General features: G+C 35.9%; 97 protein-coding genes, 1 tRNA gene, 1 other RNA gene and 3 pseudogenes (2 of these 102 only partly in view). 52 read left to right on the forward strand and 50 right to left on the reverse strand.

The annotated features are described in order from the left end of the window. Both Bho11B_RS01580 and Bho11B_RS01585 read left to right on the forward strand, forming a co-directional pair. Positions 1 to 263 carry the 3' portion of a TIGR02300 family protein gene (locus Bho11B_RS01580; protein WP_035005508.1) on the forward strand. The gene continues 115 nt to the left of window position 1, outside the view, so only the last 263 of its 378 coding nucleotides appear in the window; the start codon falls outside the window, past its left edge; the stop codon is at positions 261 to 263. A gap of 103 nt (positions 264 to 366) precedes the next feature. Then, a tRNA-Ala gene (locus Bho11B_RS01585) sits at positions 367 to 442 on the forward strand. A gap of 584 nt (positions 443 to 1,026) precedes the next feature. Here the strand turns inward: Bho11B_RS01585 and mutS are convergent. Further along, positions 1,027 to 3,762: a DNA mismatch repair protein MutS gene (gene mutS / locus Bho11B_RS01590; RefSeq protein ID WP_078673488.1), complete on the reverse strand. Its 2,736-nt coding sequence runs from the start codon at positions 3,760 to 3,762 to the stop codon at positions 1,027 to 1,029. Between the two features lie 210 nt (positions 3,763 to 3,972). Between mutS and Bho11B_RS01595 the strand changes: the two genes are divergently transcribed. Continuing rightward, positions 3,973 to 6,291 (forward strand): NADP-dependent malic enzyme, encoded by a 2,319-nt coding sequence (locus Bho11B_RS01595; RefSeq protein WP_035005510.1) that lies wholly within the window; start codon positions 3,973 to 3,975, stop codon positions 6,289 to 6,291. Positions 6,292 to 6,356: 65 nt separating this feature from the next. Here Bho11B_RS01595 and secB read toward each other — a convergent pair whose 3' ends face one another. Continuing rightward, positions 6,357 to 6,833, reverse strand: coding sequence for a protein-export chaperone SecB (secB, locus tag Bho11B_RS01600; RefSeq protein WP_035005515.1), 477 nt, complete (start codon positions 6,831 to 6,833; stop codon positions 6,357 to 6,359). A 97-nt stretch (positions 6,834 to 6,930) separates the two neighbouring features. After that, on the reverse strand, positions 6,931 to 7,437 hold the full coding sequence (locus Bho11B_RS01605) for an FxsA family protein (protein WP_035005517.1): 507 nt from the start codon (positions 7,435 to 7,437) through the stop codon (positions 6,931 to 6,933). Between the two features lie 175 nt (positions 7,438 to 7,612). On the opposite strand from Bho11B_RS01605, the gene Bho11B_RS01610 reads away from it, so the two are divergent. Continuing rightward, the gene (locus Bho11B_RS01610) at positions 7,613 to 8,305 is read left to right on the forward strand and encodes a Tim44/TimA family putative adaptor protein (RefSeq protein ID WP_078673489.1); all 693 of its coding nucleotides are present in this window, start codon (positions 7,613 to 7,615) and stop codon (positions 8,303 to 8,305) included. Between the two features lie 67 nt (positions 8,306 to 8,372). Further along, positions 8,373 to 8,866, forward strand: a pseudogene (locus Bho11B_RS01615) (Smr/MutS family protein). Positions 8,867 to 8,872: 6 nt separating this feature from the next. Here Bho11B_RS01615 and Bho11B_RS01620 read toward each other — a convergent pair. The 4 genes from Bho11B_RS01620 to Bho11B_RS01635 form a co-directional block, all read right to left on the reverse strand. Beyond that, positions 8,873 to 9,589 carry a Fic family protein gene (locus tag Bho11B_RS01620; protein ID WP_078673490.1) on the reverse strand — a complete coding sequence of 239 codons (717 nt, stop codon included), beginning with the start codon at positions 9,587 to 9,589 and terminating at the stop codon, positions 8,873 to 8,875. 375 nt (positions 9,590 to 9,964) lie between these two features. Further along, a complete protein-coding gene (locus Bho11B_RS01625; protein WP_035005519.1) occupies positions 9,965 to 10,969 on the reverse strand; it encodes an Hsp33 family molecular chaperone in 1,005 nt (334 codons plus the stop codon). A gap of 23 nt (positions 10,970 to 10,992) precedes the next feature. Then, positions 10,993 to 11,934, reverse strand: coding sequence for an ornithine carbamoyltransferase (argF, locus tag Bho11B_RS01630; protein ID WP_035006632.1), 942 nt, complete (start codon positions 11,932 to 11,934; stop codon positions 10,993 to 10,995). Between the two features lie 4 nt (positions 11,935 to 11,938). Beyond that, positions 11,939 to 13,144, reverse strand: a complete 1,206-nt coding sequence (locus Bho11B_RS01635) for an aspartate aminotransferase family protein (protein ID WP_078673491.1) — start codon at positions 13,142 to 13,144, stop codon at positions 11,939 to 11,941. A 418-nt stretch (positions 13,145 to 13,562) separates the two neighbouring features. Between Bho11B_RS01635 and Bho11B_RS01640 the strand changes: the two genes are divergently transcribed. Continuing rightward, positions 13,563 to 14,096, forward strand: coding sequence for a GcrA family cell cycle regulator (locus Bho11B_RS01640; protein WP_035005522.1), 534 nt, complete (start codon positions 13,563 to 13,565; stop codon positions 14,094 to 14,096). 932 nt (positions 14,097 to 15,028) lie between these two features. Here the strand turns inward: Bho11B_RS01640 and Bho11B_RS01655 are convergent. Genes Bho11B_RS01655 through ccmA form a run of 3 tightly spaced genes read right to left on the reverse strand, consistent with a single transcriptional unit; the run spans position 15,029 to position 17,139 of the window. Continuing rightward, complete coding sequence (locus tag Bho11B_RS01655) at positions 15,029 to 15,805, reverse strand: heme ABC transporter permease (protein WP_078673492.1); 777 nt, start codon at positions 15,803 to 15,805, stop codon at positions 15,029 to 15,031. A gap of 45 nt (positions 15,806 to 15,850) precedes the next feature. Continuing rightward, the gene (gene ccmB / locus Bho11B_RS01660) at positions 15,851 to 16,516 is read right to left on the reverse strand and encodes a heme exporter protein CcmB (protein WP_035005526.1); all 666 of its coding nucleotides are present in this window, start codon (positions 16,514 to 16,516) and stop codon (positions 15,851 to 15,853) included. Further along, the gene (gene ccmA / locus Bho11B_RS01665) at positions 16,513 to 17,139 is read right to left on the reverse strand and encodes a heme ABC exporter ATP-binding protein CcmA (RefSeq protein WP_078673493.1); all 627 of its coding nucleotides are present in this window, start codon (positions 17,137 to 17,139) and stop codon (positions 16,513 to 16,515) included. Before ccmA ends, ccmB begins: the two co-directional genes overlap by 4 nt. Positions 17,140 to 17,425: 286 nt before the next feature. Here ccmA and acnA point away from each other — a divergent pair, with 286 nt between their 5' ends. The 9 genes from acnA (at position 17,426) to cyoD (ending at position 30,229) form a co-directional block, all read left to right on the forward strand. Beyond that, on the forward strand, positions 17,426 to 20,113 hold the full coding sequence (gene acnA, locus Bho11B_RS01670) for an aconitate hydratase AcnA (protein ID WP_078673494.1): 2,688 nt from the start codon (positions 17,426 to 17,428) through the stop codon (positions 20,111 to 20,113). 235 nt (positions 20,114 to 20,348) lie between these two features. Beyond that, a complete protein-coding gene (rpsT, locus tag Bho11B_RS01675; protein ID WP_078673495.1) occupies positions 20,349 to 20,615 on the forward strand; it encodes a 30S ribosomal protein S20 in 267 nt (88 codons plus the stop codon). 713 nt (positions 20,616 to 21,328) lie between these two features. Next, on the forward strand, positions 21,329 to 22,903 hold the full coding sequence (gene dnaA, locus Bho11B_RS01680) for a chromosomal replication initiator protein DnaA (RefSeq protein ID WP_078673496.1): 1,575 nt from the start codon (positions 21,329 to 21,331) through the stop codon (positions 22,901 to 22,903). Positions 22,904 to 23,113: 210 nt separating this feature from the next. Next, positions 23,114 to 24,235, forward strand: coding sequence for a DNA polymerase III subunit beta (dnaN, locus tag Bho11B_RS01685; protein ID WP_078673497.1), 1,122 nt, complete (start codon positions 23,114 to 23,116; stop codon positions 24,233 to 24,235). A gap of 12 nt (positions 24,236 to 24,247) precedes the next feature. Continuing rightward, positions 24,248 to 25,390, forward strand: a complete 1,143-nt coding sequence (recF, locus tag Bho11B_RS01690) for a DNA replication/repair protein RecF (protein ID WP_078673498.1) — start codon at positions 24,248 to 24,250, stop codon at positions 25,388 to 25,390. A gap of 599 nt (positions 25,391 to 25,989) precedes the next feature. Continuing rightward, positions 25,990 to 26,961 (forward strand): ubiquinol oxidase subunit II, encoded by a 972-nt coding sequence (gene cyoA, locus Bho11B_RS01700; RefSeq protein ID WP_035005544.1) that lies wholly within the window; start codon positions 25,990 to 25,992, stop codon positions 26,959 to 26,961. Between the two features lie 78 nt (positions 26,962 to 27,039). Continuing rightward, complete coding sequence (gene cyoB, locus Bho11B_RS01705) at positions 27,040 to 29,058, forward strand: cytochrome o ubiquinol oxidase subunit I (RefSeq protein ID WP_035005547.1); 2,019 nt, start codon at positions 27,040 to 27,042, stop codon at positions 29,056 to 29,058. Beyond that, entirely contained in the window at positions 29,055 to 29,726 is a 672-nt protein-coding gene (locus Bho11B_RS01710) for a cytochrome (ubi)quinol oxidase subunit III (protein WP_078673499.1), read from the forward strand. The genes cyoB and Bho11B_RS01710 overlap by 4 nt, the downstream gene beginning before the upstream one ends. Continuing rightward, positions 29,726 to 30,229: a cytochrome o ubiquinol oxidase subunit IV gene (gene cyoD, locus Bho11B_RS01715; protein WP_035005551.1), complete on the forward strand. Its 504-nt coding sequence runs from the start codon at positions 29,726 to 29,728 to the stop codon at positions 30,227 to 30,229. The genes Bho11B_RS01710 and cyoD overlap by 1 nt, the downstream gene beginning before the upstream one ends. Positions 30,230 to 30,408: 179 nt before the next feature. Here the strand turns inward: cyoD and fabI are convergent, their stop codons facing one another. Genes fabI through fabA form a run of 3 tightly spaced genes read right to left on the reverse strand, consistent with a single transcriptional unit; the run spans position 30,409 to position 33,085 of the window. Beyond that, entirely contained in the window at positions 30,409 to 31,248 is an 840-nt protein-coding gene (gene fabI, locus Bho11B_RS01720; RefSeq protein WP_078673500.1) for an enoyl-ACP reductase FabI, read from the reverse strand. 48 nt (positions 31,249 to 31,296) lie between these two features. Next, positions 31,297 to 32,517 carry a beta-ketoacyl-ACP synthase I gene (gene fabB / locus Bho11B_RS01725; RefSeq protein ID WP_035005554.1) on the reverse strand — a complete coding sequence of 407 codons (1,221 nt, stop codon included), beginning with the start codon at positions 32,515 to 32,517 and terminating at the stop codon, positions 31,297 to 31,299. A 58-nt stretch (positions 32,518 to 32,575) separates the two neighbouring features. Beyond that, a complete protein-coding gene (fabA, locus tag Bho11B_RS01730) occupies positions 32,576 to 33,085 on the reverse strand; it encodes a 3-hydroxyacyl-[acyl-carrier-protein] dehydratase FabA (protein WP_035005555.1) in 510 nt (169 codons plus the stop codon). Between the two features lie 221 nt (positions 33,086 to 33,306). On the opposite strand from fabA, the gene irrA reads away from it, so the two are divergent. Further along, positions 33,307 to 33,813: an iron response transcriptional regulator IrrA gene (irrA, locus tag Bho11B_RS01735; RefSeq protein WP_172802084.1), complete on the forward strand. Its 507-nt coding sequence runs from the start codon at positions 33,307 to 33,309 to the stop codon at positions 33,811 to 33,813. Positions 33,814 to 33,874: 61 nt separating this feature from the next. Here irrA and Bho11B_RS01740 read toward each other — a convergent pair whose 3' ends face one another. Next, positions 33,875 to 34,432, reverse strand: coding sequence for an SH3 domain-containing protein (locus tag Bho11B_RS01740; RefSeq protein ID WP_035005556.1), 558 nt, complete (start codon positions 34,430 to 34,432; stop codon positions 33,875 to 33,877). A 618-nt stretch (positions 34,433 to 35,050) separates the two neighbouring features. Between Bho11B_RS01740 and Bho11B_RS01745 the strand changes: the two genes are divergently transcribed. After that, entirely contained in the window at positions 35,051 to 37,951 is a 2,901-nt protein-coding gene (locus tag Bho11B_RS01745; protein ID WP_078674131.1) for an autotransporter outer membrane beta-barrel domain-containing protein, read from the forward strand. A 473-nt stretch (positions 37,952 to 38,424) separates the two neighbouring features. Here Bho11B_RS01745 and Bho11B_RS01755 read toward each other — a convergent pair whose 3' ends face one another. The 4 genes from Bho11B_RS01755 to Bho11B_RS01770 form a co-directional block, all read right to left on the reverse strand. Then, positions 38,425 to 39,267 (reverse strand): NlpC/P60 family protein, encoded by an 843-nt coding sequence (locus Bho11B_RS01755; RefSeq protein ID WP_078673504.1) that lies wholly within the window; start codon positions 39,265 to 39,267, stop codon positions 38,425 to 38,427. 118 nt (positions 39,268 to 39,385) lie between these two features. Beyond that, on the reverse strand, positions 39,386 to 40,759 hold the full coding sequence (locus Bho11B_RS01760; RefSeq protein WP_035005564.1) for a M17 family metallopeptidase: 1,374 nt from the start codon (positions 40,757 to 40,759) through the stop codon (positions 39,386 to 39,388). 13 nt (positions 40,760 to 40,772) lie between these two features. Then, positions 40,773 to 41,771 carry a type I pantothenate kinase gene (gene coaA, locus Bho11B_RS01765; RefSeq protein ID WP_078673505.1) on the reverse strand — a complete coding sequence of 333 codons (999 nt, stop codon included), beginning with the start codon at positions 41,769 to 41,771 and terminating at the stop codon, positions 40,773 to 40,775. A 110-nt stretch (positions 41,772 to 41,881) separates the two neighbouring features. Beyond that, positions 41,882 to 42,871, reverse strand: a complete 990-nt coding sequence (locus Bho11B_RS01770; protein ID WP_035005572.1) for an asparaginase — start codon at positions 42,869 to 42,871, stop codon at positions 41,882 to 41,884. A 212-nt stretch (positions 42,872 to 43,083) separates the two neighbouring features. Between Bho11B_RS01770 and hslV the strand changes: the two genes are divergently transcribed. Together hslV and hslU are read left to right on the forward strand one after the other, a co-directional pair. Continuing rightward, complete coding sequence (gene hslV, locus Bho11B_RS01775) at positions 43,084 to 43,665, forward strand: ATP-dependent protease subunit HslV (protein WP_035005574.1); 582 nt, start codon at positions 43,084 to 43,086, stop codon at positions 43,663 to 43,665. Next, a complete protein-coding gene (hslU, locus tag Bho11B_RS01780; protein WP_035005576.1) occupies positions 43,666 to 44,973 on the forward strand; it encodes an ATP-dependent protease ATPase subunit HslU in 1,308 nt (435 codons plus the stop codon). Between the two features lie 20 nt (positions 44,974 to 44,993). Here hslU and Bho11B_RS01785 read toward each other — a convergent pair whose 3' ends face one another. The 3 genes from Bho11B_RS01785 to rpsO form a co-directional block, all read right to left on the reverse strand. Beyond that, on the reverse strand, positions 44,994 to 45,992 hold the full coding sequence (locus Bho11B_RS01785; protein WP_035005578.1) for a class I SAM-dependent methyltransferase: 999 nt from the start codon (positions 45,990 to 45,992) through the stop codon (positions 44,994 to 44,996). A gap of 72 nt (positions 45,993 to 46,064) precedes the next feature. Then, on the reverse strand, positions 46,065 to 48,266 hold the full coding sequence (gene pnp / locus Bho11B_RS01790) for a polyribonucleotide nucleotidyltransferase (protein ID WP_078673506.1): 2,202 nt from the start codon (positions 48,264 to 48,266) through the stop codon (positions 46,065 to 46,067). Between the two features lie 227 nt (positions 48,267 to 48,493). Beyond that, complete coding sequence (gene rpsO, locus Bho11B_RS01795) at positions 48,494 to 48,763, reverse strand: 30S ribosomal protein S15 (RefSeq protein WP_035005582.1); 270 nt, start codon at positions 48,761 to 48,763, stop codon at positions 48,494 to 48,496. Between the two features lie 312 nt (positions 48,764 to 49,075). On the opposite strand from rpsO, the gene Bho11B_RS01800 reads away from it, so the two are divergent. Next, positions 49,076 to 50,698 carry an MFS transporter gene (locus tag Bho11B_RS01800; protein WP_078673507.1) on the forward strand — a complete coding sequence of 541 codons (1,623 nt, stop codon included), beginning with the start codon at positions 49,076 to 49,078 and terminating at the stop codon, positions 50,696 to 50,698. A gap of 102 nt (positions 50,699 to 50,800) precedes the next feature. Here Bho11B_RS01800 and truB read toward each other — a convergent pair whose 3' ends face one another. From truB to Bho11B_RS01910, 23 genes and pseudogenes are all read right to left on the reverse strand, one after another. Next, a complete protein-coding gene (gene truB / locus Bho11B_RS01805; protein WP_078673508.1) occupies positions 50,801 to 51,760 on the reverse strand; it encodes a tRNA pseudouridine(55) synthase TruB in 960 nt (319 codons plus the stop codon). Beyond that, complete coding sequence (rbfA, locus tag Bho11B_RS01810) at positions 51,757 to 52,173, reverse strand: 30S ribosome-binding factor RbfA (protein WP_035005589.1); 417 nt, start codon at positions 52,171 to 52,173, stop codon at positions 51,757 to 51,759. Before rbfA ends, truB begins: the two co-directional genes overlap by 4 nt. A gap of 125 nt (positions 52,174 to 52,298) precedes the next feature. Beyond that, positions 52,299 to 54,842, reverse strand: a complete 2,544-nt coding sequence (gene infB / locus Bho11B_RS01815; protein ID WP_078673509.1) for a translation initiation factor IF-2 — start codon at positions 54,840 to 54,842, stop codon at positions 52,299 to 52,301. Beyond that, a complete protein-coding gene (locus Bho11B_RS01820; RefSeq protein WP_035005592.1) occupies positions 54,839 to 55,474 on the reverse strand; it encodes an RNA-binding protein in 636 nt (211 codons plus the stop codon). The genes infB and Bho11B_RS01820 overlap by 4 nt, the downstream gene beginning before the upstream one ends. Beyond that, positions 55,475 to 57,088, reverse strand: a complete 1,614-nt coding sequence (nusA, locus tag Bho11B_RS01825) for a transcription termination factor NusA (RefSeq protein ID WP_035005596.1) — start codon at positions 57,086 to 57,088, stop codon at positions 55,475 to 55,477. A 49-nt stretch (positions 57,089 to 57,137) separates the two neighbouring features. Next, entirely contained in the window at positions 57,138 to 57,764 is a 627-nt protein-coding gene (rimP, locus tag Bho11B_RS01830) for a ribosome maturation factor RimP (protein WP_035006637.1), read from the reverse strand. A 145-nt stretch (positions 57,765 to 57,909) separates the two neighbouring features. Next, positions 57,910 to 58,611, reverse strand: a complete 702-nt coding sequence (locus tag Bho11B_RS01835) for a tRNA (guanine(46)-N(7))-methyltransferase TrmB (RefSeq protein ID WP_078673510.1) — start codon at positions 58,609 to 58,611, stop codon at positions 57,910 to 57,912. Further along, entirely contained in the window at positions 58,608 to 59,876 is a 1,269-nt protein-coding gene (gene metK, locus Bho11B_RS01840) for a methionine adenosyltransferase (RefSeq protein ID WP_035005600.1), read from the reverse strand. The genes Bho11B_RS01835 and metK overlap by 4 nt, the downstream gene beginning before the upstream one ends. Positions 59,877 to 59,991: 115 nt before the next feature. After that, positions 59,992 to 60,405, reverse strand: a complete 414-nt coding sequence (locus tag Bho11B_RS01845; RefSeq protein ID WP_035005602.1) for a helix-turn-helix domain-containing protein — start codon at positions 60,403 to 60,405, stop codon at positions 59,992 to 59,994. 144 nt (positions 60,406 to 60,549) lie between these two features. Next, positions 60,550 to 62,145, reverse strand: a complete 1,596-nt coding sequence (gene lnt, locus Bho11B_RS01850; protein WP_035005603.1) for an apolipoprotein N-acyltransferase — start codon at positions 62,143 to 62,145, stop codon at positions 60,550 to 60,552. Positions 62,146 to 62,148: 3 nt separating this feature from the next. Continuing rightward, the gene (locus Bho11B_RS01855) at positions 62,149 to 63,171 is read right to left on the reverse strand and encodes a hemolysin family protein (protein ID WP_078673511.1); all 1,023 of its coding nucleotides are present in this window, start codon (positions 63,169 to 63,171) and stop codon (positions 62,149 to 62,151) included. A 101-nt stretch (positions 63,172 to 63,272) separates the two neighbouring features. Beyond that, on the reverse strand, positions 63,273 to 63,749 hold the full coding sequence (gene ybeY, locus Bho11B_RS01860; RefSeq protein WP_035005607.1) for an rRNA maturation RNase YbeY: 477 nt from the start codon (positions 63,747 to 63,749) through the stop codon (positions 63,273 to 63,275). 12 nt (positions 63,750 to 63,761) lie between these two features. Further along, a complete protein-coding gene (locus tag Bho11B_RS01865; protein WP_078673512.1) occupies positions 63,762 to 64,868 on the reverse strand; it encodes a PhoH family protein in 1,107 nt (368 codons plus the stop codon). 112 nt (positions 64,869 to 64,980) lie between these two features. Further along, on the reverse strand, positions 64,981 to 66,363 hold the full coding sequence (miaB, locus tag Bho11B_RS01870) for a tRNA (N6-isopentenyl adenosine(37)-C2)-methylthiotransferase MiaB (RefSeq protein ID WP_035005610.1): 1,383 nt from the start codon (positions 66,361 to 66,363) through the stop codon (positions 64,981 to 64,983). 31 nt (positions 66,364 to 66,394) lie between these two features. Next, on the reverse strand, positions 66,395 to 66,886 hold the full coding sequence (gene rimI, locus Bho11B_RS01875) for a ribosomal protein S18-alanine N-acetyltransferase (protein WP_078673513.1): 492 nt from the start codon (positions 66,884 to 66,886) through the stop codon (positions 66,395 to 66,397). Further along, positions 66,886 to 67,568 (reverse strand): annotated as a pseudogene (gene tsaB, locus Bho11B_RS01880) (tRNA (adenosine(37)-N6)-threonylcarbamoyltransferase complex dimerization subunit type 1 TsaB). Before tsaB ends, rimI begins: the two are co-directional and overlap by 1 nt. A 241-nt stretch (positions 67,569 to 67,809) precedes the next feature. Next, complete coding sequence (locus tag Bho11B_RS01885; RefSeq protein ID WP_078673515.1) at positions 67,810 to 68,835, reverse strand: YeiH family protein; 1,026 nt, start codon at positions 68,833 to 68,835, stop codon at positions 67,810 to 67,812. 99 nt (positions 68,836 to 68,934) lie between these two features. Continuing rightward, entirely contained in the window at positions 68,935 to 69,540 is a 606-nt protein-coding gene (gene recR / locus Bho11B_RS06930) for a recombination mediator RecR (protein ID WP_078698229.1), read from the reverse strand. Between the two features lie 36 nt (positions 69,541 to 69,576). Beyond that, positions 69,577 to 69,900, reverse strand: coding sequence for a YbaB/EbfC family nucleoid-associated protein (locus Bho11B_RS06935; RefSeq protein WP_035005618.1), 324 nt, complete (start codon positions 69,898 to 69,900; stop codon positions 69,577 to 69,579). A gap of 14 nt (positions 69,901 to 69,914) precedes the next feature. After that, a pseudogene (locus tag Bho11B_RS01895) lies at positions 69,915 to 71,773 on the reverse strand (DNA polymerase III subunit gamma/tau). Positions 71,774 to 72,099: 326 nt separating this feature from the next. Continuing rightward, an RNA gene (ffs, locus tag Bho11B_RS01900) (signal recognition particle sRNA small type) lies at positions 72,100 to 72,197 on the reverse strand. Between the two features lie 170 nt (positions 72,198 to 72,367). Next, entirely contained in the window at positions 72,368 to 72,772 is a 405-nt protein-coding gene (locus Bho11B_RS01905; protein WP_078673517.1) for a hypothetical protein, read from the reverse strand. 147 nt (positions 72,773 to 72,919) lie between these two features. After that, the gene (locus Bho11B_RS01910) at positions 72,920 to 73,651 is read right to left on the reverse strand and encodes a 3-deoxy-manno-octulosonate cytidylyltransferase (protein ID WP_035005622.1); all 732 of its coding nucleotides are present in this window, start codon (positions 73,649 to 73,651) and stop codon (positions 72,920 to 72,922) included. Between the two features lie 108 nt (positions 73,652 to 73,759). On the opposite strand from Bho11B_RS01910, the gene Bho11B_RS01915 reads away from it, so the two are divergent. The 4 genes from Bho11B_RS01915 (at position 73,760) to Bho11B_RS01930 (ending at position 78,304) form a co-directional block, all read left to right on the forward strand. Continuing rightward, a complete protein-coding gene (locus tag Bho11B_RS01915) occupies positions 73,760 to 74,299 on the forward strand; it encodes a cytochrome c family protein (RefSeq protein ID WP_035005624.1) in 540 nt (179 codons plus the stop codon). Between the two features lie 134 nt (positions 74,300 to 74,433). Further along, positions 74,434 to 75,555: a microcin C ABC transporter permease YejB gene (locus tag Bho11B_RS01920; protein WP_078673518.1), complete on the forward strand. Its 1,122-nt coding sequence runs from the start codon at positions 74,434 to 74,436 to the stop codon at positions 75,553 to 75,555. Beyond that, positions 75,555 to 76,694, forward strand: a complete 1,140-nt coding sequence (locus tag Bho11B_RS01925; protein WP_051668830.1) for an ABC transporter permease — start codon at positions 75,555 to 75,557, stop codon at positions 76,692 to 76,694. The genes Bho11B_RS01920 and Bho11B_RS01925 overlap by 1 nt, the downstream gene beginning before the upstream one ends. Continuing rightward, positions 76,694 to 78,304 carry an ABC transporter ATP-binding protein gene (locus Bho11B_RS01930; RefSeq protein WP_035005627.1) on the forward strand — a complete coding sequence of 537 codons (1,611 nt, stop codon included), beginning with the start codon at positions 76,694 to 76,696 and terminating at the stop codon, positions 78,302 to 78,304. Before Bho11B_RS01925 ends, Bho11B_RS01930 begins: the two co-directional genes overlap by 1 nt. On the opposite strand, the gene Bho11B_RS01935 is transcribed toward Bho11B_RS01930, so the two are convergent. Beyond that, a complete protein-coding gene (locus Bho11B_RS01935; RefSeq protein ID WP_078673519.1) occupies positions 78,250 to 79,038 on the reverse strand; it encodes a molybdopterin-synthase adenylyltransferase MoeB in 789 nt (262 codons plus the stop codon). The genes Bho11B_RS01930 and Bho11B_RS01935 overlap by 55 nt on opposite strands. Before the next feature lie 88 nt (positions 79,039 to 79,126). Between Bho11B_RS01935 and gshB the strand changes: the two genes are divergently transcribed. The 17 genes from gshB to Bho11B_RS02020 all read left to right on the forward strand — a co-directional run bounded on the left by gshB (position 79,127) and on the right by Bho11B_RS02020 (position 99,273). Beyond that, positions 79,127 to 80,065 carry a glutathione synthase gene (gene gshB, locus Bho11B_RS01940; protein ID WP_078673520.1) on the forward strand — a complete coding sequence of 313 codons (939 nt, stop codon included), beginning with the start codon at positions 79,127 to 79,129 and terminating at the stop codon, positions 80,063 to 80,065. Positions 80,066 to 80,166: 101 nt separating this feature from the next. Continuing rightward, positions 80,167 to 81,213 (forward strand): PstS family phosphate ABC transporter substrate-binding protein, encoded by a 1,047-nt coding sequence (locus tag Bho11B_RS01945; protein ID WP_035005633.1) that lies wholly within the window; start codon positions 80,167 to 80,169, stop codon positions 81,211 to 81,213. Between the two features lie 62 nt (positions 81,214 to 81,275). Further along, a complete protein-coding gene (pstC, locus tag Bho11B_RS01950) occupies positions 81,276 to 82,724 on the forward strand; it encodes a phosphate ABC transporter permease subunit PstC (RefSeq protein WP_078673521.1) in 1,449 nt (482 codons plus the stop codon). Next, a complete protein-coding gene (gene pstA, locus Bho11B_RS01955) occupies positions 82,721 to 84,013 on the forward strand; it encodes a phosphate ABC transporter permease PstA (protein ID WP_078673522.1) in 1,293 nt (430 codons plus the stop codon). Before pstC ends, pstA begins: the two co-directional genes overlap by 4 nt. A gap of 42 nt (positions 84,014 to 84,055) precedes the next feature. Next, the gene (gene pstB / locus Bho11B_RS01960) at positions 84,056 to 84,814 is read left to right on the forward strand and encodes a phosphate ABC transporter ATP-binding protein PstB (RefSeq protein WP_035005638.1); all 759 of its coding nucleotides are present in this window, start codon (positions 84,056 to 84,058) and stop codon (positions 84,812 to 84,814) included. A gap of 27 nt (positions 84,815 to 84,841) precedes the next feature. Next, complete coding sequence (phoU, locus tag Bho11B_RS01965; protein ID WP_035005639.1) at positions 84,842 to 85,558, forward strand: phosphate signaling complex protein PhoU; 717 nt, start codon at positions 84,842 to 84,844, stop codon at positions 85,556 to 85,558. Between the two features lie 438 nt (positions 85,559 to 85,996). Then, positions 85,997 to 86,845: a cell wall hydrolase gene (locus Bho11B_RS01970; protein WP_078673524.1), complete on the forward strand. Its 849-nt coding sequence runs from the start codon at positions 85,997 to 85,999 to the stop codon at positions 86,843 to 86,845. A 31-nt stretch (positions 86,846 to 86,876) separates the two neighbouring features. Further along, on the forward strand, positions 86,877 to 88,124 hold the full coding sequence (locus Bho11B_RS01975; RefSeq protein ID WP_078673525.1) for an aminopeptidase: 1,248 nt from the start codon (positions 86,877 to 86,879) through the stop codon (positions 88,122 to 88,124). A 29-nt stretch (positions 88,125 to 88,153) separates the two neighbouring features. Next, the gene (mutM, locus tag Bho11B_RS01980) at positions 88,154 to 89,029 is read left to right on the forward strand and encodes a bifunctional DNA-formamidopyrimidine glycosylase/DNA-(apurinic or apyrimidinic site) lyase (protein WP_078673526.1); all 876 of its coding nucleotides are present in this window, start codon (positions 88,154 to 88,156) and stop codon (positions 89,027 to 89,029) included. A 76-nt stretch (positions 89,030 to 89,105) separates the two neighbouring features. Next, a complete protein-coding gene (locus Bho11B_RS01985; RefSeq protein ID WP_078674133.1) occupies positions 89,106 to 90,521 on the forward strand; it encodes a dipeptidase in 1,416 nt (471 codons plus the stop codon). Then, positions 90,493 to 91,113 carry a ribonuclease D gene (locus Bho11B_RS01990; protein ID WP_035005646.1) on the forward strand — a complete coding sequence of 207 codons (621 nt, stop codon included), beginning with the start codon at positions 90,493 to 90,495 and terminating at the stop codon, positions 91,111 to 91,113. The genes Bho11B_RS01985 and Bho11B_RS01990 overlap by 29 nt, the downstream gene beginning before the upstream one ends. A gap of 641 nt (positions 91,114 to 91,754) precedes the next feature. Then, positions 91,755 to 92,078, forward strand: coding sequence for a hypothetical protein (locus tag Bho11B_RS01995; protein ID WP_035005647.1), 324 nt, complete (start codon positions 91,755 to 91,757; stop codon positions 92,076 to 92,078). Positions 92,079 to 92,452: 374 nt separating this feature from the next. Next, positions 92,453 to 93,346, forward strand: a complete 894-nt coding sequence (locus tag Bho11B_RS02000) for an outer membrane protein (protein ID WP_078673527.1) — start codon at positions 92,453 to 92,455, stop codon at positions 93,344 to 93,346. A gap of 146 nt (positions 93,347 to 93,492) precedes the next feature. Beyond that, positions 93,493 to 94,263, forward strand: a complete 771-nt coding sequence (locus Bho11B_RS02005) for an outer membrane protein (RefSeq protein ID WP_078673528.1) — start codon at positions 93,493 to 93,495, stop codon at positions 94,261 to 94,263. Positions 94,264 to 94,399: 136 nt separating this feature from the next. Then, entirely contained in the window at positions 94,400 to 95,320 is a 921-nt protein-coding gene (locus Bho11B_RS02010) for an outer membrane beta-barrel protein (RefSeq protein ID WP_245289103.1), read from the forward strand. A gap of 245 nt (positions 95,321 to 95,565) precedes the next feature. Beyond that, positions 95,566 to 98,481: an isoleucine--tRNA ligase gene (ileS, locus tag Bho11B_RS02015; protein ID WP_078673529.1), complete on the forward strand. Its 2,916-nt coding sequence runs from the start codon at positions 95,566 to 95,568 to the stop codon at positions 98,479 to 98,481. 225 nt (positions 98,482 to 98,706) lie between these two features. Further along, positions 98,707 to 99,273, forward strand: a complete 567-nt coding sequence (locus tag Bho11B_RS02020) for a hypothetical protein (RefSeq protein WP_078673530.1) — start codon at positions 98,707 to 98,709, stop codon at positions 99,271 to 99,273. Between the two features lie 117 nt (positions 99,274 to 99,390). On the opposite strand, the gene Bho11B_RS02025 is transcribed toward Bho11B_RS02020, so the two are convergent. Beyond that, positions 99,391 to 99,843: a nucleoside deaminase gene (locus Bho11B_RS02025; protein ID WP_035005656.1), complete on the reverse strand. Its 453-nt coding sequence runs from the start codon at positions 99,841 to 99,843 to the stop codon at positions 99,391 to 99,393. Positions 99,844 to 100,116: 273 nt separating this feature from the next. On the opposite strand from Bho11B_RS02025, the gene Bho11B_RS02030 reads away from it, so the two are divergent. The 9 genes from Bho11B_RS02030 to lpxK all read left to right on the forward strand — a co-directional run bounded on the left by Bho11B_RS02030 (position 100,117) and on the right by lpxK (position 108,964). After that, entirely contained in the window at positions 100,117 to 101,496 is a 1,380-nt protein-coding gene (locus tag Bho11B_RS02030; protein WP_078674078.1) for a pseudouridine synthase, read from the forward strand. A gap of 1 nt (position 101,497) precedes the next feature. Then, a complete protein-coding gene (gene rsmD / locus Bho11B_RS02035) occupies positions 101,498 to 102,055 on the forward strand; it encodes a 16S rRNA (guanine(966)-N(2))-methyltransferase RsmD (RefSeq protein ID WP_035005657.1) in 558 nt (185 codons plus the stop codon). A 390-nt stretch (positions 102,056 to 102,445) separates the two neighbouring features. After that, positions 102,446 to 103,288, forward strand: a complete 843-nt coding sequence (locus tag Bho11B_RS02040) for a patatin-like phospholipase family protein (protein WP_035005658.1) — start codon at positions 102,446 to 102,448, stop codon at positions 103,286 to 103,288. 90 nt (positions 103,289 to 103,378) lie between these two features. Next, entirely contained in the window at positions 103,379 to 104,707 is a 1,329-nt protein-coding gene (locus tag Bho11B_RS02045) for a TldD/PmbA family protein (protein WP_078673531.1), read from the forward strand. Beyond that, entirely contained in the window at positions 104,694 to 105,497 is an 804-nt protein-coding gene (locus Bho11B_RS02050) for a 3'(2'),5'-bisphosphate nucleotidase CysQ (RefSeq protein ID WP_078673532.1), read from the forward strand. Before Bho11B_RS02045 ends, Bho11B_RS02050 begins: the two co-directional genes overlap by 14 nt. A 44-nt stretch (positions 105,498 to 105,541) precedes the next feature. Continuing rightward, positions 105,542 to 105,787, forward strand: coding sequence for a DUF4170 domain-containing protein (locus Bho11B_RS02055; protein ID WP_035005662.1), 246 nt, complete (start codon positions 105,542 to 105,544; stop codon positions 105,785 to 105,787). A 75-nt stretch (positions 105,788 to 105,862) separates the two neighbouring features. Beyond that, a complete protein-coding gene (locus tag Bho11B_RS02060; protein ID WP_035005663.1) occupies positions 105,863 to 106,618 on the forward strand; it encodes a lysophospholipid acyltransferase family protein in 756 nt (251 codons plus the stop codon). A gap of 10 nt (positions 106,619 to 106,628) precedes the next feature. Continuing rightward, positions 106,629 to 107,939, forward strand: coding sequence for a lipid IV(A) 3-deoxy-D-manno-octulosonic acid transferase (gene waaA, locus Bho11B_RS02065; protein ID WP_035006648.1), 1,311 nt, complete (start codon positions 106,629 to 106,631; stop codon positions 107,937 to 107,939). A gap of 2 nt (positions 107,940 to 107,941) precedes the next feature. After that, the gene (lpxK, locus tag Bho11B_RS02070) at positions 107,942 to 108,964 is read left to right on the forward strand and encodes a tetraacyldisaccharide 4'-kinase (RefSeq protein WP_078673533.1); all 1,023 of its coding nucleotides are present in this window, start codon (positions 107,942 to 107,944) and stop codon (positions 108,962 to 108,964) included. A 44-nt stretch (positions 108,965 to 109,008) separates the two neighbouring features. Here lpxK and Bho11B_RS02075 read toward each other — a convergent pair whose 3' ends face one another. Continuing rightward, positions 109,009 to 109,242 carry a DUF2093 domain-containing protein gene (locus Bho11B_RS02075; RefSeq protein WP_035005667.1) on the reverse strand — a complete coding sequence of 78 codons (234 nt, stop codon included), beginning with the start codon at positions 109,240 to 109,242 and terminating at the stop codon, positions 109,009 to 109,011. A gap of 119 nt (positions 109,243 to 109,361) precedes the next feature. Continuing rightward, a complete protein-coding gene (mutL, locus tag Bho11B_RS02080) occupies positions 109,362 to 111,200 on the reverse strand; it encodes a DNA mismatch repair endonuclease MutL (RefSeq protein ID WP_078673534.1) in 1,839 nt (612 codons plus the stop codon). Between the two features lie 326 nt (positions 111,201 to 111,526). On the opposite strand from mutL, the gene Bho11B_RS02085 reads away from it, so the two are divergent. After that, positions 111,527 to 112,615, forward strand: coding sequence for a 2'-deoxycytidine 5'-triphosphate deaminase (locus tag Bho11B_RS02085; protein WP_078673535.1), 1,089 nt, complete (start codon positions 111,527 to 111,529; stop codon positions 112,613 to 112,615). 89 nt (positions 112,616 to 112,704) lie between these two features. Beyond that, the gene (gene lldD / locus Bho11B_RS02090; protein WP_078673536.1) at positions 112,705 to 113,856 is read left to right on the forward strand and encodes an FMN-dependent L-lactate dehydrogenase LldD; all 1,152 of its coding nucleotides are present in this window, start codon (positions 112,705 to 112,707) and stop codon (positions 113,854 to 113,856) included. A gap of 602 nt (positions 113,857 to 114,458) precedes the next feature. Here the strand turns inward: lldD and Bho11B_RS02095 are convergent. Further along, positions 114,459 to 115,013, reverse strand: coding sequence for a biotin transporter BioY (locus Bho11B_RS02095; protein ID WP_078673537.1), 555 nt, complete (start codon positions 115,011 to 115,013; stop codon positions 114,459 to 114,461). Between the two features lie 4 nt (positions 115,014 to 115,017). After that, positions 115,018 to 115,343: the 3' portion of an energy-coupling factor transporter transmembrane protein EcfT gene (locus Bho11B_RS02100; protein WP_035005675.1), read on the reverse strand. The gene runs 298 nt beyond the window's last position; the window shows 326 of its 624 coding nt (coding positions 299–624); its start codon lies beyond the right edge, outside the window; its stop codon occupies positions 115,018 to 115,020.

Below are 115,343 nucleotides of genomic sequence, written 5' to 3' on the forward strand. Positions count from 1 at the left end.
CTTATTTTGAGGTTGCAGCGGCTGAAGTAAGTAATGAAGAAGAGGTTGATACTGAAGAACTTGATACGGCACTTGAGAAGTCTGCCTTTATGTTGCTTGAAGAAGATGTCGATGTGTCTAAAGATGATGAGATCCCTGATTTGGATGATGACGATGTAGATCTTGTTGATGATGATACATTTTTGTCTCATGACGAAGGTGATGAAGATGATGATGTAACTGATATCCTTGGCAATGGTGTTTCTAACGATGATGATGTTTAAAAAAGCAAGAAGAGATTATGTTCTATTTATTGGTATAGATTTTTCTTGATCTTCAGTTTGTCTCGTTCTAAGAACTTTGCGGAGAGTGTTTATTGTTTTTTGTGGGGCTATAGCTCAGCTGGGAGAGCGCTTGCATGGCATGCAAGAGGTCAGCGGTTCGATCCCGCTTAGCTCCACCAAAAAGATCAAATATTTTTCTTAGTACATAGATATTCAAAAATAAAGTTTGTCTATTCATCGAAAAATGAGATGTGTAATCGTATTTTCTTTGTTGTCTCTAGTAAAATTCATTTCATTATTGTTTAAACTCAAAAAGCTTTATAAAAATATCATGAAGTTTTTCCGTTATTTATAACGGTGAGATATAGTGATAATAAGCTAAAAGCTCCTTCATAAAGGATATATTTACAATTTTATATTTGAAATTGATAGAGAAAGAGTATTGGCATTTTTCATGAAAATGCTTTGTTTATTGTAAATTATAGTTGTTGAGAGAACTTCATAAAATGGTCGAAAATTTTATGATTTCAATACCTAAAAACTCTGAATATTATTATAAATAAAATAATCAAACAGTATTGTCGCTTGTATTTTTTATAATATGAGTACTTATGCTATGAGCATGGAAAATAATTTTAAGTTATTTTTTGAATTTTTAATACAAATTAAAGATATTGTCATGCAATTTACTTTCTGTATAAAAAACTTTTAGGAATATAGCAGTTTATTATTGTAGAATCTTTTTTAAACTTTTTATTAAAAATCATTGTTTTTCAAGTTGTTTGAGACGGTAGAGTTCTTCTAAAGCAGCTTTAGGGGATAATTCATCGGGATTGATATTTTTTAAAGCATCTTTAATCGCGCAACATTGATCATTTTTTTCATTTGTTAAAGATGTCGCTTTGAGAGAAAATAGCGGTAAGTTATCAATTAATTTATCACCTTTTCCGGACATTTCACCTTGTTCTAATTGATGCAGAACATCTGTTGCACGAGAAATAACTGTTGCAGGTAATCCAGCTAGCTTTGCCACTTGCACACCATAAGAGCGATCAGCAGTGCCTTTAGTGACTTCATGGAGAAAAATAACATCACTATTCCAATTTTTAACTTTCATTGTTACATTATGAAGGCGATTAAGTTTTTTTGTTAACGCCGTCATTTCATGAAAATGTGTAGCGAGAATAGCACGACAACGGTTTATTTCATGGAGATGTTCAACTGTTGCCCAAGCAATTGAAAGACCATCAAAAGTTGACGTTCCTCGTCCAATTTCATCGAGAATGACAAGAGAATGGTTACTGGCATGGTTGAGAATAGTTGCTGTTTCAACCATTTCCATCATAAAGGTTGAGCGTCCTCGAGCAAGATCATCAGAAGCACCAACACGACTAAATAAACGATCAACAATGCCAATATGAGCTGAAGTGGCTGGTACAAACGATCCCATTTGTGCCATGATAGCAATGAGAGCGTTTTGTCGTAAAAAAGTTGATTTTCCTCCCATATTAGGGCCTGTTAACAACCAAATGTCTGCATCTAAGTGTTTGTTTTGTGCCGAAAGATCGCAGTTATTGGCAACGAATGGTTCCGCAGCTTGTTTTCGTAATGCTTGTTCTACAACGGGATGACGTCCAGCGGTAATATGAAAGGTTAATGAATGATCAACTTTGGGACGACAATATCCTTGTTCTTCAGCTAAGTGGGCTAAAGCAACAGATACATCTAAAATAGCTAGAGCTTCAGAAGCTTGACGAATGAAATCAATCTGTTGGGTAATTTCATCAACAAGTTTATCAAAAATTTCCAATTCAAGCGTTAAAACATGATTTGCAGCATGAGCAATACGACTTTCGAGTTCGGCGAGTTCTGTTGTAGTGAAGCGCATGGCATTCGCCATTGTCTGTCGGTGGATAAAACGAGCTTTTGCTTGTGGAGTATTTGTGAGAGCCGATGCTTGTAAGTTCGTTACTTCAATAAAGTAACCTAAAATATTATTATGTTTAATTTTGAGTGTTTTAATATCTGTTTCTTTAGCATACTGCGCCTGGAGTTTAGCAATAACACAACGTGATTCATCTCGCAAATTACGCATTTCATCTAATTCTTGGTGATAATGAGGACGAATAAAGCCACCGTCCCGCTTGAAAAGAGGGAGATCGTCAGCCAGTGCTTGTTCTAGCTGAAAATGCAAAGCGGCAGGTAAGTGCGAGAATACCTCTCGTACATCATTGATTTCTTGAGGAAGTAACTCATTATTAAGAATCTGATTAATTTCATTGATGATTTCAAAACCGCGCTGAATTGTTCCCATATCACGCGGACCTCCTCGACCAAGCGCTAAACGTGATACTGCGCGTGGCATATCTGGTCCTCCTTTTAAAATAAGCTTAATAGCTTCTGCAAGAGAAGGATTGCGTAGAAAAAAATCTATTGAATCAAGGCGTTTATCAATAGCTACTGGAGTTGTTAGGGGAGAAATTAAGCGATCGACAAGAAGGCGTGAACCACCTCCTGTGACGGTGCGATCAATCGCTTTTAGGAGACTCCCATCGCGTTGACCGGATGTAGTCCGAATGAGCTCAAGACTAAATCTTGTTGCTGCATCAATGAAAAGAGTTGTGCTTTCATTTTGACGCTCAGGTCGCATGAGAGGGGGACGATGTGTGATTTGTGTTTTTTCGATATAGCGAATAGCAGCAGCGATGGCTGAAAGTTCTGGGTGAGAATAATCTGCAATGCCTTTAAGGGTTGAGAGTTTGAAGTAAAGACAAATATCTCGTTCAGCAGTGGTGGTCTCAAAAAGATTTTCTGGTTGAGGAGAGATAATATTACCGAGAACATTGAAAAGAGCTTTTTGAGATTTATCATGGAAAAATGAATCAGCGACAATCACCTCTTGTGGGTCTACACGCATAATATCTGTTAAGAGATTTTCATGACGGCTTTCTGTAACTCGAAATATACCAGTAGAAATATCAATCCAGGAAAGAGCATATTCTTCTTTACTACGGGTTGTTGTGCGAGCAAGTGTCATGAGGTAATTTGCCCGTGCTGGATCAAGAAGTTTTTCTTCTGTTATTGTTCCGGGTGTTATAAGACGGACTACATCGCGCTGAACAACTGATTTTGAACCACGCTTTTTTGCTTCTGCAGGATCCTCTATTTGTTCGCACACGGCAACGCGATAACCACAAGCAATAAGTTTTTGTAAATAATCATCTGCAGAGTGAACAGGAACACCACACATTGGAATATCTTGACCTAAATGTTTACCGCGTGTTGTGAGTGTAATCCCTAAGGCTTGAGCAGCTTCAATCGCATCATTAAAAAATAATTCATAAAAATCACCCATACGATAAAAAAGAAGAGAGTCGCTATTAACAGCTTTGATTTCTATATACTGCTCCATCATAGGGGTAAGGCGCTCTTGATGAGTATTGGATGGAATCGTAGGGCGTTGGAGTGAATCATTTTTATGTTCAGTCTCTTTTTCCATTTTAGTACGATTATTCCTTTTAATGTAGGTTTTATTATCCTTTTTTATTTACTTCGAGGTATATCTTTATTACCTCTAAATAAAGCGTATGATAAGATGCTTTCATAAAGTGAGCATAATTATTTTTGGCATATGAATCAAATTTTTAAATTTAATCATTATATTTGTTGTTAATCAGAGTTTATGCTGTTTTTTAAGAAAGTAAGTGAAATGAAAAAAAATGAACAGGATCAAACAACATATAAAAAATTTTATAGTGTAGATGAGCAAGAAGCCCTTGATTTTCATAGGGGCGATCGTCCTGGTAAGCTTGAAATTGTTGCAACAAAACCTATGGCAACACAGCATGATCTAGCACTTGCTTATTCGCCTGGTGTTTCTGTTCCAGTTAAAGCAATTGCTGAAGATCCGTTAATGGCTTATGATTATACGGCAAAAGGGAATCTTGTTGCTGTTATATCAAATGGGACAGCTATTTTGGGTTTAGGTAATTTAGGTGCCTTGGCATCTAAGCCAGTAATGGAAGGAAAAGCAGTTCTTTTTAAACGCTTTTCAGATATAGATTCAATTGATTTAGAAATTGATACGAGTGATCCGGAAAGCTTTATTAATTTAGTACGGTATTTGGAACCATCTTTTGGTGGTATTAATCTTGAAGATATTAAAGCACCTGATTGTTTTATTATTGAGAGCCGTTTACGCGAACTTATGAATATTCCTGTTTTTCATGATGATCAACACGGTACAGCAATTATTGTGGCTGCTGGTGTAATTAATGCTTTGCATTTAACAGGGCGTACTATGCAAAATACACGATTAGTCTGTAATGGCGCAGGTTCTGCAGGAATTGCTTGTATTGAACTCATTAAAGCAATGGGTTTTCGATCTGAAAATATTTTGTTGTGTGATACAAAAGGTGTTGTCTATGAAGGGCGTGAAGAGGGGATGAATCAGTGGAAAGCTGCTCATGCCATTAAAACAGATAAACGCACGCTTTCTGAAGCGATGGAAGGTGCCGATATGTTTTTTGGGGTTTCAGCGAAAGGTGCACTAACTGCTGAGATGGTAAAATCAATGGCGCCACAACCAATTATTTTTGCTATGGCTAATCCTGATCCAGAAATTACACCTGAAGAAGTAGCAGAAGTACGTGATGATGCTATTATAGCAACAGGGCGATCAGATTATCCCAATCAAATTAATAATGTTCTTTGTTTTCCGTATATATTTCGTGGTGCTCTTGATGTTCGTGCAACGGTTATTAATGAAAGCATGAAAATTGCTGCAGCGAAAGCTATTGCAAAATTAGCTCATGAGGAAGTTCCTGATGGTGTTGTAGAAGCTTATCACGGAAACCGTCTGAAATTTGGGTCCAATTATATTATTCCAGTTCCATTTGATCCACGTTTACTGACAGTTGTTTCAATCGCGGTGGCAAAAGCAGCAATGGAAAGCGGTGTTGCTAGAAAGCATATTCATGATTTAAAAGCGTATGAACGTGATTTGAATGCTCGACGTGATCCCATTGCATCCACGATGCGTGGTGTTTATGATTATGTTTGTCAAGCACCAAAGAAAATTGTTTTTGCAGAAGGGGAAGAAGAATCGGTCATGCGAGCGGCCGTATCTTACGTTCACCAAAAATTAGGAAAAGCAATTTTAATTGGTCGTGAAAAACAAATTAAAGATACTGCTGCTGTCGCAGGAATTGATCTTGAGCGTGAAGGAATTTCTATTCTGAATGCAAAGCTATCTTGTCGTACAGATGCTTATGCTCAATATCTGTATAAAAAGATGCAGCGTCAAGGTTGGCTGTTGCGTGATTGTCATCGTTTTATCAATAATGATCGTAATTATTTTTCTGCTTGTATGTTAGCTTTGGGTGATGCTGATGCAATGATTACAGGAGTAACACGCAATTATGAAACGGCCTTGGTAGATATACGACGAGTGATTAATGAAAAACCACAGGAACGATTAATTGGTATTTCAGTAGCTATTTGTCGCGGACGCACTGTGTTTATTGCTGATACAGCTGTTTATGAGCATCCTAATGCTGAGGAACTTGCTGATATTGCTGAACAAACAGCTTTTTTTGTGCGTGAATTTGGATATCAACCACGGGTAGCATTTTTAGCATTTTCTACTTTTGGTCATATAAAGGGTCAAGTTACGCAAGATATTCAGAGAGCTGTTGATATTTTACATGAACGTAAAGTTGACTTTGAATTTGATGGAGAAATGAGTGCTGAGGTAGCTCTTAATTCGAAATTGATGCAACAATATCCTTTTATGGGATTAAAAGAACCGGCTAATATTTTAGTAATGCCTGGATATCATTCATCTTCAATTTCGAGCAAAATGTTACAAGAACTTGGTGAAGCAACCATTATTAGCCCTATCTTAATTGGATTGGAGAAATCTGTACAAATTGTATCGTTTAGTGGACGCGATACAGATATCGTTAATATTGCAACTTTGGCTGCTTATCATGCAGAAAAAATTGCTCAAAAAAATAAAAGCCTTTGATATTTCAAGGGCTTTTATAATGAAAGAAATAAAAATAAATTTTATGTAATGTTACAAGCTAATTTTTAAGAGGGTTGCGTTTGATTATTTTTTTGTTCTTCGGCAACTCGTTTTTGGAACATCGTTGCAAAATCAATCGGATCAATCCACAAGGGAGGAAAACCACCATTTTGTGTAGCATCAGATATAATTTGCCGAGCAAAAGGAAATAAAAGACGTGGACATTCAATAAAAACAAGCGGCATTACATGCTCTTGTGGAATATTTTTAATGTGGAAAATACCGCCATAAATCAGCTCTATGTGAAATAGTATTTCGGTATCATCTTTAGTTTTAACTGAAAGGGATAGTACAACATCATAATTATCATCACCAATTGGATTGGCGTTGACATTAATGTTAACATCAATTTGTGGCGCTTTTTCCCGTGGGCGTAATGAACGAGGTGCGTGCGGATTTTCAAATGAAAAATCTTTTAAATATTGGGTCAAAACAGCAAATACTGGTTCTCCACTATTATTATGTATTTCACCTTCGGCCATACTACAAACCTTTCATTATAATACACATATTGCTATTGTAAATTTAAAAGAAGTTACCATGACTTGCAAAGGGTTGCAAGAAATGCTCTCTTTATCTTTAATTATTTTTTGTATTTTGGTTATTATCGTTATTTTTGTGCCAGGGAGATTTTTCGGTCTTATAGCTCTGATAATCTTCCGGGTTAAGTTCAATTATTTTTTCAGATTTGTTTTGTGCGTTAGAATTTGTTTTATTAATAAGGGATAAAAAAAGATTCCAGATAAAAACACGAATTGGTTTTATAAGGAGTAATATTCCACAAATATCGCTTATAAAACCTGGAAGAGTAAGCAAAACGGCACCAAGAATAATAAGTGCATCATTAGCTATGTAATGTTCTAGTGCCTGTCCTTGAAGGAGTTTACTTTGTATATTTTTTATAAGACCTATACCTTTCATACGCAATAAAATAATTCCACTCATCATTGTTAAAAGAATTAAGCTCAAAGTCGCTAGAATTCCAATTTCATTTCCAACAATAATAAAGCCAGAGATTTCAAAAAAGAGAGCGCTGAGAACTATAATTAAAAAAAATCGAGACTTTATATGATAAAATTTTTTCAAATGAAGATATCCTTCTCAAGTTTTTTGTTAAGAAAATTATATTATTATTTTCTCAATTTAAATTGGGGAGTCATAAACATTATTTAAATAATAGATTTACTTATTTTACATGTTTATTGATCAATGATATTGACTGCAATGATAATCATTTAACGCTGGGAGATTGACAACACTCATGGAATTTGACATCGTACTAATAATAGCTCTTATTATAGTAGTTGTAGTTTTTGTGCAACTACGGAATGTACTAGGAAAACGGATTGGTTTTGAAAAGCCTCCCTTTGATTCTTATTCAGGGTATACTAAAAAGCCAGTTGAAGTAGAAAAGAACGATAAGATTGTTTCTTTACCCGACCAATCTTCTTCACAAAAGAGCGATTTTAGCGAAATTGATGCCATTGCATCAGAAGGAAGCAAATTAAACAGTGGTTTGCGTTCTATTCGTCAGTTTGATCCTTCTTTTTCTCCTCAATTTTTTGTGAATGGTGTTCAAATTGTCTACGAAATAATTATGACAGCCTTTGCGCAAGGTGATCGCAATCAGCTTAAAGAACATCTTTCATCGGATGTTTTTGAAAGTTTTTGTGAGGCTATTGAACTACGCGAAAAAAATAATGAAAGAATTCAATTTACTTTTGTGGGGATTAGTAAGATTGAATTTATTGCAGCAGAAATGCAAAAAGAAGAAGCGTTTTTAACAGTACGTATTGTTAGTGAAATTATTTCTGCAACTTATAATGAACAAGAAGAATGCATAGAAGGGAATCCTGAAGCTATTATAGAAATTAGAGATATCTGGACTTTCGTTCGCAATATTACATCTAAAAATCCAAATTGGAAGCTTTTTGCAACGGAAGATGAAAATTAAAATTATTATTGGTTTATAGAAGATTTTTCATAAAATTACACGCGATTAAAGAGTTTAATGACTAAGGATGAAAGAAAAAAATCCACTGGTTTCTCAAGACTATTTTTATGGGAGCAGGTTTGTCGTACAACAGTCCCACTTTTTCAAGAAAGTCAACAGAAGCAGAAGCCAACGATAGTTAAAGAGCAAAAGAAAAAAATAATTAAAGCAAAGAAAATGCAGTGTTTTGATCATACTGTGCATCGTAAAATTGCAAAAGGTCTCTGTCGTATAGAAGCGCGTATTGACCTTCATGGTTTGATACAAGATGAAGCGTATCGTTGTTTAAAAGAATTCTTACAATCATCTCATCGTTGGGGATTACGTTATGTTCTAGTGATAACAGGAAAGGGTCATTCACACGGAAGCAATGGCGTTTTGTGCCAATTTGTCCCTTATTGGTTATCAACACCTGTTTTTCAATATTATGTCTAGGCTTTTGGACAAGCAGCTCATAAACATGGAGGCAGTGGCACTCTTTATATTCAGTTACGTCGTTTTCTGCAAAGAGAAAAAATGTAAACCTATTTAGCGCATGTATGGATGAGTATTGTATCCTAAGTGTTTTAAGCGTCGTCTATCCGAAGTAATACGTAGTCTGCACTCTAGATAAGTGATTTTTTTGAATATAGAATGCATAGGCTTTAAGTCGTTATCTCGTAGTGCACTAATACAAGCATTTAGCATTTCATCTTCTGTTATCTTTGAAAAATCGAGTGTATAACCTGCATTTTGGGCAAGTCTTTGAAAGAAAAAACGTTGTGTGTATCCATTTCCTTTTTTAAAAGGACATATATAGTTGAGAAAGGAAAACATTTCTGCTGTTTCAATGGCAAATTTTTCGTGTGACAAACCTCGCAAATTGTTTTTTTCAACGAGCATTTTGTCAAATTCTTTAAAACCTGTCTGAATTTCTTCACCAATTGCAAAAAAAGTATTCGAAATTACTTTTTTAACTTTTGGTTGGCAGGCGATTGTTCCATCGAGAAACATAAATGGAACGTCACGAGTATGTCCAGCCCACTCAAACGTTTTTCGATACAAACACATATGAATATGTTTTAAATAAGAGGAATCAAATTGTTTTGGCAGAGGCTCGTAGTATAGATTAACGATTGCTTGTATTACATTATGTATACATATCATCTCAAATGTTTCATAGCGTTTTACCCTATATTTATTCTTTAGCGTGAAACTATTTTGATAATTATAGTTATGGAACGATACTGAAATGTCTTCTTTCATTTGTTGCAATTGCTTTCAAATTACTAGCACTAAATTACCTTTAAGAAGATTAAACTTCTCTCATTAATAACCTTCTCCTTAAATTTTTAACAGGTAACTACATTTACATTTTAAAATTTTTATCATTTCATTTTACAGTATAATATTCATGAAAAATTCCACAAAAAAGTTTTTAAATTTTGTAATAAATAAAAAATAAATTTAGAATCTTAAATCTCCGCATCAATAAAATATTCCAAATTTCAAAAAGACAATATGAAAAATATATCAATTAATAATTATGCGCAATAAAATTTATAATAAGTTTGTGGTTTTTAGCATAAGATTTTTAAATAGAAAAAAATTTGTCTGTTACAGAAATAATTATTTTATGCTTTATATTTGAAAAAGTTCTTCTGGTTTGAAATAGTAAACCGTTGAACAAAATTCACAGGTAACAGAAGTTTGTTGATTTTCTATTGTTTGAGCACGTTCTTCAACAGAAAAGCTTTCTAATATTTCTTTAATTTTTTTTCGTGAGCAAGAACACCGATTTGTTATAGGAAAGGTTTGAAAAACTTTTACACTTCGTTCGTGAAAAAGGCGGAAAAGTAATCGTTTAATACCAACTTGGGGATCTGTAAGTTCTTCACTGTCAATGGTTGCAGTGAGCGCTTTTACTTCCTGCCATTGGTTTTCGAGTTGGATACAGTTTTTTGTTTCGTCTAATTTTGTATTTGTTTGGCATGGTGTATGATAAGGAGAAGCTTTGGGCAAGAGTTGAGTTAAAAGCCCTGCTGCTCTCCAGCTTTTTTGTATTTTGTCCTGTTTATTATGGTTAATTAAGGTAGAAACTGCTAAACGGAGATCAGTAGGTATTTGTTCTGATTGGTTAAAATAAGTACGAGCAGCTTCTTGAAAATTTGAACCATCTAAGGCGACGATTCCTTGATAGCGTTGTGTATAGGAGCTTTGGTCAATAGTGAAAGCCAAAGTCCCTTTTCCAAGAAGCATTTCTGAAGATGTTTTACCATTCGCTATAGCCTGGTTTAATTTTTCTTTATCAAAACGAGCGTAACCACGTAAATTTGAGGGAGGAACAAAATCACATACTAACATATTGACTGGTCCTTCAGAATGAGTTTGTAAAATAAATTTTCCTTCAAATTTCAATGATGTTCCAAGTAAAACAGTTGTAACTAAAGCTTCTGCTAGAAGATAAGAAACAGGATCAGGATATTGATGTTTGGTGAGAATGGAATTTAAGCTTTCTCCAAGTTGTACACCGCGTCCACGAATATCTAGTTCTTCGACTTGAAAGGGAATAACGGTATCATCTTCATTCTGATAAAAATTATTTAAATAGATTTGATCTTTAGATTTTTTGTCTTCGTTGTTCATATTTTTGCTTTTTAAAGTTTATTTCATAAATTATTGGGTTGAAAAAACGCATCTTGTAAACACCAGGAAAGGATTGCTTTTTGAGCATGCAGGCGATTTTCAGCTTCATCAAAAACAACAGAATGTGGTCCGTCGATTACAGCGTCTACAACTTCTTCACCACGATGAGCAGGGAGGCAGTGCATGAAAAGAGCATCAGGTTTGGCACATGCCATTAAAGCTTCATTGACTTGATAAGGTTGAAAAATGGAATAATTTTGGGCACGAAACTCTTGTCCCATAGAAACCCATGTGTCGGTAATAATACAATCAACGTTCTCAGCAGCTTTTTGAGGATTATGAGTGAGCATAATATGTGCTCCTCGTTCGCGTGCCCAGTTTATATATTTTTCTTGGGGTTCACTTCCTTGCGGTGTAGCGATATGCAGATGAAAATTGAAAAGAGCTGTTGCTTCGATTAAAGAATGAAGAACATTGTTGCCGTCTCCCATCCAAGCAAATGTTTTGCCAGCAATAGTGCCACGGTGTTCTTCATAGGTAAGGATATCTGCTAAAATTTGGCAAGGATGTGTGTCATCTGTAAGAGCGTTAATGACAGGAATTTGCGCATATTGCGCTAATTCAAGCATCCGATGATGTGCTGTGGTTCGTATTATTATGGCTTCTACAAAGCGTGATAGTACACGTGCTGTATCGGCAATTGTTTCACTATGACCAAGCTGCATTTCAGATCCCGTTAACATGATTGTTTCTCCACCAAGCTGACGCATGCCAAGATCAAAAGAAACTCGGGTTCGTGTAGAAGGCTTTTCAAAAATCATTGCTAGTGTTTTACCAGAAAAAGGTTTTAAATTTTCTCCTGATTTAAAGGCAGCTTTGAGGATTTTTGCATAATCGATAAGAGCACGTGCTCTTTGTGGAGTTAAAATAGATATATCGGTAAAGTGGTGAAGGGTATGTGTCATAATATTATATTTGTCTTTTTTTATTTGTTTGCGAAAGATAAGCAATAGCTTTTTCAATCCGATGCAAACCTTCATATATTTCTTCTTCATTGATTATGAGAGGAGGCAAAAAGCGAACAATATTATGACCAGCTCCAACACTGAGAATATGTTCATTATCGAGTGCAGTGATAACTTCATTTTGAGGAATGATACATTGCATACCCATCATAAGGCCTGTACCTTGAATTGTACAGATAATATCAGGATAAGTGTTTAAAATGTTTAAAAGTCCCTGTTTTAGCTTATTACCCATATGTTGTACATGATTAAGAAAACCCGGTTCTAAGAGTGTATCAAGAACACTCTTGCTTACAGCTATGCCAAGGAGATTGCCTCCAAAGGTTGTACCATGGGTTCCTGGTGTCATGGCTTTTGCTGCTTTTTCTGTTGCAAGACAAGCTCCTAACGGAAAACCACCACCCAGCCCCTTAGCAAGAGTGAGGATATCTGGTACGATATCATACCATTCATATGCAAAAAGTTTTCCTGTACGTCCGATTCCGGTTTGAACTTCATCTAAAATTAATAATAATTGATTGTCATTGCATAGTTTACGTAGCATTTTTAAAGTTTCATAAGGAGTTGTTCGCAATCCACCTTCTCCTTGAATCGGTTCAATAAGGATAGCTGCAGTATTTTTATTGATAGCATGACGTAAAGCTTTTTCATCATCAAAGGGTACTTGAATAAAACCACAGACTTTTGGGCCAAAACCTTCAAGATATTTTTTTTGTCCACTAGCAGCAATCGTTGCAAGTGTACGACCATGAAATGCACCTTCAAAAGTAATGATTTCGAATCGTTGTGGTTGATCCAATGTATAATGATAGCGACGAGCAGTTTTGAATGCACATTCTAATGCTTCAGCACCAGAATTGCAGAAAAAAACTTTATCAGCAAAACTGTTAGCACAAAGACGTGCAGCAAGTGATTCTTGTTCAGGCGATTCAAAAAGATTAGAAACATGCCAAAGTTTTTCAGCTTGTGTTTTAAGGGCATCAATAAGCTTTGGGTGTGTATGTCCTAAAACATTGACAGCAATGCCAGATGTGAAATCAAGATACTTTTCTCCTTTATCAGAGATAAGCCATACGCCATTTCCTTGTGTAAAATGCAAGTGACGTCGAGCAAAAGTATTATAAAGTGATTGTGTATAGATGGTATTCATCGTTATACTCTTGATTGTTTAAATGCTGTAATACAACATTTGAAAACTATGATCTATTTGTTTACGCATTAATATAGTCTACTTCATTATAATGAACTATCGTGCTAATTGATAAAAAATCAATTAAGGTTTCGAAAAGGTATCTTTGTTATGAAAAAGTTAGAGTTAAAATTTTTTCTACGATTTGTTTGTAAGTTGGGGAAAACATTTTAAAAGAACGTTATTAAAATATAATAACTCTTGTCATAGAGTTAGTGCATATTATAGTTTGGGGAAATAAACAAAATTGGATTTCTATTTGTAAATTCCGCGATTGGTTAGATTAAAAGGTCTTTTATTGAGCTGTTCGAATATAATTAATATATTCGAAGATGCAGTTGAAAGCCTTTCGGTGAGATAATTGGAATGGGGTTCTAGTATGGGTTGGACATGTGAGCGCGTTGAACTTCTTAAGAAGCTTTGGAGTGAAGGTTTGAGTGCAAGTCAAATTGCAGTTCAGTTGGGTGGGGTCAGCAGAAATGCTGTGATTGGTAAGGTACACCGGCTGAAATTACCAGGGCGCGGTAAAACAACACAAGTAGTATCACGTGCACAAAAAGTATTAACAGGTGTTAATTCATCAACGTCGCGGATACGTCGTACAACGTCATCGATGTTACAAGACAATTGCTCTTCTGACGATTCTAAAGCTGCAAATTTAAGACAAGGGCTTGTCATGGAGAGTGTAACAGAAGAAAACATACCTGAAAAATCAAATGTAGTTGTACCTATGTCACGTAATCTTAATCTTTTACAATTGAATGAAAACACGTGTAGATGGCCTGTTGGAGATCCTCTATCATCAAACTTTCATTTCTGTGGCGCTGATTCTAGCGAAAGTAGTCCTTATTGTGATTTTCACGCTAAAATAGCATTTCAACCAGTATCAGAAAGACGGCGAATAAGAATATGAGATGAGTAAATAGCCAAAATCTTGCTTTATAATTTAGGTTATATCAATTATTTTGTTATGAAAACAGCTATTCTTTAATACTAAGTTTAAAAAAGAAAATATGTTAAAGATACAATCCTAGTTATAGGAGATATTTGCTTTTATGAAATTGAGACAGTAGTTAAAATTTTCACCCAATTTCATATGTTATAGGTTTACTACGGGAACATTGCCTTAATATGGATGTGGAATGAGCTTTTTGTGGTTATATAGCTTCTTTCATCTTTGGTAATTCATGTATACCCTAGTTAATAGCTGTAAGATATGAAGCATTAAAACCAATTAATTACAAACTATTGTCAAAATTGGTTAAAAAACGTCGGGTATTATTTTAGTCATTATAATGAATTGAGATAAGAGCAAAACACTGATTTTTTGCGATTTCTTTAAGAATTGAATGTTCTACATGACAAAGTAGGCACCAAGACATCCAAAAAATTAATCAATGTTATGTATCCTTTAACGTGTACGAAATTTAAAGAGTCTTTACTATTCACAAAGGAAGTTGGATTTGAGGAGCGATTTTTCCAACTAATATACTTAAGTAAAAAAAATGTCATAGAATTTTTGCTTTCTATAAAGTTAAAGAAGAATACAACTGCAAAAAAAATGGATACAAAGATTTCTAATAAGACAGGCAAAGGTTTGCTTTAGTTAGTTCTGAGAGGGATGGTTTTCATTGTATTGTTTTTCCCAAATTGTTTCTTGTATTTGAAGTTGTTTCAGAATTTTTTTTTGGCGCATACTTTTATAAAGGATATATCCAATAAAACAAAATAGAACACTTGCAGAGAGGATATAACTTAAAGCAACAATTTGCTGATGGTTTAGGGTTCCAAGGAAAAGATCAATTCGTTGGACAAAATTTCCAAAAGCTTCATTTTGAGTGTTATTTAATTGGAGCATGATGAAGAGTCCTGATGTTGAAAATGATGAGTTGCTTTAATTTGAAGTGTTTTAATATAGCGATGGGTAATTTCATTTTGCATAGCTATTAGATGCAAGACAATAAACATGAAGATAAAACAAAACATCATTGTTATGAGAGGCCATAACATGGCACGATCAATGGTTGTACCTTCTACCCGTAAAAGTGATGCTGGTTGATGAAGTGTATTCCACCAGTTGACAGAGAATTTGATAATAGGAATATTAACTAATCCAACTAATGTTAAAATTGCTGTAGCGTATGCAGCTTTGATTTGGTTATCAAAAGAATAAGCAAGAGTAATAATGGCAAGGTAGATAAAAAACAAAATTAAAACCGATGTCAATCTAGCGTCCCATACCCACCATGTTCCCCACGTAGAACGTCCCCAAAGTGCTCCTGTTATAAGTGCTAAAGCTGTAAAGATAGTTCCGATGGATGCGCCACATTTTAGTGCTATGTCAGCGAGACGATAGTTCCAGATCAGGCTTCCTAATGCAGCAGCACTCATTATAATGTAACAAAAGGTAGACAACCAGGCAAATGGAACATGAATATACATAATTTTAACAGTAACACCCTGTTGATAATCATCAGGGGAATATATAACCAAAACAAGACCTAAGATAAGAAGAAATAATGTTATACTAGTTAACCAAGGTAAAGCCGCACTACTTATTTCCATGAAGTGGGTTGGATTTGCGAGGGAAATTTTCGTTTTTTTTCGCGATAATTTATTCATAAATTTATAATAGGCAGATTTTTGCTTGGGAGCAATTATCTTTTGTTATTCTGATAGGTATTTGAGTGTTATAGCTGTTACAAAAGAACTAAAAAGACCAAAAAAGAGTGAAAAAGCAGACAGAAAAGCGAGAGCAGGAAGGAAAAAAACTTTTGATGTTATTGGAGCTATGGCAGCTGTAACACCAAAAATTAAGATTGGAATTGTCCATGGTAAAATAATAATAAAAATGAGCATTGTGTTATGCGATAATGATGTTGCTAAAGCTGCTCCAATTGCACCAATGAAAATGAAAGCAGGTGTTCCACATAAAAGGGTTAGAATTGTTGTAAAGGTTATTAGAGTATCTAAATGAAGCATAAATGCTGCGATAGGGGTGATAAAGATGAGGGGGAGCATGGTTCCTGCCCAATGTGCAAGACATTTGATGAAAACAATCAATGTTAAGTTTTTTCTTTGACCAAAAAGAATAAGTTGATCGAGATTTCCATCATCGCAGTCGGTTTGAAAAAGTTTATTAAGATTGAGTAGCCCTGCAAGAAGAGCACTTAGCCATAATATGCCTGGACCTATTCGTGAGAGAGTATTTGAATCTGTTCCCAGGGTAAAGGGAGTTATGATAATGATCGCTATAAAAAATAAAGGTCCTGTTAATAAAGAAGTTTGTGATAATAAAATTAATTTAAGGTCGCGCCAAAATAGTGCTTTCATTTTATTTTTTTCCTAAGGGGATAAAAATGCTCTAAGGCAATGATGTGGTGTTCTTTTAGACCAAGAGAAGTATGAGTTGCTGCAATAATCATTCCTCCTTGATTGAGATGACGTTGAAATAATATTGCAAAGATCGTTTGAGCATGGCGATCAAGTCCGGATATTGGTTCGTCTAGAATCCAAATAGGGCGATAAGAGAGGAGTAAGCGAGCAATAGCTACACATCTTTTTTGTCCAGTTGATAGAATATTAAAAGGTAAATGTGCGAGATCAGAAAGACCAATCTCTGCAAGAGCATCATGGGGATGGTAGAAGTGTTGTCCATAAAATTCAGCCCAAAATTTTAGATTATCAATAACAGATAAGCAGGATTTCATGGCATTTTGAGTGCTGAGATAGTGACATGCAAGTGCCAGAGGGTATATTTTCCCCTTGTCTTCTAACTTTAAATCGCCTTCAGTAGCTTTAAAAAGGCCGACAATGATTCGCAATAATGTAGATTTTCCAACACCATTTGGGCCTGTGATTGTCATCAGTTGTTGTGTGGATAAACAAAAAGAAAGACCTTGAAATAAAGTTTTTTCATTTCTATGTGCCGTTAGATTTTTACCCGATAACATCATAATAATAACCCGTTATTCTATTATTTGTTAATTTTTATTGCATAATAAAGTAAAAAACACGTTTTTTATGAAATTGTATCTAGAATAGTTCTAGAAATAGTTCTATAAGGCACGTATTACGCCAGTAGTCGGTTTGGGACAGGTTTGTGGTCTGAATTTACCGATAAAAGAGCGGGGAATGAATAGCGGACATGATAACCCGCATTCAAACTGCAATCTTGACCTGCAGTTTGTGTTGTTCGTTCTGAGGAATGGGGTGATTTGTAGTACTTAAGGGTGAACAGTTATGTCTCAAATTGATAGTTTTAATTGTCGCAGAATTTTAAGTGTTGATGGTAAAGAGTATATTTATTACAGCTTGATTGAAGCAGAAAAGAATGGGCTTGAAGGAATTTCCCATTTACCATTTTCGATGAAAGTTCTTCTTGAAAATTTGTTGCGGTTTGAAGATGGTCGCGTAGTCAAGAAAGAAGATATCCTGAATGTCGTTCAGTGGTTAAATGATAAAGGGCATTCTGGTGTGGAAATTGCTTATCGCCCTGCACGTGTTCTCATGCAAGATTTTACAGGTGTTCCTGCTGTTGTTGATCTTTCTGCTATGCGAGACGCTATGGACAAGCTTGGAGGGGATGCTGAAAAAATCAATCCACTTATTCCTGTAGATCTTGTCATTGATCACTCAATTATTGTTGATGATTTTGGTAATTCAGGGGCATTTAAGACAAATGTCGGATATGAATATGAACGCAATAGTGAGCGCTATCGTTTTTTGAAGTGGGGACAGCAAGCATTTAAAAATTTTCGTGTTGTTCCTCCTGGCACAGGGATTTGCCATCAGGTAAATCTAGAATACTTAGCACAATGTGTGTGGACAAAAGCTGATAGTAGTTGTCAGACAGTTTATCCTGATACATGTGTAGGAACTGATTCCCATACAACCATGGTTAATGGTCTGGGTGTTTTGGGTTGGGGTGTTGGTGGTATTGAAGCAGAAGCAGCAATGTTAGGGCAGCCGGTTTCAATGTTGCTACCTGAAGTGATTGGTTTTCGTTTAACTGGTAAACTTAAAGAAGGCGTAACAGCGACTGATTTAGTCCTTCTAATTACGCAAATGTTACGCAAAAAAGGTGTTGTCGGTAAATTTGTTGAATTTTTTGGTCCTGGACTAAAATATATGACACTTTCTGATCGTGCTACGATTGCAAATATGGCACCAGAATATGGTGCAACTTGCGGTTTCTTTCCAATCGATAAAGAAACAATCCGTTATCTTAATATGACAGGGCGTGATGAAAGTCGCATTGCTTTGGCGGAGGCTTATTCTAAGGCGCAAGGAATGTGGCATGATGAGAAGGTTGGAGATCCTGTCTTTAGTGATACAATTGAATTGGATATGGGAGATGTTGTATCTTCTATGGCTGGTCCCAAGCGTCCAGAAGGGCGTATTTCCTTAGAAAATGTTGGGCAAGGTTTTGAGCAAGCACTGGTTGATGATTATAAGAAAATCAGTAAGCAAAATGATCGTTATAAGGTTGAAAATAAAGATTATGACATTGGTCATGGAGATGTCGTTATTGCTGCCATTACCTCTTGTACGAATACATCAAATCCAAGCGTTCTTATTGCCGCTGGTCTTTTAGCGCGTAATGCTGTAGCGAAAGGTCTCAGGAGTAAACCATGGGTTAAAACTTCTCTTGCACCGGGATCGCAGGTGGTTGAAGCTTATCTTCTTGATTCAGGTCTTCAAAAAGATTTAGACGTTTTAGGATTTAATCTAGTAGGATTTGGGTGTACGACATGTATTGGGAATTCTGGTCCTTTGTCACCAGCTATTTCTAAAGTCATTAACGATAATGGTTTAATTACTGCAGCAGTTCTTTCAGGTAATCGTAATTTTGAAGGACGTGTATCACCTGATGTGCAAGCAAATTATTTAGCTTCACCTCCATTGGTTGTTGCGCATGCGCTAGTAGGAACAGTGCGTAAAGATTTAACGAAGGAGCCTCTTGGTATAGGTTTAGATGGTCAACCTGTTTACTTAAAAGATATTTGGCCGACTTCTGAGGAAATACAGGAGTTTATTGAACAAAATGTTACTCGTAAGATTTTTATAGAGAAATATAGAGATGTATTTAAGGGAGATGAAAATTGGCAGAAAGTTCAGGTTCCAGCTGGTGTTACCTACTCTTGGGATGATCAGTCAACTTATGTGCGGAATCCTCCTTACTTCGATAACATGCTTAAAATTCCTGGTACATTAGCAGATATTAAAAATGCGAGGATTTTGGGTTTATTCGGTGATAAGATTACGACTGATCATATTTCTCCTGCCGGTTCTATTAAGATTGATTCGCCTGCAGGAAAATATTTGATTGATCATGGTGTTAAAGTAGCTGATTTTAATCAGTATGGAACACGTCGTGGAAATCATGAAGTTATGATGCGTGGGACCTTTGCAAATATCCGAATTCGTAATTTTATTCTTGGAGAAAATGGTCGTGAAGGGGGCTATACAGTTCATTATCCGTCAAAACAAGAAGGATCTATTTACGATGTAGCAATGACATATAAACAAGAAGGAGTTCCCCTTGTTGTTTTTGCTGGTATTGAATATGGTAATGGATCGTCTCGAGATTGGGCAGCTAAAGGCGCTTATCTTCTTGGTGTAAAAGCAGTAATTGCTCAATCTTTTGAGCGTATTCATCGATCTAATCTTGTTGGGATGGGAATTGTTCCTTTTGTCTTTGAAGCAGGTACAAGTTGGCAATCGTTAGGATTAAAGGGTAGTGAGAAAGTAACAATTGAAGGAATCAATGATTTGCAACCTCGTCAGAAGATAACAGCTACAATAACTTTTATTGATGGCACAGAGAAGAAAGTGCGATTATTATGTCGTATTGATACTGAAGACGAATTAGATTATTTACGTCATGGTGGTATTTTGCAATATGTTTTACGTAATTTGGCAGTTTAAACAATGTAAGCAATAGAAACTCAATTTACTTGTTATTGGAAATATATATTTATAAAGTAGTTGATTGAGGAAATGCTTCGCTAATTTTATACTTATTTAAAAAATTAATTGACGTTAGCTTGAATGTTAAGTTATAAGTTTATAGGTAATGAATAGCTGTGTAGTTTGGAATTGTTTGTCTCAGTATCAACAGAGTTTAAACTGTTTGTACTGATCAGTTAAGAGAGATATGTTTATGGCAAATACACCTTCAGCTAAAAAGGCTGTCCGTAAGATCGAAATGCGTACGCAGTTCAACAAGGCTCGTCGTTCGCGTGTTCGCACTTTTATTCGTAAATTGGATGATGCTTTAGCTTGTGGTGATAAAGCATTGGCGGAGGTGGCATTTAAAAATTTTGAGCCTGAAATTATGCGTGCGGTTTCTAAAGGGGTTTTTCATAAAAATACTGCAGCCCGAAAAGTTTCGCGTTTGGCTAAACGTTTAAAAGCTCTTAAAGCTTAATTTTACTATATTTATATAATTAAACTTCGCTCATTAACCAGCATCTAAATCGGTGCTGGTTTTTTAATTCATTTTTCTCAGGAAAGTGATTTATTGATTACTTTCAAATAAGTATTGTTGTTTTTTATATTTAGATAGTTATCCACAAGTGTTGTGGATTTCTATAGAGTCGTTTTTTGTCAAGCTTTTTTTATTTTTATTTTTAATACATGAAATCTTTAATTATCGGTAAACTTTACAAAAAAAAAGTTATTTGAATCAATAGTCTTTCTTATTTTCTTTTTGCAAATACAAATTTATAGTCGTTTTTTATGATCTTTTGATTTCATTTTAGCCTCTTGCATTTTACCTGTGCTGTTTTGTATGTTCTTTATGAAAATTGAAAATACGCAAGGTTTACGTCAGGTAAGTGTTCTATATCATATTTTATAGAGAATGCTTTATCTTATGCTCTGTTTGTGGATGCATGTTAAGCAGTTTTTAGCGGTGTTTTTTAACTTTCATTATTGATTGTTTTCAGTTTCGGAAAGCGTATCGTATCATACAATTAAACAAGATAAATCTTATTGATCATCTTTGTTAGTAGGGTTGTACTAAGACTATCCTAAGGGGAGGATGAATAATCTTATTTGGGGAAGGGTGTGTCTCTGCTTTCGCCAGACAGATTTTAGCTGTTTGGTAGGGCGGGATTATAGTTTTTTTTGGGATAAAAAATGGTGAATAAATTGAATTCTAAAGCTAGTTCCTTTAAAAAGGTTGCAGTGGATATCCTATCGACAGAGAAAATGATAAATGAAATGATGAAGATAAAAGGGCCAGTTAGTGTTAAGTCCTCTTTAGGACCTCTAGTTTTTTCAGAGGAAGAGGGCGCTGCTGCTTTTGCACGTGTAATGGCGCAGTTAAAAGCCCAAATTGGTGTTGAGGCTTATACGAGTTGGTTTGGCCGTTTGAAACTTGCTGAGTATAATCGTAATCTTGTAAAACTTTCTGTTCCTACAGCGTTTTTACGTTCGTGGATCAATAATCATTATAGCACTCTTTTAACTACTTTATGGCAGCAGGAGAATTCAGCGATTCTTCGCGTTGAAGTTATTATCCGAAGTATGGAACGTGTTTCAAAAGGTTTTTTATGTGGATCTAATAAAAGCTCGATTGTGATTGAGCCTGAAGAGCAACCTGTTTCTTCTTTAGTTGAAAGTTATGCCGAGCAATCAGTTAAAAGTAATCAAGAGGGTGTTTTTGGTTCTCCACTTGATTCTCGCTATACTTTTGAGAATTTTATTGAAGGTACTTCGAATCGTGTTGCTTTGGCTGCAGCGCGCTCGATTGCAGAAGGACATAAAAGTTCTTTACGCTTTAATCCCCTTTTTATTTATGCGTCTGTTGGTTTAGGAAAGACACATTTGCTTCAGGCTATTGCAGCAGCTGCGCTTAAACGTTTGACACCTGCGCGGGTTATTTATTTGACTGCTGAATATTTTATGTGGCGTTTTGCTGTGGCCATTCGTGATAATGATGCTCTTTCATTCAAAGAGCAATTGCGTGACATTGATCTTTTAATTATCGATGATATGCAATTTTTACAAGGGAAATCAATTCAACGCGAATTTTGCCATTTGCTGAATATGTTACTCGATAGTGCCAAACAAGTTATTGTGGCTGCTGATCGTCCACCAGCAGAATTAGAATCGCTTGATCTTCGTGTGCGCTCTCGTCTTCAAGGAGGTGTGGCTCTTGAAATTGAAACGCCAGATTATGAGATGCGTTTGGCAATGTTGCGCCAACGATTAAAAGTTGCACAACAAGATGATAATATGATTACAATTTCTGATGAGATTTTGGAATATATTGCTAAAACGGTTTTAGGATCAGGTCGTGATATTGAGGGAGCTTTTAACCAGTTGTTATTTCGTCAATCTTTTGAAGTTGATTTATCTTTAGAGCGAATTGATGAATTATTAGGTCATTTGACACGTTCAGGTGAATCGAAACGTATTCGAATAGAGGAAATTCAACGTACTGTTGCACGTCATTATAATGTTTCTAGGCAGGATTTATTGTCTAATCGTCGAACACGTACAATTGTGAAGCCACGGCAAGTTGCGATGTATTTGGCAAAAGTTTTAACACCTCGTTCATTACCTGAAATTGGACGCCGTTTTGGGGGGCGTGATCATACGACTGTTTTACATGCTGTACGTAAAATTGAAGATTTAGTTTGTGATGATCAAACTTTAGCTAAAGAGCTTGAGTTACTTAAGCGATTAATAGGAGAACATGCCGCATAGTATTATAATCTTTTTCTGATTATTAATAAGATCAGAGGAGATTGATAAAAATAATAATTTTGGTTTGTATTAAATTTGTATTAAAATCTTGCTATTTTAAAAGAAGTTTATTAAAATTTGAGCATATGGCAATTGTAAGTCAATTGATTGCTTTTGGTTTATCGGATTCCTATAGTTATTTTGGATAATAAGTTATAAACAGGGATTTTTATGCGCGTTACAATTGGTCGCAGTCAGCTGCTCAAATCTCTTAGTCGTGTTCACCGTATTGTGGAGCGTCGTAATACTATTCCTATTTTATCAAATGTATTGATAGATACAAGTGATGGAAGGATGCAATTAAAAGCAACAGATCTCGATCTAGAAATCATAGAAACTTCTTCAGTCAATCTTGAACAAGCCGGGGCAATAACTGTTCCAGCACATTTGCTTTATGATATTGTTCGCAAACTTCCTGATGATAGTGATGTTATTTTAGACGTTAATGAAAATCAGGCAAGTACTATGTCTATTACATCTGGTTGTACTAATTTTCAGTTGCAGTGTCTTCCTAAGGTAGATTTTCCGGAATCACTTCCAGGTCAGTTTAGTTGTCGCTTCTCTTTGTTAGCATCAAGATTGAAATATTTACTTGATTGTACGCAGTTTGCTATGTCTACTGAAGAGACACGTTACTACCTGAATGGTATTTATTTTCATGTCATTTATGATGATATTTTGAAGTTGCGTTTGGTTTCTACTGATGGTCATCGTTTAGCACAGGTTGATATAGAAGCACCTTCGGGAGCTGATGGCATGCCAGGTGTTATCATTCCTCGTAAAACTGTGGGAGAGTTGCAAAAACTTCTTGGGGAAGAAGCCGATAACGATGTGTGTATAGAGCTTTCAGATACAAAGATTCGTTTTTCTGTTGGGTCTGTGATTTTAACATCAAAGCTAATTGATGGAGTATTTCCAGAATATCAACGTGTTATTCCATTAGGAAATGATAAAAAGTTGATTATCAATCGGCAAGATTTTTCTGCTGCAGTTGATCGTGTCTCAACAATTTCAAGCGATCGTGGGCGTGCAGTAAAATTGACGATTGAAAAAGGGATTGTAAAACTTGTAGTGAACAATCCTGATTCAGGGAGTGCAAAAGATCAATTGGTTGCGGATTATGTATTTGATCCCCTTGAGATAGGTTTCAATTCAAGATATCTATTGGATATTGCAGCACAACTTTCAAGTGATGAAATGATTTGTATGTTTGCTGATTCTGCGGCGCCAACATTGATTCGTGGAAATGGTGATACAAATGCGCTTTATGTGCTGATGCCTGTTCGTGTTTAAGGATAATGCGTTTTGCGAAGCAGTATTGGCCATATACATAAAGTGGCTGTTAGACAACTGAAATTAGAAAATTATCGTAATTATTGTTCTTTAGTTCTTCATTTATTAGGTCATCATGTCGTTTTTACAGGTCGTAATGGTGCTGGCAAAACCAATCTTTTAGAAGCACTGTCTTTTCTTTCTCCTGGTCGTGGTTTGCGGCGTGCGGCTTATTCTGATATCAGTTATTCTGAGGGAAGTGGTACAGGGTTTGTTGTATTTGCGCGTCTTCAGTGTGCACTTTATGGTGAAGCAAATATTGGTACAGCTTTAGAAGTTAATGATGGTGGTAGAAAAGTACATATTAATGGTGTGAATGAAGCAAGTGATTGCTTAATGGACTATTGCCATATTAGTATATTGACACCTTCTATGGATGGGCTTTTTATAGGGCCTGCACTTGATCGACGTCGTTTTTTAGATCGTATGGTTTTATCTATTGATTCTTTGCATGGCCGTCGTATAGCTGATTATGACAGAGTTATGCGTGCACGGAATCGTTTATTTTTAGATGGAAATAATGATCGTGTTTGGTTAGATGCTTTAGAGGTTCAAATGGCTGAACTTGCAACAGCCATTGCAGCAGCGCGGGTTGATGTTATTCAGCTTTTAAATGATACGTTTGCGCAAGTTTCTTCTTGTGTACCTTTTCCAAGAGCTTTTTTACAAGTTGATGGTTTTTTAGAAAAAGCGCTTAGAGAAATGTCTGCTATTGAAGTTGAAGAGCAATTTTTGAATCGATTGCGTAACAATCGTGCTATAGACTGTGTTGCTGGCCGGACATTAGAAGGTCCACACCGTACAGATTTACAAGTTTTTTACGCAGATAAAAATATGAATGCGACATTATGTTCAACTGGTGAACAAAAAGCTTTATTAACAGGCTTAGTTTTGTGTCATGCACGTTTAACAAGTATGATATCTAATATGACGCCTATTTTCCTTCTCGATGAAATAGCTGCTCATTTTGATTCTCACCGACGCGCTGCTTTATTTGATATTCTTGATGATTTAGGTGGGCAAGCATTTATGACAGGGACAGATCATATTTTATTTGACTCTTTAAAAGGACGGGCAGAGTTTTTTGAAATTGAAAATGGTGTTTTATTGCAATAAGCAATGTATTAATAACTTTTTATGAGCAAATAATTGAAATAAAAGGCTCATCATATCTACGATTATAATGGTTTTGAATGATCCTAATTTAAACTTTTTAGTACACATGAGCTAGAAATTTATAGCACTGCGACTTTAGAAGATAGTGAAAGATCATGTAAAGATCGAGCAGTAGGATTTATAATAACATTACACTTCTTATCAAATTATCAAAGTAATTGTGCAAATCAACTCGTAGATTGGATATAAACAGTCATTGAAGTGAGTGTCAGATTGATTATCAATTCAATTGCTTATAGTTATACGTCTTTTGCAGTTTTTGATGTATTAAAAATATTTTTAGAACTCACTAGAATTAATGGGAAAAGTTCATTATTTTTACAGCAATAAATGGGGTTATTGTTGGATGCTGTTGTGAAGGATATTAGCTTATATTTAAATATATTGATAAGCATTTTAATATAGTTTAAAGGCTAAAACTGGTTAATGGCAATAAATTTGCTTGATAATTTTTGTTTGAATAAATAAGATACATTTAAGAGACATTATTGTTGTATATTAATGAGAACTGCTAGGGGGCATGTACGGGGAAGATAGGAATGAGAGACTTTATTCAACAAATAAAGATACTCGCGGTTTTATGGATGGCATTGCTTTTATCTAGTTGTAAAGTTGATGTTCTTCAGCCTGCGGGATATGTTGCGCGCCAACAGCTTATTTTAATTATTTTATGTGTTGTTGTTATGTTATGCGTTGTAATTCCAGTAATGATTGCAGTGGTTTTTTTAGCTATAAAATATCGTGCTTCGAAAACAACAGAAGATTATTTACCGGATTGGGGACACTCAAATAAAATTGAAGCTTTTATGTGGGGCATTCCAGTTATTATTGTAATGGTTTTAGGGCTATTAACAGCGCATTACACTTATAAGCTTGAACCCTCAAATGCTCTTCCTACGGATGTTGTTGGTGAAGAAAAGCCTTTGCAAGTGGATGTTGTCGCACTAGATTGGAAGTGGTTATTTATTTATCCTGAATATGGTATTGCATCGGTTAATGAAATTTATGCACCACAAGGTCGTCAAGTATTATTGCAAATAACATCAGAGAGCTCAGTTAATGCGTTCTGGGTGCCAAAACTTGGTACAGTTATTTATGCTATGCCACAGATGAATGCTAAATTACATTTAATGGCTGATAAACAAGGTGTATTCAATGGCAGCTCAGCAAATTATAGTGGTGATGGTTTTGCAAATATGCGTTTTAAATGGCATTCTGTACCATTGAATGATTTCGATAATTGGGTTGCTAAAGTTCGGGCAAATGGTCAAAAGCTTGATCGTTTATCTTATCGTCAACTTTCTGTTTCTCCTCTTATGGGTGATATTGCTGCGAAAGAGAAAGACGCTGAAGTGCGTTATTTCGCTCCTGTTGAAAAACAGCTTTATTATCGTATTGTCAATCGGTGTGTTGGTGAAAATGTCATCTGTAATGAAGATTTAATGAAGCGGGCTGCTGCTCAGACGCTTTGGGGTACACTTTGTTCAGTTTTTGATCCAAGTGCTATTTAGGAAATAGTTAATCGAGAAAGAAACCATTTTTAAATAAGGATTCTTTTCAATTAGAATTAAATTTGTATAGGATAGAAAATGTTTGGAAGACTTACAGATCCTACAGCAGCTGCTTTTCATGCACTTGCACATGAGCCAATTGTTCTTTATACGTGTATTGCAATTATTTTGGGCGGTTTAGCTGTTATTATTGCTTTAACAGTACTTGGTTGGTGGAAAGTTCTTTGGCAAAATTGGATTACGACTGTTGATCATAAACGAATTGGTATTATGTACATCATTCTCGGCATTATTATGCTTGTTCGTGGTTTTGCTGATGCAATTATGATGCGAACACATCAGGCTTTAGCGTTTGGAAGTGAAGCAGCAGGTTATTTACCTCCTGAGCATTTTGATCAGATTTTTTCAGCACATGGTGTGATTATGATTTTCTTCATGGCTACACCAATTTTATTTGGTCTTTTCAATTATCTTATACCACTTCAGATTGGTGCCCGTGATGTTGCATTTCCATTTGCGAATAATCTAGGATTTTGGATCACAGTTGCGGCAGCAGTATTAATTAATATATCACTTGGTATTGGTAATTTTGGTCGTGGTGGTTGGTTAATGTATCCACCTTTCTCAGAATTGCAAAATAGTCCAGATACAGGAGTGGATTATTATTTATGGTCTCTTCAGCTTTCTGGTATTGCAACAACGATGGGATCAGTCAATTTTGTGGCAACCATTATCAAAATGCGTGCTCCTGGAATGACGATGATGAAAATGCCTGTTTTTTGTTGGTCTGCTTTTGTTAGTAACATTCTTATTTTAGTTATTTATCCTGTTTTAGCTGTTGCGTTTGTACTCTTGGCAGCTGACCGTTATTTAGGCATGAATTTTTTTACTAATGTTGCTGGTGGGAACCCAATGGTGTGGATTAATTATGTTTGGGTTTTTGGTCATCCAGAGGTTTATGTTTTAGTTGTGCCTGCCTTTGGAATTGTTTCGGAAATCGTCTCAACATTTTCTTCAAAGCGCCTTTTTGGTTATGCCTCAATGATATGGGCAATTGTAGTGATCTTGGTTCTTTCGCTTCTTGTTTGGGGGCATCACTTCTTTACAATGGGAGGAGGTGAAGCTGTGAACACTTTCTTTGGTATTGCTACGATGATCATAGCAGTTCCGACGGGTGTTAAAGTCTTTAATTGGTTATTGACTATGTATAAGGGGCGGATTCGTTTCGAACCTCCAATGCTTTGGTGCATGGGAATGATTTTTACGTTTGTTGGTGGCGGATTAACCGGTGTTTTGATGTCGATTGTTCCTGCTGATTGGCAGTTTCATAATTCTTTATTTTTAGTTGCTCACTTCCATCATACGATTATTGGAGGTGTTGTTTTTGCTTATTTAGCTGGGTTAGCCTTTTGGTTTCCAAAAGTTTTTGGCATTAAACCAAATCGTATATTAGGTATTGCATCTTTTTGGTGCTGGTTTATTGGTTTTTACCTTGCTTTCTTTCCAGTTTATCTCCTTGGATTAATGGGTGCTACGCGTCGTCTTCAGCATTATATTGAGCCAGGTTGGCAGCCGATGTTTATGGTTGCTGCAGTAGGTGCTTTTATTATTCTTCTTGGTATACTTTGTTTTGTATTACAAATGCTTTTAGCAATTTGGTATGGTATTAAGCATAAAGGGCGTTTGCCGGTAACATCAAATGATCCTTGGGGAGACGCACGAACACTTGAGTGGTCTATTTCTTCTCCTCCTCCTTCTTATAATTTTGCAGTTATTCCAGAAGTGCAGAGTGAGGATGCCTATTGGGATATGAAAAAGAGAGGTTATCAGCGTCCGACAAGTGGGTTTGCAAAGATCCATATGCCTTCAAATACATCAGCTGGAATTATTGCAGGCTTTTTCTCATTAATTGTTGGCTTTGCTCTTGTTTGGCATATTTGGTGGTTGGTTATTTTAGGATTAGTTGGATTTGTTACAACGATTATTTATCATTCATTAATGGGTGATCATCATGGTTATTATATTTCAGCCGAAGAGGTGCAAAAAACAGAAGATATCTTCACAGCTGTTTTAGAAAAACAAGGGGTAAAAGTATGAGTGCGACAACAATGAATCATGTATGCACGGACGAACATCATCATGATCATCATAGTAGTTCAATAATGATATTTGGATTTTGGGTTTACATTCTTTCAGATTTAATTTTGTTCTCAACATTGTTTTCGAGTTTTGCTGTATTTTCTGCTTCTTATGGAGGAGGTAAAGCTGGTAATGAGTTTATTAATTTAAACTTTGTTTTGGTTGAAACAGCAATTTTATTATTATCGTCAATTACTTATGGGTTTGTTATGGTGTATGCTCATAAGGGATCTCTTGCTAAGCTACGCGTTTGGATGGCAATTACCTTCGCGTTTGGATTATGCTTTGTTGGAATGGAAATTTATGAATTTTATGAACTGCTGAATGAGGTGTTCTATTACGATCCTAATGCTTATGCTGGTGTTGATCCTACAACAGGCATAAAATCTTTTGGGCGAAATGTTCTATCTGCTTATTGGTCAGCATTTTTTGCGTTGGTTGGTACCCATGGTCTTCATGTGAGTGTCGGTTTATTGTGGATGGTTGTAATGTTTTTTCATCTGCGTCGTAGTGGTTTGGATCAGGATAATAAAACACGTTTAACATGTCTCTCAATTTTCTGGCATTTACTTGATATTGTTTGGGTTGGTGTCTTCACCATGGTTTATTTGTTAGGAGCACTGTAATGAGCGTGTATGATAAAAATCATGAGCCAAGTATTGGTTCTTATCTAGTTGGCTTTATTTTAGCTGTTCTTTTTACTTTAGGTTCTTTTATTCCTGTAATGTATGGATTATTAGATAGTTGGGCTATTAGTACAAAGGTTATTTATCTTATTGGGATGGCACTTATACAAATTATTGTACAAATTGTTTTCTTTTTGCATTTGAATTCTGGTCCAGATGCCAGATGGAATCTAACAGCTTTATTGTTTACAGCTATGTGTGTTTTCATTATCATCGGTGGTACTTGGTGGGCTATATCTCATTTGAATTATAATATGATGGGCGGTTCGGGGCGTATTGTTGGACCAGATATCAATACAAATATATTAGAAGAAAAATCCATTAATGTACCAGAAACAATTGAGAGTGTACCAGAAACAATAGAGCAGCCCTCTAACACTTTCGAGACGATTGAACAAACTCCAGAAACAATAGAACAGCCTTCTGAGATATCAGATCAATAAAGCAACTTTTTTGAAGAGAAGAAAATCAGTAATCAATTGTTAAAACTGTTATTGTGAAGATAGAGCCTTTTAATTTTAAAGCTTATAACGTGGCTTTTTGGTTATTAAGGGGTGTTAAATACATTTTTAAAGTTTAAGGTACTTTTCAACTTTATAGTTTTTTACAATAGACGTTGCTACTATTTTTCGTTGTGTGAGTTTTTATTTTCTTGAGCTTCTTCGCTTTGTTTTAGTTCTTCAAGTGTTGGCATAGACAAGACGTTATAGCCTGAATCGACATAATGAATTTCACCTGTAACACCTGATGATAAATCGGAGAGTAAGTAAAGAGCCGCATTTCCAATTTCATTAATATTTACAGTACGACGTAGAGGTGCATTACGGCGTTGGTATGAGAAGATTGCTCGTGCAGATGCAATGCCATTACCAGCTAATGTCCGAATAGGTCCAGCTGAAATTGCATTAACACGAATATTTTGAGGCCCAAAATCTGTCGCTAAATAACGCACCATAGCTTCTAAAGCTGCTTTAGCTATACCCATGACATTGTAATTAGGAACAACTCTCTGTGAAGCTCCATAAGTGAGTGTTAATAATGCACCACCATTAGGCATGAGTTTACCTGCGCGTTGAGCAATTTCAGTAAAGGAATATGCTGAAATAACCATTGTACGATTAAAATTTTCACGTGTTGTAACATCAACATAACGCCCCTTTAATTGCGTTTTATCTGAGAAACCAATAGCATGGACAACAAAATCAATAGTTTCCCACTCTTTTTCAAGATATTCAAATGCACGATTGATACTTTCAACTTTTTCAACGTCACATTCTAGTAGTAATTTACAACCAAGCTTTTCTGCTAGTGGCTGGACGCGTTTTCCAAAAGCTTCTCCTTGATATGTAAGAGCCAGCTCAGCTCCTGCATTTGCTAATTGACAAGCAATACCCCAAGCAATCGAATGGTCATTTGCAATTCCCATAATAAGACCTCGTTTGCCCTTCATCAAACCTTTCATATTATTCTCCATAGACTATGCTAGTTTCAATACACTAAGAGTTCCTGCTTATGTATAGCGTTGGAAAACAAGCGTTGCATTGGTACCACCAAAGCCAAAAGTATTTGATAATACGGTATTAAGTTTTTGGTTATCGAGACGTTTACGAACAATTGGCATATCGGAAAAAGCTGGATCAAGTTCTTCAATATGAGCACTTTCACAAATAAAATTGTGATTCATCATCAACAGTGTATAAATTGCTTCTTGAACACCTGCTGCACCTAAAGAATGCCCAGTTAAAGATTTTGTGGCGGAGATGGGGGGACATTGGTCTCCTCCTCCAAAAATACGACGAATTGCATCTATTTCAGAGGAATCACCAACAATTGTTGCTGTTGCGTGAGGATTAATATAATCAATTTTATTTTTTATGGTTGCAAGAGCCATACGCATACATCTTTCTGCTCCTTCACCAGATGGAGAGACCATATCATGACCATCGGATGTAGCACCATAACCAACAATCTCGCCATAAATTTTAGCACCACGTGCTTTAGCTAATTCCAGTTCTTCAAGAACCAAAACACCAGCTCCACCAGCAATGACAAATCCATCACGATTAATATCATAGGCACGTGAAGCTGTTTCTGGTGTATTATTATATTTGCTGGACATAGCACCCATAGCATCAAATAAAACAGATAATGTCCAATCCAAATCTTCGCAACCACCTGCAAAGATGCGATTTTGCTTACCGTATTGTATCATCTCATAAGCATTTCCAATACAATGATTGGATGTAGCACAAGCTGAGGAAATTGAATAATTGATCCCTTTAATTTTAAAAAAGGTTGCGAGAGTTGCTGAAGCTGTAGAACTCATTGCTTTGGGGACAACAAAAGGTCCAACGCGCTTTGGACCTTTTTGGCGTGTAAGATCAGCAGCTTCAACAATTGATCGAGTTGATGGTCCTCCAGAGCCCATAATAATACCAGTATATTCATTTGATACTTCATTAGGTTCTAAACCTGCGTCAGCAATTGCTCTATCCATAGCAATCTGATTCCACGCTGTTCCATAGCCATGGAAACGCATGGCTCGCCGATCAACAAATTCTTCTATGTTAATATTCGGTTTAGCATAGACTCTACTCCGGAAACCTAATTCAGCGTGCTTGGGTGCGTAGCAAACTCCTGATTTTGCTTCATATAAACTCGTTAAAACAGTTTGAAGCTCATTTCCAATTGCGGAGATAATACCCATTCCGGTTACAACAACTCGATGCATTCATACCTCCTTGTTTCCTATAGAGTAATAAAATACCTTTAACTTGTTGAAAGAATGTCTAACTTTCTTTAAACAAAGCGACACGTAAATCATTGGCTTTATAGATTGTTTCTCCATCTGCTTTTAACCATCCATCTGCTATTCCTAAAACCAAATGTCCACGTCGAATACGTTTAAAATTTATTTCATATTGAAGCAATTTAGTTTGCGGAGTTACCATGCCTGATAATTTTACTTCTCCTGTTGAAATAGCACGTCCTTTTCCTAGTTCACCTAACCATCCAAGAAAAAAACCCGTCAATTGCCACATACCATCTAAACCAAGACACCCTGGCATAACAGGATCGTTGATGAAATGACAATCAAAAAACCATAAGTTTGGAGTAATGTCAAATTCAGCACAAACTACTCCTTTGTTATATTCTCCACCAGTTTCACTGATTTGAGTGATTCGGTGAATCATTAACATTGGAGGTGCAGGTAATTGTGCATTACCTTTACCAAACATTTCGCCGCGAGCGCAGCTTAAAAGCTCTTCATAAGTGTAATGAGACTTTTGTTCAGCCATTGTTATTTCCATATTTCTTTTTTATGCCTCTATCCTAATCTACTTTTAGAGCAAATTTTCAGGAGAGGGAAATGATTTATATTATTTATGGTGAAAAAAGTTTTTTATGTTTCTTATTACAAAGGATTATCATTTAAAATATTTATTATCTTGTTTTTTCATTGTGTTTAAATTGCAAACCAAACTTGCATATGCATGTAGGAAGATTTATAATATCCTAGATGAGTACTGATGACTTGAGATTGAATAAAAAAGAACGATTTATCGAAAATCGTAAGGAAGTTGTGAATTGCCATTCGTTATCTGAGTTAAAAGAGCGTTTGCGTAAAAATGGTTTGCGGCCAACGCGCCAACGATTAGAACTGGCTAATATGATTTTTTTTCAAGGTGATTGCCATGTGACTGCTGAGGAGTTATATGAAGAGGCAGTTAGGTCCGGTGTGCCTGTGTCTTTGGCGACAGTTTATAATACTCTTCATCAGTTTACAGAAGCAGGTTTATTACGGATTATTGCTGTAGAAGGTTCGAAAACTTGGTTTGATACGAATACATCTAATCACTATCATTTCTATGTTGAGGGTGAAAATCGTATTCTTGATATTCCTTGTAATTTGGAAGGTTCTCCTATCATTGAAAATCTCCCTCAACCACCAAACGATATGGAAATTTCACATGTCGATTTAATCATTCGTTTAAGGCCAAAGAGTTCTACAAAGAGTTCTATTTAATTTTACGGACTTCAAGGATTGTATGAAGAATAAAAATAAAATGCTGATAGTTTAAGCTTTTTTAATTTTTAATTTTTTCGTCAGGATAAATTCCCCATAATTGGGTTTGATAAAGCCAGCCACGAGCGTTACGGATGTCTAATTCACACCAGATTCCATTACATTGGCGAATAGTACCGATGATATTAGGTTCTATTTCTGCTACAATTTTCTCATTATCTCCTGGATTTTTACGTAACATGAGTCTGTGTGTTTTGTCCTTTTGCCACGGAATAGTTATTGCAGTTCGTTTTCCTGATAAGAGTGATTGGTAAATCCATCCTTCATCTCCTTCTGCATCACGAACTTTGCGCCATTGATCATATTCTTGGATAATTTCAATAGGGAGTCCCTGCTTTTGATAAGTAAAGATAATAGAATAATTATTTCCTGGCCCAACACGCATATTAACACGAGCAGATTTTATCGAAGCAAATCGTGGAAGTGGTAAACCACTAGGACCTAAATCTTGATTGAGTGTTTGCGAATGTGAAAAGGAAAGAGACCCAAATAGAAGCCCTCCTGTCATTAATATACATGATAAGAGTACAAAAAAACGAAACCAAATAAAATGTTTCATATTTACACCTCTTTTTCTTCATTTATGTAATTTGCCATTTGAGATACGGAGGATAGATTCGAAACTTTATTCGAGCATGGCATACATTTGGTTAAAAAGGTCTAAATACTCCGAATATTATTATAAAAAATAGCTCAAATAGTATATAGGTTTGAAAATTTTTATGTCAGTTCAATACAATCAATCAGTCATGTATTTGCTATGAAATTTTTTCTACAAAGTAGTAAAATATATGATTTTTTTCCTGTTTATGAAATGTAGTGCCACTTTAAGGCGTAGCGCTTAAATTAATATCATAAACTAGATATCTTGATATGATAAAATATGATAAAAATTCGTTTCCAAGTAAAGAGTAATGATTCTTACATAGAAAGATGATCTAAGGTAATCGATGATATCGAGCATGAAAAAGTTTTGTTTCTTGCAAAATAAGATATCTCATTAGGAACATCTGACAATTTATTTCTTGCTTTACATAAAATACATAACGTATTAAATAAAACACATAATGTATTAAATTAAAACAATTGCAAAGATATGATAATACACTTTTTAGTTGTTAAGATATATCTTTCGAGATGTTAATTTTGATTGGAAGGAAAAAATTGAGGCAAAATTATGCTTAAAGTTTTTAAAAATTACACTTACGTTTGTGCTTGTACAACAAGCGCCTTTTTCTTTTTACAAAATATAGATGTTAATGCGACATCTGAAATGACAGATTGTTCAGAGAGTAGTTCTTTTCTTAAATGTTCTGATGGTAAAACACATACTTTTACGAGTAAGAGTTATCAATTAAATGAGCAGAAGGGTTCTTCATTTTCTAAGGCAGTATCCGCAGAAAAATCAGGGACAGTTATTAATGCGGAGAACATTACCATTACTAACTCTAAAACAGGTGTATTTGCAAAAGAGTATGGAAAAGTTATTTTGCAGAATTCAACTATCAAGGAAGTAGCAGAAGGCCTTTCCGCTAGTGAAAATGGGGCAATTAAAATGGTGGGTGGAACAATTAATTTGAATTATTATGAGAGAAGTATAGGAGTAAGCTCGTGGAGTAGTCAAGGAATAGAGTTAGAGAATGTGAATATTACATTGAGAGAAGGGAAGGAACAGCGTGCTAATATGGGTTTATATGCTGGATGTTCTCTTAATAAGATGTGTAATGCCAAAATTACAATGACAAATGGGTCAATAGATGTTGTTGGTACAGGTGCTGTAATAGATAAGTCATCTCAGGGTGATATTTCCTTAACTAATGTAAAAATTACAGTGAAGAGTGGTGGAAGTAATGAGTACCCTTATGATTCTTTAGGGATGTATATCGCCAATAATAACAGTAAGCTTGAAATGATAAATGGGTCAATTGATTTTACAAATGGAGTGGGGGTGCTTGTAGGAGAAAAGGGACATGCTGATTTAGATGGTGTCATAATTACTGGAAAAAACAACGATGATAAGGGAACAACAGATGATAGAGGTGGATTGTATCTAGATACAGGGGGATCTATTTTTTTAAAGGATGGGCGAGTTTCTGTTTCTAATACTTATGGTATAACAATGTATCAGCCTGTAAACAGAAATATGGTGGGGGAAAAGGTCGATATTGAAAACTCAACTATTACAGCTGAAAAATATCCAGCGATTTATATCACAAAACAAAATTCTTTAATGGAAAATTTTTATGCTCATGAGAAAATATCTATTGTTAAATTATCAAAAAATTCTAATATCTCTGGCGATCTTTTATTAAAAGCCAAGGGAGGAATTATAGAAATTCAGGCTGATCAGTCTACCCTCAAAGGGGGGGTTTCTATCGCTAATGGAGCTCTTGTAAATTTTAGTTTGAAAAATAACTCAACCTGGACTTTGACAACAAGAAAAAATAACAATTTTACAGATCAAAGGCATTTGAATAACATCGCATGGTTTATAACATCTTTAGAATTGAATCATAGTATTGTTCAGTTTGATACACCAAAAAATTTTGTTTATCAAACACTTAATGTTGGAAAAGGATCGGGTGTTGTTTATAATGCTGTGAATGATGCAAAGCTTTACTTGAACGTTTTTATTAGTAAAGAAAATAACATTAACGACCAAAAGACTGATAGGCTTTTGATTCATGGCAATGTGTCTGGTACGACCACTGTTTACGTTACTGGCCAAAATGGAAGTTCGAAAGATGATATGGGGAGGAATGGGAATACTCAGGGTATTTCGCTTATTCAGGTTTCCGGTACGGCACAAGAACATTCTTTCAAATTGGAAGGTGATTATATTACAATTGATGGTTCACCTTATCAGTATGTTCTTTCTGCTTATGGTCCAGGTTCTTCTCGTGGTCAGGCTAGTCTTGATCAAAAGTTAGTTAGTGGTAATGGAAGTAATTTTTGGGATTATCGCCTGCAGAGTAAATATATTTCTCCACGAGTACAACCATCACCACCAAAACCAGCGCCAGTACCACCGGAATCATTACCACCGGTACCGGAACCACCAACGCCATCCAAACCACAGGATCCCAGAACACCAGATTTACCTGGAAAAAGAATACCGGCGGTTGTGCCACAACTCCCAAGTTATTTGCTTTTACCTCATGCTTTATTTCATACAGGCTTGGTAGATGTAAGTAATCAACATGAACTGTTGGAAATCATACAAAATGCTTCTCATGAGCCTGATAAAAATAGAAAGACAAGCTTTTTTATCCGTGGTTATGGTAGTAACCATCATTATACTTCAAATTTATCCGTTTTTGAACATGGTTATGGAGCTGATCTTGACTATAATAATGTGACAGTAGGTATTGTATTAAATACATTAGAGAGTAAACATAGTGCTTCGTCTTTTGGAGTTATGGGCAGTTATGGTCAGCTCTCTCTTCAGCCTCGTGCGGTTAAACAAAGTCAAAAGAGTGTTTTTAATAAATGGTCGGGAAAGCTTTATGCTAATTTGCATCATGATACAGGCGTTTATGCAAATGGCTTTATCTCTTATGATTTTTTTAAGGGCGATGTTGTCACTCTTTCTCGTGGAAAAACAGCAGAATTAAAAGGGGGGCTTTTGAATGCTTCTTTGATAGGCGGTCATGCAATTATAACAGGCTATAATGGTCTTATTATTGAGCCGCAGCTTCAAGTTATTTATCAGTCTCTCATGTTTGATCAAGCGCGTGATATTGATCGGTTTGATATTGATTTAGGAAGCCATGATCAATTGATAGGGCGGATTGGTGGTTGTTTAACGAAAGTTGTTTCTGCTTCCGAAAAAGCACATGTTGTTTCCTTTTATACCAAACTTCATGTTGCGCATAGTTATGAAAAGAAGCGGATAGTGCATTTTAAAGACGCTTTTCAGTTAGGTGCATTTGGTTCTACAGTTGAAACAGGGATGGGTGTTCATGCTCAATTGTCTAATACTATAACATTCCATGGCGATTTGTTATACCAACATAAATTAACCAAAGCCGGCTTTTCTGGAATTAGTGTTTCGGGTGGCTTGCGTTATCAATTTTAGCCTTTAAAGATTAGTCTTGTTTTTATTTTGAACAATTATTTGTGAGTTTCGTTAAGTTGTTTAGCCAAACTCACAGAGATTCTAATTTCCAGGAATATTTCTTTATATCTTATGGTCATATCAAGGTGTTAACAACATATTGAATAGTAGTTTACACATTTAATTTAATGACAGCTTATGCAAAAAGATGAAATTATTTATGTTTAAAATAACTTCATTTACCCTTAAAAGAGTCTATAAATATGAAGCTTTTAATAAATTATATAGAGATAAATTAGAAATATTTCATTTTGTTTATATGATTCTTATTAAAAAAATAATCTATAATATCAAAAGATTAAATATAGAAAAATTTGTTATTAAAAGAATTATAGAGTGTATTTACAAATATTAAAAATTCAAAGTAATTCGATAAATAAAATGTTCTAAAATAGCATTTAAGATATTACGCTATTAAATTTTGTAAGATGTTATTAAAGTGGTCGACGTTTTGCTACAGGATATTTGTGATTTTTAGCAATTCGTTCAACTGCTTTTTCTAAAGGTTCAACCATAACATCCATAGAATAACCATTTGAATGAATAATATTTTCATAGTCAATCATAATTGCAACATGACCTTGCCAAAAAATCAAATCACCTCGTTCAAGAGTATCAGTATCTGTTAGTGGTTTTCCTATAGTTTGCTGTTGCATACTAGTATCACGTAAAACTGCTTTCCCTGCCATCATCATAGAAAGTTGAACTAGTCCAGAGCAATCAAGACCAAAGCCACTAACACCTCCCCAAAGATAAGGTGTGCGAATAAAAGTTTGAGCAACAGTTACATAATCTTTGAACGTATGTTGAATAGGATGAAGATGAGAAGAAATAATAGCTGTTCCATTTTCAAGAATAGAATACATTGTACCACGTGTTTCAGTTACATCAACAACGGTTACTTTACTTCCCATAGACAAAGCACGTTCTACAGCCTTTTTTAAATCAGCTTGCGAATATTGGAAAGTACGAGGAACTGAAACAATATGCGTTTGTTTTATGGTTGATGTGCAAAGAATTTGTGTATCAATATAACCTACATAACCATCTTTAAGCGATTCTACCTTTGACATGGTTTCATCTTGCTCAAGGAGTAAGATTTCTTCTCCGAAGAGGCATTCTGTTTGCCTTTCGCTTTTCTTACTGTTTTCTTTAAATAGACCTGCAACAGCTGTATTAACGCGTCTTTTTTCTCCTTGGACAGAACATGGAGTTTCAAATTGCTGATTTGTGAGGATATCTTGAGATATATGCAACGGTGAATTTTTATAAGGCATTTTTTACCTCTAATGGACTAGCAGCAAATATTAATGGATCTCTTATCCAATAGAAAGAATAAAAAGAATAAAATTATAATTTGTCCAAATTATTGTACATCCTTACCAATTATTTATATCAAATTTGATCTTTGAAGAGTTTATAAAGAGCACGAATAGCTTGCGCGGTTCCACCGACAGGATAACCTGGTGTTTCTTTTGGAGACCATCCATAAAGGTCAAAATGAGCAAATTTTTCTGCTTTTTCGACAAAAGAATTTAAAAATAAAGCGGCAGTTATAGAGCCAGCAAAGTTATTTCCGGATGTATTATTAATGTCCGCAATTTGTGATGATAACATTTGTCTATAGGGTTTCCAAAGTGGCATTTGCCATAGAGGGTCAGTAATGGAATTTGCTGATTGAGAAATTTTCTGTGCCCATATTGGGTTGCTACAATAAAATGCAGGGAGATCTGGCCCTAATGCTATGCGTGCTGCTCCAGTTAAAGTAGCCATGCAAATCATGAACTGGGGGCTTTTTTCATCACCATAAGTTAGGGCATCAGCAAGAATAAGTCGGCCTTCGGCATCTGTATTGCCAACTTCAACAGTTAATCCCTTACGGCTTTGAAGGATATCACCTGGCCGGAAAGCATTAGCAGAAATGGCATTTTCAACTGCAGGAATTAAAACACGCAGACAAAAAGGAAGTTTTGCATCCATGATTAGTTTTGCTAATCCCAAAACATGCGCACTACCACCCATATCCTTTTTCATTAATAGCATATTATTGGCAGATTTAATATCTAATCCTCCGGAATCAAAAGTTACTCCTTTGCCAACCAATGTGATTTTAGGATGGTTTTCTTGTCCCCATTGTAGTTCAATGAGTCGTGGTGCAATGTTGCTTGCTCGTCCTACAGCATGAATCATTGGAAAATTTTGTACTAAAAGATCATCTCCACAAATACTTGTGACATGAGCATTATAAGTCTGCCCTAGTTGGCGTGTTGTTATTTCGAGAGTGTTAGGATCCATATCATTAGCTGGAGTATTGATAAGATCACGGACCCAAAAGACAGTTTCATAAATTCGTTTAAGTTCATCTAGATCAATTGCGTTATGTACATGGATCGATAGTGATTTAGAAGGGGATTTTTGACGATAGCGGTTAAATTGGTAACTCCCAAATGCTAATCCAAGATAGGTATTCATTTCATTTGAGGTAGTTCCTTCTAAATGCCAATGGCCAGTGGGGAGATTTTTGGGAAGGAGTCCTGTGATGAAAGGATTTTCTTGGTCACCAAGTCCAAATAAAACTTGTTTTAATTGTCCTGTTTCGTGGGGAACAAATAATATTTGTCCTGCTTTTCCAGTAAAGCCATTAACTTTCATCCATGAGGTTTTTGATGAATCAAGAGTTAAATTAGCAAAGTTTTTTGTATCAATTAAGAGGATAGGGCAGCTCTTATCAGAACGTGTAGCAGTGAAATTAATTTGATGTTGAAGCATGTGTTTATAATCCTTATAGTTTTCGAAGTGCAACATATTCAACTAAATGATTTTTTCCCTTTCGTAGAATAAGATCAGCTCGCGGTCGTGTTGGTAATATATTTTCTTGTAAATTTTTTAGATTAATTGTGTACCAAAGGTTTTCAGCAATTTTTAAGGCCTCTTCTTCATTTAACAGTGCATAACGATGAAAATAAGATTCGGGTTTTTGAAAAGCTGTTTTACGTAACTGTTTAAAACGCTCTAAATACCATTGATGGATCACTTCTGTTGCAGCATCTACATAGATTGAGAAATCAAAAAAGTCTGAAACAAAAGGTACAATTTTTCCATCTTTAGGATAATCACTAACTTGAAGGACATTAACACCTTCAACAATTAAAATATCGGGCCGGTCGATAATAATTTTTTGATTTTCTAGAACATCGTAGATCATATGCGAATAAAGCGGTGCACTAACATTACTAATGCCTGATTTTACGTCAGAAAGAAAGCGCAGTAATTTTTTAATATCATAGGAATCAGGAAATCCTTTACGATTCATACGATTTTTTGCTTGTAAAATGGCATTAGGGTAGAGAAATCCATCGGTTGTAACAAGATCAACTTTAAGACTAGATTTCCATCGTTTCATGAGTTCTTGAAGAATACGTGCGGTTGTTGATTTTCCAACCGCAACAGAACCAGAAATTCCAATAATAAAGGGTGTTTTTTTGGTATCTGCTTGATGCAAAAATATTTGACGTTTTCGGAAAAGTTCCTGTACGGCTTCAACATGGTATGATAAGAGACGCGCTAAAGAAAGATAAATACATTGCACTTCTTCTAAATCGATAGGATCATCGATTGATCGTAAGCGTTTAATTTCATCAAAAGTTAAGGTAAGCGGGGTATTTGCGCGAAATTGAGACCATTCTTGTACAGTAAAAAAAGTGTAGGGAGAATATTGATCAGAAACGTAATTGATCAAGTTATCTTCTTGATTGTTTTTGAATTGAGTAGTATCAAGCATCTTTATTGGCCAAGAGTTTTTAGATTATTTTTTAGAAATTGTCATGATTGAGAGCAGAACAACAGGCTGTCTTTTGTTTAAAAAATCATGTTTTGTTTTAAAATAGTGAATTAACTTATAGTCCAATCATTCCAGCGTGCAATGATTTGTTTTTGTGATAGATCTTCTGCCAAAAAAGCCCATAAAAGTAAACGTGCTTTTACTGCTGACAAATAGCCAGACATTAAAGCACCAGAAGAAATCATATCAATTTCTGAACCTTTATAACCGTAGGTTGTACGAGTTGTTGGACCATGATAAGAACGGCTTGCAATGATGATTGGTATTTTTTTTGCGTATTTTCGTACTATATCCGCTTCTTGAAAACTGCAGTGGCCTGAACCAAAACCTGCTATGACAAGGCCTGCATAATGTCCACTTTCAAGGCAAAATTTCATCAAGTGTGTATCAGATGATAAAGAGGAATATAGCAGCGCAACTTGATGATCATTTTTTTTAGGAGCTGTGAAAGTTGTAGGAAAAAAATTTCGATCGTTAAAATAAAAGAGTTTTCCTTCTAAAATTGTTCCTAGAATGCCTGTTAGACCTGATTGCAGCGTTTCGACTTTAACAGTATGGCTTTTTTGTACCCAGTAGGGTGAATGAATAGTATCATTCATTACAACTAGGACTCCTCTATTACGGCTTTGTGGATTAGCCGCGACGCGGGTTGCAGCCAAAAAATTAGCAGGTCCATCAGCGCTTGCTTCACAGGGTATACGCATAGCACCAGTTACAACAAGTGGTTCAGCTCTATTCCAATAAAGGGAAAGAAAAAAAGCTGTTTCTTCTAATGTGTCGGTTCCTTGCGTTAAAACAATACCATCTGCACCCATCTTAATTTGCTGTGTTGCCCATTCTATTGTTTCAAGCAGAATTTTAAAAGATAGAGATCCACTTGGTAGTTGTGTTAATGTGTAACTCTGAATATCAGCAATTTTTTCTAAATCAGGAATATTTTTTATGAGTATATCTGATGTTAAAGTCGGCTGCATTTGGCCCAAATTATTGGCTGTCATTGCAATTGTTCCACCTAATGTGCCTACTGCTATTCTTTTCATAATTTTCCCCTGTAAGAAGGCAGATTGCTTATATAAAGCAATATAACAATAATTCGAGTATACAACAATGATGTCATTTTTTATATTATTTTATATTGAGAAAAATTGAAGTGCGCTCAAGCATTGTGTTTTGCAATATATATTATTAAATAAAGGAATTAGTGATTTTATTTTATGTATGATAAAAGGGAGCCATGTTAAGGAGTTTTCTTATGACAGAGCATAAGCCTGATATTATGTATGGTACGACAATCGTAACTGTAAGAAAAGGTAATAAAGTAGTTATGGCTGGCGATGGTCAAGTTTCACTTGGACAAACAATTATGAAAAGTAATGCGCGCAAAGTTCGTCGTCTTGGGAAAAGTGGAGCAGTGATAGCTGGTTTTGCAGGTGCTACAGCAGATGCTTTCACACTATTAGAAAGATTAGAGACAAAACTTGAGCAATATCCTGATCAGCTTATGCGTGCATGTGTAGAGCTTGCAAAAGATTGGCGTACCGATCGTTATTTACGTCGTCTTGAAGCAATGATGCTTGTGGCTGATCAAAAAACTACTTTGGCGTTGACAGGTCTTGGTGATGTCTTAGAACCAGAAGATGGAGTGATGGCAATTGGTTCTGGAGGTAATTTTGCTTTGTCGGCTGCACGGGTACTGATGGACATGGACTTAGATGCAGAAACTATTGCTTCTAAAGCTATGAGTATTGCTGCTAAAATTTGTGTTTACACCAATGATAATTTTACAATAGAAACATTGGATGCTGAATTACCTCCTTTAGAGAAAGCTATTTGAATGTGTGTTGTATTTTCCCCTCGTGAAACTGTTTCTGAACTTGATCGTTTTATTATTGGACAAAATGATGCTAAGCGTTCTGTTGCTATTGCACTGCGTAATCGGTGGCGTCGACAACAGCTTGAAGGGCAGATGCGTGAAGAAGTGATGCCTAAAAATATCCTGATGATAGGGCCAACAGGTGTTGGTAAAACAGGAATAGCTCGTCGATTAGCAAAACTTTCTGGAGCTCCTTTTGTTAAAGTAGAGGCCACTAAATTTACTGAAGTGGGCTACGTGGGTCGCGATGTTGAGCAAATTATTCGTGATCTCGTTGAAATTGCAATTTCTCTTGTGCGTGAAAAAAAACGTGATGAAGTAAAAGCAAAAGCTCATCTTAATGCTGAAGAACGAGTTTTAAATGCTCTTGTAGGAAAAACCGCGAGTCCTGCTACCCGTGATAGTTTTCGTAAAAAATTGCGCGAAGGAGAATTGGATGACAAAGAAATTGAAATTGAAGTAACTGATAATAGTAATAGTGCTCCAACTTTTGATATTCCTGGTATGCCTGGTGCACAAATGGGTATTATGAATTTATCAGATATTTTTGGAAAGATGGGTGTTCGTACAAAGGTACGCAAAACGACTGTAAAGGACGCTTTTAAACCATTAATTGATGATGAATCGGAGAAACTCCTAGATCAAGATCAAATTATTCAAGAGGCACTTCGTGTTGCTGAAAATGATGGAATTGTTTTCATTGATGAAATTGATAAAATTGCAACTCGTGATGGTGGGGCAAGTGCTGCTGTTTCACGCGAAGGGGTTCAAAGGGATCTTTTGCCTTTAGTTGAAGGGACAACAATTGCGACTAAATATGGGCAAATAAAAACAGATCATATTCTTTTCATTGCTTCTGGTGCTTTTCATGTATCTAAGCCCTCTGATTTATTACCAGAGCTGCAAGGTCGTTTGCCTATCCGTGTAGAATTAAATGCTTTAACAAGGGAAGATTTACGGCGTATTCTTACTGAACCTGAAGCTAGTCTGATTAAACAATATATTGCTTTAATGGCAACAGAAGAAGTTCATTTAGAAATTACTGATGATGCAATTGATGCGTTAGCTGATATTGCTGTTGATTTAAATGCGAGGATCGAGAATATTGGCGCACGTCGTTTGCAGACGGTTATGGAGCGTGTTTTAGATGAAATTTCTTTTACGGCACCTGATAAAGCCGGTACTTCATTTAAAGTTGATGCTGATTATGTCAGAAAATCTATAGGAGAGCTTGCTTCTGATATAGATCTTTCACGTTTTGTTCTTTAGAGACCTTTGCATATAGTGATCTATCGATGTGCTTCTATGATTTTGTAGCCATGAACTTCTTCATGGATAAAAACTGTGCAGAAGAGCTTTTTTAATAGTGTTTCATAAGGTAGATGGCGATTTGCAACGAGAAGCAAGCGACCTTTAGGTTTAAGGTATTTTGCAGCATTTATAATAAAATGCTGCCCTAATGAAATGTCTGTTGTTTGTTGTGTATGAAATGGTGGATTTGAAATAATTGTATCATAAAGATTTTTTATAGGCTCATAAATAAGATCATGCCAATAAAAGCCAATCGGAAGAGAGGTTTTTATATGCTGTAGATGTTTTTTTGCTGCCTCTAAAGCGTTATAGTCGGCTTCATAAAGGTCGAGTGCAGTTAAGTTTTTGCTTACTTCAAGTGCAGTATAAGAAAGAAATCCCCAGCCCGCTCCAAAATCAGCTGTTTTTCCAAAAATGACTTTATGTAAATAAGGTATAAGTGCAGCAGATCCTGGGTCAATACGACCATGAGAAAACATACCAGAAGTAGTTTGAAATTTATTTCCAAAACTGAGTGGTGATGAGCGAAAATGAGCAATATTTTGTTTATCTATTTTTTGCGGTACTTGCAACCAGAAGATATGGCTATGATTTTTGGATAATTTTTTACTAATAGGAACAAGAGTGTTAACCCATTTCATCATTGAGGCAGAACCAGCAGTTTTTTCTCCACTAATGATGATCCATCCACCAGGTTTGACTCGTTCTAATAGATCAAGAAAACGATTTTGATTAAGATCACGATATTTACTAAGTTGTAGCAGTCCTCCATCATAGATTATGGTTTGATTTATTTGGGGGCTACATTGAAATTTAGCATTGGTAAATTTTAAAAAGTCTTGTCGCCAAGGGGTTATAATTTCAAGATTTTTTATCCATTGTTTATCAGGAATTTTAGTTAAACCAAAACCTAAAAAATATTGGTTCGAACAAGGTCTAGGGAGATCATAGCTTTCAAAAGGTAAAAATAGAGACACATTTTATTCTTTCAAAGAAATGCCTCTCCAATATTTTAGAATGGCATTTTATTTTACAGTAAGAAAATAAAATTAATCTTCTTTTTTCTTACGACGGTTTTTCTTTTCAGATCGATTCCTTTCATGAATATTACCGCCTTTTTCTGTTTCTATTGAGTCATCATGGATAAGCTCTTTTCCAGTTTGTTGATCAACGACTTTCATCGATAACCGAATTTTACCACGTTCATCGAAGCCCATTAATTTAACCCAAACCTTATCACCTTCTTTGACAATATCAGTTGTTTTTGCTACCCGTTCTACCGCGAGTTGAGAGATGTGAACAAGTCCATCGCGAGAACCAAAAAAATTAACAAACGCTCCAAATTCTGCAATTTTAACAACTGTTCCTTGGTAAATAGCACCGACTTCAGGTTCATCAACAATTGAAAGGATCCAATTTTTTGCTGCTTCAATGGTTTTTAAATCAGAAGAAGCAATTTTAATTGTTCCATCATCCTCAATATTAATTTTAGCTCCAGTTTTTTCCACAATTTCTCTTATTACTTTACCACCAGCACCAATAACATCACGAATTTTATCTACAGGAATATTCATCATTTCAATACGTGGAGAAAATTCGCTAAGTTCACTACGTGCACGAGCTAAGGCCTTTGCCATTTCATTGAGAATATGGATTCGACCATCCTTAGCTTGTGCAAGTGCGATTTTCATAATCTCCTCAGTAATGCCGTCAATTTTTATGTCCATTTGCAGAGAAGTAATTCCGTTTTCTGTACCTGCTACTTTGAAATCCATATCACCAAGGTGATCTTCATCCCCTAAAATATCTGATAGAACGGCAAATTGTTTACCTTCTTTAATCAAACCCATTGCAATACCAGCAACAGGGTTGGCTAAAGGAACACCTGCATCCATGAGTGCTAATGAAGTTCCACAAACAGTTGCCATTGAAGAAGATCCATTTGATTCAGTAATTTCTGATACAGTACGAATAGTATAAGGAAATGATTCTTTTGTCGGCAACATGGGATGAATAGCACGCCACGCTAATTTACCATGACCAATTTCACGGCGGCCAGGAGAACCAATACGGCCTATTTCACCTACTGAAAAAGGTGGAAAATTGTAATGGAGAAGAAATGTTTCTTTATACATACCTGTCAAGGAATCTATATATTGCTCATCTTCTCCAGTTCCTAATGTTGCTATGACAAGTGCTTGTGTTTCACCACGAGTAAATAATGCTGATCCGTGTGTGCGAGGTAAAATACCTACTTCTGATTGAATTGAGCGAACATCTGAAAGATTTCGTCCATCAATGCGTTTTCCCGTATCAAGGATGTTTTGGCGAACAATTTTTGCTTGCAACTGTTTGAAAACAGTTGCAATCTGATCTGTATTAAATTCGCAGTTTTTTTCTGTTTCTTGTGTGAATTTATTGATGACTTCTTCTTTAAGAAGATCAAGTGCAGCATGACGTTTTTGTTTATCAGTAATTGTATAAATGTCTCTGAGATCTTGTTCGACCATTTCAAGCATATCTTTTTCAAGGATAGATAGATCCTCCGGAATAAAGTCGCGGGGCTCTTTAGCAGCTACTTCGGCAAGTTTGATGATTGCATTAATTACAGGTTGAAAACTTTTTTGGCCAAACATGACAGCGTCTAACATTACATCTTCAGGTAATTCATGTGCTTCTGATTCAACCATTAGTACAGCATTTTCTGTTCCAGCAACAACGAGATCAAGTTTTGATTCAGGCATCTCGTCAATATTAGGATTAAGAATATATTGTCCATTGCAGTAACCAATACGAGCAGCGGCAATGGGGCCCATAAAAGGAATACCTGAGAGAGTTAGTGCGGCAGAAGATGCAATTATAGCAAGAATATCAGGGTTGTTTTCTAAATCATGCTGGATGACAGAAACGATTACTTGTGTATCATTTTTATAACCATCAACAAAGAGCGGGCGAATTGGACGATCAATTAACCGTGAAATTAAGGTCTCACTTTCACTTGGACGGCTTTCGCGTTTTAAATAACCTCCAGGTATTTTACCAACTGCATAGTTTTTTTCTTGATAATTAACGGTGAGCGGAAAAAAATTTTGATCTGGTTTCGGAGTTTTTGCTGAAACGACAGTTGCCAAAACAACAGTTTCACCATATGTAGCAAGAATCGCGCCATCTGCCTGACGTGCAATTTTTCCTGTTTCGAGGATAAGTGACCGGCCGGCCCATTCAATTTCTACCTTATGGGTTTTAAACATTTTTTATCCTTAATGACCTAATATTTACATTGTGATTTTGTGTTATGTTTCAAAGTTATGGGTAATACAACAAGACATTTCTATATTTTGCATAGAGAGAAATAAATGACAGATCAAATGGAAACACCCGGCAATCTCGCTCACGATTCTTCATTAGTCTTTGATTACGAGCAGTATATTAAAGTAAAAGAGTGATTTTTCGTAAAAAAATACTCACTTACTTTTCTTCAACGGCGTAAGCCTAATCTTTCGACAAGTTTCTGATAGCGATCTTGATCAACACCTTTTAGGTAATCAAGAAGTCGGCGGCGTTGGGATACCATCTTTAAAAGACCCCGACGAGAATGATTATCTTTTTTGTGAGATTTAAAGTGGTTGGTTAAATTAGAAATGCGTTCAGAAAGAACAGCAACCTGAACTTCTGGTGAACCTGTATCACCGATTTTAGTTTTATATTCTGTAATAAGAGCTTTTTTACGCTCAGCAGTAATCGACATCGTATTGTCCTTTCAAAAAATAAGCAAAAAACACCTGTAGCCAAGATGTCATCCAGCAAAGGCTATAAAAGAACAAGAAGAGAGAAAATCTTACTTGCTTTGATACTGATATTTGGTACTTATATAGGAAATAAAGTTAAAATACTAGCCCTTGAAGATTTTCTTTATATAAGTTTATTTTGGCAAATATTTATTTTAAGATTTTTTATGAAAGTTTCTTAAAGAATTATTATTCTAAATAGATAAGATAATAACTTTACATGATGTACTAATAGTAAAGGGACGAATGAACTGCTGATTTGGAGACAAAAGATGCAGAAGGTTTCAACATTAGAGATTTTTCATAATTCAACATTCAGAAATTTATGGGTCGCTACTCTTGTAGCGAATTTAGGTGGCCTTGTACAGGCGGTGGGAGCAAGCTGGATGATGACATTGATTAGTCCTTCTCATTTTATGGTAGGGCTTGTGCAAAGTGCTACGACATTACCTCTTGTTGTTTTTTCTCTGATGGCAGGTGCATTAGCTGACAATTTTAATCGGCGTCATATTATGCTTTTTGCTCAAATTATTATGATGATTGTCTCAATTAATTTGGTTATTTTATCTTATATGGGATTAATTACCCCCTGGCTTCTCTTATGCTTTACATTTTTGATTGGATGTGGAACCGCTTTGTATAATCCTTCTTGGCAAGCAACAATAGGGGATATTGTGAACCGAGAAAATATTTCTACTGCCGTTAGTTTGAATAGTGTTGGTTTGAATTTGATGCGCAGTGTAGGACCTTCTATTGGAGGAGCTATTATTTCTACTTTGGGTGGTATTACAACTTTTTTTGTCAATGCGCTCAGTTATATTCCTTTGATTAGCGTTTTGTTTTTGTGGAAGCCAAATTACAAGAACAATACATTACCAAGGGAGAGTTTTTTAGGAGCTATAGCAGATGGTCTCCGTTATGTAGCAATGTCTCCCAATCTTTTGAGTATTATGATAAGATCATTCCTTTTTTGTGTTGGTGCTGTTTTTGTTTTTGCGTTACTGCCAATCGTTGTACATGAATTTTTTGAAGGGAATGCACTGTTTTATGGTACATTACTTAGTTGTTTTGGTCTGGGAGCTATTACAGCTGGCGTGATTAATTCGTTTGTACGAAGCAATTTTAAGTCAGAAATAATTGTTGCAAGTGCATTTGTTGGATTGTCCTTTTCTTGCTTTGTTTTAGCAATGAGTCGTTCGTTGTTTATAAGCCACTCTGTTTTATTTCCTGCTGGTTTATGTTGGGTTTTGGCATTATCACTCTTTAATACATCTGTACAGCTTTCTACACCACGTTGGGTTGTTGCGCGTGCTTTAGCCCTTTATCAAACTGCATCTTATGGTGGTATGGCTGTTGGAAGTGCAATCTGGGGTGTATTAGCTGAGGTTTATTCTTTAACAGTCGCTTTGAATGTTTGCGCGATATTCTTAATTTGTGGAGCTCTTGCGGGTATTAAATTTAAAATTCAAGAAATTCCTCAAATTAATTTTGAGCCGCTTGATCAATTTAGAGAGCCAGAGCTTTCATTAGATCTAGCAGGACAAAGTGGTCCAATTATGATTATGACTTATTATCAAATTAATGAAAATGATCTTGCAGAATTTCTTGAAGTTATGAGACGTTGCCGTCATATTCGACTACGTGATGGAGCACGCCAGTGGATTCTTTTGCGTGATCTTGAGAGGCCGGAATATTGGATAGAATCTTACCATATACCAACTTGGGTAGATTATTTGCGCCATAATCGCCGTTGCACAAAAGCAGATATAGAGGTTAACAAACATCTTGATAGATTAAATCGCATATCCAATAGCGTAAAGGTTCATCGCATGATTAAGTGGCAAACAGTACCAAAGATTAATGAGATACATTTAAAACTATCCAATAATCAATAATTTGAGTGTTATAAAATTGAAATATAAAATAGAAAATAGCTATTAGTATAAAAAAACAGCCTTCTATACTGGGCTTAGCTTAGTGTTAGAAATAGCAGCTCATTAAATTGTGAAAATTCGTTTTGGTTTGAATTGATTTTTATCAATTGTACCTATAGCAAGAAGCTGATCTTTGTAAGTGACATAAACATTTTCTTCATCAATAGAGATGTTATTTTCAAATAAGAGTACTGACTTACCCACTTTTATATGCATTGCTTGAGTTTTATTGAGAGTGTAGTGTGATAGGCAATGTAATGCAGCATCTGTTTTAATCAATAACTGATCAAGTACAGAGAAATCTCTCTTCGGTAGAGTACAATTTTCATCTGCTGTTTCTTTACAAAGCATTGCAACTTTTAATTCATCCCATGTAATGAGATCATTTTCTTTAAAAGGCGCAACTTTTATACGGCGTAGGTCAGAAATATATCCATAACAACCGAGATCGTGTCCCATATCACGTGCTAAGGAACGTACATAGGTTCCTTTTCCACATGTCATTTCAAAAATAGAATGTCCTTGAGCAGTAGTATCGATAAGCTTGAGGGTTTTAATTTCTACTTGACGAGATGAAATTTCAATATTTGTACCTTTGCGTGCTAAATCATAGGCACGGTTACCAGCAATTTTAATTGCTGAAAATTTTGGAGGTTTTTGCCAAATAATACCTGTATATTTTGGTAAAAGAGCAAGAATATTTTCTTGTGTTGGGCGTATCGAAGATGTTTTAGTAATTTCACCTTCTAGATCATCTGTGGAACGCTCTTCTCCCCAGGCTACACAAAAATGATAAGTTTTGGTACCTTCCATAACATAAGGAACAGTTTTTGTTGCTTCTCCCAGCGCAATAGGCAATAAGCCAGAAGCAAGTGGATCAAGTGTCCCTGCATGTCCAGCCTTTTGTGCGTTAAAAAGCCATTTGATTTTTGAAACAGCTGCTGTCGAACTCATTCCTTTGGGTTTATCTAGGATGATCCAGCCGGAAATAGAACGACCTTTTTTTGTACGTTGTCGTGTCACGTTTTTTGATCTTTAAGTTTATCATTATGAAGATCACGCGCAACCTCAGGTGATCGGAGTAAAGTATCAATTTTTGCAAAATTATCAAAACTGTTATCGAATCGAAAACGGAGTGCAGGCATGTATTTCATTTGCCGTAACTGATGACTGATCGCTCCACGGATAAAACGACTATTTTTATTTAAAGCGCTAACGATAGCATCGTGAGAAGTTTGATCGACGGTATTGAGAAAGGAAACAAAGCAAGTAGCAATTTTCAAATCTGATGACATACGCACTTCAGAGACAGAAATAACAATATTTTTAAAGGTATCATCAAGCAAAACACCTCGTTGCAATATATGAGCTATTGCGTGGCGAACCTGTTCTCCTACTCTTAATTGCCGTTGTGATGGATGTATATTTTTTACCAAAATTATAACCTTTTATATTCTGTTTTCCTTTTGTTCTCTTAAAAGATAAGAAAAGATAGAAAGATTGTATTAAGTTTAATACTTTTCTTTTTTAACTATTAGATAAAGAAAGCTCTTAGGTGACCTTATAATGTACGATTAATATGCTCGACTCGGAAAGTTTCAATAATATCACCCGCGCGAATGTCATCATAGTTTTCAAATGCCATTCCACATTCTTGACCAACTTGTACTTCACTGACTTCATCTTTGAAGCGTTTGAGTGTTTTAAGTTTTCCTTCATGAATAACGATATTGTCTCGAATTAGCCGGACGCCAGCTCCTCGTTCTATTTTTCCTTCTGTAACCCGACAACCAGCAACTTTTCCAGTTTTTGTAATGTTAAAGATTTCTAGAATTTCGGCATTACCAAGGAAGGTTTCGCGCTGTTCTGGTGATAGCAATCCTGACATAGCTGCTTTTATATCGTCAACAAGATCATAAATGATGTTATAATAACGGATTTCAATTCCTTGAATTTTAGCTGCATCTCTTGCTTGTTTATTCGCTCGAACGTTAAAGCCAATAACAGCGGATTGAGAGGCTTCAGCGAGAGAAATATCACTTTCAGTAATACCTCCAGCACCGGAGTGTACGACGCGTGCACGCACTTCCTCATTGCCTAGTGTTTCTAACGCTGAAGTGATCGCTTCAATAGATCCTTGGACATCTCCTTTGATGATAAGTGGGAATTCTTTTACACCAATAGTTTGTAATTTTGTCATCATTTGTTCAAGAGAACCACGAGAGCTAGTTTGTCGAGCTACAGCTTTGTCACGAGCTAAGTGTTGGCGGTATTCAGCTATTTCTCTTGCTTTTGCTTCATTTGTCACTACAGCAAATCGGTCACCAGCTTGTGGTGTACCTTGCATGCCTAAAATTTCAATTGGTGTAGAAGGCCCTGCTTTTTTGATATAACAACCACAATCATCAATTAAAGCACGAACACGTCCCCATTCATTGCCTGCAACAATAATGTCAGAAAGTTGTAATGTACCTTTTTGGATAAGAACAGTTGCAACAGGCCCCCGTCCTCGATCAAGTTTAGCTTCAATAACAACGCCTTCTGCTGTTCGCTCTGAGTCCGCTTTAAGATCAAGAAGCTCAGCTTGAAGAAGAATAGCTTCCAAAAGTTTATCAAGATTTTGTCCAGTTTTGGCAGAAACTTCAACTTCTAAAGTTTCACCACCCATGGCTTCAACAAAAACTTCATGTTGCAAAAGTTCTGTACGTACTTTTTGTGCGTCGGCAGTTGGTTTATCAATTTTGTTAATAGCAACAATAATGGGAACATTAGCGGCTTTTGCATGATTAATGGACTCAATTGTTTGTGGCATCACACTATCATCGGCGGCGACTACTAAAATAGCAATATCAGTTACTTGAGCACCACGAGCACGCATGGCTGTAAAAGCAGAATGTCCAGGCGTGTCGATAAAGGTAATCTTTTGACCATTTTGCTCAACTTGATAAGCACCGATATGTTGTGTAATTCCACCTGCTTCACTGGAAACAACATTGGCTTTACGAATAGCATCAAGAAGAGAAGTTTTTCCATGGTCAACATGACCCATAATGGTTACAACAGGTGGACGTGGACGCATCTTTAATGGATCATCACTGATATTGAAAATACCATCTTCTACATCAGATTCTGAAACACGTTTAACTGTATGACCAAATTCAACAGCAATGAGCTCTGCAATATCCGCATCGATGACATCACCAGGCTTCATCATTTGTCCTTGTTTCATTAAAAATTTAATAACATCAACCGAACGTTCGGTCATGCGCTGAGCGAGCTCTTGGATGGTAATGGTTTCAGGAAGAGTAACTTCACGAGAAATTTTTTCTCTTGGTTCTTGATTTTGTGCACGTTTGAATTTTTCCTGTCGACGACGCATTGCTGCTATTGAACGTCCACGTCCACTTCCTTCTTCATCCAACGCACTATGAAGAGTAAGTTTTCCTCGACGACGCTCATCAGCTCCTTTTACAACTTTAGGTGAACGCATTTCTGGTTTAGAAGAATTAGTGCGTCGGTTATGTTTGTCTTCATTATCATGATCATCTATAATACGTTTTTCTGCTATGGGTATATTTTTAAGCGGAATAGCTGCTTCTAATGCTTTTATATCTATTGCTTCGATAGATTCTGTTGAGGAGAGTGTAGAAGTATGAGTTGGAATTTGATCTGTGGTGTTCTTACTTTCTCGTAATGTTTGCTTTTCTTGATGAGTTTGTAAATGCAAACGTTCTTCACGTTCTTTGTCACGTTTTTCTTTTTCAGCTTGTTTACGTATTATTTTTTCTTGGATATGTGCTTCTTCTAAAGCACGGCGCCTCGCTTCTATTTCTGCTGATGAAAGGTTGCTCGGCGCTATAGGTTTACTGGGCGGTATTTCTTCAAATTTTGGTTTGGAGTGTTGAGCTACATGCGGTTTAGTAATAGGCTGTGGTGCTTCAGTTTTTTCGTCCGGGCGTGTAATTTTGCGTCGTTTAGTTTCGACAACCACAGCCTTTGTACGACCATGGCTGAAATTTTGTTTGATCGTACTAGTTTCTAATCCTGATCGTTTTAAGGTCAGTGTTTTTTTAGCTGTTATTTTGTCATTATTTTTTTCACTCATTGTATTTCCTTCACGGCCTTTGCCGTTATTGCACTAAGCTTACTATATTTATCCTCACGATAGGTGATTAATTTGTATATCGTTTTGATAAATCCCTCTGCAGCTTTCGTATTCAATAAGGCAGCATGTATCACAGGATTAGTTCCAAAAGCCATACTCATTTCATCACTTGTAAATAAAGATATAACTTTTATATTCTGATTTACTTTTTTTTGTATTGCGTGGATGGCTTGTGAAATTTTGCGTTTTCCATCTTCTTTTGCTTCTTTTGCATGGAGAACAAGAATAACCTGACCGGTGCGAATAGCAGAAACAACTTTGGTTGATCCTGTAACAATAGTCCCTGCTTTTCGAGCCATAGAAAGGCTTGAAAGTGCAGCTTTTAGTAGTAATTTATCCACAATATGAGCGAGGTTTTCAGAAACCTCAACATCTGTTTTAAGATTTTTGCTAAAAGCTTTACGTTTGACTGCCTCTTCTATGATAGTGTGATGCGCAGAAACCCAAAGACCACGTCCGGGTAAATTAGCTTTAAGATCAGGGATAATTTGATTATTTGGACCAATGACAAAACGGATCAGCGCTGCCGCTGAAGCACTTTTCTTTGTCACAATACAAGTCCGCTCATTCATTTAAAATTTATCCGCATCCAAATTATTTGTTGCTTCATCTTCTACAGGATGTTGTTTAATAAGATCAGCTTGATTTATCCAACCTGCTTGCACGCGTGCTGCTAACACCATGGCTTCTGCATCTGCACGGGTAATATCAAAGGGTGTCAAGATGCCAGGAAAATTTTGTGTTTGACCTTCTTTACATTCTCTCCATCCAACGAGATCATCAACTGCATAGCCTGCAAAATCCTCTATTGTTTTTACACCATCCTCACCTATAACAACTAGCATAGCATTTGTTATACCAGGCAGTGTTTGCAATTCATCTGAAACACCAAGCTCTTTACGCTTTTCGTTGAGTTCTTTTTCTTTACGTTCTAAATATTCACGTGCACGATTTTGGATTTCTGAAGCAGTATCATGATCGAAGCCGTCGATAGACTCTATTTCTTCAAGATTAACATAAGCGATTTCCTCAATTGAGGTGAAACCTTCTGAAGCCATAACTTGCCCAACCATTTCATCAACATCTAAAGTTTCCATGAAAAGCTTGCTACGTTCAGTGAATTCTTTATGACGATTTTCAGATTCTTCTTGTTCTGTTAGAATATCAATATTCCATCCTGTTAATTGCGAAGCTAAACGCACATTTTGTCCACGTCGACCAATTGCAAGACTAAGCTGATCACCAGGTACGACGACTTCAATACGTTCTGCATCTTCATCAAGAACAACTTTCGAAACTTCAGCGGGCTGCAGTGCATTGACGATAAATGTTGCAGCATCAGGTGACCAAGGAATAATGTCAATTTTTTCGCCTTGTAATTCTGCAACAACAGCCTGAACACGGCTTCCTCGCATTCCAACACATGCACCAACGGGATCAATTGAGCCATCGCGTGAAACAACAGCGATTTTTGCACGTGAGCCTGGATCACGAGCAACAGATTTAATTTCTATGATACCATCATAAATTTCTGGGACTTCCATAGTAAAAAGTTTTGCCATAAATTGAGGGTGTGTCCGTGAAAGGAAAACTTGTGGTCCTCTTGGTTCACGGTGTACGTCATGAACAAACGCACGAATGCGATCTCCATAATGAAAAGATTCCCGCGGAATTAATTCATCACGTCGCACGATAGCTTCTCCACGACCTATATCGACAATAACATTGCCATATTCCACACGTTTAACTGTACCAGAAATAATTTCACCAATTTTATTTTTGAATTCTTCAAATTGGTGATTACGTTCTGCATCACGTACTTTTTGCACAATAACCTGTTTAGCAGATTGTGTTGCAATGCGTCCAAAATCCATGGGAGGTAAAAGATCGGAAAGAAAATCACCGACTTTTGCGTCTTCTTTGCGTTTTAGGGCATCAGATAAAGCTATTTCAGTTGTATAATCTTCAACGACATCAACAACTTTAAGAAGACGTTGTAATTTAATTTCACCTGTTTTAGAATTGATCTCAGCACGGATGTTGGTTTCTTGGCCATAACGAGAACGTGCTGCTTTTTGAATAGCATCAGCCATTGCAGAAATGACAATTTCACGGTCAATTGACTTCTCACGTGCAACAGCATCTGCAATTTGCAGAAGTTCAAGCCTGTTAGCGCTTATAGCCATTGATTTTCTCCTTTTTTATGCCACATGAGGGCAGGGGGTCTGTTAATATTTAAGTGTTATATTTGTTTTCGTTCTTGAGAGGTTTAAGATTATCGTTCGAAATTAATTGTTTGTCTAAATCTTTATTTTTTTTCAATGTATCACGAATAAGTTCATCGGTGAGGATCAAGTGCGCGTTAGTAATATTAGAAAAAGAAATAAATATATTTATTTCTTCTCTGTGAGCTGTTTTCTCGATATTTAAAGTAAATCCATTTTGTGTAATATCTTTAAGCTTACCACGCAATTTTTGACGTCCATCAATAACAGTGTTGGTTTCAATTTTTGCGAGATGCCCTTGCCAATGAACAAAATCAGATTTTCTTACGAGTAGGCGATCAATACCAGGAGATGAAATTTCTAAGTGATACTTGCGTTCAATAACATTTTCTATGTCAAGGAGAGGGGCAACAGCTCGACTAACTATTTCGCAATCTTCTATTGTCATGGTGCCATTAGTGCGTTCAACCATAATCTGAAGTGTTAAACCATTTAAGCCCAAAAGTTTTGTGCGAACTAACCGAAAACCTAAAGGTTTTAGTAATGGTATAATAAGAGCAGAAACACGTGCTGCAACGCCATCTTCTTCAAATAAACGCGGTTCATCAATATCACCCATTCTTTCAATTTCATTCATATGGTTCATCCAAATTGTTATCGAACTTACAATAAAAAAGAGTGGCTCCAACTGGACCACTCCTCATCATAAGGCCGAAAATCTATCTCTTTATACTCTTAAACAGAGAATTTTACAAGTTATTTATAGTAAAGCATTTTATCTTTTATTGTTTAATAAAAGTAAGGTAAGTGGGTGTTCTGCCTTCACATAGGGCTTTGGCTTCATATCGGGTGCTTGGCCATAGTGGATAGGGAATTTTCCAGTCTGTAGGTTTTTGTGCGAGCCATTCAAAACTATTGTGTTGAATACAATGATAAAGCGTCCAATTGATATAGTCATCTATATCACTAGCAAAGCGGAATTTTTTACCGGCTTTAAGAACTCGAGAAAAACGGTTTAGATTTTTTTCATTAATGAACCGTCGTTTCCAATGCTTTTTTTTAGGCCATGGGTCAGGATAAAATAAATCTATTCCATCAAGAGATTCTGTTGGTAACCAATCAAGAAAATGTGTAGCATCATCGTTATAAAGACGAAGTTGATTTTGATATTCTTTGTGCTTTTCAGTGTATGATAATATTTTTGCCATTCCATTAATAAAAGGTTCTATACCGATAAAACCAGTGCGTGGAAAACGCTTCATTTCATGGAGTAGATGTTCTCCGCTACCAAAGCCAATTTCAAGTCGAACTTCTTCCACTGGATTGGTGAATAAAGATACTAACTTTAAAGGTGCAGGTTTGCTTAAATCAATGTTAAGAGTAGGAAGAAGCGTATTTATAAGTGTAATTTGATTGTTTCGTAGCCGTTTTCCTCGTCGGCGACCAAAAAAAGCTTCACTCATACGCGTTTTATGTGTAGTCATGATATTTTAATCATTTTTTTAAGTTGTCCAACTAAATCAGTTTTTTCCCAAGAAAATGAACCATCATGCTCTGGTTTGCGTCCAAAATGGCCATAAGCTGCTGTTTTTGCGTAAATAGGTTTGTTGAGATCAAGATGCTTTCGGATGCCTGTTGGTGATAAATCCATTATTTTTGGAATTGCGGCTTCAATAGCACTTTCATCTACTTTTCCTGTTCCATGGAGGTTAAGATAAATGGACAAAGGTTCTGCAATGCCAATTGCATAGGAGAGCTGAATAGTGCATTGATCTGCTAAATCAGCTGCAACAATATTTTTAGCTAGGTAGCGTGCAGCATAAGCTGCAGAACGATCAACTTTTGTTGTATCTTTACCTGAAAAAGCCCCACCACCATGAGGTGCGGCACCACCATACGTATCCACAATAATTTTCCGTCCTGTTAATCCCGCATCACTTTTAGGACCACCAATAACAAATTTTCCTGTTGGATTAATATACCATCTGCATTGATTGGAGATTGGGATATCATGTAAAGCTTGCAAAATATAGGGTTCAACAATTGTACGGACTTTATTCGAATCCCAGCTTTCATCAAGGTGTTGTACTGAAAGGACAATAGATGTCACTTCCGCAGGTTTGCCATTTTTGTATTCTATTGTTATTTGGCTTTTAGCATCTGGTCCTAATTTACCAGTTTCTCCCTCTTTTCTATGACGGGCTATTGCAAGATGTTCTAAAATCTTATGTGCATAATAAATTGGTGCAGGCATGAGATCTGGTGTTTCACGGCAAGCATATCCAAACATAATGCCTTGATCACCTGCTCCTTCTTCACCATGACGATCAATGGCATGATCAACTCCTTGTGCGATATCAGCTGATTGAGGGCGTAAAAGAACATCAATTTTAACGGTTTTCCAATGAAAATCTTCTTGTTCGTAGCCAATAGCACGAATGGCGTGACGTACAACTTTACGAAAAGGGGTAGGGTTAACAATAAGAGAGCCAGCCTTATCGCGTATAAATTGACCGTTTTTATCTTTTTTTAAGAGTGTATCGGGAACACGTACCTCACCAGCTATGACAACACGATTGACACTTACTAAAGTTTCACAAGCAACTCGTATTAACCATGGATTAGTTTTGGCTTTGTGAGATTCTCTGTAAACCATATCAACGATTTCATCAGAAATACGGTCACAAATTTTATCAGGATGTCCTTCCGATACCGACTCACTTGTAAAAAAATAATTTTGATGCGGCATAGGAACTCTCTCAAATAAAAAAGAAGTCAATATTTCATGTTTGGTAGACTCAAATTTGCTTTATTTGCCAATCCTATGCCAAATCGTCAATAATAATGTAAAAAAGAATATAATTTTATATCTCATCGTTATGATCTTCTTCAGAAAGAGCCTTCGCTAAATCAATAATTTTTCGGCGCACTTTAGCATCAGATATATTGGTAAAAGCACGCATTAATTGAATGCCTTCACTACTAGAACAAAAATCTATAAAATTATTATCACTTTCCGTAAAACCTTCTAAAGATTGTATACCAATTCCTTTATCAAAAAAATAGGAAACTGGAACATCCATAATTTCTGCAATTGCTTGGAGGCGGCTTGCTCCAACACGATTTGTTCCTTTTTCATATTTTTGAATTTGTTGAAAAGTAATACCTAATTTTTCACCGAGTTTTTCTTGAGTAAGACCTAATATATTACGACGCAAACGAATACGGGTTCCAACATAAATATCCATTGGATCGGGTTTTTTTCTAGTTTTGGTCATAATGCAACTCTTTATTTTCAGCGCTTTGTTTTTAAACAAACATTAGGTGCATGTGAGGTTAGTTTATTATAAATGAGGATGATATATAATACTTTTCTTGACGTTACTGGTACACATAACATGATATTGTACATAAGTACTCAATCATTCAAGCTGTTTTGTAGAACCAAAACTAATACGATACAATAGCATAAGAATGAATAAGATGAAAGTAGAGAATGTTCTGTATTTATTGTTCCAAATAGTGGTAATTGGTTGTGGGATCGGTGCATCAAGTGCGCCAATAATATTATATTCAAGGGAAGAAACAATTCTTCCATAAGGATCAATAACAGCTGATATTCCATTATTTGCTGCTCTAATAAGAGGTATTCCCAATTCAATGGCACGAAGTTGCGCTTGTTGAAAATGTTGATATGGGCCAGGCGTTTTACCAAACCATGCATCATTTGTTATATTAATAATTGCTTGAGGGGGGGGACCTTTAAAAGCCGTTATATTAGGAAATATCGCTTCATAACAAATAAGTGGAAGATAAGAAAAACCATTTGGCATCATAACGGTTCTTCGCACATTGGCAGCAGTATATCCATCAATGGTGTCAGCGAGAACATGCAATCCTACCTTTTTTAGTAAATTTTGATAGGGAAGATATTCACCAAAAGGGACGAGATGAAGTTTATCAGATATGTGAAGAATATCACCTTTGGCATCAATTACTGCAATTGTATTAAAATATTGTATTTGGGTATAAGGAGGGGAAGCATCACCGGTTCGGATGGCACCGATAATAGCCCATTGTTGGGGTTTTAGAAAAGAACCAATATGCTTTGTAAGAATAGAAGGCGTATTACTAAGAATATAAGGAAGAGAAGCTTCTGGCCATATGATAAAATCAGGCTCTGGATTTTGGCTAATAGCTGTTTTAATACTTAAGTTTAGATGAGCTGCAAATATATCGTTTCTTTTCGTATTGTTCATTTTGGTGGCTTGTTGGATAGAGGGTTGAACAATACGAACCCAATGGTTATTATTGCGGTACTCTGCTATATTCGGTGCTGTTTTCAAACGATAAAATCCAAATCCACTATGGGCTAATATAAGAAGAAAACAAAGTAAAAGCGCTGAATTTTTTTTTTCATTTGTTAATAAAACAGTTGGTAAACTATAGCATAAAATAGCAAGGATATTCATTCCATAGAGTCCTACAATCATATCTGATTGCATAAACATTGGGGTTGGCATAGCTGTATAACCGAGAGCATTCCATGGAAAACCCGTCAATAGGATAGCACGTAACCACTCTGCTAATCCGAGTGAGAAGGCTAATACAAAGAAGCGTGCTATGTTTTTTGTCCATAATAAGGAAACAATTATACCAGCAAAAAACCAATAAAAAGAAAGATAAACAGGAAGACAAAAAATAGAGAATGGTAATGCCCAAGCAAAAGAGATTGGATCTATTAATAATGCATTACTTAACCACCAAAGGCTACAAAAAAAATAACCAAAGCCAAAATTTCCAAAGGCTAGTGCATTTGTTAAAAGACGTTTTTTGTTGTTGTGGATAGTATTGATTTTATCGAGAAAAATAATGAAAATAGGAAATGTTAAAAAACAAATGGGCGTTAAATAAAAGGGGGGAAGTGCAAAAGACGTTAAAGCACCGCATAAAAAAACACATATTTGCTGTTTCCAACCAGTGATGGAAAGCAGGAGAAGGTTGAGATTCTTTAACAATAATTAGCTATCCTTATAAGATTGTTGTGCCTTAAGATTTTCATTTTCTGAGATACGAAAAATGCATAATCGTTTAATTCGACGTTTATCAGCTTCTAAAATACGGAAACGATAACCTGGTACAGTTTCAATAATTTCACCTTTTGAAGGGATGCGATCAAGAATGGAAAAGATTAAACCACCAATGGTATCCACTTCATCTCCGTATTCTCCCACGACAAAATCAGGACCAAGAGCTTTTTCCAAATCTTTTAATTCAGTCTTTGCATCAACCAACCATTTATTATCAGGTTGGCGTATGATAGCGTTATCAATATTATCATGTTCATCTTCAATATCTCCAACAACCAATTCGACAATATCTTCCATAGACACCAAACCATCTGTACCACCATATTCATCGATCACTAAAGCCATTTGTGTTCGTGTGGTTTGCATACGTGTTAATAATTTGCTTGCGAGCATAGAACGAGGTACAAAGAGAACTGTTCTAATAAGGTCTAGTTCACCGATAGGGTGTTGTAAATCTTTATGATTCAGTTGTAGAGAGTCATATTTTTGTTCATTTCGAGTAGAGCTGGTAATAAAAGAGGTTATATAATTGAGGATATCGTGGATGTGAATCATACCTCGTGGATCATCTAATGTTTCAGCGTATACAGGTATGCGTGAATGTCCAATTTTTGCAAAAAATTTAAGAGCTTCGCCGAGAGGAGTATTGATTTCCAATGCTTCTATTTCGGAACGCGGAATCATAATATTATCAACACGTGCTTCTCGTAGGCATAAAATATTATGAAGCATAGTGCGTTCTTCAGGAGAAAAAAGAGTTGTTCCCTTTTCGTTATCAGTAGCAAGTACATTAGTAAGACCATCACGTAGTGATGTATGGTTGCGTCTACGTAAAAATGAAAATAGAGAGCTTAGCAATGAATTTTTCTTTGTATAGCTTGTTTTTTGTAGAGAATATTCTTCAGGATTAGAAGATATTTGAGTATTATTTTTTGTATTAATTTTATCCGCCATAGCTTTAAAAATTTTCTAAACTTTCTCAATTATAATAGCTGCACCAATTATTTTAAATTTTATTATTTGTAAACCTAACCTTAAGTTTAACTTTTATCATTTTATAACAACTTAGTATAGGGATCTTTTATAGTTAGCTTTTGAAGTATTTCTTTTTCTAGTTTTTCCATTTGATTAGCTTCATCATTTGTTTCATGATCATAACCAAGAAGGTGAAGGATACCGTGAATGATTATATGCGTTAAGTGATCCTGAAATGATTTTTTTTCTTCTTCTGCTTCTCGCATAACAGTTTCTTGCGCAATAACGATATCACCAAGCATAAGCTTAGGATTTTGTCCAGCTTTAAGAGGAAAAGCAGGAAAGGATAAAACATTTGTGGGTTTATTGTGATTACGCCATCGTGCGTTAATTTGCGCCATATGCGTATCATCTGTAAAAAGCAGGCTGAGCTCACTTGTTATTTCATTTAATGATAAATGCTGCAATGTGGTAACTAGAGCTTTTTCAGTGATATTATAAAGCATTTTCTCATTATTCCATTTAGCACTTTCAATAGTTATATCAATAGAAATCATGAGAAATTGCACTCATTTTTTTTTACGGAAAGCCTGTGAGTTGTATTTTTTTTGTTCAATAGAATCACGATCATAAGCTTGAATGATGGTGGAAACAAGAGGGTGCCGTACAACATCTTTTTCATTAAAATGGATAATTTTAATATTTTCTATATCTGAAAGGATGCGAATTGCTTCCACTAAACCTGATTTTTGTCCTGCAGGCAAGTCAATTTGGCTTAAATCACCCGTTATAATCATCCGTGATCCTTCTCCAAGGCGTGTAAGGAACATTTTCATCTGCATAGGTGTAGTATTTTGTGCTTCATCGAGGATTATTGCTGAATGAGCAAGTGTTCGACCACGCATGAACGCTAGAGGAGCGATTTCTATAACTCCAGAGGTTAAAATGCGTTCTACTTTTTCAGCAGTTATCATATCATACAGAGCATCGTAAAGGGGACGTAAATAGGGATCAACTTTTTCTTTAAGATTACCGGGAAGGAAGCCAAGATGTTCTCCAGCCTCAATGGCTGGACGTGAGAGAATAATTCGTTCAATGATACCATATTTAAGAAGCATGACAGCATGAGCAACGGCAAGATATGTTTTTCCAGTGCCTGCTGGACCTATTCCAAAAATAAGTTCAGCATGTTCCATGGCACGCATATAAACGTCTTGTGTTAAAGTACGAGCATAAATTGTTTTTTTATGGGTATTAAGTTGTGCTAGTGTATGTTGTGCAGAAGGTTGAGTTATTTGAAGTTTTTCTTGTTGTTCATCGGGCAAATTTGCCATAGCGATTGCACTTTCCATATCTGATAGAGTAAGCTCTGGATGTGTTTTTGCTTTTTGATAAAGCTGATCTAATACATAGTGTGCTTGTTGTACGGCAATAGCTGCTCCATAAATTAAAATTTTGTTACCGTGTGGACGGATATCAAGCTTGAGTTTTTTTTCAAGATAAGCAAGATTTTCATCAAATTTACCAAAAACTATTTTTGCAGTATTGTTGTTTTCAAATGTTAAAACAACATGGTTAGTATTGACTGTATTAGCTTTTTTAAAGATATTTGTATTTTGAGAGGGAATACCTTTTATCTTTGGACTTTGCTTCGATTTTTTGGTTGATGCTTTCAACCCTTACTCCTTATCTGTTTATATCATAGCTTTAATATAAGCACTTATCTTTAAAAGTGAAATAGCTTTTTAAGATTATATTTTTAAATAGAACTATGAAATTTCTTTAATATTAATATATGTCGGTTTTTTCACCGATGAAACTATTAGAGCTTGCATTTGTAATACGAATTTTCATAATAGTTCCAATAGAGGCTTGTGTATTTACGACAACAGGTAAAAGCCAAGGGGAGCGCCCTATCATTTGCCCAGAGTGACGACCAATTTTTTCAATAAGAACATCGGTTGTTTGACCAATTTTAGAGTGTAAGAATGTATGCTGTTGGTCGAGAAGAATGGCTTGTAAATGCTGGAGGCGAGCATTTTTGACCGTTTCATCAACGTGATTTTTCATTGTTGCACCGACTGTACCAGGTCGAGGTGAATATTTAAAAGAATAAGCCGAACTATAGCCTACTTGTTGAATAAGCTTGATAGTTTCTTCAAAATCTTCGTCAGTTTCACCCGGGAATCCTACAATGAAGTCGCCTGAAAAAGCAATATCAGGCCTTGCAGCACGGATCTTATCGATGAGATTAAGATAATGAATACTTTTATGTTGTCTATTCATTGCTTTCAGGATACGATCTGAACCTGATTGAACAGGAAGATGCAGATAAGGCATAAGTATATCAAGATCTCGATGTGCAGCAATAAGACTGTCATCCATATCGCGTGGATGACTTGTTGTATAACGTAATCGTTTTAAACCATCAATTTTAGCTAGGTGATGGAGAAGATCTCCAAGGCGCCAAGTTTTTCCATCGATACTCTGTCCATGCCATGCGTTTACATTTTGCCCAAGAAGTGTAATTTCTTTTACACCTGCTTCAATAAGTTGGTACGCTTCAGCTGTGATTTGCTTAACGGATCGGGATATTTCTGCTCCCCGTGTATAGGGAACAACGCAAAAGGTACAAAATTTATCGCAACCTTCTTGCACTGTTAAAAATGCACTAATGCCTCTTTGTCGAACAGCTTGTTTGTTATGAGGTGGTAAATGAGAAAATTTATCTTCAACGGCATAATCTGTTTCAATAACTTTTTTTCCTTGTTTGACTTGTTTTAATAGTTCCGGTAGCCGATGATACATTTGTGGTCCAATGATAAAATCTACGGTTGGTGCACGTCGCAAGATTTCATTGCCTTCGGCTTGCGCAACACAACCTGTAACACCGATCATCAAAGGTTTATCATGTGTACGTCCTTGACGTATTATTTGTAAGCGACCAAGATCAGAGTAAAGTTTTTCTGCTGCTTTTTCTCGAATATGGCAGGTATTAATCAGAATAAGGTCTGCATCATTTGGTGTTTGTGTGGCAATATAGCCTTGAGCACTTAAACTATCATTCATTCGCTGGCTATCATAAACATTCATTTGGCATCCATAAGTTTTAATAAAAACTTTTTTGGGGCCACTGGGAAGTATATTTTTAGAATTTGTACGATGATCCATATTGCGTTTCTAAACGTTTTTTTTTTTAATCTCAATCTATTTGCTTGAAAGTTTTTTGCATGATGATTGCATCTATGAGTCCATTGTGTGATTGATAGTAGGCTGGGCGTTTAGCAATCTTTTGAAATTTAAATCGTTTATAAAGGGCTAAGGCAGGAAGATTGGTTTCTTCTACTTCTAGAAAAAGTTTCGTTGCACGTTTACGACGAAGGTGGCGAAATATGTTATCAATAAGAAAATGACCAATTTTTTGTTGACGGTTATTAGAATTAACTGCAATCGTTATAATTTCTGCTTCACCAAGAATAAGACGGCAGAGACAAAATCCTAAAATTTGATGAGATTGTCCAATGAGATGGGCTTTATAGCCAAAGATAGAATGATCTTTTAAAAAAGTCTCAAATGTTTGTTGTGTCCACGCTATAGAAAAACAATTTTTATGAATTTGATGAAGAAAAACACTATCTTTAGAGCTTAATGGTGCGATTATAAAATTTTTTTTTGTCAACAAAGATTTAGCCATTATTGTTTTCGTGGTAAAGCAAAATCAGTTTGTTGTTTTGCATCAGCATCGCGTAAGTAGAGGGGATGCGGTGGTATTGGGGGCTGTTTATTTGCAGCTAGGTATGCATAAGTTAAAACGTCTGCAGCATCACATGGAATGGAATCCAGTATAATTTTTTGCTCATTGTATTGTTTTTAATATAGAGAGTAATAATTTCAGCAGCTGGGCCAGTAAGCATAGTGTGTTCGGATAGATCTGCGATAATATTTTCAGGAGTTTTTAGGCTGGGCATGCTTAAAGCTATAAGATTTTTGTTGAAATTTTGATGATAGAACATTCCTCTACCGGCTTCAATAACAACAGTAATGATTGATGTGATATGTTTATTAGCTACTTGTGCAGCTAATGCTTCAAGTGAGCTGACTCCAATAGCTGGAATTTCTAATGCTAAGGCCAAAGCTTTTGCTGTAGCAATGCCTACACGTATACCTGTAAATGATCCCGGTCCAATATTGACGGCAATGCGATTAATCTGATCAAGCTTAATATTTGCTTGATGAGTTAGCTGTTCGATTTGACCAATGAGTTTCTCAGCATGACCTTTGCCAATACATTGACTGATGCGTGCGATAACAGATTTATGTTGAACAAGTGCGACAGCACAATAAGTTGAAGCAGTATCTATAGCAAGAATAAGCATAAATGCTTTTTAGCGGAATATAGTAATAAATAAAAGATAAGTTTTGATTTTTAAAAATTTTCTTTATCTCTAGTGAAATATTAAAAAATAATGAGATCAATAGGATATATAATTGTTTTGAGCTGTATTTGAGCATAGCGTATCTTTTATCACAGAAAGACAATACATGTGAAATAGGTTCAATATTTTACGTTGTTCTGTAAGCTATATTTAAGAAAGTGAAGTATTCGATGTAAATTTTTTAAAATGTTATGCGATCAAAATTAAAAAGTTTTATCATAAGAATACTGAAGACACTAAGGAAAAATATAGAGGTGATTGAAGCACATATCACGCGCCATCCTGCTTTTTTTAATGAACGAATATCAACACTTAATCCTAATCCTGCCATTGAAATAATAGTGAAAAGTTGAGTAATAAAGTTGATAGGAGTAAGAGCAGTTGTAGGAATAAGTTCTGCTGAGCGTATAAGCATCATGATAATAAAGCCAATGATAAACCATGGAATGAAATTATGTAAACGTAGATGATGTCCTGGCCGAGGGTAAATGATTGCTAGAGTAAAAATGATCGGACCTAACATTAAAACTCGCACTAATTTAACAAGAGTTGCTATTTGAACACTCACAAAAGATACAGATGTTGTTGCTGCTAAAACCTGTGGAACAGCATAAACGGTCATACCTGCTAATATACCATATTGATTAAATGATAAATTAAAGAGAGGTTGTAAAGAAGGCAAAATGAAAATAATAATAGCTCCTAGGAGAGCAGCAAATGCAATTGATGCAGCCACTTCTTCACTTTTTGCATTAATAACAGGCGCAGTGGCTACAATAGCTGAATTACCACAGATAGCATTACCACAAGCGACAAGCATGGCTAAATTTTTAGAAAGTCCATAAAATCGTCCAATAATAAAACTGATAAAAATAGTAAGAAATACAATAACTATAATACCAACAAGTAAAGTCCAACCGGCGGAAAGTACTGTGTGGACACTAACGCTTGCACCTAGAAGAACAATAGCGATTTCCAGAAGTATTTTTGCGCAAAAATTTATACCTTTATCAAAATATTCTGGAAGAGAAGAACAACTACGGACAATAGAGCCTAATAAAATCGCTAAAACAAGAGTTTCAATCCATGCTTCTGCAAGAAGTTTCTTTTCTATAATTTCTAAACCATAAGCGGATGCCGATATAAGCGCACAGATTAAAATTCCTGGTCCTAAATTGACTATAAAAGATAAATTTTTATTTGGCATTTTAGAAGTTCCCCTGCCGCGCATTATACAAAATATTGGCCTTTAAGATCCTTCTATCATAAAATTTAGGGATTATCAAAAAACGACCGAGAAATAATTTCAAAAATTAGTTCTTGCTTGTAAAGCAGCAGCTAACGTTCCGTCATCGAGATAATCTAGTTCACCACCTACTGGTACTCCATGGGCAAGACGGGTGATTTTAATGGAAAACAGGGAAAGTTGATCGGTAATATAGTGAGCTGTCGTTTGTCCTTCAACTGTAGCATTAACGGCTAAGATGATCTCTGTAATTGAATTATTAGTAACGCGGTTGATTAAAGAGGCGATGTTTAGTTCATCAGGTCCTATGCCATCTAAAGGAGACAGTCGTCCACCTAAGACATGATAACGTGCTGATAAAAATTTTGCACGTTCAAGAGCCCAGAGATCAGAAATATCTTCAACAACAATGATTATTGATTCATCACGGTGAGGATCTGTACAAATTGAACAGGGATTTGTTGTGTCTACATTACCACAAACAGAACAAATTCGAACTTTATTTGCAGTTTCTTGTATTGCAGATCCTAGAGGTTCTAACAGAGTTTCTTTTTTCTTGATGAGATAGAGAGCGGCACGACGTGCTGAACGTGGTCCGAGACCTGGTATCCGTGCTAAAAGCTGAATAAGGTGTTCAATTTCGGGGCCTGCAATATGTTTAGACATACTATTATACCAAGAGATTAAAATATAATTTGTTTATCAAAACGGAAATTGAAAACCCGGTGGGATTGGCATTCCTGCAGTCACGCTTTTAGTTTTTTCTTCAATAATTACATCAATTTTACTTTTAGCGTCAGTATAGGCAGCTATCATAAGATCTTCAAGAATTTCTACGTCTTTAGGATTCATCAATGAAGTATCAATGTTTATGGCTGATATAGTATTTTGACCATTAAGAGTGATTTTGACAAGACCTCCACCTGCTATACCAGTTGCTTGCAGATTGGCCAATTCACTTTGCATTTGCTGCATTTTTGTTTGCATTTCTTTGGCTTTTTTCATTATATTCATCATATCACGCATAGGGATGGGTTTCCTTATTCATCATTTGTATTGTTATCAGTGTCAAAGATATTAGGGATTAAATCAAGATCATTTTCTTTTTTATTGAAGCGAATATCAATGATTTTTGCTCCTGGGAAAGTATTGAGGATTTTTGCAATATCAGGGTCCGTTTGTGCATCGGCAAAAAGAGATTTTTGTATAGCAACACTTTCTTCTTGTAGAGTTGGTTTTCCTCCTTCATTGACAAGAGTTATAGTCCAGTGTTTTCCAGTCCATTGGTACAGCATTTTTTTATATCACGTTCAAGGGAGCGTGGGGCTTCTTCAGCGAGTCTTAATGTTATGTGCTGCGGTTCAAAAGAAACAGGATGAACGAATTCTTTGATCAATAATTTGAAATGTATTTCATTATGCTGGTCGGCTAGATCAACAATATGTTGCAAAGAATCTATGATGATTTTTTCTTTTGTAGCTTTTGTGTCTAATTGGGGGTCAATTTGAGATGAATTGATTATATTTTTATTAAGTTGATTCGTTTGAACATTTTCGCGAGTTTCAATCTTATTACAAAAATCGATCTTTTCAGAAGTTTTAATCTTTATATATTCGGGAGAGCAACTAGATTGGTTTTGCAGTGTATCTGAAATTGGAGAGGAAGTGTAACTATGTGCAACTTCTGTTTTTATAAGATTGCTTTCATTTATTGTTTCTTGAGAAGAATGATTTTCAACAATTATAGGTGTTTTTTTTTCCCGTGTGAATTTTGTTAAAGCTTCGTCAAGAGTTGGTAAATCAGCAATGTGGGCAAGACGAATCAATAACATTTCGGCAGCTTGAATAGGATGGGGAGCTTGATTGACTTCCTGTAGGCCTTTGAGAAGCATTTGCCAACTGCGTGAAAGAACACGAATAGAAAGTTTTTGTGAAAAATTTAAGCTTCTTGAGCGTTCCTCTTCTGTAAGTGATAAATTCTCTATTATTTCTGGTGTCAAACGTAATCGTGTAATTAGATGATTAAAATCAGCTAGTTCTGTTAGTATAACAAAAGGATCTGCACCTCTATTGTACTGATTGCGTAATTCGTGCAATGCATTAACAATATTTCCTTTCATAAGGGATTCAAAGAGATCAATAATGCGAGATTGATCCGTTAATCCTAACATGAGGCTTACTGCAGTGGCATCAACTTTACCATTACCATAAGCAATTGCTTGATCAAAAATAGATAACGCATCACGGACAGATCCTTCTGCCGCACGGGCAATCATGAATAACGCTTGATCTTGCGCTTCAACTTTTTCTAGTTGAGCAACTTTGCGTAAATGAGTGACCAAAACAGTTGTTTCAATACGCTGCAGATTAAAACGCTGACAGCGTGAAAGAATTGTAATAGGAACTTTACGGATTTCTGTCGTTGCAAAAATAAATTTCACATGTGGAGGAGGTTCTTCAAGTGTTTTTAATAGACCATTAAATGCTTGTGTTGAGAGCATATGAACTTCGTCAATAATATATATTTTATAACGTGCAGAAACGGGGCGGTAACGGATTTGTTCAATAATTTCACGAATATCGTCAATACCAGTATGCGAAGCAGCATCCATTTCTATAACATCTATATGGCGACCTTCAATAATTTGTGCGCAATGCTCACCAAGTGTATCGAATAGGGTGGTTGGTTGATCAATATCTTTGGTTTTGTAGTTAAGAGCTCGAGCTAAAATACGTGCTGTTGTGGTTTTTCCTACTCCACGAATCCCCGTTAACATCCATGCTTGTGCAATACGTCCTGTTTTAAAGGCATTATTGAGAGTACACACTATTGCTTCTTGGCCAATTAGGTCAGAGAAGTTTTGAGGTCGATATTTGCGAGCAAGAACGCGATAGGCCATTGTTGCTGGCGTATTTTCTATTAATTGTTCCAATTTTGAAGCTCTTTTTGATAAAGACTCAATAATAAAAAGAGGTAGATTAACAGAAATCTCTTTAAATATTAAGAGAGTTTTTTAATGAGTTTATTTTAAGACTAAAATTTTTTGAATTTAAGAGAGCTCAAAATTTCTCTTCTTGTGAGACAGAAATGTTATCCTAAAAGGCTAAAAACATTGTAGTTGAAAACTGTTCCAACTGTTATTAAAAGACCTAAAGTAAGTTTGTATCTCATACTAAAGACCTTATTCTCCTCCAAAATCAATGTAGAGGACCATTATTTAAAAAGTAAGGAGGTTGGCACGATGACCCGTACAAAAACTCGTTAGGGCTGCTTCTTTCCAGACCTGACCCGGTTGGCGAGCAGTTCGTCCATCACCAACCTCCCTCTATCTAGATTATCGATTTAAAATAAAAAATCAAGCAAGAACCAAAAATATGATACAGATGATTAAAATTTGTATCTGAATTTGATGAATTTTCAGGAAGCGCTATAAAAGCGTACTCACATAGAAATAAATCTTTCTTAATTTTAAAATTTTAAGGTATACTTATCCTTATTTATACAATCCTGTATCACAGTTTGTTCCTACAATTTTTTTGTCAGTTATATTTTCAAAAGTATAAGGTCCTCCTATCCAAGGGAAACCTACGTCAAGGGATTCAACATTATTAATGATAAATACTTTTTTGTTTTTGTTATGAGTTACTTGACTTGGATTTTCAGAAATAATTTTCAGATCTTCTAAGCCACGAGGATCCGTATATGTTAAACGAAATGTGGCTGCAGGATTGAGGTTTTTGCAACCATATTCCACCCCGTGTCTAAATTCCTCGTTTTTTTGAATTACAACCTTTTCATGAGGTGCAAATGTCCATTCATGTTCGCTAAATCCAGCAAAAGCATCATTACAGATCAAAATACTTACAAAAGTTAGCCCTTGAGATAGAAGTTTTTTCATTTATATATTCCCCTTTTAAGTTATTTAGAATGATCACGTCTGATTGATAATACAACATTGCTTAAGTTTAAGATATACCAAAAATAATATAGCAATTAATTCTATATTTTTTTGAAAAAAGGATTGTGTTGATTATTGCAGTTAGTTTTACACTAGAATTTTACGGACTCTTTCAAGATCATTTTGTGTGTCAACACTTAAAAAAGTTGTATCGATTATCTCCACATCAATACGCATATTATTTTCTAATGCGCGTAATTGTTCAAGATTTTCACGTTGTTCAAGTGTGGAGGGTTTCAGTGTGACAAATTGTTCAAGAGCTTCACGCCGGTAAGCATATAATCCAATATGATGGTAAAAAGGTCCATCTCCATAAGGTGCTGTTGCACGAGTGAAATAAAGAGCACGAAGGCGATTGTGAGCAATTGGTGTGCCAATAATTTTCACAACATTTGGGTTGATTTTTTCATTCTCTTCAATCAGTTTCGTTCCCAATGTTGCAATATCAGTTAAATTATTTTCTAGAGGTCGTAAGGTACTTAAGATGGCATTAGGCGTGATTGTTGGCAAATCACCTTGTACATTCAAAATGGCATTATAGCGTCGTTCAGGATCAATTTTGGTTAAGGCTTCATAAATGCGATCAGATCCTGATTGATGGTGGGTACAGGTTATGATGCATTCATGGCCATAAGCTGTAACGGTTTGAGCGATTTTGTCGTGATCTGTTGCAATGATAATACGCGTTAGCCCAGTTTTTTTTGCCTGTTCAGCAACATGAACGATCATAGGTTTTCCAGAAATTTCAGCGAGAGCTTTACCCGGTAAACGTGTTGATTCCATGCGAGCAGGAATAAGAATGAGTGGTTCAAGAGTCATTATAGAGTTCCAAATATTATAAATTTGATGCTTTTATAATATTGTACATGATAAGGGAAAAGCTTAAACTAAAAATAATAATAATAGAAAGATGATTTTAAAATTCTTATGAAACGATTGACCTTCATTTATTTAATGTGCGCGTGTTTATTTTTGTTGATTATTTTAGTGGGTATTTTCACGATCAGCGATATGATTTCTAATGATTCAGTGCAACATTCTTCTAAAATTACTGATAATGATAAGCTTAAAGAAACACAAAATATATCTGACAAATCTTTATTGTTGAGTGATCTTCTTAAACAAGGTGATCTTGAGAATGGACGGAAGATTTTTCGTCAGTGTGCGATCTGCCATGCTTCTAAACCTGGTGGATCTAATCGTGTTGGTCCATCACTTTGGGAGATCGTGGACCGTCCTTTTGCAAGTATAAAAAATTTTTCTTATTCAAAAGTGTTACGTGCGAATTCTGATAAAAAATGGGATTTTTTTACTTTAGATCGTTATATTCAATCACCACGTCAAGCATTTCCAGGAACAATTATGTCTTTTCGTGGGATTAAAAATGATCAAGATCGTGCTGATCTTTTGCTTTATTTGCGTAGTTTATCTGATTATTCTGTTCCTCTACCAGAGGATGATGAATAAGATTAGTTAATGTTTTAAAAAACATAGGCCTAGATTTTATTTATAATTTTGTTGTTTTGAATTTGTCAAAAATCATTATTGATGCGTCATTAAAATAATATGATACGTTGTTATTGAAAAGGAAATACAAATAAATGGCAGCTTATATTATACGACGTTTTTTTTTGATTATACCAACACTTATTGGTATTTTAACAGTAACATTTATCATCGTTCAATTTACTCCAGGTGGGCCTATTGAAAATATCATTGCTCAATTACAAGGAATAGGGGGAGATGGTACAGGGCGTATAGCAGGTGGTGGAGATTTTAATTTATCTTCTGATGTTATTGCTAATGGTGCTCATGTTGGGTCATTATCGTCCGGATCTTCTCAATATCGCGGTGCACAAGGATTGGATCCAGAGTTTATCACAAAACTTGAAAAACAATTTGGTTTTGATAAGCCTCCTTTGGAACGTTATTTAACAATGCTTAGTCGTTATGTGCGTTTTGATTTTGGGGAGTCTTATATACAGGGGCGTTCAGTTATTGACCTTATTAAAGATGCATTACCTGTATCTCTTTCTCTTGGTTTTTGGCATTTATTAATTTCTTATGCTATTTCTATACCATTGGGAATTCGTAAAGCGCTCAGAGAAGGGTCTGCTTTTGATGCGTGGACAAGTACTGTTATTGTTATTGGCTATGCGATTCCAAGTTTTCTTTTTGGTATTTTTTTAATGGTTTTTTTTGCTGGGGGGTCCTTTTTCGATTGGTTTCCATTGGGTCATTTAACTTCTGATAATTTTGAGACATTATCTTTTGGAGAAAAGATTTTGGATTATTTATATCATTTAGTTTTACCATTGACAGCGATGGTTATTTCTTCTTTTGCGACAACGACATTATTGACAAAAAATTGTTTTTTGGAAGAAATTCGCCAGCAATATGTTATTACCGCTCGTGCTAAGGGTTTAAGTGAGCATTCAGTTCTTTATGTCCATGTATTTCGCAATGCGATTTTGGTTATCATAGCTTGTTTTCCTGCGACTTTTATGGGATCATTTTTTAGTGGATCTTTATTAATTGAAATGCTCTATTCATTAAATGGTATAGGCCTTTTAAGTTATACGTCTATTGTTAGCCGTGATTATTCTGTTGTATTTGCTTCTCTTTATATTTTTTCGTTAATTGGTCTTATTATAAGCCTCATTTCTGATGTTGTTTATATGATGGTTGATCCACGTATTGACTTTGATAAAAAGGACTTGTGATGGAAAAGGAAAGAGACAATAGATTGTATGATGATAAATTGAAACGATGGACTTTTCTTTCTCCATTAAATGCTCGTCGTTGGCACAATTTCAAGCAGAATCGTCGCGGTTGGTGGTCGTTATGGCTCTTTTTATTTTTATGTGTTTGTTCTTTTTCAGCAGAATTTATTGCTAATGATCGTCCGATTATTGCTTCTTATAAAGGAGAGCTTCTTTTTCCTATTTTTTTTGATTATCCTGATGAAAAATTTGGTGGAAATTTGGCTAAAACTGATTTTCGTGATCCTTTTATTCAAAATGAAATAGCCCAACATGGTTGGGCATTGTGGCCAATGGTTCGTTATTCCTATAATACGGTGGTAGGGAATAAAACTGTAGCATTAGCGCCTCCTTTTTGGCTTCAAAGCAAAGAGGAGCGTTGTATTCATTATGCACAGGGAAGTGTTGACCCAGAGTGTACTATTCATCAATGGAATTGGCTTGGAACTGATGATTTAACGCGTGATATTTTTGCGCGAGTTTTATATGGTTTTCGTGTATCAATAATTTTTAGTATTCTTTTAACAGCTATTTCTGCAATTATTGGTATTACAGCTGGTGCAATTCAAGGGTATTTTGGTGGTTGGATTGATTTAATTTGTCAACGCTTGATTGAAATATGGTCTTCTGTACCATCACTTTATTTAGTGATTATTATGGCTGCAGTTTTAGCGCAGGGCTTTTGGATGCTATTGGGTGTTATGCTGCTTTTTCAATGGGTCGTATTAGTTGGTGTGGTACGGGCAGAATTTTTACGAGCACGAAATTTTACCTATATTAATGCTGCACGCGCGTTAGGCGTTCCTAATAGGATTATTATGATACGTCATTTGTTGCCTAATGCTATGATTGCTGCTTTAACTTATTTGCCGTTTTTATTGACATCAGGGATTTCATTGTTAACATCGCTTGATTATTTAGGTTTTGGCCTTCCCCCTGGTTATGCTTCTTTAGGAGAGGTAATGCGGCAGGCTACCTCTAATTTAAATGCTCCTTGGATTGGTATCACAGGTTTTTTTGTTATTGCTGTGACATTGTCTTTGCTGGCATTTATTGGTGAAGCAGCTCGAGATGCTTTTGATCCACGAAAGATACAATAATGACAGAATTGCTTTCAGTCCGTGACCTTTCGGTTGCATTTTGTCAGACAGAGACAAAAAAATATATTCTTAAACAAATTTCTTTCGATGTTCGGGAAGGGGAAACAGTAGCGTTTGTTGGGGAATCAGGTTCAGGAAAGTCAATAACAGCACTCTCTATTTTACAATTATTATCTTTTTTGAAAAGGCTTGATCAATCGGGTGAAATTCTCTTTAATAATAAAGATTTAATGAAGCTGAAAGAAGAAGATTTGCGTAAAATTCGTGGCAAAGATATTGCTATGATTTTTCAAGAGCCGATGATTTCTCTTAATCCTTTACATACCGTAGAGCGTCAAATAGGTGAAGTTCTTAGAATGCATGCAGTGATTTCTGATCAAGTATTGCGCATGCACATTATTGATTTACTGAAACAAGTAGGTATTAGTGAACCACAAAAACGTTTGGATTCATTCCCTCATCAATTATCAGGGGGTCAACGACAACGTGTGATGATTGCAATGGCACTTGCGAATAATCCAAAATTATTGATTGCTGATGAGCCAACAACTGCATTGGATGTAACTGTTCAAGCACAAATTCTTGAATTATTAATACAGCTTAAAAAGCATCGCAAAATGTCAATGCTTTTTATTACGCATAATTTGTCTATTGTGCGCCGTATTGCAGATCGTGTCTACGTTATGAAGGAAGGAAAAATTGTTGAAAATGGTTCAACAAATGAAATTTTTAAAAATCCTCAACATCCTTATACCAAGCAATTATTAGCAGCGGAGCCTAAAAATCATCCTCTTCAAGCTGATAATAACGCACCTATTTTGATACAAGCTCAGAAAGTACAAGTTTGGTTTCCAATTAAAAAAGGATTGTTTCGACGGACCGTTGATTATGTAAAAGCTGTTCAGGATGTCGATGTTATAATTCGTTCTGGGAAAACGCTTGGTGTTGTAGGAGAGTCGGGATCAGGAAAAACAACATTAGGACTTGCGTTGACACGAATGCTTTCTTCTAAAGGTCAAATCATTTTTGATGGTGTAGATATAAGCAATTTTAATTTTAAGCAGATGCGTTCTTTGCGTCGTCATATTCAGATTGTTTTTCAAGATCCTTTTAGTTCACTTTCTCCACGGATGTCTGTCAGTGAAATTATTGCTGAGGGATTATCAATTCATGAACCTAAGCTTTCTTATTCTGATCGTAATGATCGCGTGATTGAAGCTTTGTGTGAAGTTGATCTCGATCCTAAGACCCGTTTTCGTTATCCTCATGAGTTTTCTGGTGGACAGAGACAGCGGATTGCCCTTGCGCGCGCAATTATTCTTAAACCACGCCTTATTATGCTTGATGAACCAACATCCTCTCTTGATATGAGTGCGCAGGCACAAATTGTTGATCTTTTACGTTATTTGCAACTAAAATATCATTTAGGTTATTTATTTATTAGTCATGACTTGAAAGTTGTTAAAGCGCTTGCCCATGAAGTGATTGTTATGCGTCATGGCAAAATAGTTGAATATAGTTCTGCTGATCGTATTTTTTCTTGTCCAAAAAATCCTTATACGCAAACTTTGATGTCTGCTGCATTTGCGTTAGAAGCTGATCGTTTATAGGAAATTATATCAAATTGTGCTGATAATCCGTTATAAAGAAGAAGTTTTCCTACTAAAGGTTTACCGATATTTGTGATCAATTTAATTGCTTCCATTGCTTGTAATGTACCGATAACTCCAGGCAAGGCACCGATGATTCCAGTTTCAGCACATGTCGGTGTCGTATCTGGAGCTGGTGGATTAGGAAATAAATCCCGATAGTGTGGATTATTGTCTTTATAAGGCATAAGTACTGTTAGTGAACCTTTGAATCGGTGTATAGCTCCGCTTATTAAAGGCTTAGAACATTGGGCAGCATGATCTGCAAGGAGATAGCGCGTGGAAAAATTATCGCTACCATCAATAATGATGTGATAGGCGTTAAGCAGTTGATCCACATTATTTTCATTCAGTCGAAAGTTGTATTTTTTAACTTTAACATGAGGGTTTATTGCTTTTATTGTTGTTTCTGCACTGATGGTTTTGTATTGGTTAATTGTGTTTGTGCTGTGAATAACTTGACGTTGTAAATTGGATAATGAAACAATGTCATCATCAACAATTCCAATAGTTCCAACCCCTGCTGCAGCAAGATAGAGTAAGACAGGAGCTCCAAGACCACCTACACCAATGACAAGAACACGTGCAGTTTTAAGTCTTTGTTGTCCTATTCCACCAATTTCAGGGAGGATGATATGGCGTGCGTAGCGTTCGATTTCTTCTTTACTTAATTTTTTATCACTTTCTTTTATCATAGGCTCTCTCTTGTCATAGTTTCCTTTACTGTTTAATAAATTTATGTTTGCTTGACCAGTTGGCAGTCAGCGGTAGGAGGTTTTATTAATGAAAATTGCTATTCAGATGGATCATATTGCGACGATTGAGATCCGAGGAGATACTACGTTTGCACTTGCTTTGGCAGCTCAAGAACGTGGACATTCTCTTTTCCATTATACACCGGATTCCTTATTTATACGTGATGGGTGTGTGATTGCTCGGTTAGAGCCACTAACTGTACGTGATGAAGAAGGATCTCATTACCAATTAGGTGAGTCTGTACGTACGGAATTAATGGATATGGATGTGGTTTTGTTACGACAAGATCCACCTTTTGATATGCATTATATCACTACCACTCATTTTTTAGAACGTATTCATCCTAAAACACTAGTTGTGAACGATCCAATGTGGGTGCGTAATAGTCCGGAAAAGATTTTTGTGACTGAATTCTTTGATTTAATGCCAGAGACAATCATTACAAAGGATATTGAAGAAATAAAGGCATTTAGATCTAGATTTGGCGATATCATTCTTAAGCCACTTTATGGGAATGGAGGGGCGGGTGTTTTTCATTTAAAACATGACGATCGCAATTTCGCATCACTGGTCGAAATGTTTGAAAAAAGTTATAAAGAGCCTTTTATTGTGCAGCGTTATTTAGAGGGCGTACGAAGGGGAGATAAACGAATTATTTTGCTTGATGGTGAGCCAGTTGGGGCAATTAATCGAATTCCTACAGCTACCGATGTTCGTTCTAATATTCATGTTGGAGGTCATGTAGAATATATTGGTTTGACAGAACGTGATTATGAAATTTGTGCACGTATTGGCCCATCTTTAAAAAAACGTGGTTTGCTTCTTGTAGGGATTGATGTGATTGGGGACTATATAACAGAAATCAATGTTACATCTCCTACAGGAGTTCGTGAAATTAAACGCTTTGGAGGCGCAGATATCGCTTCTCTTTTTTGGGATATTGTTGAACTTAAACGCTTAAATTAAAAATGACTATAACATAGTTTATCATATGACTGATATGAATTAATTTTGTATGTTACGGTAATGCAACGATAGATCTTGAATTAAATTTAAAGGAATTATAAATGAGGAAATTGTTATCAATTGGAATAGGGTTTATTTCCTCTATTATATTATTGGTTGATATTAGTTATGCTCGCAATCGAGTTCATATTGTAGGTTCATCGACAGTTTTGCCTTATGGGAAAATTGTTGCTGAGGTCTTTGGAGAAATGTACTCTGATTTTAAAGTTCCTGTTATTGAATCGGGAGGTTCAGGAGCTGGTATTAAGGAATTCTGTCGTGGTATTGGGAAGAAAACAGTTGATATTGTTCATACTTCGCGAGCAATGAAATCAGATGAATTACGATCTTGTTTTGATGCTGGCGTAAAGGATATTGAAGAAATGCGTATTGGGTATGATGGCATTGTTTTTGCGACAGATATCAATGGTCCTGATTGGAAATTGCAGCCAGTGGATTTGTATAGAGCATTAGCTGCGCAGGTCATTGTGGATGGAAAATTGCAACCAAATAAATTTATGAAATGGAGTGCAGTCAATAGTGATCTTCCTGATTGGACAATTACAGCTTATATTCCTGGTGAAAAGCATGGAACTCGTGAAGTTCTTGAAGAAAAAGTGCTTTCTATTGGCTGTAAAGCCAGTGGTGCAGTTGAGCAGATGAAGGCTTTGGGAATGAGTGATAAGGCTATTAATGCTACTTGTATTGCTGTCCGTAAAGATGGAAAAGTTATTGATATCGATGGTGATTATTCTGAGACATTTGCTCGTCTTACTTCTTCTAAAACAGGAATTGGGGTTTTTGGTTTGTTTTTTTATGAAAACAATGCAGATAAACTTAAGGTTGCATCTATTAATGGTATTTATCCAACTGTTGAAACAATTTCTGATGGTACATATTTGATTGCACGTCCGTTGTTTTTCTATGTTAAGAAATTGCATTTAAACATTGTACCAGGTATGCAAGAATATGTTGATTTCTTTCTTTCTGATCAAATGATTGGTTTACATAGTCCATTAACTGAATATGGTTTAGTTCCTCTTTCTGAAAGAGAAAGACAGCTGCAACGAGATGCTTTTTCTTCTGGTAAAGTCATGGTTTTGCAGTAATTTTTTATATTGATGATGTGGAATTATTTTATGTTTCTTTTTTACAGAAATTGAAAAACAAGATGGCTATTTCTTTCATTATTTTTCTCTTGTTGACTTTTAGTATCATTGGCTTTTGCATTTCTTATATGCGAGCGCGTTGCCTTGAACGTTCAGGATTTAAGATGCATTCTCGTGCACATTATTATGGTTGGTGGACATTTTTAATAACTATTATTCCAGCTCTGATTTTTTTAATTTTTTGGAATGTTGGTAGTTCTGCTTATTTGGAATATATTGTTTCACGAGAGTTGGAAGCTCATATGGTGTCTATGATAGAAATAGATAAGCATGGGCTTATCCGCGGGTTAATCAAAATGATGCCTCACTTTAAAGGAGCTCTTACCGCTACTTTATATGAGGATGTGAGAGCTCAATTGTTAGTGCAAGGATTTGTTTTGCCCGTAACAGTGCCAGATTATATATTGAAAATTACAGAGTTATGGCATTTTTTTTATGATAAATTGCAATTTATTGGTCATATTTTGTTTTCTATTATTACATTTTTCTGTTTTATTTTTGGTATTATGCAAGTTTCTCCGCGCCAACGTGCCCGTAATAAAGTTGAGCGTTTGATTATTATTGGATTGGTTTGTGCATCTACAATTGCTATTTTAACAACGGTTGGTATTGTGGTTTCTATGTTTTTTCAAACAATGAATTTCTTTCAATCTGTGTCATTATCAAATTTCTTTTTGGGGACAGTATGGGATCCCCGTTTTTCAATGAATCATGCAGAAAATAGTGTGGGACAATTTGGTTTAATACCATTATTAGCTGGTACGCTTTATATTGCTTTTATTGCTATGCTTTTTGCTGTACCTGTTGGGTTATTTGCTGCTCTTTATATGGCTGAATATGCTTCAATTCGATTACGGTCGATTGTGAAACCATTAGTAGAAGTACTTGCTGGCATCCCAACTATTGTGTACGGTTTCTTTGCTTTGAAGATTGTTGGGCCTTTTTTGCACAATCTTTCACTGTCTCTTTCTGGTGGGGTTAGTTTTATTATGGCTCAAAGTGTTTTGACGGCTGGTATTGTTATGGGAATTATGTTGATTCCTTTTGTTTCATCTTTATCAGATGATATTATTACTGCTGTTCCACGTTTTTTACGTGAAGGTTCTTATGGTTTAGGAGCAACACAATCTGAAACAATTAAAAAAGTAGTTATACCAGCTGTTCTTCCTGGGATTATGGGAGCACTTCTGTTGACTGCATCACGTGCAATTGGAGAGACAATGATTGTGGTATTGGCAGCTGGTGTTGCTGCAAATTTTACTTTTAATCCATTTGAAGCGATGACAACAATGACGGTTAAAATTGTTAATCAATTAACGGGTGATTTTGAGTTTAATTCTCCACAGACACTTGTAGCTTTTGCTTTGGGAATGACACTTTTTATTCTGACTCTTTTAATGAATATTTTAGCTCTTTATATAGTACGTAGATATCAGGAACGATATGAATGAGTGAAGCTTTTTTTTTACATCGTCGTAATATTGACCTTAAAGGTCGTTATCGAGCTGAACGCCGTTTTCGTATTTATGGTTTAAGTGCTATCTTTATTAGTTTGTTTTTTTTGGCAATTCTTTTATGGTCTATTGTTAGTCAAGGTTATACAGCTTTTTTTCAAAGTGAGATGATTTTATCAGTTTATTTGGATGAAAAAGTGATTGACCCTAGTGGTCAGCGTGAGAGTAATCCAAAGATATTAGTAACTGCTAATTATCCACTTCTTGTACAGAATGCTTTGGCAACAAAACTTGGGGTCGATCTCAATCATCAGATATCTATGCGTAATGTTAACCGTATGTTTTCGCAGAGTGTTCGTGTTCAGTTGCGTGATATAGTGGTGAAAAATCCTCATTTAATTGGAACAACGCAAAAAGTTAAAGTTTTAGCTGCGTCAGATATTGATTCAGCATATAAGGGGCAGATTAATTTACATGTACCAGAAAAAAATCGTAAAATTTCTGATCAACAGATACAATGGATGAAATATTTAATTAATGACGGTACTCTTTATAAGACTTTCAACCGTCATTTTTTTACATTTGGTGCATCAAGTCGTCCTGAGACTTCGGGTTTAGGTGTCGCGATGATTGGTTCTCTTTATATGATGATTATTGTTTTAGTAATTTCATTACCAATAGGGATAGCGACAGCTCTTTATCTTGAAGAATATGCACGAAAAAATAAATTCACAGATTTTATTGAAATTAATATTAATAATCTTGCTGCTGTTCCTTCGATTGTTTTTGGTCTTCTAGGACTTGCTGTTTTTATCAATTTTATGGGGATGCCGCGTTCAGCATCATTTGTTGGAGGGCTTGTTTTGGCTCTTATGACATTACCAACAATTATTATTGCTACGCGTTCTGCTTTACGAGCTGTTCCATTCTCTATTCGTGCAGGAGCTTTAGGGTTGGGTGCATCGAAGACGCAAATGGTTTTTCATCATGTGATTCCTTTAGCAGCTCCTGGTATTCTGACAGGCACAATTATTGGTTTGGCTCAAGCACTGGGTGAGACAGCGCCTTTGCTTTTGATTGGGATGGTTGCTTTTGTTGTGGATATTCCCATTACGCCAATGGATCCAGCAACAGCTTTGCCTGTTCAAATTTTTATGTGGGCAAGTGAAGCAGAGCGTTCTTTTGTGGAGAAGACATCAGGTGCTATTATTATATTAATGATTTTTCTCATTTTTATGAATATTGCAGCTGTTCTTTTACGCCGGCGGTTTGAACGACGTTGGTAATTTTTGAGAGAGTTGATGCATAACACTAAGGTTGAATCGAGTATGAAGATCAAAATGCGTGGTCAAGATGTTCGTGTTTTTTACGGAAAGAAAGAAGTTATTCACGGCATTACTCTTGATATTATCGAACATCAAGTCACTGCATTAATTGGGCCTTCAGGTTGTGGAAAATCGACTTTTTTACGATGTTTTAACCGTATGAATGATACAATTGAAGGCGCCAAAGTAACAGGTTTGATTACTTTAGATGAGGAGGATATTTATACCTCACGTATTGATGTTGTAGAATTACGTGCGCGTGTTGGAATGGTTTTTCAGAAACCTAATCCTTTTCCAAAATCTATTTTTGAGAATGTTGCTTATGGACCGCGTATTCACGGTTTAGCGAAATCTCGTGTTGAATTGCAGGAGATTGTTGAAAAAAGCTTGATACAAGCGGGATTATTCGAAGAAGTGAAAGATCGCCTTCATATGCCAGGAACAAGTTTATCAGGCGGACAACAACAACGTTTATGTATTGCACGTGCTATTGCTGTAAGTCCTGAAGTTATATTGATGGATGAGCCCTGTTCAGCTCTTGATCCAATTGCAACGGCACGTATTGAAGAGCTGATCGATGCGTTGAGACAAAGTTATACAATTGTAATTGTGACACACTCTATGCAGCAGGCGGCACGTGTTTCTCAATATACGGCTATGTTTCATGTAGGGCACTTGGTAGAAGTTGGCGCAACAGAAATGATGTTTACATCACCAAAAGAGCAACAGACGCAGGATTATATTACTGGACGTTTTGGGTAAGTGAATTGAAGGGTATAAGGGACTATCATGAGTCATATTGTTCATTCTTATGATATAGAATTAGAATATTTGGAATCCAAGATTTCAGAAATGGGTCGCCATGCTGAAAGAATGATTGAACGTTCTGTGGCATCAATTGTGTGTGATGATTCTGAGTTAGCAGCTTCAGTTATTGCCGATGATTTATTTTTAGATGAAGCAGAACGTGATCTTGATGAAAAAGCGATTACCATTATTTGTAAACGCCAACCAATGGCTGTTGATTTACGTGAAATTGTTGGAGCTATCCGGATTGCTTCTGATCTTGAACGAATTGGAGATATGGCAAAAAACATTGCAAAGCGGACAGTTGCTATTTCTGAAATCCGTCAACCTGCAGCTTTTTACCGTGGGCTTGAAACGATTACAGTTTTAGCGCGCAATCAGTTAAAGGAAGTCCTTGACGCTTATAAGAGTCGTTTATTGGATCGCATTGATGCAGTACGTGAAAGTGATGATAAAATTGATGCTTTATATACGTCTCTTTTTCGTGAACTTTTGACTTATATGATGGAAGATATGCGTAATATTACAGTTTGTACACACCTACTTTTTTGTGCAAAAAATATTGAACGGATTGGTGATCATGTGACTAATATTGCTGAAACACTTCATTATATTATTACAGGCAATCATATGACATTTGGTCGTCCCCGTGATGATATGACGTATAAAGTTGGAGTGAATGAGAAGAAAACAGATTAGGTTTTTATTTTCAATGAACCGATTATTAAGGAGTGAGATAGGTTTTATTATTAACTGGCGCGCTCTATAAGATTTCTTAATCTGTTTTGAATTGCATTTGAGTTTGGTAAAACTTTTTATGTAAAAAGTTTTTTAAATGATACTCAGGTGTGGTGTTTAATGGTTATCAAATACTATAGTCAGTTATAGAGATATTAGTGTTTGAGGATTATTTTAAAAGCTTAAGATTAACACAATATTCATTGAATCATTTAGGCAATAAGAGATGTTTTGAATTAAGATTTTTTTATTGTTTTTTGTGTAGAAGCATGTTTTGACGATTAAATTATTAGATTATATATGTGAGCAATTAGCAATTAATTGTATATTTTTTTGATTTGTATTTAAAAATTCATTTGAATTTTAGATATTTGAAGACATAGGAATATATTGTATAAAATGAAAAAAAACCAGTGGTTTATTATTGTTCTTTGCGTTATATCATCCGTTATTGTAGGGTGCTCATCAAATCATGTGAAGCTTCAAAAAACGGACGATTATAAAAACACTAAATCAGTCGATTATCCATTAACAGAACGCCAATGTCTTATGCGTGCGATGTATTTTGAATCAAATCGTTCAAGTCGTGAAGGAATGATTGCTGTTGGAACGGTTGTTATGAACCGTGTGAATTCAAGTGCTTATCCAAAGACTATTTGTGGTGTTGTTGGCCAGCGCAAGCAATTTGCTCCCGGTGTTTTAACCCGCCCCATGCTTGAGAAGGCATCTGTTGCTCGTGTTAAAGAGGCTGCTGATGCTGTTTTACGTGGTGAGCGAGATAAGAAAAGTAAAAATGCCATGTTTTTCCACACTGCTGGTTTATCTTTTCCTTATAAGAATATGCATTATGTTCGTGTTGCGGGAGGTAACGCTTTTTATGAAAAACGTTCCCGTAATGGATCACTTCAAGTTCCGGTTAATGACCGTCCTTATGATGTTGCGTTTGCTTTTTCTCAAGAACGTTCTGATAATATGTCCAACTTTATAAACTCAAGTGTAGACAGTGGAGAAGTAAAAACAGAAGAAATACAGGAAGTACCTGTTTCAATAGAGATTGCACAAGCAGATAAAAAGAGTTTTACACCTTTTGTTGTTGCACAGCTTGATAAAATTCCTATTCCTACATCTGCACCTCGTTATGGAGATGAGCTAAGAGAAAACACAACAATTGTGGCGTATGCTATGCCTTCACAACATCAATTAAATGCAGTTGTTGCAATGTTAGAAGAACGGTATAGAAGTCGGTAATTTTTTTCGCAGTTGAATAAGGATAAGGGTTATGCGTTTTGATCGTGATGAAATGATTTCTCCTGAAATGCTTGACCGCCTTGCAGAAGTTACAATAAAAGTAGGGCTCAATTTACAAGAAGGACAGGATCTTGTTTTGACAGCTCCAGTTACGGCTTTACCTTTGGTTCGACAGATAGCCCTTCATGCTTATAAGGCTGGTGCTGGTGTTATTACACCACTTTTTGGTGATGAGGCATTATCACTTATTCGGTTTGAAAATGCGCATTCTGCTAGTTTTGATCGTGCACCTTCTTGGCTTTATGAAGGAATGGCAAAAGCATTTGAAAATGGAGCTGCACGTTTGGCAATTGTTGGTGATAATCCATTGTTACTTTCCAACCAAGATTTGAATAAGGTTTCACGTTTGAATAAGGCCACTTCGATAGCTTATCAGCCAGCTCTGAACAAGATATCGAATTTTGCGATTAATTGGTCGATTATCGCTTATCCAACAGCGGGATGGGCTACGGCAATGTTTCCTGATTTACCTCTTGAGCAAGCAATTCAGAAATTAGCAGGAGCTATTTTTTCTGCTTCACGTGTGACACAGGATAATGCTGTAGATGCTTGGCATGCGCACAATGCCAATTTAAAGCAACGTTCATCTTGGCTTAATGATCAACGTTTTGCTGCTTTGCATTTTACCGGTCCAGGAACCGATTTAACAGTTGGTTTAGCTGATGAGCATGAATGGCATGGGGGTGCCTCGATTGCTCAAAATGGTGTTATCTGTAATCCTAATATTCCCACTGAAGAAGTATTTACAACTCCTCATGCTTATAGAGTTGATGGTTTTGTTCGTTCAACAAAGCCACTTTCCTATCAAGGAACGCTCATTGATAATATTGACGTTCGTTTTGAAGCAGGCCGTATTGTCAATGCATCAGCTTCAAAGGGGCAAGAAGTTTTGCAAAAGGTTTTACAAAGTGATGAGGGTGCTAGTCGATTAGGTGAAGTCGCTCTTGTCCCGCATTCTTCACCTATTTCTAAGAGTGGTTTACTTTTTTATAATACATTGTTTGATGAAAATGCTGCGTGTCATATTGCTTTAGGGCAATGTTATTCTAAGTGTTTTTTAAATGGGGCAACATTGACGCCGGAAGAGATTGCGATGCGTGGTGGGAATAAGAGTATTATTCATATAGATTGGATGATTGGATCAAATGAAATCAACATAGACGGTGTTATGCAGGATGGTACAAAAATTCCTGTATTTCGTCAGGGTGAGTGGGCTTAATTTGCACATGTGTAATCATTGGGGAGATAATGCCTGAACTTCCTGAAGTGGAAACGGTTCGCCGTGGGCTTGATCCGTTTTTAACTGGTACAAAAATTATATCTGTTCAACTTAATCGTAAAAATTTGCGTTTTCCTTTTCCAGAAGCATTTTCTGAGCGATTAGTAGGCAGAACGATTATACAACTTAGTCGTCGCGCGAAATATTTATTATTTTCTTTTTCAAGCAATGAAACGATTTTGAGTCATTTAGGTATGTCAGGATCGTGGCGTATAGAGGGTGAATTTTTAAGCAAGGAGCATTCTTCTATAAGCAAATTAGTTGAGCATGATCATTGCATTATAAATATTCGGGCAAAAGATGATAAAATTTATCGTCTTACTTATAATGATGTTCGCCGTTTTGGTTTTATGCTTTTAACAGATACAACAAAGCTTTATGAACATCCATTTTTAAGAAGGCTAGGGGTTGAGCCTATGAACAATACGCTTTCTGGTGCTTATTTAAAAAAAGCTTTTGCTAATAAAAAAACATCTCTGAAAACAGCTTTGCTTGATCAATCTATTGTTGCTGGCCTTGGGAATATTTATGTTTGTGAAGCACTTTGGCGTAGCCATTTATCACCACAGCGGAATGCATTTACATTGGCGTTAGAAGATGTACATACACTAGAATCTACAAATTTTCTTGCACAAAATATATGTAATGTGATTACTGAAGCAATTGCTTCTGGGGGGACTTCTTTACGTGATTATATGCATGCAGATAGTTCACTTGGATATTTTCAACACCATTTTTCGGTTTATGGACGTGAAGGAAAAGAATGTTTGAATTGTAGGGTACCTATTGTGCGTATTGTACAGTCAGGTCGTTCAAGCTTTTATTGTCCACAATGTCAAAAATGAAGAATGTGTCTTGCAAAATTTTATAACAAGCTTAAAGTCATATTTATAATTTTGCGAAGATTGAAAGGTTTTTTTTATGCTTAATAAAGTGTTAGAGTATCTTGATAAGAATCTAGAAAAAAACCTTGAACATCTTTTTTCTCTTTTACGTTTTCAATCTATTTCTACAGATCCAGCATATAAAGATGAATGCCGTAAAACAGCTGATTGGTTGGTGGAAGATTTGAAAAGTATAGGTTTTACAGCTTCACGTCGCGATACACCTGGTCATCCAATGGTTGTTGGTCATCATCCAGGACCTTTTGATGATTGTTTGCATGTGTTATTTTATGGGCATTATGATGTACAACCAGTTGATCCACTGGATTTATGGGAAAATAATCCGTTTGAGCCTTCTTTAAAAGAACAAAATGGAAACAAGATCATCTGTGCTCGTGGTGCTTCAGATGATAAAGGCCAGCTCATGACTTTTATTGAGGCATGTCGTGCTTTTAAAGAAAAAACAAAACAGCTTCCTGTAAAGGTTACCATTTTGTTGGAAGGTGAAGAAGAAAGTGGTTCACCTTCACTTATTCCTTTTTTAAAGGAAAATGCTGATGAATTGAAGGCTGATTGTGCATTAGTTTGTGATACCTCAATGTGGGATGCGAATACACCATCTATTTCTGTGGGTCTTCGAGGAATTTTAGGAGAAGAGGTTGTCGTTACGGCTGCTAATTGTGATCTGCACTCAGGTTATTTTGGAGGCGCAGCAGCTAATCCTATTCGCATTTTAGCTAAAATTTTGGCTGGGCTTCATGATGAAAATGGTAGAATACAACTTCCTGGATTTTATGATGGTGTAGAAGAGACGCCTTTACAGATTTTACAATCATGGGATAAACTTGGTTGTAATGCTGAGACATTTCTTAGTCCTGTTGGTCTTTCTATCTCTACTGGAGAAAAGGGACGAAGTCTTTTAGAACAAGTATGGGCTCGTCCTACAGCAGAAATTAATGGCATGAGTGGGGGATATGAGGGTGAAGGATTTAAGACGGTGATTCCTTCTCAAGCGTCTGCAAAAGTTTCTTTTCGTTTAGTGCATAAGCAGAATCCAGAAAAGATAAGCCAAGCTTTTCGTAATTATGTGCGCTCTCTTATTCCTGCAGATTGTACAGTTGCATTTAAAGAACACGGTGCTTCTCCGGCGGTTCAACTTCCTTATGATTCACCTTTTATTCAAGCGGCGCAAGATGCTTTATTTCAGGAATGGGAGACACCTGCTTTGTTAACTGCTATGGGAGGATCTATTCCGATTGTCGGGGATTTTCAATCAATTTTTAATATGGAAACTATTTTAGTTGGATTTGCATTAGCTGATGATCGGATTCATTCACCTAATGAGAAATATAATTTAAAATCATTTCATAAGGGGCAACGGTCTTGGGTACGCATTCTTGCAGCCCTAGCAAACAGGAGAATAAATGGCAGAAATTCGTGTTCATCAAGGTGATTTACCAAATTTGGATAATTATTGTGTTGATTCTATTGCAATTGATACTGAAACTTTAGGATTGCAACCACACCGTGATCGTTTATGTGTGGTTCAACTTTCTTCTGGAGATGGTACTGCTGATATTATACAGATTGCTAAAGGACAAAATAGCGCTCCTAATTTAGTTACGTTGCTTGAAGATAAAACAATTACGAAAATATTTCATTTTGGGCGTTTTGATCTTGCTATTTTAGCGCATACATTTGGTGTGATGCCCGATGCTGTTTTTTGCACGAAGCTTGCTTCAAAACTGACGCGTACTTATACTGATCGTCATGGCTTGAAGGAAATTTGTAGTGAATTATTGAATGTTAATATTTCTAAACAGCAACAATCATCAGATTGGGCAGCAGATGCTTTATCTCGTGCACAAATTGAATATGCTGCATCTGATGTTTTGTATTTACACCGTTTAAAGAGTATATTTGAAGAACGTTTAAAACGTGAAGAACGCGAAGATATTGCAAAAGCGTGTTTTCAATTTTTGCCTGTAAGAGCAAAGCTTGATCTTTTGGGATGGTCAGAAGTTGATATTTTTGCGCATGTTTGAACTTTAAAATTTATTTCTAAAATTGAAAAGAAATAGTTGATCTCGTTAGTACAGAATATTTGTACGTTGCAAATCTTTCTTTACTCATTTTCCTGTATCATTTTGAGGAATATCAATTACCAATTTTACAAAAAGTAAATAGATTATATTTTTATAAAATATAATGAAATAGTAGATTACAAATGAATCTTTTATGAAGATGAGATTTCGTATTGTTGTTAGAATTATTTTTAGGAATATGATTAGTAAGTAAATGTACTACTCAGAAAAATGAATTTGGTAAGATATTTTTCAAATTAAATTGAACTTATCAAAACCTTATTAAACTGATTATAAGATAGATACAATAAAAATACCTTCTGGTTTTCTAAGGTTATCCTTCATTTTAAGAGTCAAGCGATAACATTGAGCGTACAGAATATCATTATTCAGATTTTATTTAAAATTCAAAATTTTCTTTATTAATGATTTTTGCATTGGAAGATCTCATAAATTTTAATGTGTTATGAGAATAAATTATAGGGAGGCTTTGTTAAAGACAAGGCTTTTGTTTTTTCTGTGTTTACACCATTTTTTCATAGATATGTGTGATGAAATAGTTTATAAAATACATTTTGTATTTTATAATATGGAGATAAGTTATGAATATGAAGTATTTTATTACAGTTTCGAGTTTTACTATGATGACAGCTGCTACGGTTCAAGGATCTGATCTTAAAGAGGAGATACCGCTTATTTCTCCAACTTTTCGTGTTAGTGAATGGAATAAGGACCCTTTACTTTTAAAAGATTCTTTTGGTCGTGTTGTTTACAGCAAGTGGGAAAAAATGACAGAACCAGTACATGTGGCTTTTGCATCGAGTGGTTCAAAAAAGTCAAAATCTAAAAAAAAGAAAAAGCCAGAGACATCTAATCATAAAAACAAAAGACCTAATTTATTTAAGCGCAGTCCATTCAGTTTTTAGTTGATAAGTATACAGTTTTTACGTGTGCTTTTTTATTAGGTTTATTAGGAGATATATTTTGTTATCACTTGTTGGAAAGGCTTAGTTTTATTTCTAGTCAGTGAGAAAAGTGGCTGACTAGAACGTGTTTTTGGTGACTGAATATAACTTAAGATGTGATTTAATTATATTCATGATATTGGTGACTTCATAATAATCAATATAACTGCGATATTTTGTAATTGCGTTTTTCATTATTTATAATAACCGTAAAATAAAACTAAAAATTATATCATATAATTGTGGTTTTTTTATGTTTGTATCATTTTTACTACAGATCTTTTGAAGGAAATGTGTAACTATGTGTATATGAACATTAGCTATGGAGCAAATTTATGAATAATATGAAATGTTTAATCACAACATCTGTTGTTGCTTTGATAACAGCTTCTGCAGTGCAAGCAGCAGATATTAGAGTTCCTCAAGAAATAGGAGAAACAATTGTTGTTGCTCCAGCTTTTTCTTGGACAGGTTTTTATTTAGGTGCCCAGATTGGTGGTTTTTCTAGTAAGACTTCTTTTAGTGGCCCTGCTGATGATGATTCTAAAAAGTGGCTTCCGCTTGATAAAAAATTGTCGCCTAAGCCTTCAGGTTTCATAGGTGGTTTCTATGCAGGTTCTAATGTTGATTTAGGGAACGGTCTGATTCTAGGTGTTGATACGGATGTTGTTTTTTCTGGGCAGAAAGACACAAAAAATGACAAAGTAACATCTGAATTGGATAAAGACAATAATAACAACAACGCACCTGCAGGCGCAAAAGATAATGGAAAGCCTGAACCAGAGAAAGAACCAGAGAAAGAACCAGAGAAAGAAAAAGACGTTAAATTTACACAATACGATCATACTTTAAAAGCGAAGTGGGCTGGTGCTACACGCATTCGTATTGGTTTTGCTGCTGATCGTATTATGCCTTATGTTGCTGGAGGTGTTGCTTATACACAGCTCCAAGACACCTTTACAACGTTAACTGGTATAAAGAAAGTTCCTGCGCAAAAAGCTGAGGGAACAGACAAAGAAACTTCTGGTAAGAGTAATACAGTTGATGAATCAAAAACAATGATTGGCTATACTCTTGCTGCTGGTGTTGATTTTGCAATGACTGACAACGTATTGCTCCGTGCAGAGTATCGTTACTCAGATTTTGGTAAAAAGAAATTGCATAATGACAAATTTGAAGTTAATTATAAAGCCAATGATTTCCGCGTTGGTGTAGCTTACAAATTCTAATTTATAGGCAAAATTTAAACTATAAAGAGGCCCTATCTCTGATAGGGCCTTTATTTTTTGCGAAAAGTGTTATTTGAGTTACAGATATTTAAAATAAAATGTTTTATAAAAACCAGTTTGGATTATTTGGAATTAGGAGATATTATATGAATATAAAACATTTACTGGTTGCATGTAGTTGGACTTTTATTCCGGTTTCTATGGTGCAAGCAGCTGATATTATGAAACCGCATCAGTCACAGAGCTATCAGCCAGTACCGGTGATTTCCTCTTCTAACAATTTTTCTTGGGCGGGTTTTTATGTAGGCGCTCAGATTGGTGGTTTTTCAGGTGAAGCTACCTTAAGTCCTATTCAAGATAGTGTGGAGGAGGATAGCGAAGGTCAAGGATTTTCTGAAATAAAATCACCCAAACTTTCAGGTTTTATAGGGGGGATTTATGCAGGTTCAAATGTTAGTTTGAGCAAAGACCTTATTTTAGGTATTGATACAGATATGGTGTGGTCTGAAAAAAAAAATACAAAAGTACTTGATGTACAGGATATGAGCATAAAAGAAAAGTGGGCTGGTGCTACGCGGATGCGTGTTGGTTTTGCTGTGGATCGTGTGATGCCTTATGTTTCTGGTGGTGTTTCTTATGTGCAGCTTCAAAATGTTTTTACAGGGGAGGGGTTAGCAGTAGTAAGAGAAAGAAGGAACACTTCACCTTCTGATTCTGAGCCAAAATTCTTAGATGAAACAAAGATTCTAGTTGGTTATAGTGTTGGTGGTGGTGTTGATGTTGCAATGACTGATAATGTTATTATGCGTGCGGAGTATCGTTATTCAGACTTTGGTAAAAAGAAATTTGCGAAGGATAATGTGGATCTTAGTTATAAAACCAATGACTTCCGTGTTGGTGTAGCTTATAAATTCTAATTTACTAGAAGATTGAACTATAAGTGAAATCTCTGCTTTACAGCAGAGATTTTTTTATTGTGTTATTTTTACTACAGATTTTTAAAATTAAAACGTTATATAAAACACACTCTGAAATTTATATGGAGATAGATCTGTGAATATTAAATCTTTTTTTATTACATTGGCTATTACTTCAACTTGTATTCCCGTAGTACAAGCATCAGGAAGTGTGTCTTTTCAAGAGTCATTGTCACCAGCTTCTTTTCAACCTTCGTGGACTGGATTTTATATTGGTGGTCAGATTAGTAGTTTTTCAAGTACGGTTTCTGCAAGCTCTTTGGATTTTGAGGTTCCTCTAATAGGTGGTGCACAGAGTTCTGGACGTAATAATAAATGGGCACCAGTTGATCCGAAATTTTTGCCTAAACCCCTGGGGATGAGAGGTGGTATTTATGCAGGGTCCAACGTTGATCTTGGTAATAACCTTATTGTAGGTGTTGATACGGATATAATGTGGTCCGGAAAAGAAGATAGCAGAAATTTTATCATTGATGATAATGGTATTCCAACGTACCGATCAGGTGGAGCAGGCAGTGAAACAGATGTTAACTCTGCACGACAACCTCAAATGGAAGAGAGAGCGATACTTAATCCTATCGGAGGTTTTAGAAATAAGCGTGTAATGTATTATTATATGGCTCAAGCAAAAAATAACGCACAAACAGGTATCGTTTTTAATCACTGTTTAAAAGAAAAATGGGCCGGTGCTACACGAGTACGTATTGGTTTTGCTGCTGATCGTATTATGCCTTATATTGCTGCTGGTGTTTCTTATACGGAGCTTCAAGATACTTTATCAGTATTGGTATCTAGAAGAAACGCTGAAGCAGATGAAGAAAAGAAAATGGTTGGTTACACCTTTGGTGGTGGTTTTGATATAGCAATCGCTAAGAGTTTTATTATGCGCACTGAATACCGTTATTCAGACTTTGGCAAAAAGAAATTTGCAAAAGGAGAAGTTGAGCTTAGTTATAAAACTAATGACTTCCGTGTTGGTGTAGCTTATAAATTCTAATTTATTGAGAAATTTATATTTTTATTGCGAAAAGATTCTGCTTATGCAGAGTCTTTTTTTTGAGAGTTATTTTTTGTTTTCTTTTTTAATAGTTTCATGATAAAATTTACAATATTATGTATTCTTGATCACTGCTGAATACGAATTATTAGTCCAGACTCCTTATAGAGTGGGTAGCTATGGTTTCAGGGTTCAGGGAAATGATACAAAACTAAAATAGTAAAAGTGGACAGGAATATTTCACAATGTCTGTGAAAAATGAAGTAATAGATTACTCAAAAACTCTTTATTTACCCAAAACTGATTTTCCTATGCGTGCAGGGTTACCACAAAAAGAGCTTGAATTAATAAGGCGATGGGAAGAGATAGATCTTTATACTCAATTGCGGCAACAAGCAAAAGATCGTCCATTTTACATTCTTCATGATGGTCCACCTTATGCAAATGGCAATATTCATATTGGACATGCTTTAAACAAAGTTTTAAAGGATGTTATTGTCCGTTCGTTTCAAATGCGGGGTTTTAATGCGAATTATGTTCCTGGTTGGGACTGTCACGGACTTCCAATTGAGTGGAAAATTGAGGAAAAGTATCGCGCGCAAGGGAAAAGTAAGGATGATGTTCTTCTTAGTGAGTTTCGTCAGGAATGTCGCGGTTTTGCACAGTCTTGGATAACAGTTCAAAGTGAAGAATTTAAGAGACTTGGTATTATAGGAAATTTTAAAAATCCTTATACAACAATGGCATTTCATTCAGAAGCACGTATTGCTAACGAATTAATAAAATTTGCTATGTCTGATCAACTTTATTGTGGTTCAAAACCTGTGATGTGGTCTGTTGTTGAGCGTACAGCTTTGGCTGAAGCAGAAATTGAATATCATGATCATGAATCTGATGTTATCTGGGTTAAATTTCCTATTTTGGAAACGTGTTTTCATGATTTATATGATACCTATGTTGTAATTTGGACAACGACGCCATGGACAATTCCTGGTAATCGTGCGGTTAGTTATTCTTCACAAATTTCTTATGGCGTTTATCTTGTTGAAAGTGCAGAAAATGATTTTGGACCTCAAGCTGGGGAAAAGCTTCTTTTTGCTGATGCTTTAGTTGAGAATTGTGCAGCAAAAGCGAAACTTATTTTAAAACGTTTGCGTTCTGTGTGTGCTGATGAACTTAAAACTCTTATTCTTTCTCATCCGCTTAAAGGTTTGGCTGGGGGATATAACCATAAGATTGCGATGCTTGATGGCTCCCATGTGACAGAGAGTGCTGGTACAGGTTTTGTCCATACGGCACCTAGCCATGGGCGTGAGGATTTTGAAATTTGGAATGCTTATAAGTCTGTATTGGAGCAAGCTGGTATTGACACTACTATACCTTTTCCCGTTGATGATGCAGGTTTTTATACGAAGGATGCTCCTGGTTTTGGACCAGATCGTAAGGAAGGGGCTATCCGCGTTATTGATGATAATGGAAAAATGGGGAGTGCTAATAAAGAAGTTATTAATGCTTTAATGAAAGCAGGACTATTATTTGCGCGTGGTCGTTTAAAACATTCTTATCCTCATAGTTGGCGTTCAAAAAAGCCAATTATTTTTCGGAATACGCCTCAATGGTTTATTGCAATGGATAAAGATCTTGGTGATGGTTCAACCTTACGCAGCCGAGCTTTGGAAGCTGTTATGACGACACGTTTTGTTCCACCTTCCGCCCAAAATCGTTTGGCTTCTATGATTACAGATCGTCCAGATTGGGTGCTTTCTCGTCAGCGTGCTTGGGGTGTTCCAATTTGTATTTTTGTTAATGAAGATGGGCTTATTCTTAAAGATGAGCAAGTGAATAAGCGTATTTTACAAGCTTTTGAAGCAGAGGGGGCAGATGCATGGTTTGCAGAAGGGGCTCGAGAGCGTTTTTTAAATGAACGTGCCCATGAGAGTTGGGTACAAGTGTATGATATTTTGGATGTTTGGTTTGATTCTGGAGCGAGTCATAGTTTTGTGCTAGAAGATCGTGCTGACTTGAAATGGCCTGCTGATGTTTATTTTGAGGGATCTGATCAGCATCGTGGATGGTTTCAGTCTTCTCTTTTAGAAAGTTGTGGGACACGAGCTTGTTCACCCTATAAAACTGTTGTTACACATGGTTTTACTTTGGATGAGAATGGCAAAAAAATGTCTAAGTCTTTGGGCAATACGATTATGCCACAAGATATCATTAAAACATCTGGTGCTGATATTTTTCGTCTTTGGGTGATGACAACTGACTATTGGGAAGATCAGCGTTTGGGTAAAAAGATTCTTCAAACAAATGTGGATTCATATCGCAAATTGCGAAATGCAATTCGTTGGATGCTTGGTATTTTGGTGTATGATGAAGGAGAAGAAATACCCTATTGTACACTACCGGATCTTGAAAAATTGATATTGCACCGACTTTATGAACTTGATCAGTTGATTAATCGATCTTATGATGAGTTTGATTTTAAGAAAATTATGCGTGCATTATTGGATTTTTCAATTGTTGAGTTATCTGCGTTTTATTTTGATATTCGTAAAGATACTCTTTATTGTGATCCCCCTTCATCAAAAAAGCGTAAAGCTTCTTTACAAGTTATTCGTGAGATTTTTGATCGAGTGGTAACATGGCTTGCTCCAATGTTACCTTTTACAATGGAGGAAGCATGGTTAGAACGTTATCCAGAAAGTTGTTCGGTGCACTTACAACAGTTTCGCCCTATATTGACAGAATGGAAAAATGAACTTTTAGCAGAACGTTGGAAAAAAATCAGACAGGTTCGTAAAGTTGTAACAGGTGCTTTAGAGATTGAGCGAGTAAATAGACGGATTGGATCATCTTTAGAAGCGGCGCCTATTGTTTTTATTTCTAACCCTGTTTTATTAGAATCTTTGAACAATTTAGATATGGCAGAGATTTGTATTACCAGTGCTTTAACAATCGTTCAAGATATACCTCCTGCGGATGCTTTTATTTTGAGTGATGTTGAAGGTGTCGGTGTCTGCTCGAATAAGGCGGTGGGTACTAAATGTGCTCGATCATGGCGTTATACACAAGATGTTGGGAGTGATCCAAATTATCCTGATGTTTCTGCTCGTGATGCAGCTGCTTTGCGAGAATTACAAGCACTTGGCAAAATTTAAGAGGTTTAGCTATATCAGTAGAAGATGCTTTGAATAGGGTCATTTGAAAGGGTAGTATTCAATAAATTTAACATCACTTAGATTCTATCATTGATGAAGAGGAAATTTATGTTAGAAATGAAATGCGTTGTTTTGTCTATGAATAGGCGATTTGTGTGTTGTTGGCAGTCTCCAAAGAGTCATAATAATGTCAGTGAACTGTGCGCTTAAGGAAGTGAGTGAGCAATGAATAGATATGCAATGAAAATACTTTTAGCAAGTACGCTGAGTGTGTGTTGTATATTGACGGGGTGTAATTTGTCTGCTCCTACTTATGGTACAGATAAAACGGCTTCATTACAATTTTTTGATGATATAACTAATCTTGCTTCCTTAAGATCAAAAAATAAAAATAGTCAAATTGTGATGAAACAGCGTTCAAAACTTGTCTTCCCAGAACCTAATGCACATGTAGTTTTACCTCCACCTCAGATAGATAGTACGGAGATTAATTCTCATAATGAGATGGAGGTGTCAGGACAGTCTCAGAAGAATTTGCGAGGCGGAGTGGAGGCTAATAGAGTAAATTCTCATGGTAATTCTTCAGATAAAAAATTAGTAAGAAAAGATCGTACAAATCTTGATGATCCAGAGGGTATTGTACAGCTTAATGAGAAACAACAACGTGAGGAATATTTGCGTCGGCGGAAGGAGGCTGCTGGTGGGAGTGCAAATTATCGTCGGTATCTTAGTGAGCCGCCTTTAATTTATCGTCAACCAGCAGTAACTGCACCTGCAGGGCCAAAAAGGTAAAGAACAAGAAATAAAAAAATATGTGAAAAAGGAATATCCGTTTGCCAGTAGAAAGCAATAAGGGGTTAAAAAAGGGGGATGTCGTTTAAAGATTAGAGATTCAGGTTGAAATAAAGTTTATTTTTGATGTCGTTTTTGTATAAAAAAATCTTTAAGCAATTGAGAGGCTTCTTTCTCTTTAAAACCAGAATAAACATTAGGCCTATGGTGGCAGGTTGGTTGTTGGTAGAAACGCGGTCCGTGTTCAATAGCGCCACCTTTTGAATCGCTCGTTGCATAATACAAGTTTCTTATGCGTGCAAATGAAATGGCTGCGGCACACATTGCACATGGTTCGAGTGTTACATAAATATCGCATTCAGGAATTCTTTCACTTTTGAAAATTTGACAAGCTATACGAATAACACGCATTTCTGCGTGTCCTGTAGGATCGTGTGGGTTTTTTATGTAATTACCGGCACGTGCGATGATTGTTTGACCATGTGTGATAACTGCCCCTACGGGGATTTCATCTTGTTTTTTTGCTGATTGTGCTTCTAAAAGAGCTATTTCCATAGGAGTAAGTCTCATATTATTCTTCCATTGAAGTATAAGTAACCAAAAAGCTATATTAAAGAGGTCTACGAAGTAAGCAAGCTTTTTTATTATGTCTCATTCGGTAATGAAATGGTTTCATTACATCTTAAAGATGTTAAGAGCTGCTTTAAAAGTAAATGGGACCTTAGGGATATCAAAGGATAAAATATGATGACTGACTGCACTTCTCCTTCTGTTCAGAATAAACGACATAGTATGCGTGATAAATTTTCTATACAATTTGAAAAAAATAGAAATGAAAAGAAAGTGAGTGAAAAGAGTGAAAGTGAACGAATTGCTAAAAGGTTAGCGCGTGCTGGATTAGCATCACGCCGTGACGCAGAAATGATGATTGCTGCAGGTCGTATTGTTGTTAATGGTGCAGTTGTCACTACGCCTGCTTTTAATGTTACTCGCTCTGATGTTATTATGGTTGATGGTAAGCCTTTAGCTCCTATAGAACGAACGAGGCTATGGCTTTATTACAAACCAATAGGATTTGTTACGACTAATCGTGATCCTCAAGGGAGACCAACAGTATTTGATAATTTGCCAAAAGGTATGCCTCGTGTTCTTTCTGTGGGGAGGCTTGATATTAATACAGAAGGACTTTTGCTTTTAACCAATGATGGTGGTTTAGCACGTGTATTAGAACTTCCTTTAACGGGATGGGTGCGCAAATATCGGGTTCGTGCTCATGGAAAAGTTAAACAGAGTGCACTTCAAGATTTAAAGAATGGTATTGCAGTTAATGGGATTTTTTATGGTTCAATTGAAGCTTCGATTGAACGTGAGCAGGGATCAAATGTATGGCTTTCTGTAGCTTTGTGTGAAGGAAAAAATCGTGAAATCAAGAATGTTTTGGGAGCTTTAGGATTATCTGTTAATCGCTTAATTCGGGTGTCTTATGGTCCGTTTCAGTTGTCTGATTTAAAAGAAGGTGCAGTTCGTGAATTAAAAGGTCGAATGTTGCGTGATCAATTAGGAGAGCGTTTGATTATGCAAGCTAATGCGGATTTTGATGCGCCTATTTTAAAGCCTTTTTCAAATTCTGCTGTTAGTGAAAAACAAAACATTACAAAACCTCCTGTGATTAAGGATAATTGGATTGTTTCTAGCAAAGAAAATCTATCGTATGGGAAAAAAAGCAGATTTTTAGGGCACAGTCAGGTACGATTGAGTAAAAAAATTGATGAAAAATTAAGGGGTAAAGAGCAAAACAAAGGTGGGAAGGAAGAGCGTGCTTTTTTACGTTCACGTTGTTCTAATGTCTGGATGGCTCCTGGTGCTTGTCCGAAGATTGTACGTAAAAAGTCCTCTTCTGATACAGATAATTATTATGATCGTAAAAGTAATTGGGTTGGTAAGAGATCTACTGATAGAGGGAAGGAAAAACGATCAGAAAGACAAGTAGAAAAAGCTAAATGCATTAATTTTTCTAAAAAACATAGCAAAACATCCTCTGTTGAATCACGTATTTTTAGCAAGAAAGATCAATTATTAAAAAAAGAGAGAAAGGTTATTCAAGACGATCGTGATGAACATTTTTTGAATAATAAGAGGAAATCTAGGCCATTTGATAAGGCCATGAAAAAATTTAAGAAATATAATAATGGTGCAAGAGTATCTCAGCGATCTGGAGGATAAAGTGCGGGTTATCGGTGGTAAGTTTTCGGGGCGTATTTTGGCAAAACCTCTTGGTCTATCCATTCGCCCAACAACTGATCGTACGCGTGAAAGTCTTTTTAATATTCTTACGAGTCGGGAAGAAAATTTTTGGGTAAATAGGCGTGTTCTTGATCTTTTCGCTGGCACTGGTGCTTTAGGAATTGAAGCGCTTTCACGTGGAGCAAAGACCGCTGTTTTTGTTGAAAATACAATAGAGGGGCGCAGTTTAATTCAAAAGAATATTGAAACTTTAGGGTTGCAAGGCGTTGGGCGAATTTTACGCCGTGATGCAACCAAACTTGGAAATATTGGGACAATGCTTCCATTTGATGTTATTTTTGCGGATCCTCCTTATGGTTTTTCGTTGGGTGAGAAGGCTTTTATTCAAGCTCTTAAAGGAGGATGGGCAAAAACTGAAACACTTTTTATTCTTGAAGAAGCAAAAGAAGCGATTATCAATTTGCCCGATCCATTTTATTTGGATGATGAGCGTTTTTATAGTGATACAGTAATACGGATCTATAGACTTCAACAGTAATGTATATTTGAGAAATTTTTTTTATAAAGTGACACAAGATTATTCTACATAGTTTTACAATATTTCTTTATAAAGCAGTTATTCCGTTATTGCAGGATTTTTTCTGGTTTGGTTAAAGATTTTGAGGAAAAGAAAATAGCTATTTTTGCAAAAGAGTTTCATTTTAATCAATGAATAAAGATAGTGTGATTGAGGAATTGGTATTCGAGTTATCACTCAGATCACCTGGCATTATCTGAGATTAGTGGATGAACTAAAAGGAAGATAAAGAGTGCATATTTTTATTGTCGTTTCTCAAAGACTTCTATAAACATAAAAAATAGTAACCATAGAAGGCAACATTTCTTTTGTATTTACTTGGGAATTGAAGCATGCTGTAGGAGAGATAGAGTGAAAATTGGTGTGGCATTCGGTGGTGGAGGGGCTCGTGGTTTAGGTCATCTTCCAGTGATTGGGGCATTCGAAGATTTAGGCTTGAAACCAAATGTTATTGCAGGATCTTCTATTGGTTCTATTGTTGGTGCTGGTGTGGCTTCCGGAATGACAGAGACTGATTGGAAAGAGTATTTTTTATCAACTTTTTCTAACTCAAATGATATTTTAAAGCGTTTATGGTCTTTAATGCCGACATCATGGAGAGCGCTTTGTGAATGCAGTTTCCATCTTTTTCAATTTAATTTGGAGTTAATTTTAGAAAATTTTTTACCATTGAACTTTCCGAGAGATTTTTGTGCATTAGAAATTTCTTTTTGTGCTGTAGCTTCAAATTTAAAAACAGCAGAGATGGTCGTTATTCAAGAAGGAGATTTGCGTTCTGCTTTGGCAGCTTCTTCTGCTCTTCCTGGTTTATTTAGGCCTGTTTTACGCAACCATGATTTTTTGATTGATGGGGCGATTTGTAATCCAGTCCCTTTTGATTGTTTTACTGAATCAGTTGATCTTTCAATTGGTGTTGATGTTACAGGGCTTCCGATTATTGAGTGTAAAAATGGACACTTTTCTGTTTCTGAAAGTCTTGTTGCTACAGGTATTATAGGACAACAAGCGCTTGTGACAGCACGTTTGCAGTGTGCAAAATTAGATCTTTTATTATGTCCTCCTGTTAATGGGATCCAAATTTTAAATTTTTTTGAAGTCAAAGAAATTTTAAAACGTGTAGAGCCGTTTCGTGAAAAAGCTAAAAGGCAAATTTCTGAATTAGTTGAAAGAAAAATGATACATAGTGGCTTATAACTTTTAACTATAAATAGACAAAAATTATATTTTTCATTTAAAATTTCTTATTAAGAATGAATAATTACTATTTAAAGGATATTTAGGAAGATGAACAAAAAACAGCTTGATAAAGCTAGTTCGTTGGTTGAAGCGGCAAAGCGTTTTGGAGCAGATGCTGCTGATGCTGTTGTTATCCACTCAAATTCTGTTTGTGTAGCAGTTCGTCTTGGCAAAGTAGAATCGACTGAAGCTTCAGAAAGTGATGATTTTACATTGAGGGTTTTTGTTGGTAAAAAAGTGGCAAGTGTTTCTGCTAATTTTGTTGTTAATCCGCAAGAATTAGCAGAACGTGCTATTGCAATGGCTAAAGCCTCGCCTGATAGTTTATTTGAAGGTTTGGCGGATAAAGAGTGTTTAGTTACTCATCCTAAAGATCTTGATCTTTTTGATCATTTTGTTCCACAAAGTCATTTTTTAACACAAGATGCTTTGCAAATGGAAGCAGCAGCCCTTGATGTAAAGGGTGTGAGCAATTCTGGCGGTGCAGCAACAGCTTATGGCAAGAATGGGTTTGTTCTTGTGAATAGTGATGGTTTTTATGGATCTTATTGTTCCAGCTATTTTTCGCGTTCTTGTAGTGCCCTTGCTGGTGAGGGAACGGAAATGGAGCGAGATTATGATTATACGACGGCTTTACATTTCTCTGATTTAGAATCAGCAGATACGATAGGTAAAAATGCTGGATTAGGAGCAGTTCGACGTTTAGGAGCAGTTCGTGCAGAAACTGGGGTTGTGAATGTTGTTTTTGATCCACGTGTGGCTCGTGGAATTGCGGGTCATATTGCGTCTATGGTTAATGGAGCATCAATTGCTCGCAAAACAAGCCTTTTGCAAAATTTAAGGGGTGAAAGGGTTATGAAGGTGGGTATTAATGTTATGGATCAACCTTTAAGATTACGCGGAAATGCTTCTCGTCCTTTTGATGGTGAAGGGGTAGAGGGACATACACTGAATATTATTGAAAATGGTGTTTTAAAAAACTGGCTTCTTTCATCATCTTCAGCTCGTGAATTAGGACTTAAAACAAATGGCCGTGGTGTACGTTCTGCATCCCTTGTTCAGCCGGCAAGCACTAATTTTTCTATTGAACCAGGTTTAGTATCACCTCATGATATGATAAAAAGTGTGCAAAATGGTTTTTATGTTACAGAATTGTTTGGGCATGGTGTTGATTTTATTACAGGGCAATATAGTCGTGGAGCTTCTGGTTTTTGGATTGAAAATGGCGAAATCACTTATCCAGTGAGTGAAGTAACACTAGGATCTGATCTCCTCCATATGTTAGCGCATTTAGTCCCTGCGAATGATATTGATCGACGTTATGGTATATCGGCACCGACATTATTAATTGAAGGAATGATCCTTGCAGGAAAATAATGCACATTATTATGCCGACTTAAATCTTTTGCTCGATGTTTGTTGGGAGGCAGGAGATTTAGCAATGAAGTATTTTGGATGTGAGTTCGATGTTTGGTTTAAAAATGGTAATTCACCAGTTAGTGAAGCGGATGTTGCTATAGATGTTTTTTTAAAAGAAAAACTTCTTAGTGCACGTCCGGATTATGGCTGGATTTCAGAAGAAACAGAAGATAAGAGGGGAGAAGCTATTTATAAACGCTGTTTTGTAGTTGATCCCATTGATGGGACTCGAGGTTTTCTTTCTGGAAGTATTGAGTGGTGTATTTCTGTTGCTATTATTGAGAATAATCGTCCTATTGTAGGTGTTTTACAATGTCCTGCTAAAGGTGAAATATATGCAGCTGTAACAGGGGAAGGGGCAACATTGAATGGCGTTAAGCTGCCCCTTTTAAGACCTAATATCAATCGAAAATATAGGATTTCGATTGATCGATCAATTGCGCAAAAATTACCATATGATTTTAGCAACCGAATCAGTTTGTTTCGTTATATTCCTTCTCTTGCTTACCGTATTGTTCTTATTGCTCAAGGTGAAATTGATATTGTATTGGTTCGTCCGAATTGTCATGATTGGGATATTGCTGCTGCTGATCTTGTTTTACAGGAGTGTGGTGGATGTCTTATGTCGCTTGAGGCGCCATTTATTTCTTATGGAATTGAAGCTTATCAAGATGGTTTTTTAGTTGCTGGTGAAAGTAATTGTTGTCAAAATATGATACATGTTGTTCGTCAAGCAAAGTTAGTTTAATCAAATAAAAAATCTTAAATTTTAAAACGATACGGAGGGTAAATATGGCTGAAGTCAACGAAAAGAGACAATTATTGCATCTTGTGTTTGGTGGGGAATTAAAAGATCTAAATGATAATCAATTTAGAGATCCCAGTAATTTGGATGTGGTTGGTATTTTTCCAGACTATCAATCAGCTCAGGAAGCATGGCGGGCAAAAGCGCAAAGCAGTGTAGATAATGCATTACAACGTTATTATGTTGTGCCTTTACATCAGTTTCTTGATTACTCAACAAGCGATAGATCATAAAGTTTAAATATTCAATTATTGTTTTTTATTCTACGAAAATACTACAAGATTGAGTTTGCTAATTTTAATGTCGTTATGAGAGAAGCTTTTAACAAGAAAAAAAATGGAATTTTGAAAAAAATTTGGCGGGATAATCGTCATTCATTAATGAAAACATGGTTTGTAAAAGTTTTTGTTGTATGGATTTTGACGAGCTATCTGCGCTTTGTTTATTGGACGAATCCGCGGTTAAAATGCTCAGATGATATGAGCAAAATATATAATGCTTATAATCCGTTTATTATAACCTTTTGGCATGGACGTCATATTATGGGGCCTTTTTTACGTTCTCAAGGTGAGGAAGTTATTGCTATGTTTTCTCGTTCTGCTGATGCAGAAATAAATGCACAATTGGCCCAAAAATTAGGACTTGAAATTGTTCGTGGTTCAGGGGGGCGCGGTAAAACCCAACACACTCATAAAGGAGGAGCAAAAGCATTGTTAACGCTTAAAAATGCTCTTAAATCTGGTAAAACAGCTGCTATGATTGCAGATATCTCGTGTGGAAAAGCACGTGAGTCGGGAAAAGGAATTATTTTATTAGCTAAATTATCTGGCCGTCCTATTATACCTTGTGTATATGCGTTTTCGCGAGAAAAAATTCTTGAAAAAACATGGGATAAAACTGCAATTCCACTTCCTTTTGGGCGTTCAATTGTTCTCGCAGGTGAAGCATTTTTTGTTCCTAAAGATGCAGATGATTCTTTGTTAGAAGAAAAACGTATACAATTAACAAGCATAATGAATCATTTGACAGATGAAGCTTACAGCTATCTCAAAACAAGGAAATAAGGGGTTTAAAATGATGGAGTTAAAGGCACGTGTGGCTCTTTCAATCTATCGGATAGTTGGCTTTTGTTTACACCCTGTGGTACCACTTTATTTGTTTTTTAGAGCGATGCGTGGGAAAGAAGAACGAGGACGACATAAGGAACGTTTAGGTAAAAGCAAAAAAGCACGTCCTCAAAGTCCGTTAATTTGGTTTCATGCGGCGAGTATTGGAGAAACAGTAGCTCTTTTACCACTCATTAATTACATTTTATCTTTAAAGATACAAGTATTATTGACAACATGTACTGTGACATCTTCTACTCTTGTTAAGAAATATTTTGGCAATCGATTAATTCATCAATATGCTCCATTAGATTTAGAATTAGCTGTGCGTCATTTTATTAGTCATTGGAAACCTGATTTGGCATTGATTTGTGAATCTGAGATTTGGCCTTTACGTATTAAAGAACTTGCTAAAATGCGCATTCCACAGATTTTGGTTAATGCCCGTATGTCGGAACAGTCTTTTAAAGCTTGGCACAAACGACTCTTTCTTGCTAAACATATTTTTAAACATATTGATGTGGCTATTGGCCAAAATGAAACAGATGTAACATATTATTATACACTTGGTGTAAAATCAGTTGCACTTTCTGGTAATCTTAAGGCTGAGGTGTGTCCGGTTGAGGATCAGGAATTACTTGCGCATTATTGTAAGGCTATCGGTAATCGTCCAGTTTGGGCAGCTGTTTCAACCCATGAAGGAGAAGAAAAAATTGCTTGTGAAGTTCATAAAATGCTCAAGAGTTATTTTCCAGATTTATTAACGATTATTGTTCCACGTCATCCTGAACGTTCAGAAGATATTATTAGAGTATGTGATCAAGAAGATTTGCGTTATGTTCTTAGAAATAGCAATATCGTTCCAGATATAGATACGGATATTTTATTAGGGGATACGATTGGAGAAATGGGTCTTTTTCTTCGTTTGTCGAAAGTTGCTTTCATTGGTAAATCATTGTGTGACTATGGTGGGCATAATCCATTAGAGCTTGCTTTGCTTGGAGTAGCTATTTTAACAGGGCCTCATATCGCAAATTTTCAAAATACATTTGAGCGATTTTTATCCTGTGATGCGGCTTATATAGTTGAAGATACAATGCAACTTGCTGTTCAAGTGAATAAATTTTTAACAAATGAAACCTTGCGAAAAGAAGTGACCGATAAGGCTTATGAAGTAGCAACAAGTATGGCTGGTGCACTTGAGTGTACATTAAAGGTTCTTGATCCATTTTTGCAACCACTTGTGATACAGATGGGTTTAAGGCAGTGTCAAAAATAGGCATGCATATTTGTTCTCCACGCTTTTGGTGGAAAAATAAAAGCTTTTTGCGTTTTTTATTAGCACCAATTGCTGGAGTTTATGGTTATTGTGCACGATTCTGTATGGAAAGAGAGCCTCTTGCTATTGATTTGCCAGTTTTGTGTGTTGGAAATTTTACATTAGGCGGGGCAGGTAAAACACCTGTTGTTATTGCTTTTGCCCAGGTGGCTAAGGAACTTGGCTTAATACCTGGTATTGTATCACGTGGTTATGGTGGAAGAGTCAAGAAAGTACATCTCGTTGATGTTAAATGTGATAATGCATGCGATGTTGGTGATGAGTCGCTTTTACTTGCACGTCACGCTTTTGTTGCTATATCACCTGATCGTTATGCAGCAGCACAACGGCTTAAAGAAAATGGATGTAATTTTATTTTAATGGATGATGGTTTTCAAAGCCGTCGCCTTTATATGGATTATGCATTGCTTGTTGTGGATGCAATGCGTGGTTTTGGTAATAAAGCTGTTTTTCCAGCGGGACCTTTACGTGCACCATTAAAAACGCAATTATCTTTCATGGACAGCGTTTTAGTCATTGGTTGTTTGGATGAGAGTGATGAGGTAGCTCTTTTTGTTTCACGCACTGGAAAACCTTTGCGTTATGGGCATTTTAAATCACATGTTAATGATGAAGTTGCTGGAAAATCTTTTTTAGCATTTGCAGGTATTGGCAATCCAGATAAATTTTTCAAATCCATTAAAGAAATGTCTGGTCATGTTGTGCAAGCTTATTCTTATCCTGATCATTATTTTTTTACAGCTACGGATCTAAAGAATTTGGCACGGAAGGCCAAAATTCATAATCTGTGGCTAGCTACGACTGCTAAGGACTATATACGCATACAGGCTAACAATTTACATAAAATCTTAGAAAATCTTATTGTCTTTGATGTTAAAGTTGATTTTGTTCAAAGAGATTTTTGTCGTATGCTTCTTGAGGAGACTATTGCTCGTTTTAAGAAACGAAATATCACCTTTAATTGATATATTTAAAAACATATGGATACTATTTTAGAGTTTCTTATAGGTTATTTTATGTTTTTTAGTAATTGACTAAGATATGGATTACACTCAAGTTCACGCTGATAGGATAATTCACAACTGGCATATGCTTCTTGACGCTGATGATTCCAGTATTTGAGATCATCGATAGGGATTTTTTGTCCACTAACTGCACAAATAGTATAAGTTCCATATTTAACAATTTTATAACTATTATTAAAATAATGGATTGTTGCTTCGCATTCATTATGAGAGAACATATTTTATGCGCCCTTTCTATGTATTTATGAAAAAATAATGCTGATAAAATATTATAGATATTTTATAAAGTTGAGTATAAATGAAGCAAGTAGTTTTTAGTCAAAATAGTTATGAAATTTTATTTTCTACCAAAAAGGCGTTCTATATCAGCGAGTTTAAGTTCAATATAAGTAGGACGTCCATGGTTACATGTGGCTGAATTAGGCGTTGCTTCTATTTGTCGTAAAAGTGCATTCATTTCTTCAGGATGCAAAAGACGTCCTGAACGTATTGAACTATGACAGGCCATAGTTGCTGCAACATAATCAAGCATTCCTTTTAAATTATCTATTGTGTCATATTCAGCTGCTTCATCGGCGAGATCTTTAATTAAAGCTTGGACATTAATTTCTCCTAACATCGAAGGTGTTTCGTGTACAGCGATTGCCCCAATTCCAAAGGATTCAATTCCTAATCCAAATTTTTTTAAAGCATCTTTGTGAGATAAAAGGCATGTGGCATCTTCTTCAGAGAGTTCTACAATTTCAGGAATAAGTAATAATTGTGAAGGAAGTGGCTTAGAATACAGAGCATTTTTAAGTGCTTCATAAACCAGTCTCTCATGAGCAGCATGCTGGTCTACAATGACAAGACTGTCTTGAGTTTGAGCGACAATATAGTTTTTATGGATTTGCGCTCTTGCAGCCCCTAAAGGATAATGTAATTCTTCTGATGTTAGTGCATTAATTGTAGCGCGTGTATCACCACTTGGTGTGCTAAGATGCTCCATAATAGGAACCGTATCTTCTTGGAAGTCAATAGAGCTGTTTATATCTAATGGTTTATGAAATATTGATGTAAGGTTTGGATCAATATGGCGTGGTCGTGCATCATAAGAAAAAGGTTGATGCATTTTTGCAGTTTCTAAAGGTTCTGTTCGAAACGCAGCCAACATGGCTTCAGAGCCTGTTGATGTAGGGCGAATGCCAGTTTGATGCAATGCTTCACGGATCGCTCCAATAATTAAACCACGAATGAGACTTGGGTCGCGAAACCGCACGTCCATTTTTGCAGGGTGTACATTAACGTCTACATCAGTGGGTGGTAAATGAATAAAAAGAATGGCTACAGCATGACGATCTCGAGCAATAACATCGGCATATGCTCCTCGGATTGCTCCCCACAGGAGTTTATCACGTACTGGACGCCCATTAACATAAGCAAATTGATGAAGGCTGTTACTGCGATTGAAAGATGGCAAACCGATAAAACCGGTTAGATGAACAGATTCACGTTTAGCATCGAGGATAAGGCTGTTTGGAGCAAATTCTTTTCCCATAATTTGTGTAATGCGTTGTAATTGCCCTTGGGTATTTTGTTCCATAGCAGGAAATTCCATGGGAGCTCGATCTATACCGGCAAGAGAAAAACGGATATGTGGAAAGGCGATTGCAATTCGTTTAATTGTATCCGTGATAGCAATTGTTTCAGAACGATCAGATTTCATAAATTTCAATCGTGCTGGTGTAACAAAAAAGAGATCACGTACTTCAACGATAGTTCCAGGATTAGCAGCAGAGGGTTTTGGTCCTTCAATTTTTCCCGCATTAACAATAATTTCAGCTGCGCTATCGGAATTTTTTGTTCGTGAGGTCAGTTTAAGTTTTGAAACAGAACCAATAGAGGGCAATGCTTCTCCACGAAAACCAAGAAAACAGATATTATGTACATCATCAGTAATTTTAGATGTACAATGCCGAGAAATTGCTAAAGTTAATTGATCTTCTGGGATACCACAACCATTGTCACTCACTCTTATCAGGCTTTTTCCACCATTTGCTATGACAATTTCGATACGACTTGCTCCTGCATCAATAGCATTTTCAATAAGCTCTTTAACAACATTAGCGGGTCGTTCAATAACTTCACCTGCTGCAATTTGATTAATAATAGTTTCGCTAAGATGACGTATAATCATATCTGAATTTTAACGAGTTTTTCTCTTATTGTATAGAATACTTTCAACTATAATAACACTATTTATCAACTTTTATGCAAAAAAAGCTGAAAATGTATTCTAAAAGATGAGTGTATAGGTTGTGAGTAAAAAGTTATCTATGATGAATTCTAGAGTTTGTCCTACGGAAGAGCACTTTACCGAATGCTGTTTTATAGGTTAAAATCATTTATTACGCTTGTGAACCAAGTCGTTAAATTTGGAATAAACCATTGGTTATTTTTGAAAGGGTTTGCTCCAGTTAATAATACTGATAAAAAGGGAGAAAAAGATGGAAGGCACAACATATGATGCGCATGAATGGTATTCTTGCTGATAGTGATATACATGATTTAATTAACAATGGTATGGTTCATGCCATTGACTCTCTTGATGAGAGGCAAATACAACCTGCAAGTCTTGATTTACGTTTAGGAAATAAAGCATATCGTATACGCGCTTCTTTTATGCCAGGGCCTGATGCAACCGTTATTGATAAACTTGAACGATTAAAGTTGCATGAATTTGATTTACAAGATGGAGCGGTTTTAGAAACGGGTTGTGTTTATATCGTTCCTCTTTTAGAAAATTTAGCCTTATCAAAAGTTTTGTCTGCGGTTGCTAATCCTAAAAGTTCTACGGGGCGGTTGGATGTTTTTACGCGCGTGATTTCAGACTACGCTCAGGAATTTGATAAAATTTGTTCGGGTTATCATGGTCCACTTTATCTCGAAATTAGTCCACGAACATTTCCGATTTTGGTCCGTACGGGTTCACGCTTATCACAACTTCGATTTCGTAAAGGATATAGTTATTTAAAAGAAGTTGAATTATATGCGTTGCATAAAAGTGAAATGCTTGTATCTGATGATACTCCTAATATTAACGATGGTGGTATTGGAATTTCCATTAATTTAGAAGGCCATGAAAATGGACTTATTGGGTATCGGGGTAAACGTCATACTGGTGTTATCGATGTTGATAAAAGCGCTGTTGCTCCTATTTTAGATTTTTGGGAACCTATTTATGATGATGGAACAAGAGAAATAGTTCTTGATCCCCATGAATTTTATATTTTAGTTTCACGAGAGGCTATTCATATTCCTCCCTTTTATGCTGCTGAAATGAAACCATTCGATCCCTTAGTGGGAGAATTTAGGGTACATTATGCAGGTTTTTTTGATCCAGGATTTGGGAGTATGGCAATAAGTAGAAAAGGAGCGCGTGCAGTTTTAGAAGTAAGGAACCACGAGGTTCCGTTTATTTTAGAGCACGGGCAAATCATCGGCCGTTTGATTTATGAACATATGCTTAATCGGCCAGTGAAACTTTATGGAGATGGTATTGGATCACATTATCAAGAACAAGGGTTAAAATTATCTAAGCATTTTAAATGAGTTTAACAATATAAATTTTAACAAAATATATACAAGAGATTTGCCGTTGAAAAAATCTTTTTGTATTTTACTGGAGTAATGGTGTTACTATGATTATTTCTTCAACAGTTGATTATCGCGAAGCAGCAAAACGCCGCTTACCTTCTTTTCTATTTCACTACATTGATGGTGGTGCTTATGCTGAAGAAACAATGCGGCGTAATTGTACAGATCTTCAAGAACTTGCATTACGTCAACGGATTCTAAAGCAGGTTGGTGACGTTGATCTTTCAACGGAAATTTTGGGTCAAAAACTTGGTATGCCAATTGTACTTGCGCCTGTCGGGTTGACTGGTATGTATGCACGTCGTGGTGAAGTAAAAGCTGCACGTGCAGCTGTTGCGAAAGGTATTCCTTTCACTTTGTCCTCAGTCTCAGTTTGTCCTATTTCAGAAGTACATGCAGCAGTTGGAAAAGAATTTTGGTTTCAACTTTATGTTCTTAAGGATCGTGGGTTTATGCGGGATGTACTGGAAAGATCCTGGGCTTCTGGTGTTCGTACCTTGGTTTTTACAGTTGATATGCCAGTTCCTGGAGCACGTTATCGTGATGCTCATTCGGGGATGTCTGGGCCTTATGCTGGATTGCGACGTATTATACAGTTTATTTTTCACCCACATTGGGCTTGGAATGTTGGTGTTATGGGGCACCCACATGATCTTGGAAATGTTTCTACTTATCTTAAAAAGAAAACGACATTAAAAGATTATATTGGTTGGCTTGGTGCAAACTTTGACCCATCAATTAGTTGGGGTGATTTGCAATGGATTAGAGACTTTTGGAAAGGAAAAATGATTTTAAAAGGTATTCTTGATCCAGAGGATGCACGTGAAGCTGTACGATTTGGAGCTGATGGTATTGTTGTTTCCAATCACGGTGGGCGTCAGCTTGATGGGGTATTGTCAACAGCGCGGGCATTGCCGAAAATTGCGGATATTATAAAAGGCGATTTAACCATTTTAGTTGATTCTGGTATTCGTTCTGGCCTTGACGTAGTTCGTATGATAGCGCAAGGTGCGGATGCTGTTATGATTGGTCGTGCTTTTGTTTATGCGCTTGCCGCAGCGGGTGAGAAAGGTGTTACTCATCTCTTGGAGCTTTTTTCTCAAGAAATGCGTGTGGCTATGACATTAACTGGTGTACGTACAATTAAAGAAATTACACGTGAGAATTTAGTTCGTCCAGAGAATCTAAAAGGGTGATCAAGATAAGAAGAGTTTAGTGTTGTAGATCACCCAAAGTTATTTTTATTAAATACGATAAAGAGTATGATATATTGTTATGTGATGCCCTTGTACTCTTATCAGTAATTTTTGATAAATTTTATAATGTGCCTTCAACACATTATGTTATGGTATTTTTGCAAATAGATCGATAATTTTTTCTAAAAATTAAATCTATTTAATAAAAACAATAACTTCCACAAGATAAAAAAAGATATTAATAGGTTTGTATTAATATGAAAAATATTTTATCTTTTATAAAAAATCCTGCAACTGCTCTTAAATTGGAAAAAAATTATATAATTAGCGCTACGACAAAAATCTCAGATTATAAAGATAGTCGTGTTGTAATGGAGTATGTGAATAATTTATTTAGATTGTAGAAAATTAATTCTGGAATATTGAAATTCTCATTCAAAATTTTATCCATAATTTTAAAAATAAGAATTCATTAATTCTAAGAATTAGAAGTCAAATGGCTTAAATAAATCATCAATATATTTTCATATGGTTTGGAAATATTTTAATCATTTTTTTCCGATCCTTAAGAATAAAACCCTTGCAGTTGATGTGAATGGCTATTACTTTTTTGAGGGAGTAATGAGTGGAACGGATTTTTTGACTGTAAGTGCAATAAATGACGCAATCAGAACTTTAAAAAAGTCACCTACCATAAATCCTAATGACATTGTTAAAGCTGTCCATAAAGGAATTTTAGAAATATAAACGATCCAAGATATTCCAAAGAGATAGACAACTCCAATTCCACCTATACTATTTATTATAACCAATTTTATAAAATTTAGTCGTCGCCAAAACAATTTAACCATAAGACCAATAAAGAATGCTGCAAATGGATAACCAATCATGTAGCCACCACCAGGTCCCCAAAAAACACCAATGCCTCCACGTCCACCAGCCAACAGAGGTAAGCCGATAGCGACCAGAAAAAGAAATAGTGCTGATGCTGCAGCGCCTCTTTTTGCTCCAAGGATAGATCCAGCTAACATTGGCCCCATAGATTGAGCAGTAATAGGAAGGCCAAGAAAAAAAGGAAGAAAAATAGGAGGAAAAAAACCTAGAACTGCATAAAGGGCGGCAAATAAAGAAATATACGTTAAATCTTTGGTTGTCACTGAATTATTTCCTTAAATACAATCGGTTATCATTAGAATCATAAGAGCGCGCATCTAATGCTTCTGCTACTTCTGATGCCATTCTTATTATTCGAATAATTAAGGGTATTGCAAGAGCTATAATGTTTATATTAAGTCCACGCGCTTTCTGTGCTTCACATATCTCATTGAATTTTTCATTAATAACTGGAATAAATCTAATTGCCATAGATAAGGCAATACTTAATTTTGATGGATTAACACCGAAACATTGAAAGAATCGAAACCCTGCTTCAATTGAAGCTATCACGTCTGAAACTTTTGTTGTGAATGAAATAAGTGACGCTAGAG

The organism is Bartonella sp. 11B (genome assembly GCF_002022625.1).
Classification (GTDB): Bacteria; Pseudomonadota; Alphaproteobacteria; order Rhizobiales; family Rhizobiaceae; genus Bartonella; species Bartonella rochalimae.

Coding starts and splice junctions, on each gene's coding strand:
- rimI (WP_078673513.1), bottom strand. CDS start 66,886: ATGGCTAAATCTTTGTTGACAAAAAAAAATTTTATAATCGCACCATTA.
- Bho11B_RS06935 (WP_035005618.1), bottom strand. CDS start 69,900: ATGCGTGATATGATGAATATAATGAAAAAAGCCAAAGAAATGCAAACA.
- acnA (WP_078673494.1), top strand. CDS start 17,426: ATGTCTCAAATTGATAGTTTTAATTGTCGCAGAATTTTAAGTGTTGAT.
- pstC (WP_078673521.1), top strand. CDS start 81,276: ATGGCTATTTCTTTCATTATTTTTCTCTTGTTGACTTTTAGTATCATT.
- Bho11B_RS01930 (WP_035005627.1), top strand. CDS start 76,694: ATGACAGAATTGCTTTCAGTCCGTGACCTTTCGGTTGCATTTTGTCAG.
- Bho11B_RS01760 (WP_035005564.1), bottom strand. CDS start 40,759: ATGCTTCAACATCAAATTAATTTCACTGCTACACGTTCTGATAAGAGC.
- Bho11B_RS01635 (WP_078673491.1), bottom strand. CDS start 13,144: ATGAATACCATCTATACACAATCACTTTATAATACTTTTGCTCGACGT.
- Bho11B_RS02060 (WP_035005663.1), top strand. CDS start 105,863: ATGAGAGAAGCTTTTAACAAGAAAAAAAATGGAATTTTGAAAAAAATT.
- phoU (WP_035005639.1), top strand. CDS start 84,842: ATGAGTCATATTGTTCATTCTTATGATATAGAATTAGAATATTTGGAA.
- hslU (WP_035005576.1), top strand. CDS start 43,666: ATGTGTGTTGTATTTTCCCCTCGTGAAACTGTTTCTGAACTTGATCGT.
- Bho11B_RS01595 (WP_035005510.1), top strand. CDS start 3,973: ATGAAAAAAAATGAACAGGATCAAACAACATATAAAAAATTTTATAGT.
- recR (WP_078698229.1), bottom strand. CDS start 69,540: ATGTCTAAACATATTGCAGGCCCCGAAATTGAACACCTTATTCAGCTT.
- miaB (WP_035005610.1), bottom strand. CDS start 66,363: ATGGATCATCGTACAAATTCTAAAAATATACTTCCCAGTGGCCCCAAA.
- Bho11B_RS01800 (WP_078673507.1), top strand. CDS start 49,076: ATGCAGAAGGTTTCAACATTAGAGATTTTTCATAATTCAACATTCAGA.
- cyoB (WP_035005547.1), top strand. CDS start 27,040: ATGTTTGGAAGACTTACAGATCCTACAGCAGCTGCTTTTCATGCACTT.
- gshB (WP_078673520.1), top strand. CDS start 79,127: ATGAAAATTGCTATTCAGATGGATCATATTGCGACGATTGAGATCCGA.
- irrA (WP_172802084.1), top strand. CDS start 33,307: ATGAGTACTGATGACTTGAGATTGAATAAAAAAGAACGATTTATCGAA.
- ccmB (WP_035005526.1), bottom strand. CDS start 16,516: ATGAAAGCACTATTTTGGCGCGACCTTAAATTAATTTTATTATCACAA.
- fabB (WP_035005554.1), bottom strand. CDS start 32,517: ATGCATCGAGTTGTTGTAACCGGAATGGGTATTATCTCCGCAATTGGA.
- fabA (WP_035005555.1), bottom strand. CDS start 33,085: ATGGCTGAACAAAAGTCTCATTACACTTATGAAGAGCTTTTAAGCTGC.
- Bho11B_RS01925 (WP_051668830.1), top strand. CDS start 75,555: ATGGAAAAGGAAAGAGACAATAGATTGTATGATGATAAATTGAAACGA.
- Bho11B_RS01835 (WP_078673510.1), bottom strand. CDS start 58,611: ATGACTACACATAAAACGCGTATGAGTGAAGCTTTTTTTGGTCGCCGA.
- Bho11B_RS02055 (WP_035005662.1), top strand. CDS start 105,542: ATGGCTGAAGTCAACGAAAAGAGACAATTATTGCATCTTGTGTTTGGT.
- coaA (WP_078673505.1), bottom strand. CDS start 41,771: ATGCTTGATACTACTCAATTCAAAAACAATCAAGAAGATAACTTGATC.
- Bho11B_RS01845 (WP_035005602.1), bottom strand. CDS start 60,405: ATGACCAAAACTAGAAAAAAACCCGATCCAATGGATATTTATGTTGGA.
- hslV (WP_035005574.1), top strand. CDS start 43,084: ATGACAGAGCATAAGCCTGATATTATGTATGGTACGACAATCGTAACT.
- argF (WP_035006632.1), bottom strand. CDS start 11,934: ATGACACATACCCTTCACCACTTTACCGATATATCTATTTTAACTCCA.
- Bho11B_RS01640 (WP_035005522.1), top strand. CDS start 13,563: ATGGGTTGGACATGTGAGCGCGTTGAACTTCTTAAGAAGCTTTGGAGT.
- pnp (WP_078673506.1), bottom strand. CDS start 48,266: ATGTTTAAAACCCATAAGGTAGAAATTGAATGGGCCGGCCGGTCACTT.
- ybeY (WP_035005607.1), bottom strand. CDS start 63,749: ATGATTTCTATTGATATAACTATTGAAAGTGCTAAATGGAATAATGAG.
- pstA (WP_078673522.1), top strand. CDS start 82,721: ATGAGTGAAGCTTTTTTTTTACATCGTCGTAATATTGACCTTAAAGGT.
- rpsT (WP_078673495.1), top strand. CDS start 20,349: ATGGCAAATACACCTTCAGCTAAAAAGGCTGTCCGTAAGATCGAAATG.
- Bho11B_RS01910 (WP_035005622.1), bottom strand. CDS start 73,651: ATGACTCTTGAACCACTCATTCTTATTCCTGCTCGCATGGAATCAACA.
- Bho11B_RS02020 (WP_078673530.1), top strand. CDS start 98,707: ATGAATAGATATGCAATGAAAATACTTTTAGCAAGTACGCTGAGTGTG.
- Bho11B_RS01655 (WP_078673492.1), bottom strand. CDS start 15,805: ATGAATAAATTATCGCGAAAAAAAACGAAAATTTCCCTCGCAAATCCA.
- Bho11B_RS02000 (WP_078673527.1), top strand. CDS start 92,453: ATGAATAATATGAAATGTTTAATCACAACATCTGTTGTTGCTTTGATA.
- mutM (WP_078673526.1), top strand. CDS start 88,154: ATGCCTGAACTTCCTGAAGTGGAAACGGTTCGCCGTGGGCTTGATCCG.
- lldD (WP_078673536.1), top strand. CDS start 112,705: ATGATTATTTCTTCAACAGTTGATTATCGCGAAGCAGCAAAACGCCGC.
- nusA (WP_035005596.1), bottom strand. CDS start 57,088: ATGGCTATAAGCGCTAACAGGCTTGAACTTCTGCAAATTGCAGATGCT.
- Bho11B_RS01620 (WP_078673490.1), bottom strand. CDS start 9,589: ATGAAAGAAGACATTTCAGTATCGTTCCATAACTATAATTATCAAAAT.
- secB (WP_035005515.1), bottom strand. CDS start 6,833: ATGGCCGAAGGTGAAATACATAATAATAGTGGAGAACCAGTATTTGCT.
- cyoA (WP_035005544.1), top strand. CDS start 25,990: ATGAGAGACTTTATTCAACAAATAAAGATACTCGCGGTTTTATGGATG.
- infB (WP_078673509.1), bottom strand. CDS start 54,842: ATGAGTGAAAAAAATAATGACAAAATAACAGCTAAAAAAACACTGACC.
- Bho11B_RS01990 (WP_035005646.1), top strand. CDS start 90,493: ATGGCAGAAATTCGTGTTCATCAAGGTGATTTACCAAATTTGGATAAT.
- fabI (WP_078673500.1), bottom strand. CDS start 31,248: ATGAAAGGTTTGATGAAGGGCAAACGAGGTCTTATTATGGGAATTGCA.
- waaA (WP_035006648.1), top strand. CDS start 106,629: ATGATGGAGTTAAAGGCACGTGTGGCTCTTTCAATCTATCGGATAGTT.
- Bho11B_RS01970 (WP_078673524.1), top strand. CDS start 85,997: ATGAAAAAAAACCAGTGGTTTATTATTGTTCTTTGCGTTATATCATCC.
- ccmA (WP_078673493.1), bottom strand. CDS start 17,139: ATGATGTTATCGGGTAAAAATCTAACGGCACATAGAAATGAAAAAACT.
- Bho11B_RS01915 (WP_035005624.1), top strand. CDS start 73,760: ATGAAACGATTGACCTTCATTTATTTAATGTGCGCGTGTTTATTTTTG.
- mutL (WP_078673534.1), bottom strand. CDS start 111,200: ATGATTATACGTCATCTTAGCGAAACTATTATTAATCAAATTGCAGCA.
- rpsO (WP_035005582.1), bottom strand. CDS start 48,763: ATGTCGATTACTGCTGAGCGTAAAAAAGCTCTTATTACAGAATATAAA.
- metK (WP_035005600.1), bottom strand. CDS start 59,876: ATGCCGCATCAAAATTATTTTTTTACAAGTGAGTCGGTATCGGAAGGA.
- pstB (WP_035005638.1), top strand. CDS start 84,056: ATGAAGATCAAAATGCGTGGTCAAGATGTTCGTGTTTTTTACGGAAAG.
- Bho11B_RS01770 (WP_035005572.1), bottom strand. CDS start 42,871: ATGAAAAGAATAGCAGTAGGCACATTAGGTGGAACAATTGCAATGACA.
- Bho11B_RS01975 (WP_078673525.1), top strand. CDS start 86,877: ATGCGTTTTGATCGTGATGAAATGATTTCTCCTGAAATGCTTGACCGC.
- Bho11B_RS01820 (WP_035005592.1), bottom strand. CDS start 55,474: ATGAATGAGCGGACTTGTATTGTGACAAAGAAAAGTGCTTCAGCGGCA.
- Bho11B_RS01745 (WP_078674131.1), top strand. CDS start 35,051: ATGCTTAAAGTTTTTAAAAATTACACTTACGTTTGTGCTTGTACAACA.
- Bho11B_RS01905 (WP_078673517.1), bottom strand. CDS start 72,772: ATGAAAAAACTTCTATCTCAAGGGCTAACTTTTGTAAGTATTTTGATC.
- Bho11B_RS01935 (WP_078673519.1), bottom strand. CDS start 79,038: ATGATAAAAGAAAGTGATAAAAAATTAAGTAAAGAAGAAATCGAACGC.
- Bho11B_RS01625 (WP_035005519.1), bottom strand. CDS start 10,969: ATGAACAACGAAGACAAAAAATCTAAAGATCAAATCTATTTAAATAAT.
- Bho11B_RS01710 (WP_078673499.1), top strand. CDS start 29,055: ATGAGTGCGACAACAATGAATCATGTATGCACGGACGAACATCATCAT.
- Bho11B_RS01945 (WP_035005633.1), top strand. CDS start 80,167: ATGAGGAAATTGTTATCAATTGGAATAGGGTTTATTTCCTCTATTATA.
- Bho11B_RS02075 (WP_035005667.1), bottom strand. CDS start 109,242: ATGTTCTCTCATAATGAATGCGAAGCAACAATCCATTATTTTAATAAT.
- mutS (WP_078673488.1), bottom strand. CDS start 3,762: ATGGAAAAAGAGACTGAACATAAAAATGATTCACTCCAACGCCCTACG.
- Bho11B_RS02025 (WP_035005656.1), bottom strand. CDS start 99,843: ATGAGACTTACTCCTATGGAAATAGCTCTTTTAGAAGCACAATCAGCA.
- Bho11B_RS01755 (WP_078673504.1), bottom strand. CDS start 39,267: ATGCCTTATAAAAATTCACCGTTGCATATATCTCAAGATATCCTCACA.
- Bho11B_RS02045 (WP_078673531.1), top strand. CDS start 103,379: ATGAACAAAAAACAGCTTGATAAAGCTAGTTCGTTGGTTGAAGCGGCA.
- Bho11B_RS01610 (WP_078673489.1), top strand. CDS start 7,613: ATGGAATTTGACATCGTACTAATAATAGCTCTTATTATAGTAGTTGTA.
- Bho11B_RS01885 (WP_078673515.1), bottom strand. CDS start 68,835: ATGCCAAATAAAAATTTATCTTTTATAGTCAATTTAGGACCAGGAATT.
- Bho11B_RS02085 (WP_078673535.1), top strand. CDS start 111,527: ATGATGCGCATGAATGGTATTCTTGCTGATAGTGATATACATGATTTA.
- lpxK (WP_078673533.1), top strand. CDS start 107,942: ATGCATATTTGTTCTCCACGCTTTTGGTGGAAAAATAAAAGCTTTTTG.
- dnaN (WP_078673497.1), top strand. CDS start 23,114: ATGCGCGTTACAATTGGTCGCAGTCAGCTGCTCAAATCTCTTAGTCGT.
- dnaA (WP_078673496.1), top strand. CDS start 21,329: ATGGTGAATAAATTGAATTCTAAAGCTAGTTCCTTTAAAAAGGTTGCA.
- Bho11B_RS01740 (WP_035005556.1), bottom strand. CDS start 34,432: ATGAAACATTTTATTTGGTTTCGTTTTTTTGTACTCTTATCATGTATA.
- Bho11B_RS01920 (WP_078673518.1), top strand. CDS start 74,434: ATGGCAGCTTATATTATACGACGTTTTTTTTTGATTATACCAACACTT.
- Bho11B_RS02005 (WP_078673528.1), top strand. CDS start 93,493: ATGAATATAAAACATTTACTGGTTGCATGTAGTTGGACTTTTATTCCG.
- cyoD (WP_035005551.1), top strand. CDS start 29,726: ATGAGCGTGTATGATAAAAATCATGAGCCAAGTATTGGTTCTTATCTA.
- Bho11B_RS01985 (WP_078674133.1), top strand. CDS start 89,106: ATGCTTAATAAAGTGTTAGAGTATCTTGATAAGAATCTAGAAAAAAAC.
- Bho11B_RS01855 (WP_078673511.1), bottom strand. CDS start 63,171: ATGGCGGATAAAATTAATACAAAAAATAATACTCAAATATCTTCTAAT.
- ileS (WP_078673529.1), top strand. CDS start 95,566: ATGTCTGTGAAAAATGAAGTAATAGATTACTCAAAAACTCTTTATTTA.
- Bho11B_RS01995 (WP_035005647.1), top strand. CDS start 91,755: ATGAATATGAAGTATTTTATTACAGTTTCGAGTTTTACTATGATGACA.
- rimP (WP_035006637.1), bottom strand. CDS start 57,764: ATGAATGAAATTGAAAGAATGGGTGATATTGATGAACCGCGTTTATTT.